This window comes from Mycobacterium heidelbergense (assembly GCF_050205645.1).
GTDB lineage: Bacteria > Actinomycetota > Actinomycetes > Mycobacteriales > Mycobacteriaceae > Mycobacterium > Mycobacterium heidelbergense_A.
The window spans coordinates 1-115,343 of sequence record NZ_JBNMQT010000003.1; the positions used below are offsets into that span (position 1 = coordinate 1).

Below are 115,343 nucleotides of genomic sequence, written 5' to 3' on the forward strand. Positions count from 1 at the left end.
GGCGATGACCGCGGCTTGTTGGACCCCGTCGAGTTGGGTTAGGGCGGCGCGGATTTCGCCGAGTTCGATGCGGTAGCCGCGGATTTTGACTTGCTCATCGGCGCGGCCCACATAGTCGAGTTGGCCATCGGCGCGCCAGCGCACCAAGTCCCCGGTGCGATACATCCGCGCCCCTGGTCCCCCCCATGGGCAGGCCACAAACCGCGACGCGGTCAACCCCGGGCGCCGCCAATACCCGCAGCCCACCCCGGCGCCAGCCACATACAACTCCCCGACCACCCCGATCGGCACCGGGCGCAGCCACCTATCGAGCACCCACAACGCGGTGCCCGAGACCGGCGCGCCGATCGGAGGTGGCTCCCCATCCGGTGTCAGGGGCGCAGTCAAGGTCACACACATCGTGGTTTCGGTCGGGCCATAGCCGTTAATCACCACCCGACCCGAGCCCGCCCAGGCCGCCACCACCTGGGCCGGGCAGAACTCGCCACCGAGCACCAACGTCAGCGACTCCAACCCTTGCGCAGATAACGCCGCTGCCGCAGAAGGGGTTTGGGTTAGCACGCTGACGTATTGGGCAGCGAGCACATCGTGAAAGTCGGTGGCGCAACGAGTCAGCGTGTCCGGTATCACAACCAGCCGCCCACCATGAAGCAACGGTCCCCAGATCTCCCACACCGAAATGTCGAAGGCAAGCGAATGACACTGCGCCCACACCCGCCCCGACCCGGCCGGCAACTCGGCATCCACCGACGCCAACAGTTGAGTGATGTTGTGGTGAGTGACCGCCACCGCCTTAGGCACCCCCGTGGTGCCCGAGGTGTAAATCAGATGAGCGATATCCTCTGGATCCGGCCCCGCCAACGCGATGCAGGGCTGGGCTTGCACCGCCGCATCGCCGACATCGATGACCGCCACGTCGAATCCGTCGAGCCGCGCAGCCAGATCGGCGGTGGTCAGCACCGCCACCGGCGCGGCATCGGTGAGCATGAACTCGATGCGCCCCCGGGGATGTTCAGGGTCGATGGGCAGATACGCCGCCCCGGTTTTGAGCACCGCGGTGATCGCGACGATGGCGCGCGCACAGCGCTCCATCAACACCCCCACCACACACCCAGCACCCACACCGCGGCCAACCAACAAATGGGCTAACCGGTTGGCCGCCTCATCGAGTTCCCGGTAAGTCCACGACTGCTCACCACAACTGAGCGCCACCGCATCCGGGGTGCGGGCCACCTGCTGGGCAAACAACTCCGGAACCGACACCGGCGCGCTTAGCGCCTCGCTCACCACCGCCCTATGACCCATCTCATCCAGGCGGGAATGCTCCGCCGCATCAAGCACATCCACCGACGACACCCGCCGCCGCGCGTCAGCGGTCAACGCCACCAACACCCGCTCCAACCGTTCAACGAGCACCTCGATGCTGGCGGTGTCGAACACATCGGTGCGAAACTCCACCGCCCCGCCAATCCCGGCGGGCTCACCAGCCTCGGTGAAACGCTCCCCCAACGAAAACGCCACATCCATACGCGCGCTATGGGTATCCAACGGCACCGAGGTGACCTCAACACCCTCCAACACCAAACCCGCAGCCGGGTCATTGGACCCAGCGAAGTTCTGCCAAGCCAACATCACCTGAATCAGCGGATGATGGCGCAACGACCGAGCCGGATTAAGCCGCTCCACCAACACCTCAAACGGCACGTGCTGGTGTTCGAACGCTTCCAGACTGCGCGCCCGAACCTGCCCCAGCAGCTCAGCAAAACTCAGATCGCCACCCAAATCGACCCGCAGCACCAAGGTGTTGACGAAAAAGCCCACCAACTCATCCAGGGCCGGATCACCCCGACCGGCCACCGCGAACCCCACCCCCACATCAGAACTGGCACAAACCTTCGACAACAACACCGCCAACGCCGCCTGCACCACCATGAAACTCGTCGCATTGTGCTCACGCGCCACCCGGGCAACCCGCCGCTGCAACCCCACCGACCACTCCACGGCCACACTGGCACCACCAGGATCAGCCACCACCGGATACGACCGATCAGCCGGCAACTCCAAACGCTGGGGCATCCCAGCCAAAACCCGCTCCCAATAAGCCAACTCAGCCGCAATAGCACTACGAGGATCAGACTCCGACCCCAACCACCCCCGCTGCCACAACGCATAATCGGCATACTGCACCGCCAACGGCGCCCACCCCGGCGCCCGACCCATCCGCCGCGCCCGATACGCCTCGCCCACATCCCTGACCATCGGCGCCGGTGACCACCCGTCAAAAGCTATGTGGTGCAATACAATCCCGACGACATACTGCTCGCGCCCCACCGAAAAGAACTGCGCGCGAATGGGGATTTCGGCCGACAAATCGAATCGATACCCCGCCAGGGCCATCAACTCGTCGCGCACGTCGCGCTCGGGCAACGACACCACCGCCGGGCCGCCGCGGCGCCACATGCCAGCCTGGGCCGGCAACACCTCTTGGAACGGCACTCCGTCGATGGCGCGAAATATGGTGCGCAGCGATTCGTGGCGGACGATGACGTCATCCAGGGCCGCACCCAACGCATCGACATCCAGCGCCCCGTCGATCCGAAACGCGGTCGGCATGTTATAGGTCGGAGCCTGGCCCTCGAACTGGTTGAGGAACCACAACCGCTGCTGGGCAAACGACAACGGAACCCGGGCCGGGCGCGGCATCACCCGCAGCGGCGGGACGCCAGGCCCGCCACGATGACGGTGCAGATAGTCGGCGAGCTGCCCGACGGTGGAAGCCTCAAACAGGTACCGCACCGGCACTTCCCTGCCCAACGCCAACTGCAGGCGCGCGGTCACCCGTGTGGCGATCAACGAATCGCCACCGAGGGCGAAGAAATCATCGTCCAGCCCGACCCGGTCCAGGCCCAAAACGTCGCTGAACACCTGGGCGACGATTTTTTCGTTCTCGGTCTGCGGCGCCCGGAAAGATGCGGCCGCAAATATCGGTGCCGGCAGGGCCCTGCGGTCGATCTTGCCCGAGGAGGTCAACGGGAACTCGTCGAGCACCATAATCTGGGCCGGCATCATGTAATCGGGCAGCCGTGCGTTCAACCGCTCACGAACCGCGCTGATCTTGATGTTGGTTTGCGGGTCATTGGCACTGGTGCCGCGCCGGCGAGCCGTCGACAGATACAGGTCGGTGGGTGCTGGGGGGTGCGGGTCGGTGGGGATGATGAAAACCGCGTCCACAGCGCCGGGTTGGGCACCCCAGGTCACCGCCACCTGGTATCCGGTGGTCTCGCCGAGCCGGTACAACGCTTCGGGCACAACGGCGTCGGCGGCGTCGGCGGTGGCATCGGCCAGCGCGTCGGCCGGGGAGCGTCCGGCAGCCAGGGCGGCTTCGACGCGGACGTCGGTGATCAGCCCGGCGCGCGGGATGTCGGTAATGCGAACAGTCGCTGGATGTTCGGATATCAATCGGTCTTGCAACCCGTTCAGGCCTTCGCATTGGGCCCATGTCCAGGTGGGTGCGCTGGCCAGTGAGCGCACCGGGATGGGGGCTTTGTGGACGATGACGTCGTAGCGGTAGCGGTTGAGCTCGTTACCGGCCAATCCACGTTTGACTTCGATGGCTAGTCCGGCCACGCGTGGATGGTCGGCGGCCCACGTGGTGAAAAACTCTGGGGCCAACAGCAATTCGGGCTCACTGACCATGGCGCGATAGACGCGTGCCCGGATCTCAGCGGCGTCGGTATCGGTGTCGGTGTCGGTGGCCGTGGCGCGGGCGAGCGCAACTCCGGTTTGCAATGCGCCTTGCAGCGTGTAGTTGCGCACATCGCCGATGAACAATCTCCCGCCGGGGGCTAGTAGATCCACGGCGTTATCGATGATCTCGGCCAGATAGTCCGCGTTGGGGAAATACTGGATTACCGAGTTGAGAATGATGGTGTCGAAATGGCCCCGCGGCAAACCCTCGGTGACGTGCGCGGGCTGGGCTAGTAGCTCGACTCGATCACGCCATGGAACCTGCAATTGCTCCAGCACGCAGGCCAGGTTGTCGATGGCGACCGGCGAAATGTCGCTGGCGACATAGTGCTCACACCGAGGGGCGATCTGCGACAAGATCAGCCCGGAGCCCGCGCCGATCTCCAACACGCGTCTGGGCTCCAGGGCCATGATCCGATCCACCGTGGCCGAACGCCACTCGATCATTTCCTCGAGCGGGATCGGGTCATCGGTGTAGCTGCTGTTCCAGCCCCGGAAATCCTTGCCGAAGTCCCCGATCTCGGCGCCATAGAGCTGGTCGTTCACGTGTTGCCACTGTTCGACGCTTTCGGCGACGTGATCCGCGGTCGCGGTGTGTTCGAGGGTGATATAGGCGATCAGGTGTGTGCCGGCGGAGTCGTGGTGCACGGTGACGGCGGCCTGGGTGACCTGCGGGCAGGCCAGCAGGCTGTTTTCGATTTCGCCAAGTTCGATGCGCTGTCCGCGCAGTTTGATCTGGGTATCGGGCCGACCCACGTAAACGAGAGTGCCGGCGGGAGTCCACCGCACCAGGTCGCCCGTGCGATACATCCGTGCGCCACGACCTCCGTGGGGATTGGCCACGAACCGTTCCGCGGTCAACTCCGCGCGGCCCACGTAGCCGTGCGCCAGCGCGGGCCCACCCAGATACAGCTCGCCCACCACCCCGATCGGCGCCGGGTTCAACCGCGCGTCGAGCACCAGCGCGCATACCCCCGGAATCGGAGCGCCGATGCTGACCGGCTGCCCCGCCGACAGCGGCGCGGTGGAGGTGGAGCAGATGGTGGACTCGGTGGGACCGTAGCCGTTGAACATCCGCCGGCCCGGGGCCCAGGCGGCCACCACTGCCGCCGGGCAGGCCTCTCCCATCGTGATTAGCGTGTCCAGCCCGTCGAGCCGGGTCCGATCCAGGGACGACAGCGCCGTCGGGGTCAACGCCGCCGCGCTGACGCGCTGGTCCCGCACCAACGCGGTCAACGCCTCCCCGGCGTATACCTGCGGCGGCGCGACCACCAACGCCGCTCCGGATCCCGCCGCCCACAACCAATCGAAGATCGACGCATCGAAGGTGGGCGCGGCCACCATCAGCACCCGCGCACCCGCGCCCAAGCCATATATTGCGCGTTGCGCCGCGGCTAGCCCCAGCAGACCGGCGTGACTGACCGCCACCCCTTTGGGTGCGCCGGTGGACCCCGAGGTGAACATGACGTAGGCGGTGTTATTCACGCCCAGCGGTGCGCAGCGATCGACGTCGGTGATGGCCCGCGCATCGCGATCCGACACGTCCATCTCGTCGATCCGCAGCACCCGACGTGCCCCGGCCCCGGCCACGGTGTCGGCACCGCAGGTCACCACACACACCGCCGCCACTGCGTCCAACACGGTGGCGATGCGATCGGCCGGGTGGACCGGATCGACCGGCACGTACACGCCGCCGGACTTGATCACGGCCCACCACGCCGCGACCAACTCCACACAGCGGCCCATCGCCACGCCCACCGCACGCTCGGGGCCCACCCCGGCCTCGATCAGCACCCGCGCCAACCGCGTCGACCACTCGTCAAGCTCGCGATACGACAGCTCCCGGGCGCCGTCGATCACGGCCGCCGCATCGGAATCGGCGGCGACCGTCGCCGCCAACAACTGCGGCGCCACCCCAATCGGCGCGCCCACCCCAGCACCGGACCACCCCGACAACACCAGCTCGCGCTCACCTGGATCCAGAACCGACACCTCTCCCACGACCAGCGACGCATCCGCCACCAAGAGGCGGTCCAGGAGCATTTCCAGACGCGTTGTGTGCCCGCCGATTTCGTCGGGGGTGTAGCGGTCGGGATTCCACATCAACTGAATTCGTGGCGTGCCGTCGCCCAGCCGCGGATAGATGTTGACGGCGATGTCCTGGATGGGATAGATGCTCAATACGTTGTACGTCGTTTCCGACGGTCCGAAACGAAGCGGGGCAACGAAGTCGAGCACGTTGATCGCCGCGCCGAACTCGACGTTCATGTCGACACGGTTTGTACCGGCGATCAGGTCCGGCCAGTGCCGAAATTGTTGGTGGCGCAGCGCACCGACCAAAGCCTTGGCGGCTCGATCGGTCAGTGCGCCAATAGTGTCGCGGTCATCGACGTCGATCAGCAGTGGCACCATGTTCGACACCATGCCGGCACACGTTTTCAGCGCCGCGGTCGTGCGCGCCGAAACCGGCAGTGACAACGAGACATTTTGGCGCCCTGAGGTTTTCGCAATAAACACCGCCATTGCGGCGACAAACCTCGCGACATCGAACTGGTCATGCGTGGACTCCGAGAATCGCTGACCGCACACCAGTTCGCGCACCCGGGGGTGGCGTGGTGCCACCGACCTCCGCGTCCCGCCCAAGTCGATAAGGTCCAGAGGTCCACGCACGACGCTCTTCCAATACTCGGCATCGGCACGACTGCGTGAGGACTGCTCATACTCCCGGTCCGCGTCGCGCAGCAATGTGAACTCAGAGAAGTCGACTTCACCGGTGTCGGGTGCTGATCCCGAGTAGACCTCCGCGATGTGCCGGGCGAAATTGTTGGCGCCGTATCCGTCACAGAGAACGTGGTGGGTGCGCAGGTAGAAGTACGACAGGTTGTCGGTGATCCGCAGCAGTACGAAATTGGTGAGTCGGTCATGCGCCAGATCAATTGGATGGCGGTAGTCGTCGTTCATCCAGCTGCGAGCGGCGGCTACCGGGTCACTCTCCGCGCGCAGATCGATGCAGCGTGTGATCCCCGTCCTCGTAAGGGAGCGGTCGACTATGAAGACCGGCTCGCCGCCATCGAGGGCTAGCCGCGCGCATGGCGTGCCGAATCGTGTTGCCGCCGATTCGCATGCGACCGTGAGCCTTTCGGCGTCGACATCGTGATCGATCGCCATGAAAGCGGCAAAGTTGTACGGGACTTCAGGATGGAGTTGTTGGGCAGCCCATATGGACCGCTGCGGGGCGGTTAGCGGCCCCAACATGTCTGGTTGCGTGCCGTAGTTGAGCATGATGACGGCGAACCCCCTATTTAGGGCCGGCGGCCCGCGGAATCGCAAGCGCCTTACTGGCTTTCGTGCAATAGGGGCCGTCGTTCGCCTGTCCGAAGTCGATCAGCGATGCGTAGTCCCCGAGCAGCCGTACTAGATAGCGGCTGCTGACCTTGAAACTCACGTAAAGTTTCCGGGCCATCTCCCCGAAGGCCTCAAATCCCCGACGCCTGATACACCATTCGACGACCCCGTGCTGGATCTATGGTGCGGCGGCCCGGCCCCCCCGCACGCCTGCGATGACACTCAATCCCCAACCACATGTAGACACGAGCGCCCGTGCCGATCGGTTCAATCGAATGTCCGCGCCGCCGACACGTGTCGCCGTGCAGCTGCTGCGCGCGCAGCCAGGCGGATGCTGCGCGCGGGGACGTCTGGCACAGATCGCTTAATCGTTGGCGCGAAAGCCTGTTGACGACTTAGCTTTTCAGCAACGCGGCGAATCCCGTAGTCGATGAACATGTGTACAGCAGCATCGCGCCGCCGATTCGCCTCCTACAGCGGTGCCGTCAGAAAAGGCTAGCCATCGACGAACGTCACGCCTCGCGCACCTCGGGGTCGGGTTGCGCCTCGCTGTCGGAGTACCCGTGGGGCTTTCTGGGCCGACGGTTGGCTGCGACGAGCCGCATCAGGAGCGCGGGCTGCAAGAGCCGGGCTGGCGGGTCGACAAAATGCATCACGCGGAGGGTCGCTTCGGCGATCACCGGATCGTTCGCGGCGGCAGCCTGCGCCTTGTCCATTTGCCAATTGATCACGCCCTTGAGCGGCCGACGCCAACCACCTGCCTGCGACACGGTGAAATCGGTGAGCCGGTTCCCCCGCCAAACAGGCGCGATCTGCTTGGCGGTTGCCTTGAAGAACCGCCGGCTCAGGTCGCCGTCGCGATCGGCCAGGCAGTCTCGAAGCGCCATGGCCTGCAGCGCGGCCATGGTCATGCCCTGCATGTACACCGGGTTGAAGCTGCAGATCGCGTCGCCGATCACCAGCAGCCCCGCCGGGAATCGGCGCAGCTTGTCATAGCGCCGCCAGATGCTGGCCGGGTATCGCTGCGTCGACAACGCACCCACCGGGTCGGCGGCCCGCAGCGCAGCGATCAAAAAAGCGGGCGCGAATTCCGCGGCGCAATCGATGACGCCGGGCAGGTTGTCGGGTAGTTCATAACCGCCCACGCCGAACAGGGTCAGAATCCAGGTGCCGTGCTCGTAGGCCACCACCACCACGCCGACCGGGCGGTCGGGCAGCGGGCCGACCGAGACACCCAACTTGTCGTCGAGCATGCCTTCGGGAATGCGCAGAAATTGACTGGCGTAGTTCAGCTGCACCGGGTAGCGCTGTTCGACCGGCCGCTCGTAGCCGAGCTTGTCTAGGAACGCCGGCATGCGCGCGGCCCGGCCCGTCGCATCGACCACCATGTCGGCATCCAGCACGGTCTCCGCACCGGTGTCGCGGTTGACCACCCGAACTCCGGTGACCCGATGGGCCGGGACGGCGATCGGCTCGACGACGTCATGGCCCTCCAGGATTCTCACCTTCGCCAGCGCGCGCACGCGTCGCCTGACGTGGGACTCCAAAAAGGGTCGGCTCGGTTGATACAAGACCAGCGCTGCCGGGTCAACGAATTTGCCCGAGAGATTAAGCTCGTGCTGGCCCAACCGGATATACGCACGCGATGGCTCGTTGTCGAGGACATTGGCGCCCCCGGCGACGAGTTCGTCGAGCAGGCCGGGGAACAGCTCGCCCAAGGTTTTCGAGCCGGTGCTCAGCAGGGCATGAAAGTGCCGTCCCTGGGGCACGCCGCGCCGCTGTTCGGCGCCGTCGGGCAGCCGGTCGCGCTCGACAAGCGTGACCGTTTCGTAAAAGTCCGACAACACCCGAGCGGCCAGCAGCCCGGCCATGCTCGCGCCGCAGACAACTGCTCGCCGCCCCCGCTTACTCATCGGCACTCCCTCGCAAGAACCCGATGATGGTGCCGGACTACACGGCCGCCACCGTAGTTATCACGATCCGGACCAGCCGCCGGTTCATTGAGTCCGAGCCGCCGGACGTTACACTTTGCGCCCATGCGGAAACTCATTGCCGCAGCCGCCGCTGCGCTCACGGTCAGCATCGTCGGTGCCACTGTCAGCCCGGCCACCGCAGGGGCCGACAGCATGCAGCCGGCCGGCTCGGTGCCGATTCCCGACGGCCCGGCCCAGACCTGGATCGTGGCCGACCTCGACAGCGGTCAGGTGCTGGCCGGCCGCGACCAGAACGCGGCCCACCCGCCCGCGAGCACCATCAAGGTCCTGTTGGCGTTGGTGGCCTTGGACGAGCTGAGCCTGGACTCCACCGTCGTCGCCGACGTCGCGGACACCCAGGTCGAGTGCAACTGTGTCGGCGTCAAACCCGGCCACATCTATACCGCGCGCCAACTGCTCGACGGGCTGCTGCTGGTGTCGGGCAACGATGCCGCCAACACGCTGGCACATCAGCTTGGCGGCGCTGACGTCGCGGTCGGCAAGATGAACGCCAAAGCTGCCTCACTCGGGGCGACCAACACCCACGCGGCGACCCCGTCGGGGCTGGACGGGCCCGGCGGCTCCGGGGCCTCCACGGCCCACGACCTGGCCGTCATCTTCCGGGCCGCGATGGCCAATCCGGTGTTCGCGCACATCACCGCCGAGCCGTCGGCGATGTTCCCCGGAGATCACGGCGATGAACCGATCACCAACCAGGACGAACTGTTACAGCGCTATCCCGGCGCCATCGGCGGCAAGACCGGGTTCACCAACGCGGCCCGCAAGACCTTCGTCGGCGCCGCGGCCCGCGGTGGTCGCCGCTTAGTGATCGCCATGATGTACGGGATGGTGAAACAGGGCGGGCCCACGTATTGGGATCAGGCGGCAAGCCTGTTCGACTGGGGTTTCGCACTCAACCCGGAGACCGGCATCGGCGCGCTGTAACCGCTTGTCACACAGTCTCGTTCGGCAACAACCCGGTTATCAGCGCGGTCAACAGCGCAATCCGGCGCTCCTCCAGATCCGGTTCTGGCAGCACCCCTCGCACGATTGCCGCTCCGTCGAAGACGTTGGTCAGCAATGCCACCAGAACCGGGAAGGTGTCTTCGGGGATGGTTTCCGTCCCGGGCAGGGTGCGCGCGGCGTCGAGAATCTTCGCCGAGTACTGGGCCATCACCTGGGCCAGATGCGCGTTGAGCTTCTCGTCGGTACGCGCGGCGACCATCAGCTCGTACAGCACCGCGTTGGTCGCGCCGCTGGTGATGTCCCGCAGGATCGTCAGCGCGGCTTCCAGTGCCGGGCGGTCGGCCGGGATCTCGGCGACCTGCTTGGTGAATGACTCCACCTGCCGGCGCAGGACCTCCGATGCGGTGGCGGCCATGAAGTCGCCCATCGTCTCGAAGTGCCGGAACAGTGCACCCACGGAGACGCCCGCGCGCTTGGTGATCACGGCCGCCGAGGCGCGGGCGTAGCCGACCTCGATGATGCTGGCGATGCACGCCTCGAGGAGCCGTCCGATGGTGTCCTCGCGGCGTTGCTGCTGCGTTCTGGCCATCTCAGTCGCTCACACCAGCGCGGCCGAGCGCTGCTCGCGCTGCCGTCGCGCACCGGCCCGCAGGTAGCGGCCCGACTTCGCGGTCTGACCGTAGCCGTCGCGGAATTGGCCCTTCTCGAAGACGACGGCGCCGTTGACACCGGTCGCGACGACGGCCTCGTCGTTGCGGTTGACCATGCGCCGCAGGCCGCCGTAGAAGGGAACCTCCTCCTCGTAGTAACCCTCGACCGAGTCGTTCAGGCCGGCCGGGTCGATCACCACGAAGTCCGCGCGGTCGCCCTCGCGCAGCGTGCCGGCGTCGAGGCCGAACCACTCGGCCAGCTCGCCTGTCAGCCGGTGCACCGCGTGTTGGGTGGACATGAACGGCGCGCCGGCCCGGTGGGCGTCGCGAGTTCGCTTGAGCAGCTTGATCGGGAAGTTGTAGAAGGCCATGTTGCGCAGGTGCGCACCGGCATCCGAGAAGCCCATGTGCACGCTTTCCTCCTTTGCGAGCGCGTCGAGCAGCTTGGGCCGGTGGTTGGCCACGATGGTCGTCCATCGCACGTTGCGTTCGCCGTTTTCGACCAGCACATCGAGGAACGCGTCCAGCGGGTGCAGCCCGCGCTCGTCGGCGATCGCGCCAAAGCTCTTGCCGATCAACGACTTATCGGGGCACTCGACGATGACCGCGTCGTGGAAGTCGCGGTGCCACAGCGACGGCCCCAGCTTGACGCGGTCGAACTCCTTGCGGAACTGTCGCCGGTACGCCTCGTCGGCCAGCAGCTCGTTGCGCTCCAACTGGTCGCGCAGATGCAGGGCGGCCGTGCCGGCGCCGAACTCCTCGAAGACCGGCAGGTCGATTCCGTCGGAGTACAACTCGAACGGCACCGGCAGGTGCTGGAACCGCACGCTCGAGCCCAGCAGCTTGTTCGCCAGGCGAGTCGCCGGCCCGAACACGTAGACGGCGAGCGGGTTCGACTTGGCGTCGGCGGACACCAACAGACTCATCCGAACTCCCTTGCGGCGTCCGAATATTCGGCTGCTGGTCAGGAAGAACATCAGCGCGGACGCGGGGTTCTCGACGTCGGGTGCGCTCTGCAGGATCCGCCCGCGCTTGCGCAGCACCTTGATCAGCCTGCGCCGTTCCCGCCACGTAGCGAAGGTGGACGGCAGCGCCCGCGACCGGAAGCGTTCGCCGTCGAGCTTGTCGATCGCCGCGTCCATGCCGGACATGCCTAGCATCCCGGCCTCGAGCGCCTCGTCGAGCAAGGTCGCCATCTTCTCCAGTTCGGCGTCGGTGGGCTTGACGGTGGCGTCGGTCGCCCGGTCGAGCCCCAGCACCGTGCTGCGCAGGTCCGAATGACCAAGCAGCGAACTGACATTCGGCCCGAGCGGCAGCGAGTCAACGGCCGCGACGTATTCGGCGGCGGTGGTCCAGGTCCGGTTGCTCTCCAGCGCGCCGTGGACGTACTCGCGGGGCACGGCCTCGACCCGGCTGAACAGGTCGGCGGCATCCTCGGTGTCGGCATAGACCGTCGACAGCGAGCACATGCCCAGCAGCACCGTGGTGACGCCATGGCGCACCGACTCACGCAGGCCGGGATCCAGCAGCACCTCGGCGTCGTAGTGGGTGTGCACGTCGATGAAGCCGGGCATCACCCACTTGCCCGCCGCGTCGATCACCTCGGGGCAACCGGTCTCGTCCAGCGGCCCGTCCGCGACCGTGGCCACCACGCCGTCGCGAATTCCGAGCGTGCGGGTTTGCGGGGCACCGCCGGTGCCGTCGAACCACAATCCATCGCGAATGATCACGTCGTAGGTCACTGTCTTCCTCCTGTTAGGTTGCGACGACCGTAACATAGATAGCAAGCACTCGCAATCTTTTCCTGGAAACTATCCGCGGCGCGGAATATGCGCAGGTCACCCGCGGAACACGGCGCCTCGCAGGATCACCAGATCGGGCCGGTTCAGCACGCCGGGCCCCTCGCGCGGGTCGTCCACGTAGCACAACAGGTCGGCCGAGGCCCCGTGATCCAGGCCGGGCCGGCCCAGCCAGCGACGGGCATCCCAGCAGGCCGCGCCCAAGGCCTGCGTCGGGCTCATCCCGATCCCCTTGAGGGCTTCGACCTCGTCGGCGATGCGGCCGTGCGCGATCATGCTGCCGGCATCGCTACCGGCATACATCGGGACACCCGCGTCCAGGGCCGCCGCGACCCGCTCACGGCAGCGGGCGTGCAGGTCGCGCATGTGGGCGGCGTAGGTCGGATAGCGCTTGGCGTTGTCGGCGATACCCGGAAAGTTCTCGGTGATGTTGATCAGCGTGGGCACCAATGCCGTCCCGTGCTCGAGCATCAGGGCGATGGTGTCGTCGGTGAGCCCGGTGCCGTGTTCGATGCAGTCGATGCCGGCCTTGATCAGGCCGGGCATGGCCTCGTCGCTGAAGACGTGTGCGGTGACCCGGGCACCGTGGGCGTGCGCGGTGTCGATCGCGGCCGCCAGCACGTCGTCGGACCACAGCGGAGCGAGGTCGCCGACGCCGCGGTCGATCCAGTCGCCGACCAGCTTGACCCAGCCGTCGCCGCGCTTCGCCTCCTCGGCCACCGCCGCCGGCAGCTGGGATTCGTCTTCGAGTTCGACGGAGAAGCCGGCCTGGTAGCGCTTGGGCCGGGCCAGGTGCTTTCCGGCGCGGATGATGCGGGGCAGGTCGTCGTGGTCGTCGAGGCTGCGGGTGTCGGTCGGCGCGCCGCAGTCACGCAGCAGCAGCGCGCCGACGTCGCGTTCGGTCTCGGCCTGGGCGATCGCCTCCTCGATCGGGATCTCGCCGTGGTGACCGAGGCCGACGTGACAATGCGCATCCACCAGCCCCGGCACGATCCAGCCTTGAAAACCAGACGAGCCGAAAACGGTGTCGGCCCCGGCGACCGGCTCGGTGCTGATGCGGCCGTCGACGATCCACAGCTCGATCTCGGTCTCGTCGGGCAGCCCCAGACCTCGCACGTGCATGCGCACGGCGCGGCTACTTCCGGTGGTGACGATCCGCTTCGCCCGGCTCCGCCGCGCTCGCGATCGTCACGATCCGATGGTGACGACCCGCTTTGCCCGGCTCCGCCGCGCTCGCGATCGTCACGATTTCTTGCCGGGGAACTTCAGCTTGGACAGGTCGAAGTCCGCCAGCGCGGGCGGCAGCTCGTCGAGGCCCTCGGGCATCTGCGACAGGTCGGGGAACCCCGGAGGCATCCCCGCCATCCCCGGCATGCCCGCGGCCAGCGGGTTGCGGACCTTGGGCGGGGTCGGTCCCCGTCCGCCCTTCTTGCCCTTCTTGCCCTTGGCGCCCTTGCTCTTTCGCGTCGCGGACTTGCGGCCGATACCGGGGATTCCCATGCCGCCGAGCATGGACGACATCATCTTGCGGGCCTCGAAGAAGCGGTCGACCAGCTGATTGACCTCCGACACCGTCACACCCGAGCCGTTGGCGATGCGCAGCCGCCGCGAGGCGTTGATGATCTTGGGGTCGGCGCGCTCCTGCGGCGTCATCCCGCGAATGATGGCCTGCAACCGGTCGAGTTGGCGGTCGTCGACCTCGGCCAGCGCCTCCTTCATCTGACCGGCGCCGGGCAGCATGCCCAGCAGGTTGCCGATCGGGCCCATCTTGCGGATGGCGAGCATCTGTTCCAGGAAGTCCTCGAGCGTCAGCTCGCCGGCGCCGATCTTGACCGCGGCGGCCTCGGCCTGTTCCGCGTCGAAGACCTGCTCGGCTTGTTCGATCAGGCTGAGCACGTCGCCCATGCCCAGGATGCGGCTGGCCATGCGATCGGGGTGGAAGACGTCGAAGTCCTCGAGCTTCTCGCCGGTGGAGGCGAAAAGGATTGGGACACCGGTGACCTCACGGACCGATAGCGCGGCCCCACCGCGGGCGTCGCCGTCGAGCTTGGTCAACACCACGCCGGTGAAGCCGACGCCCTCGCGGAACGCCTCCGCGGTGGTGACGGCGTCCTGGCCGATCATCGCGTCCAGGACGAAGATGACCTCGTCGGGGTCGGTGGCGTCGCGGATGGCCGCGGCCTGGGCCATCAGCTCCTCGTCGATGCCCAGCCGGCCGGCGGTGTCCACGATGACGACGTCGAAGTGTTTGGCGCGGGCCTCCTCGAGACCCGCGGCCGCGACGGCGACCGGGTCGCCGGGCCCGGACTCCGGGGACTCGCCGGGATGCGGCGCGAACACTGGTACGCCGGCGCGCTCGCCGACGACCTGCAGTTGGTTCACCGCGGCGGGCCGCTGCAGGTCGCAGGCCACCAGCAGAGGCGTGTGTCCCTGCCCGCGCAGCCAGGCGGCCAACTTCCCGGCCAGCGACGTCTTACCGGAACCCTGCAGGCCCGCGAGCATCACCACGGTCGGCGGCGCCTTCGCGAACGCCAGCTGGCGGGTTTCGCCGCCCAGGATGCCGATGAGTTCCTCGTTGACGATCTTGACGACCTGCTGCGCCGGGTTGAGCGCACCCGACACCTCGGCGCCCCGGGCGCGGTCCTTGATCCGGCCGACGAAGGCCCGCACCACGGGCAGCGAAACGTCCGCTTCCAGCAGCGCGAGCCGGATTTCGCGGGTGGTGGCCTCGATGTCGGCGTCGGTCAGTCGGCCCTTGCCGCGCAGCCCGGCAAGGGCGCCGGTCAATCGGTCGGACAGCGATTCAAACACCCCGTCAGCCTAGCGGCTGGGAACTTTGGCTCGAGTGTGCGGCCAGCCGCACATTCGACGCCGAGCGTGCGGCCAGCCGCACGTTCGGATGGGTTCTAGACTGCGGATTCATGCTCGAGGTGATCGACAAGGGACGCTGTACCGCCGCGCATCCGGTGCCGCTGCTTTTCGTCCACGGCGGCTGGCACGGCGCCTGGTGCTGGGACGACGGCTTCCTGGACTTCTTTGCCGACGCCGGCTATCGCGCGGTCGCGATGAGCCTGCGCGGGCACGGCACCAGCCCCACGACCAAGCCGCTGCAGCACGTCTCCATCGCCGACTACATCGACGACGTCCGTTCGGTGGCCGACGACTTGGGTGGCGCGCCAGTGCTGATCGGCCATTCCCTGGGTGGCTACACGATCCAGCGCTACCTCGAGGACCGAACCGCACCGGCCGCGGTGCTGGTGGGCTCCCTGCCGCCGCAGGGTGTGCTCGGCGCGGCGCTGCGCGTCTGGCGACGCCGGCCGTGGATGACCGTGCACTCGTTCCACGACCCCACGTTGGTCAAATTCCTGCGCACCCAGGCGCTCGCCCGCGAATACCTGTTCTGCGCCGACACGCCCGAGGCCGTCGTCGAATCCTGCTGGAAACGCGCCGGGCCCGAGAGCATCCGCGCGGCGATGACCGATCCGATGCTGCGCCGGGTCGATACCGCGCGGGTGAGGACCCCGATTCTGGTCCTCGGTGGCCTGCACGACGGCTTCGTCAGCGTGCGCGCGGTGCGCGCGACGGCGCGCGCCTACCGGACCGAACCCGAGTTCTTCGACATGGGACACAACATGATGCTCGAGCCGGGCTGGGCCGACGTCGCCGCACGAATCGACGCGTGGCTGCAAACCCGCGACCTGGCGGGCCACGCCATCTAGCTCGCGTCGCTTCAGCACCGAAAAGCGTTGGCATGCTACATTTCACACCCGCCGCCGCGTCGCGGGCCGGGCGCAAGACTTGTCAGGGCGTGACCAGCCACGGGGGGAACTTTGTCGGTGCAGCCGGTCGGCGCCCAGGCGTTGCGGGGCTGGCAGCGCCGGGCGTTGGTGAAGTATCTGGCCGCCCAGCCGCGCGACTTCCTCGCCGTGGCCACCCCCGGGTCCGGCAAGACGACGTTCGCGCTGCGGGTGGCGGCCGAACTGCTCGCCCATCGCGCCGTCGAGCAGATCACCGTGGTGGTCCCCACCGAGCACCTGAAGGTCCAGTGGGCGCAGGCCGCGGGTCGGCACGGTCTCGCCCTGGACCCGCGATTCTCCAACACCAGCCCGCGGACCTCGCCCGAGTATCACGGCGTGATGGTCACCTACGCCCAGGTCGCGGCGCATCCCACGCTGCACCGGGTGCGCACCGAACAACGCAAAACCCTGGTCATCTTCGACGAGATCCATCACGGCGGTGACGCCAAGACCTGGGGTGAGGCCATCCGCGAAGCCTTCGGCGACGCCACCCGCCGACTTGCCTTGACGGGCACACCTTTTCGCAGCGACGACAGCCCGATCCCGTTCGTCACGTACGAGCCGGGAGCCGACGGGGCGCTGCGGTCGCAGGCCGACCACACCTACGGCTACGCCGAAGGGCTGGCCGACGGTGTGGTCCGGCCGGTGGTGTTCCTCGCCTACTCCGGGCAGGCGCGCTGGCGCGACAGCGCCGGCGAGGAGCACGCGGCACGGCTCGGCGAGCCGCTGTCCGCCGAGCAGACCGCCCGGGCGTGGCGCACGGCGCTAGACCCCGCGGGCGAGTGGATGCCCGCGGTGATCGCCGCCGCCGACCAACGGCTGCGCGGGCTGCGGACCCATGTGCCCGACGCCGGGGGCATGATCATCGCCTCCGACCAGGCTGCGGCGCGCGCGTACGCCGCGCTGCTGAAGAAGCTGACATCCGAGGCGCCGACGGTGGTGTTGTCCGACGACCCGGGATCCTCGGCCCGCATCACGCAATTCGCCGAGGGCACCGGCCGGTGGCTCGTCGCGGTGCGCATGGTCTCCGAAGGCGTTGACGTGCCCCGGCTTTCGGTCGGGATCTACGCGACCAGCGCCTCGACACCGCTGTTCTTCGCGCAGGCCGTCGGCCGGTTCGTGCGGTCTCGCCGGCCCGGGGAATCCGCGAGCATCTTCGTGCCGTCGGTGCCCAACCTGCTGCAGCTGGCGAGCGAGTTGGAGGCCCAGCGCAACCACGTGCTCGGCCAACCGCACCGCGAAGCCGACGACCCCCTCGACGGGGATCCCGCGCTGCGGACGCAAACCGAAAAGACGGAAGCCGATCAGGGTTTCACGTCGTTGGGCGCGGACGCGGAACTCGATCAGGTGATCTTCGACGGCTCCTCGTTCGGCACCGCCACCCCGGCCGGAAGCGACGAGGAGGCCGACTACCTCGGCATCCCCGGCTTACTCGACGCCGAGCAGATGCGCGCCCTGCTGCACCGCCGCCAGGACGAGCAGCTGCAGAGGCGCGCGGCCGCCAATCAAGGCGCGCCGATGCCCTCGGTGACGGTGCACGGGCAGCTGCGCGAACTGCGCAGCGAACTCAACACTTTGGTGTCGATTGCGCATCACCGCACCGGGAAACCGCACGGGTGGATCCACAACGAACTGCGCCGCCGCTGCGGGGGGCCGCCGATAGCCGCCGCAACTCGCGAGCAACTCAAGGCGCGCATCGTCGCTGTGCGCCAATTGAATTCGGAGCACTCGTGACTGCGGCCTAGATGACCGCCACCTCGTCCGCGGCACCTAAGACGGCCAGCAGGTGTTTTTGCACCTCGGCTCGCGCGGTGTCGTCACCGCCCGGCTCGGGCCCGGGCGGCAGCACCACCGAGAACACGTCGGCGGCCGTCGACCCGAACGTGTTGACCTTCGCCCAAACGATATCCGCCCCAGCCCTTTCCAGCGCCCGGGTCAGTAAGGCGAGCAGGCCGGGCCGATCCATCGCGCGCACCTCGACGGCCAGCTGGCCGTCGGATGCGGTGTCGAGCCACAGGATGTGGGGTGGGGCGGTGGAACGCGTCAGGGGCGCTCCCGCCTGTACCTCGCCCGCCCGCGCCGACGCCGTGGCCTCGGCGTGCCGTTTCTCCACCATCGCCAGGACATCGATGTCGCCGGCGAGGGCGCCCACGAACTGCTGGCGCAGCAATTCGGCCGCGGGCGGGGAGCCGAAGTGCGGCGACACCACGAATTCGGTGACCGCGACGCCCTCGTGGCTGTTCACCGTCGCCGAATGGACTCCCAGCGAGTTCAGCGCCAGCACGGCGGCCGCCTTCGACACCAGTCCGCGCTGGTCCGCGGCGACCATGACGACGTGATAGGCGCGCGAGCCGTCGGCGGGCGTGATCTCCACGTGCACCCCGCGGTCGGCCGCCAGCGAAAGATAATGCGGCGCAGTCGGTTCGACCTGCGGCAGGGCCTCACCGGCCATCACCAACCGGCAGCGGCTCACCAGATCGTCGACCAGCAGGGCCTTCCATTCGCTCCACACCCCGGGCCCGGTGGCCTTGGAGTCGGCTTCCGTCAGCGCGTGCAGCACCTCGAGCAGTTGCGGATCCCCGCCGAGCGCCTCGGATACGCCCTCGATGGTGGCGGGGTCGTTCAGGTCGCTGCGGGTGGCCACGATCGGCAGCAGCAGGTGGTGGCGCGCCAATTTCGAGAGCAATTCGATGTCGGGGGATGCGATCCCGAGCCGGGCGCCGATCTCCCGTGTCATCTCGGCGCCGAGCACACTGTGATCGACGCCCCGGCCCTTTCCGATGTCGTGCAGCAGCGCGCCGAGCGCGAGCAAGTCGGGACGCGCCACGCGGGTGGACAGTGGCGCCGCGTGGACGGCGGTCTCGACCACGTGGCGATCGACCGTCCACTTGTGCGCGACATCGCGGGGCGGAAGGTCGCGAATCGCAGCCCATTCCGGCAACAATCGCTCCCATATCCCGGTGCGGTCGAGCGCTTCGATCGTCGCCACAGTCGTGGGCCCGGCGGAAAGCACGACCAGCAGGTCGTCCAGCGCTTCGCGCGGCCAGGGCGTCGGCAGCTCGGGCGCGCCGGTCGCGAGGCGGTTCAATGTGGCGGCGCCGATGGGCAATCCGGTGTCGGCCGATGCGGCCGCCACGCGGAGCACCAGGCCGGGGTCGGTTTCGGGTTGGGCATCGCGGGCGAGCACGATTTCGCCGGAGTACTCGACGACGCCTTCGTCGAGTGGTCGGCGTTTCGGGCGCCGCACCAAAGCCGAAACCCCGCGGCGCGGCAGCGCGTTTTCCGCGGTGCGCATCCCGGTTTCGGCGTGATAGCCGATGGTGCGACCGGCGCTGGAAAGCTTGCGGGACAGGTCGAAGCGGTCGCCGATGTGCAAGGCGGCGCTGATCTCGTCCGCGAACTGGGCCAGCAGCTGATCGCGTCCGCGGCCCGACACCCGGTGCAGCTCGGTGCGCACATCGAGCAGCGTCAGGTAGGCGTCGTCCAGTGAACCCCCCGGTGTCTCCGGGCGACCCATACCGTGGCGGTCGATGAGCTGGGCGACCCCCAGCGCGTCGAGCAGTTGCACGTCGCGCAGGCCGCCGCGGCCCGATTTCAGGTCCGGCTCGGCCCGTTGCGATATCCGGCCACATCGCTGCCAGCGCGCCTGTGTTATTTCGACCAGCTCGTCCATCCGGGAACGAATTGCGCTGCGCCACTGCTTTCTTGCGCCGGAGATCAATTCGTCGGACAGCTGCGGATCGCCTGCGATGTGGCGGGCGTCCAACATGCCCAGGGCCGCGATCATGTCGGCATTGGCGACGCCGAGTGCCCCGGAGACCGTTCGCACGCTGTGGTCCAGCCGGACGTTGGCGTCCCACAACGGATACCACAGCTTGTCGGCGACCCGCTGCAACACGTCGGCAGACTTGTTGTCGTGCAACAGCATTAGGTCCAGATCGGAATACGGCAGCAGCTCGTGTCGGCCGATGCCGCCGATCCCGACGATCGCGAAGCCACTGGTGTCGGTGATCCCGATCTCGGCCGCCTTGGCGGTCAGCCAGGACTCGTGCAGATCCAGCCAGGCGTGCCGCAGCTCGGCAGCATGCAGACCAACGCCATCGGAGAGCAGCTTGCGCCGCGCCTCAGCCAAATCGCCTGCCTCGCAGGCGCTTTCTGCTCCGTTCCCGGACGGATCGGGTGGGTCTGGATTCATACCCTCCCGGCCCGTCCGGGTCGGATCAGCAATGTGCGGCTGCTGTCACAGCGCATCGGTTCCGCGTTCACCCGTGCGGACCCGCACTATGGTTTCCACGGGACTCACCCAGACCTTGCCGTCACCGATCTTGCCGGTGCGCGCCGAGCGAACGATGCTGTCCACCACCTTGTCGACGATCGAGTCGTCGACAACGACCTCGATCCGCACCTTCGGCACGAAGTCAACCGAGTATTCCGCGCCCCGGTAGACCTCCGTGTGGCCCTTCTGCCGTCCGTAGCCCTGAACTTCGCTGACCGTCATCCCCAGGACGCCCGCCTCCTCGAGGGTGGTCTTGACGTCATCAAGGGTGAACGGCTTTACGATCGCGGTGATCAGCTTCATGCGTGCTCTGCCTCCACTTTCTCGTCCACCCGGTCCTCAGAACCGTTACGGTCGTCCAGCGCAGTTCGTGTCGTTAGCCCAGACCCCTGGCCGCCGATCACTCCAAAATCGTAGCCGCTCTCCGCGTGCTCGGCCTCGTCGATACCCGAGGATTCCGCCTCGGGGTTGAGGCGCAACCCGATCGTGTACTTCAGGATCAGGGCCAGGATGAGCGTAACGATGCCGGAGTAGAACATGACTGAGAATGCCCCGATCGCCTGCCGCTCCAGCTGCGCCCAGCCGCCGCCGTAGAACAGCCCCTTCGATACCCCGACCACGCCGTTGATCGCCGGGCTCTCCGGCGCGGCGAGGAGGCCGACCAGCAGCGTGCCAGCCAGACCGCCGACCAGGTGCACCCCGACCACGTCGAGCGAGTCGTCGAAGCCCAACCGGAACTTCAGCCCGACCGCCAGCGCGCAGACCACGCCGGCCACCGCGCCGACCACGATCGCGCCCAGGATGTTGACCGACGAGCACGACGGTGTGATGGCAACCAGCCCGGCGACGATGCCCGACGCCGCGCCCAGTGTCGTGGGCTTCCCGTCGCGGATGCGCTCGGTCAGCAGCCAGCCGAGCATGGCGGTGGCAGTGGCAACCGTGGTGGTGATGAACGTCGATCCGGCGGCGCCGTTCGAGCTGGTCGCCGACCCGGCGTTGAACCCGAACCAGCCGAACCACAGCAACCCGGCGCCGAGCATCACGAACGGCAGGTTGTGCGGCCGGAACAGCGTCGTCGGCCAGCCCTTGCGCTTGCCCAGGACGATCGCCAGCATCAGGCCGGCCACACCGGAGTTGATATGGACCGCGGTACCACCGGCGAAGTCGATCGCGTGCAACTTGTTGATGATCCAGCCGCCGTGCTCGGAGGCGAAGCCGTCGGCCGCGAACACCCAGTGCGCGATCGGGAAGTAGACCAGCGTCGCCCACAGCCCGGCGAACACCAACCATGCGGTGAACTTCAGCCGGTCCGCCACCGCACCCGAGATCAGCGCGACGGTGATGATCGCGAACATCAGCTGGAAGGCCACGAAGACCGTGGCCGGCATGGTGCCGGCCAGCGGGATGTCGACCTGTGCGACGCCCTTGGTCGCGTCGGCCTTCACGGCATTGCCGCCAATCAGCTTCGCCAGACCCCAGTAGTCGGACGGGTTGCCTACGACGCCACCCTTGTCGTTACCGAACGACATCGAGTAGCCGTACAGCACCCACAACACTGTCACCACGCCCATGGAGCTGATGCTCATCATGATCATGTTGAGCACGCTTCTGGTGCGGACCATGCCGCCGTAGAAGAAGGCAAGACCAGGCGTCATCAACAGCACCAGTGCGGAACTCGCCAACATCCAGGCGGTATCCCCGGTATCTGGTTGGCCCAATTGCGGGAAACTCACTCGCTTTCACCTCCGGTCGACATGAGTAGGCCGACAGGCAGGTGCCTGTGGCCTGCGAGAACCATGCGCAATTGTTGTTTCGGCAATGGGGCCGCCATGTTTCGGCGGTATTAACGTCCCGCGTGGCGTGTAAGCGGTCTCAGCCGAGCAGCGCGTCCACGAATGCGGCGGGCTCGAACGGCGCCAGGTCGTCGGGTCCTTCGCCGAGTCCGACCAGCTTCACCGGCACGCCGAGCTCTTGCTGAACACGGAAAACGATGCCGCCCTTGGCCGTTCCGTCAAGCTTGGTCAGTACCGCGCCGGTGATTTCCACGACCTCGGCGAAAACCCGCGCCTGCGCCAATCCGTTCTGCCCGATGGTGGCGTCGAGGACCAGCAGCACCTCGTCGACGGCCGCGCGCCGGGTGACGACCCGCTTGACCTTGTCGAGTTCGTCCATCAGCCCGACCTTGGTGTGCAGTCGGCCGGCGGTGTCGATGACGACGACGTCGGCGCCCGCGGCGATCCCCTTGTCGACGGCGTCGAAGGCCACCGACGCCGGGTCGGCGCCTTCGGGACCGCGCACCACGTCGGCGCCGACGCGCGCCGCCCAGGTCTGCAGCTGATCGGCGGCCGCGGCCCGGAACGTGTCGGCGGCGCCCAGGACGACGCGGCGCCCGTCGGCCACCAGTACCCGGGCCAGCTTGCCGACGGTGGTGGTCTTTCCGGTGCCGTTGACGCCGACGATCAGCAGCACCGACGGGTGGTCGGCGTGCGGGAGGGCGCGGATCGACCGGTCCATCGCGGGTTGCAGCTCGGTGATCAGGACGTCGCGCAGCACGGCCTTCGCGTCGGCCTCGGTGCGCGCGTTGCCGCTGGCCAGCCGGCTCCGCAGCTGCGAGACCACCGAATCGGCGACCACGGGGCCCAGATCGGCGACCAACAGCGTGTCCTCGACGTCCTGCCAGGAGTCCTCGTCCAGGTCGCCGCCGCCGATCAAACCCAGCACGCTACGGCCCAGGGCGTTCTGCGATCGGGCCAGCCGGCCGCGCAGTCGTTCCAGCCGGCCCTCGGGCGGCGCGATGGCCTCGATCTCGGCGGCGGCCGGCGACTCCGCGGCCTCCGGTGCGGCCGTGACGGGTTCAGGCGTCTTGGGTTCGGCCACCACCTCCGGGAGGTGGACGTCGGAGATCGTGCGCCGCGGCGCGTCGCGGGGAACGGTGGCGTCGTCACCGACCGCGGGCAACCCGCCGGTGTCAAGCGTCGGTGTGGACTGGCTGAAGGTAATGCCCGACGACGCGGCGTAGCCGCCCGAGCGGTCGATCGCACCCGGTTCGGCCGTCGTCGTCAGACTGATCCGGCGGCGGCGGTAACGCCGCAGACCCAGCACCAGCGCGACGATGATGACCAGGGCGGCGATGGCGCCCAAGACCGCGATGGCGATCCAAAGACCTTGCGACACGCTGACATTCTTCCAAGCGGCCGCGCGCCGGTAGGACCGGCCCCAATTGGAACGGCCCTAGTTGGATGGCGCCGGCCCGCTTCGCCCGGCACGCCGCGCTTGCGACCGGCGCTAGTTGGAGCTGGAGACCAGCTGCTCCACCTGCTGGCCGCGCATGCGCTGCGAGATCACCGCGGTGATGCCGTCGCCCTGCATGGTCACGCCGTACAGCGCGTCGGCGACCTCCATCGTCGGCTTCTGGTGCGTGATGATGATGATCTGCGACTGGGCGCGCAGCTGTTCGAACAGGCAGATCAATCGGCGCAGGTTCACGTCGTCGAGCGCGGCCTCGACCTCGTCCATGATGTAGAACGGCGACGGGCGGGCCCGGAAGATCGCGACGAGCATCGCCACCGCGGTCAATGCCTTTTCGCCGCCGGACAGCAACGACAGCCGGGTGATCTTCTTGCCGGGCGGACGCGCCTCCACCTCGATGCCGGTGGTGAGCATGTCGTCGGGGTCGGTCAGCCGCAGCCGGCCCTCGCCGCCGGGGAACAGCGCGGTAAACACGTCGGAGAATTCGCGTTCGACGTCGGTGAAGGCGTCGGTGAACACCTGGAGGATTCGGGCATCGACGTCGGCGACGACGTCCAGCAGATCCTTGCGGGCCGCCTTGACGTCCTCGAGCTGGGTGGACAGGAAGTTGTAGCGCTCCTCCAGCGCGGCGAACTCCTCCAGGGCGAGCGGGTTGACCCGGCCCAGCTCGGCCAGCTCGCGCTCCGCGCGTTTGGCCCGGCGCTCCTGGGTCGCCCGGTCATACGGCATCGGTGCGGGCATGGTCACCTGTTCGCCACGCTCGCGGGCCTGCTCGAATTCGGCCATCTCGAGATCCGTCGGGGGCAGCGCGACCTCCGGGCCGTACTCGGCGATCAGGTCGGCCGGCGCCATGCCGAACTGCTCCAGCACCATCTGCTCGAGCTGCTCGATGCGCAGCGCCGCCTGGGCGTCGGCCACCTCGTCGCGGTGCAGCGAATCGGTCAGGGTGGCCACCCGGGCCCCGAGCTGATGCACCTCGTCGCGGACCGCCGCCATGGCAACGGATCGCTCCTGACGTTCGGTGACCAGGGCGTCGCGGATCTGCGACGCCGCGTCGACCACGCGGTCCAGCCTCTCGGCCAGCAGCCGTCCGGCGTCGGCCACCGCCGCGGCCACCGCGGCCGCGCGCAATCGCGCCGCGTGCGCTTGCTGGGCCCGGATCCGCGCCTCGCGTTCGGCGGCGGCCGCGCGGCGCAACGAATCCGCCCGCCCGCGCACCGCGTTGGCCCGTTCCTCGGCGGTACGGACCGCGAGACGCGCCTCCACCTCGGCGCCGCGCGCGCTTTCGGCGGCGGCGGCGATCTGCTGGCGGTTGACGGGGTCGGCCACCTGCACGTGCTGCGTTTCTTGGGCGTTGCGCAGCCGGGTTTCGAGCTCGGTGACCTCTTCGACGGTCTGCGCCCGCCCCGACTCCAACTCCTCGCGCTGGTGCAGCAGCCGGTTCCACTCCTGATCGGCGGTGCGGGCGTCCTGGCCCAGCCGGCCGAGCTGCTCGTACATCGCGGAGATCGCGGTGTCGGATTCGTTGAGTGCGGCCAACGCCTGCTCGGCGGAATCTTGACGGGCGCTCTGCTCGGTCAGCGCGCCGGACAGCGCGGCGCTCAGCTGAGCCACCCGCGCCTCCGCCGCCGCGAGCTCGCTGCCGGCCTTGTCGATTTCCGAGGTGAGCTCCAGCGTGGACAGCTTGCGGTCGGAACCGCCGCTCACCCAGCCGGCGCCCACCAGGTCGCCGTCGAGAGTGACCGCGCGCAATTGCGGGCGCGCGGCCACCAGATCCAGCGCCTGGCCCAGGTCGCCGACCACGGCGACACCGGCGAGCATCGCGACCATCGCGCCGCGCAGCCGCTGCGGCGCCTCGACCAGATCGAGCGCCCACAGGGCGCCGCCGGGTAGCTCACCGGCCGGTGCGGGATTGTCGGCGGGCCAGTCGCCCAGCACCAGGGCCGCGCGGCCGCCGTCGGCCGCCTTGAGCGCGGAGACCGCCGAACGGGCGGCGCCGAAGCTTTCGACGGCCAGCGCGTCCGCCGCGGACCCGAGCACCGCGGCCAACGCCGTCTCGTAGCCGGACCGAACCTTGACCAACTTGGCAACGGAGCCGAAAAGTCCTGCGACACTGAAGTTTTGCGTAAGCCACGCCGCGCCGTCCTTGCGCTCGAGGCCCACCGAGAGCGCATCGATGCGGGCCCGCAACGACGCCACCTGACGTTCGGCCTCCCGCTCCGCGGACTGCAGCTCGGCGACGCGTCCGTCCGCCAACCGCAGCGCGGCCACCGTGCGTTCGTGGTGCTCGTCCAGGCCGACCTCGCCCTGATCCAGTTCGCCGACGCGGCCCTGCACGGTTTCGAACTCCGCCTTGGTCTGCTGCGCGCGGATGGCGGCGTGTTCGATGCGTTCGGTCAGGCGCGCGACGCTGTCGTCGATCGATTCGACGCGCGCTCGCATCGTCTCCACCTGACCGGCCAGCCGCGCCAGGCCCTCGCGCCGGTCCGCCTCGGCCCGGACCGCCGCCAGATGGGCCCGGTCGGCCTCGGCGGCGGCGCGCTCGCGCTCGGCCAATTCCGCGCGGGCGGCATCCAGCCGGGTGCCCGCCGCGGCCAGCTCCGCCAACAGCCGCTGCTCGGCGGCCGCGACCTGCTCCGCCTCGGCTTCCAGCGCGTCGGGGTCGGTGTCTCCGGTCGTCACCGGCTCGACGTCGAGATGCTGGGCGCGCTCGTTGGCGATCCGCACGGTGGCGCCCACGCGTTCGGCCAAGGCGGACAGCCCGAACCAGGTGTGCTGAACCGACTCGGCGCGGCCGGACAGGTCGGCGAGCGCGGTCTCGTGCGCGGTCAGCTCCTCGGATGCCACCGCGAGGCGGGCGGCCGCCTCGTCGTGTTCGCGGCGCATGGCCGCCTCGGCCTCCAGGATCGCGTCGCGCTCCACCTGCCGGCTGACCAGGTCGTCGGCGGCCAGCCGCAGTTTGGCGTCACGCAGATCGGCCTGGATGGTTTGGGCGCGACGGGCCACCTCGGCCTGCCGGCCCAGCGGTTTGAGCTGGCGGCGCAGTTCGGTGGTGAGGTCGGTGAGCCGGGCCAGGTTCGCCGACATCGCTTCGAGTTTGCGGAGGGCTTTTTCCTTGCGCTTGCGATGCTTGAGCACGCCGGCGGCTTCCTCGATGAACGCCCGGCGATCCTCGGGTCGCGACTGCAGGATCTCGTCGAGCTTGCCCTGCCCGACGATCACGTGCATCTCTCGCCCGATGCCCGAGTCGCTCAGCAGCTCCTGCACGTCCATCAAACGGCAACTGGCGCCGTTGATTTCGTATTCACTGGCGCCATCGCGGAACATCCGCCGAGTGATCGACACCTCGGAGTACTCGATCGGCAGCGCGTTGTCGGAGTTGTCTATGGTGACGGTGACTTCGGCGCGGCCCAGCGGTGCGCGCGACGAGGTGCCGGCGAAGATGACGTCTTCCATCTTTCCGCCACGCAGCGTCTTTGCGCCCTGCTCCCCCATCACCCACGCCAGGGCATCGACCACGTTGGATTTGCCGGAGCCGTTGGGGCCCACGACGGCGGTGATGCCCGGCTCGAAGCGCAGAGTCGTCGGCGACGCGAAGGACTTGAAGCCCTTCAGCGTCAGACTCTTGAGGTACACGGCTCGCCAGACTACCGGTCAAATTGCCCCGGCCCCGCTCACCGAGGGGTGTCGGCTCGCACGAAATTTGCCTGGTGTTCACTCCTCGACGCACTGGCCACATGGGCCACATCAGTCACTGGGTTCCGTCAGCGCTCGACGAAACCGTCGAACTGTTCCGTTGGGGCCGACCAATCGGCGACGACCTTGTCGACGCGCCCGGGCGTGCCGCGCCCGTCCAGCAGCTGCAGCAGTTTCTCGCCCGCCTCGCGCGGGCCCTGGGCGACCACTCGGACGCGGCCGTCGGGCTGGTTGGCCGCGTATCCGGTGAGGCCCAGCTCCAGCGCGCGGCAGCGGGTCCACCAGCGGAAACCGACGCCCTGGACCGTTCCGTGCACCCAGGCGGTGAGTCGGACGTCAGGACCCGACGTTGGATTGGACACTGGCGACCTCGAAGTTGACTTCTGTGCCGGATTTCAGCGTGCGCCCGACCGTGCAGACCAGGTCGATGGCTCGGTTGACCACCACCAGCAGGCGTTCCTTCTCCTCGTCGGACAATCCCGACAGGTCGAGCTCGAGGGTCTCCTCGAGCCGCGGATAGCGCTCCTGTTCACGGTCGGCCGGCCCGGACACCTTGACCACCGCTTTGTAGTCGTCTCCGAGCCGGCGGGCCAGCGGCTCGTCGCTGGCCATTCCGCTGCACGCGGCGAGTGCGATCTTGAGTAGCTCGCCGGGGGTGAATACGCCCTCGACGTCCTCGGAGCCGACGAGTACCTGCGCACCCCGTGAGCTGTGTCCGGTGTAACGGCGCGATCCGGTGCGTTCGACCCACAGTTCCGTCATAGGTCATTTCTACCGGGCGGGCATACTGCGTTGCATGGCCACTGTCATCGCGTTCCACGCCCATCCGGACGACGAGGTAGTCCTCACCGGTGGCACACTCGCGCGGGCGGCGGCAGCCGGACACCGCGTGGTTCTGGTCACGGCGACCGACGGGCGGGTGCACAACGAGGACGATGGCGTCCGGCTGAACGAACTGCGTTGCAGCGCAGGCATTCTTGGCGCTCACCGGGTCGAGTGCCTCGGCTACGCCGACAGCGGCTACGGTCCCGATTTCTACCCGGATCCGCCCGGCCGGGTCAGGTTCGGGCGAGCCGATGTCGATGAGGCGGCGCAGCGGCTGGCCGATATACTTCGCGAGGAGGACGCCGACCTGTTGCTCAGCTACGAGCGCAACGGCGGCTACGGCCATCGTGATCACGTGCAGGTGCATCACGTCGGCAAGCGGGCAGCCGAGCTCGCGGCGACCCCGCGCGTGCTCGAGACGACGATGCCGCGCGAATTACTGCGCCGGACCAGCGATCTGGCTCATCTGCTGCGGCTACCAGCACCATACGAGCGGGACATCGTCCGCACTGCATACGCTCCGCGGGCGAGCATCACCCATCGCATCAACGTCTTTCGTTTCGCGCGGCAGAAGCGGGACGCGCTTGCCGCACACCGCTCGCAGATCGGCGGCTCCGGCCGGGCCGCGCGCCTGTTCGGGGCGCTGCTTCGAGTGCCACCCCAACTCTTCGGTCTGATATTCCCGTGTGAGTGGTTCGTGGACCCGGCCCTATCGCCAGGTTCGCCGGGAGCCTTGCGCCGCGACATCTTCGATTGATCGGCATGCACACTCAACGCCGCGGCCGCGGCTGGCATTTCGGGCAGTAGAACGACGACCGGTTCATGAACCTCTCCCGGCGCATGACGGTGCCGCAGCGCCGGCAGCTTTCGCCTTCACGGCCATAGGCGTCCAGGGAGCGGTCGAAGTACCCCGACTCGCCGTTGACGTTGACATACAGCGAATCGAAGGATGTCCCGCCCTGCGTCAGGGCTTCGCGCATCACGTCCGCGGCCGAATCCAGCACCGCGCCAAGCTGTTTGCGGGTCAGTGTCGCGGCGATTCGCGAACCGTGCACCTCGGCCCGCCACAGCGCTTCGTCGGCGTAGATATTGCCGATCCCCGACACCACCTGCTGATCCAGCAGCTGGCGCTTGATCTCGGAGTGCTTGTGCCGCAACACTTTTACGACGGCTTCGGCATCGAACCGGGAATCGAGCGGGTCGCGCGCCAGGTGCGCGACGGGCTGGGGCACCACGCTGCCGTCCACTTCCACGAGGTCGGCGAGCATCCACCCGCCGAAGGTCCGCTGGTCCGCGAAGCTCAGCACGGTCCCGTCGTCGAGCAGCGCGGATATCCGCACATGATCGGCGCGCGGGACGGTTCCCAGCAGCATCTGCCCGCTCATGCCGAGGTGAACGACCAGTGCCTCACCGGTTTCCAGCGTCAGCCAGAGGTATTTACCCCGACGATCCGTTCCGGTGATCCCCACGTCGAGCAGGCGGGCGGTGAGGTCGGCGGGACCGGCCTCGTGGCGGCGCACCGCGCGGGGATGATGAACCCGAACGGCGGTGATCGTCTTGCCCACCACATGGGTCTGCAAGCCGCGGCGCACCACCTCGACTTCGGGTAACTCAGGCATCTAGTGATGATCGCAAGCGCGGCGAAGCCGGGCGCTGCGGGTCATCACCATCGAGTTGGGCATGATCGCAAGCGCGGCGAAGCCGGGCGCTGCGGGTCATCACCATCGAGTTGGGCATGATCGCAAGCGCGGCGAAGCCGGGCGCTGCGGGTCATCACCATCGATCTATGCGGACGATTTCCCCGCGGTGTCCAGCACTTCCAATGCTTTCCACGTCGCGGCGGCTGCCTTCTGCTCGGCTTCCTTCTTGGAGCGGCCCACGCCGGACCCGTATTCGGTTTCCATCACGACGACCACCGCGGTGAATTCCTTGTCGTGGTCCGGCCCCGTGGATGTGACGACGTAGGACGGCGCGCCCATGCCGCGCGCCGCGGTCAGCTCCTGCAGGCTGGTCTTCCAGTCCAGCCCGGCGCCCAGCGTGGGTGCGGCGTCCAGCAGCGGGCCGAACAGCCGCAGGATCACCGCGCGCACCGTGTCGATGCCGTGCTGCAGGTAAATCGCACCCAGCAGCGATTCCATGCCGTCGGCAAGGATGCTCGACTTGTCGGCTCCGCCGGTGTTGGCCTCGCCGCGGCCCAGCAGCAGATGAACGCCGAGCCCGCCTTCGGCCAGGTTGCGCGCAACGTCGGCCAGCGCCTGGGTGTTGACCACGCTGGCGCGCAGTTTGGCCAGGTCGCCCTCCGAACGGTCGGGATGACGGTGATAGAGCTCGTCGGTGACGGTCAGGCCCAGGACGGCGTCGCCGAGAAACTCCAGACGCTCGTTGGTCGGCAGCCCGCCGTGCTCGTAGGCGTAGCTGCGGTGCGTCAACGCCAACGAGAGCAGCTCGTCGGGCAGCTCGACTCCGAGCGCGTCGAGCAGGACCTGCCGCGAGCTCACTGCTCACCCCGCGAATCCGGCTGGGACGCTTCGGGTTCCAATAATTGAGTCAGCTTGGCCCATCGCGGGTCGATGCGGTCATGGTGATGGCCCGGCTCCGCGGCCAGCAAAACACCGCATTCGGGGCACAATCCCGGGCAATCCGGCCTGCACAACGGGGCGAACGGAAGCTCCAGTCCGACGGCGTCGACGATGGGTTGCTCGAGGTCGATGGTGTCCTCGACGATGTGGCCCACCTCGTCTTCCTCGGTGGTCGCCTCGGTCGTGCTGTCCGGATACGCGAAGAGTTCCGTCAGCGCGACCTGCACGCGGCCGGTGACCTCGGTCAGGCAGCGGACACACTCGCCGACGGTCGGCCCGGCCACCGTCCCGGTGACCAGGACGCCTTCCGACACCGACTCGACCCGCAGATCCAGTTCCACCGGCGCGCCTGGTTCGATCGCGATCATGTCCCGCCCGATGCGTGACGGGCTGGGCACGGTGTCGCGCAGGGTGACCATCGCGCCCGGGCGTCGCCCGAGCCGGGTGATATCGATCGCCATCGGCGAGGTCGGGTGTCGCCGCGCCGTGGTGCTGTGCTGCCGCGCCATAGGGGAAATCCTACGGCGCGCGGCGCGCGGCGCGAGGGCGCAACGAAGCGGTCAACGGCCGCCGCGGGGGCTAGCGCGTCGCGTAGTCGTGCGTGCCGGCCGCCGTGCGTAGCTGGTGGCGGCCGCGGCCCACGGAGCGCAGCGTGCCGTTGAGGAACTCCTCGAACTCGGCGAGCTTGTTGTCGACGTAGATGTCGCACTCGCCGCGCAAACGATCGGCCTCGGCGTGCGCCGTGTCGATGAGCCGCGTGGATTCCGCGTTGGCCGCCTGCACCACCTCGTTCTGCGACACCAGGCGCTGCTGTTCCTTGATGCCCTCTTGCACGGCCTTCTCGTAGGAGATGTTGCCGTTTTCGATCAGCCGGTCGGCTTCGGCCTGGGCGCGTCCGACGCTGGCTTCGTATTCGCGTTTGGCCGCCGTGGCGATGCGAATCGACTCCTCGCGGGCCTCCCCGAGCATCCGCTCGCTGTGCTGCCGCGCCTCGCTCACCATGCGGTCCGCCTGGGCTTTTGCGTCCGAAAGGATGCGGTCGGCCTCGGCGCGGGCGTGGTTGAGCATCGACTCCGACTCGGTGGTCGCCGAGGACACCATGGATTCGGCGTGCGTCTTGGCGTCGTGCAGCATCGAATCGCGCGCGTCCAGCACGTCCTGGGCATCGTCCAGCTCGCCGGGGATTGCGTCTTTGATGTCGTCGATCAGCTCGAGGACGTCACCGCGGGGCACCACACAGCCGGCCGTCATCGGCACGCCGCGGGCTTCTTCGACGATGGCGCCCAATTCGTCCAGCGCTTCAAACACTCGATACACGGCCATGCCCTCCTGGCGTCTTGCAAAAGCTCCTGTTGTTACCAGTGTGCCTGGTGTTACGTCTGTGACGGCGGTGGCGAGGCCGGTGTGTCGGGCATTTGCTCGGGGAACAAACGGGAAAACCCCAGTACACCGGCGTTGACCAGATCGTTACCGTCCATATTTGCGGCAGTGCCGGAGTTGGCAAAGTCCGGTTATTTTGCCGTCAGTATATGAGCCTTTGCCAACCCCAACCGTTTTGCTGTCGCGCTGCGGCGGTCGGCGACCTAGCGTTTGCCCCAGTCCCATCGCGGGGTTGTCAGCAGGCTCTGGCCGGTGATGCGGGTCTCGCCGAAGTCCTTGTACAGCTCGATGCCGACCGCCGCATCCTCCAGGAATCCCAGCAGCGAACGCGAATGGGTGACGACGACCACCTGGGTCTGCGACGCCGCGGCGCGGATCAGCGACGCCAGCGGGCCCACCAGGCTCGGGTGCAGTGAGGTTTCGGGCTCGTTGAGCACCATCAGCGACGGCGCCTGCGGGCTCAGCAGGGCGGCGGCCCACAGGAGGAACCGCAGCGTGCCGTCGGACAATTCGGCCGCCCGCAGCGGGCGCAGCATGCCGCGCTGGCCCAGCTGGAGGTCGAACAGCCCGTCGTTGACGACGACCGAGACCGACGCACCGTCGAAGGTGTCGGCGACGACGCGGCTCAAATCGTCGATTTCGGCCTCGATGATCGTCTGAATGGCGGCGGCCAGATCGTGGCCGTCATCGGAGAGCACCGGGGTGCGGGTGCCCACCTGCGGGCGCCGCGCGGGCGCCCCGGCGTCAACCCGGAAGCCGTCGTAGAAGCGCCAGCCGCGCAGCCGCTCACGCACGGCGGCGAGTTCGGGAAGCGCTTGCGGGTTGGCATATTCCGCCAGCACGCTGCGATACGACGGCAATGTTCGGCACAGCTCGTCGAACCCACTGCCCGATTGCGCGCTGACTTCGGCGAAAGTGCGTGTCCTGCGCACCAGGGTGGTCGCCGCCCGCAGTACCGGGCCGACGAACAACGCCTCTCGCTTGATCTCCGGATCGCGTGCGAACGCCGACCGGGCCCGGCCGGTCGACTGCGGCAGTCCGAGATCCACCAGATAACCGAAATCGTCTGCGGCGAAACCGAGTTCGAGAGACACCGGCCGGTTGTTGCGCGCGGTTCCTTGCGCCTTTCCCGTCCGGCGCGCGGCGCCGAGTTGCTCGGGCCCGGCCCATAGGACGGATTCCAGACCGCCCTCGCGGGCCAGCGACCCGATCACCTCGCCGCGACCACAATCGGCCAGCAATCGCAGCGCGCGATACAGCGACGACTTTCCGACGCCGTTTTCGCCCGTGATGATCGACAGCCGGCCCAGTGGCAGGATTACTTCCCGCAGCGAGCGGTACCCGCGGATCGCGACCGTTTGCAACACGTGCCCGACTCTAACTTCGCCGGCCGACACCACGCGGGATATACCCCTGTAGGGTATTATCGCCGCAGAATCGCCGCGGGACGAACCGGAGCGGAGGACCAGTGACGGACAAGGTGCTACCGGCAATCGGGCATGCGTTGGCGCTGGCGGGGTCGATGACGTGGGAGATCACCTGGGCGCTGATCCTGGGCTTCGCGTTGTCGGCGGTGGTCCAGGCCGTGGTGCGCCGCTCGACGATCGTGAGCCTGATGGGCGATGACCGGCCCCGGACGCTGGCGGTGGCCGCGGGGCTGGGAGCCGCGTCGTCGTCGTGCTCCTACGCCGCGGTGGCCCTGGCCCGATCGCTGTTCCGCAAAGGCGCCAACTTCACCGCCGCCATGGCGTTCGAAATCGGTTCCACCAATCTCGTGGTCGAGTTGGGCATCATCCTCGCCCTGCTGGTGGGCTGGCAGTTCACCGCCGCGGAATTCGTCGGCGGCCCGCTGATGATCGTCGTATTGGCCGTGCTGTTCCGGCTTTTCGTGCGCTCTCGCCTGATCGACGCGGCCCGCGAGCAGGCCGAGCGGGGAATCGCCGGATCGATGGAAGGCCACGCCGCCATGGACATGTCCATCCAAGGCGACGGCTCGTTCTGGCGGCGGCTGTTCTCCACGGCGGGCTTCACCTCGGTTTCGCATGTGTTCGTCATGGAGTGGCTTGCGATCCTGCGCGATCTCGTGCTGGGCCTGTTGATCGCAGGTGCCATCGCGGCGTGGGTTCCCGAAAGCTTTTGGCAGAGCTTCTTTTTGGCCAGCCATCCGGGCTGGGCGGCGCTATGGGGACCGATCGTTGGGCCCATCGTGGCGATCGTGTCCTTCGTCTGTTCAATCGGCAATGTGCCGCTGGCCGCGGTGCTTTGGAACGGCGGCATCAGCTTCGGCGGTGTCATCGCGTTCATCTTCGCCGACCTGATCATCCTGCCGATCTTGAATATCTACCGGAAGTATTACGGCGTCAAAATGGCGCTGGCGCTGCTCGGCACCTTCTACGTCGCGATGGTCGCCGCCGGGTACCTCGTCGAATTGATCTTTGGCACAGCCGATCTCATCCCACATTCCCGCAACGCCACGGTCATGGAAGCGTCGATCTCGTGGAACTACACCACTTGGCTCAACATCGCCTTCCTCGGCTTCGCGGCCATCCTGGTCGCGCGGTTCATCACCTCGGGGGGACTTCCAATGCTGCGCATGATGGGCGGCTCGCCCGAGGCGCAGCCAGATGAGAGTGGCCACAGCCACCACTAGTGGTCGCTGGCTCAGCCGGTGGCACCGGAAATGCGGTCGCGCAACCGGCGATTCACCGGTTCGGGCAGCAGCTCCGACACGTCACCGCCCAGCGTCGCGACCTCTTTGGCCAGCGACGAGGACACGAACGAATACCGCGGGGCGGTGGCCACGAAGAACGTGTCGACGCCGGCGATGTGTTTGTTCATCTGCGCCATCTGCAGCTCGTACTCGAAGTCGGTGCCGGTGCGCAGGCCCTTCACGATGGCTGTCATCCCCCGCGACCTGACGAAGTCGACGACGAGACCCTGTCCGACCTCCACCCGCAGGTTCGGCAGGTGGGTGGTGGATTCTTCGATCATCGCGATCCGCTCGTCGATGTCGAACATGCCCTTCTTGGCGGGGTTGGTCAGGATCGCCACGACGACTTCGTCGAACTGGGCGGAGGCGCGTTCGAAAACGTCGATGTGGCCCAACGTCACCGGGTCAAACGATCCCGGGCATACCGCGCCGCTCATGGTCGATGACGCTACACGCCTGCGTCAGCACCATTCGGCCAACTCCAACCGGGTGTCGCCGTAAACGCGCGGGGTCCACGGCGACCAGCCCGCCGGCCAGTTCAGCGGTGGGCCGGCGGCGGCACGCTCGACCACCGCGACGGTTCCCTCGCGCACCCAGCCGTGCGCGGTCAGCGCGACCAGGACAGCCTCGATTTCGGCGGCCTCGATGTCGTAGGGCGGGTCCGCCAGCACCAGGTCCACCGGAGACGGACTCCCGGCCGCCAACACCGAGGCCACCGGCCCGCGGCGCAGCGTCGCCCCGGGCAGGCCCAGCGCCTCGATGTTGCGGGCGATGACGGCGGCGCTGCCGTGGTCGGACTCCACGAAGAGCGCGGACGCCGCACCGCGGGACAGGGCCTCGAGCCCCAGTGCCCCCGAACCGGCGTAGAGGTCCAGGACCGTCAGCCCGCTCAGATCGCGCCGGGCGGTGACGATGTTGAACAGCGACTCCCGGACCCGATCGGTGGTCGGCCGGGTTCCCTTCGGCGGGACCGCAATACGCCGCCCACCGACGATGCCGCCGATGATCCGTGTCACTCGCCGAGGCTCACAAAAGCGTCGACCAATAGTCCCAAAACCGCACCAAGATCAGCAGAAACACGGCGGTGAACCACAGCGCGGCGATCGACCAGCGCCAGTCGAACAGCACCCGCACCAATGCGCGGTTCGTGCTCGCCAGCACCGGGCGCAGCACGACGGAGAGTTCCACCACCAGCAGCGAGATGGTGACCACCCAGACCACCATGCAGTAAGGACACAACGCCCCGATTCGGTACAAGCTCTGGAAGATCAGCCAGTGCACGAACGCCGCACCGACTAGGGTGCCCATCGCCAGCCCAACCCAATACCATTGGGGCAGAGGAATTTTCGCCACAGCGAGCACACCAGTGACCACCACCACGGTAAAGCCCACGATGCCGAGCAGCGGATTGGGGAAGCCCAGCAGGGATGCCTGCGGTGTGACCATCACCGAGCCGCACGAGACGATCGGGTTGAAGTTGCACGACGGCACGTATGACGGGTTGAGCAGGATTTTGACCTTCTCCACCGTCAGCGTCAGCGACGCGAACAAGCCGATCGCCCCGGCGATCAGCACCCACCATGCGCTCAGCGCGGGTACCGGCGCTACGGGCGACGATTCCGGCGTCAGGTCGTCCGGAGGCGCGGCGGCTTCTGCTGACACCGCGACCGTCGCTACGCGGCGGGAGCGACGGCGTTGTCGAGCCCCGGCACGTCGCCCACGATGGACTTGATCTTGGCGACCAGCGCATCAGGCGTCGACGGTTCGTAGTTCTCGCCGTTGATCTTGATCGTCGGGGTTGCGGTGATGTTTGCGGCCGCCGCTTCCCCGGTGACCTTGGAGAGGTACTTACCGCTGTTGATGCAGTCCGGGACCTTGCCCACCACGCCGGCTTCGCGGGCGAGTTCGATCAGTTTCGCGTTGTCGGGAAAGCTGCTGCCGCGTTCGTCGGGTTGGACTCGGGTGGTGTACAGCGCGGTATGGAAACGGCGAAACGCGTCCATGGACTCGTCGGCGACGCACAACGCCGCCGCGCCGGCCCGCGACGAATAGTTCTGGTTCCTCGAGTTGTCGAGGATGGCGACCATGGAGTAGTCGGCCGCGATCGCGCCGGTGTCGATGAGCTTGGACACCGTCGGCCCGTAGGTGCGCTCGAAGTTGCCGCACGCGGGGCACAGGAAGTCCTCGTAGAAGGTGACCACGGCCTTGGGGTTGGACGTCCCGGGCTGGGTCACCAGCTTGCTCGACGTCACCCGCACCGTGTCTCCCTCGCCGCTGGCCGCGGCCTTCTTGTCGTGGTGGGTCATCACGATGTAGGAGACGATCGCGACCAGCAGGATCACGACGAAGGCGGTGCCGCCGATCTGGAAGAGTCGGCCGGATTTGCCGGTGCCTGACTTCAAGTCGAATCGAGGGGGACGGTTGGGTTTGTCGGCCACTGGTTCGCTGATCCTTCGGTGCGGGCTTGTGCGTGGGTCGGGCGGCGCGCCTCTACATTACCGGCGAGTGTCGATCAGGCCCGGCTCAGATGAGCACGCAGGGCCGAGATCAGTTCGCTGGTCGCGGCGGCACTGCCGCCGCCAAGCGGGAACAGGCTGGCGAAGCCGTGGGTCAGCGAACCCATGGGCCGCAGGTCCACCGCAGTGCCGGCGGCCCGCAGCGCCGTCGCGTAGCTCTCGCCCTCGTCGCGCAGCGGGTCGAAACCCGCGACCGCGATGAGCGCCGGCGCCAGCCCCGACAGAGACTCGGCCAGTAGCGGCGAAAGCCGCGGATCGGTCCGGTCGAGCGTGGAACGTCGCAGGTATTGCGAGTCGAACCAGTCCATGTCGCGTTTGGTCAGCAGGAAGCCGCGGGCGAACAGGCTCATCGACCTGGTCTGCGCGGTGAAATCGGTCCGTGGGTAGAGCAGCCACTGCAGCACCGGCGCGGGACCACCCGCGTCGCGCGCCAGCTGGCAGACGACGGCGGCGAGGTTGCCTCCGGCGCTGTCGCCGCCCACCGCGACGCGCCCGGGAATCGCACCGAGTTGGCCGGCGTGCTCGTGGGCCCAGGTGAAGGCCGCGTAGGCGTCCTCCACTGCGGCCGGGGCCGCGTGCTCGGGGGCCAGCCTGTAGTCGATCGACAGCACATGGATGCCGGCATCGCGGCTGGTCAACCGGCACAGCGCGTCATGGGTGTCCAGGTCACCGATCGTCCAGCCACCGCCGTGATAGAAGACCAGCAACGGCGCCGCCGCACCGTTGGGCGGGCGGTAGTGCCGCGCCGCGATCTCACCGCCCGGCCCGGGCAGCGTGATGTCGTCCACCTCGACATGAATCTGCGGACCGGAAAAGCTCAGCAGGCCCTCGCGCATCTGGGCGCGGGAGGCCGCCGCGTCGTCGTCGACGACCAGGCCGTCGATGCCGACAACCCGCTGGCCCGTCAGCATCAGCTGCAGCGTGGGATCCAAAGTGTTGCCGTCGATCATGATCGCGCGGCTTCGAACCAGCATCCGCTGGGCTGCCGTCGGGATCCACGGAATGACCTTGAGACCGGCGGCGGTGGCCAGGCCCTGCAGGCGGCTGGTCCACCCGATTGGTGCCTGTCTCGCTCCGAGGTCCAGGTCCCACGCGCCTGGCAGACTCTGTGTCATGGCAGCTCCCTTGGTGACGCTGAATGACGGAAATTCGATCCCCGCCGTCGGGCTCGGAGTCTTCCAGATCCCGCCGGCAGACACCGAGCAGGCGGTGGCTGCCGCCCTGCGCGCCGGTTACCGACATATCGACACCGCCGCGGCCTACCGCAACGAGCGGGAGACCGGGCGCGCGGTTGCCGCCTCCGACGTGCCGCGCGACCAACTGTACGTGGTAACCAAATTGGCGAACCCGGACCAGGGCTACGACAGCACGCTGCGGGCATTCGACGCCAGCATGGACCGGCTCGGCCTGGATTATCTCGACCTCTATCTCATCCATTGGCCGCAGCCGGCGCTGAACAAGTTCGTCGACACCTTCAAGGCATTCGCCCACCTGCGCGACCAGGGCCGCATCCGGTCCATCGGAGTCAGCAATTTCGAGCCCGAGCACCTCTCGGTTCTCATCGATGCCATTGGCATCGTTCCGGCGGTCAATCAGATCGAACTGCACCCACGATTCACCCAAAAAGAATTGCGCGAGGTGCACGCCCAACGCGGCATCGCGACCGAGGCGTGGGCGCCCCTGGGCCAGGGATCGCTGCTGACGCATCCGATGATCACCGCCGTCGCGGCGGAGTGTGGGCGGACAGCTGCCCAGGTGTTGATTCGCTGGCATATCCAGCTGGGTAATATCGTGATCCCCAAGTCGGTCAACCCCGCACGGATTGCGAGCAACCTCGACGTGTTCGATTTCGAACTGAGCGAAAACGAAATGGCGACGATCTCCTCGCTCGACGACGGAACCCGGCTTGGTCCGAATCCACGAACTTTCAATTTCGCAGGTAGGTGAATGACGTTGACTGGCGAGTCGGGCTCGGCCGGATCCTCAGCGATACCCTCGATAGCTCTCAATGACGAAAACACGATGCCGTTGCTCGGCCTGGGCGTCGCCGATCTATCCGACGATGAGGCCGAACGCGCGGTGTCGGCGGCGCTGGAACTCGGCTGCCGGCTCATCGACACGGCCTCGGCCTACGGGAACGAAGCCGGCGTCGGGCGCGCGATCGCTGCCTCCGGCATTCCCCGCGCTGAGCTGTTCGTCACCACGAAGCTGGCCTGTGCCGACCAGGGCTTCATGAAGGCCCAGGAGGCCTGCAACGCCAGCCTGGAGCGCCTCGGCCTGGACTACGTCGATCTCTACCTGATTCACTGGCCGGTCCCGTCGGCGGGCAACTATGTGAACTCTTTCGGCGGCATGATCCAGTCGCGCGGGGAAGGCCACGCCCGCTCGATCGGTGTCTCCAACTTCACCGAGGAGTACCTGACGACGGTCATCGACCTCGCCTTCGTCACCCCGGCGGTCAACCAGATCGAGCTGCACCCGCTGTTCAACCAGGACGAGCTGCGCAAGGCGAACACGCAACACAACGTCGTCACGCAGTCCTACACGCCGCTGGCGCTGGGCAAGCTGAACGACAACCCGACGGTGGCCTCGGTCGCCGGCGAGTACGGCAAGACGGCCGCGCAGGTGCTGTTGCGGTGGAACCTGCAACTGGGCAATGCGGTGGTCTTCCGGTCGGCCGACGCCGAGCACATCGCCGGCAACCTCGACGTGTTCGACTTCGAGTTGGCCGCCGAGCACATCGATGCGATCACCGGCCTCAACGACGGCACCCGGCTGCGCCCGGATCCGGACACCTACGAGGGCCCTTAGCGCTACCGGTGCTGGTCGTGAGCGACCAGCACTGCGGCTCTGGTCTGAAGTTCCGCTCGGGTGAGGAGTCCGCGACGGCACAGGACGTGTTCCAGCGCGGCCAGCCATCGCTGGTAGTAATCCAATCCTCCGGCTGGTTGTGCCTGACGCTCCCACTCCTGGATTTCGCCGATCAGCAGTTGGTGAAACTCATGCAAGCCAAACCTACCCGCATCGGAGAGGGCGACCGCGAGCGCGAAAACCGTTGCCTCCCAAGGCGCGGAAAACGTCAACTCGCCGTTGATTCGAGGAAGCTTGCCGGGACCGTGGGCATCGAGGCGCTCCACGATTGCGTGTCGAGTCATGGGCGCGTCGGCTGTTCGGGCGGGTCGGCGATGAGGGCGACGCCGGTCATCGCCTCGCGGGTGACGATGGCAACGAGGTCGTCGATGCTCCAGCCCGTGGTGTGGGCGGGCCGGCGGGGCAAGACTAGATAGCGGGTCTCCGCGGTGGAGTCCCAGACGCGGATTTCGGTCGACTGGTCCAGGTGCACTCCGAACTCGGCGAGCACCGCGCGAGGCTCGATCACCACGCGGGCCCGGTACTCGGGAGATTTGTACCAGGTTGGCGGAAGACCTAGAAGCGTCCACGGGTAACACGAGCACAGCGTGCAGACGATCACGTTGTGGACGCCCTCCGTGTTTTCCACGACGACGAGCTCGGTTGGGGCGTTGAGGCCCAGTTCTTTCAGGGCGGCGTTGGCGTCCGCGAGGAGGCGCTCTTTGTACCCCGGGTCGCTCCAGGCGCGGGCTACGACTCGTGCACCGTTGAGCGGACCGATGTCGTGTTCGAGCATCGCGGCAATCGCGTCGATGGCCGCGGGTGTGATCAGTCCCTTTTCCAGGAGCAGTGATTCGATGGCGCGGGTGCGCAGGGCGGGGTCCGATCGCTCCGAATGTTGTTGGCTGTCTTGATGACTCATGCCGCCTCCAGGTAGCTCTCCCACATCCCGAGCTGCACCTTCATGTTGGCCTCGGCGGTGTCTCCCCACAGATCGTGACCGTCGAAGCTCACCGTGTAGACGTGTTGCGGGTTCTCCCCCATGCCGTGTGCATCGGTGTCGGGAAACACCGCGGCGGGATGGATGCGGGTGATGACGCCGCGATGGCCGCGCACATAACGGGGCAGCCTGGTGTGGCCGCGGGGATGAATATTGCGTGCAATGACCTCGTCGCCCACCGCGAACCGTCCCGGATGATCGGTCTCGCGGCGGTTAGTCGGTTCACCGCCTCGCGTCGGCGGTCCCGATGTGCCGGGCGGGTGAACATCGCCGTCGCGGCGTTGCGGGTCCGCACCACCGGCGAGCCGCTCGACGCGATCGCGGATCTCGCCCGGGTCCACGAGACGGCGGTGCACCAGCGCCCCTTCCAGCCCGGCAAGGTGGCGCCCGAAGTACCCATCCTGCAAGTAGCGCAGCGGCGGCAGACTCTCGATGGCGTAGCGCAAAACACCACCGCCGCCGAGGTGGCCCGCGACGAGCAACGCCATCGTCATGGCCTCCACGCGGCCCTCCCACGCGGCATGAAAAACCGGCTCGTCCTGTGGGCGCGGAATGGGCCCGAAGGATTGCATTCCGCCCTGGTCGTGTTCTCCGTTCACGGACCGATCCCTTTCCCGTCGGCTCGTGATCGCCTGCCGTTCAGTGCTTTTAGCGTCAACAGCCGATATGTCTACATCTGTAGACATATCGACGTTAACATCGCGGCGTCACGTTGTCTACAGTCGTAGACACACTCGGAGGAATTTGTGGGGAACGTGTAGGTTCAGGCCGCCGGGCAGGTGCCCGCGGCCCGGCGTAGCACGTCCGTCGAGGGCTGATCGACGGGCAACTGGTAACCGCGCAGCACGGCGATGAACTGCATGGCGTACTGGCACGCGAAGGCGGCGTTCGGCGGCATCCACTGCGCCGGCGGCGAATCGCCCTTGTCCTGATTCGCCTGCCCCTCGACGGCCAGCAAGTTGGCCGGATCGTTGGCGAAACGCAAACGTTCGGTCTCAGGCCACGCGTAGGCCCCCATGTCCCAGGCGTAGGCGAGCGGGACGATGTGGTCGATCTGCACCGATTCGCCGACCTTGGCGCCGCGCTGGAACGCGACGGTGGTGTTGGTGTACGGGTCGTGCAGGGTCCCGGTGGCCACCGCGCTCGGGCAGCGCTTGACCGACACGTACGTCTTGTCGACGAGATCGCGGTCGAGGATGTCGTCGCGAGTGTCACACCCGTTGTGGCCCAATGGGGCATCGTTGTCGTCGTCCCAGGCGTCGCCGTACGCCGCCCTGCGGTAGTCGTAGCGGTGGATCCGCTGTGGCAGCACGGTGATGCCCGCCAGCACGTCGGCACCGGGCTGCACCGTCGGGACGTCCGCGCGGGCGGCGACCTCGGCGCGCTTGGCCGCCGAGGAGCCCAGCGTCTGGTAGGCGACCAGCACCGCGAGCACCGCGGCGAGCGACAACCACAGCAGCACTTTGCGATTCATGACTTGTCCAGATATTCGATGCGGTCGGTGTCGGTGAACCGCGCCGCCAGCACCTCCAGCCCGGGATGTGGGTGCGCGTCCTCGTAGGCCTGCGCGCAGAAGTCCCGGGCGGCCTCGATGTATGCCAGATGATCGGCGAGCGACAGCAATCGAAGCCCGATCGCCTTGCCGGACTGGTTGCGGCCCAACACATCTCCCTCGCGGCGTTCCTTGAGATCGAGGTCGGCAAGGGCGAACCCGTCCATGGTCGCGGCGACGGCGGACAACCGGTGACCGGCCGGCGATCTCGGCGAGGCCCAACTGGCGAACAGGCACAGGCTCGGATGCTCGCCGCGGCCGATGCGACCCCGCAGCTGATGTAACTGGCTGATTCCGAACCGGTCGGCGTCCATCACCAACATGACCGTGGCGTTGGGGACGTCCACGCCCACCTCGATGACGGTGGTGCACACCAACACATCGATCTCGCCGGCGCGAAAGGCGGCCATCGCGGCGTCCTTCTCCTCGGCGGACAGCCGCCCGTGCATGAGCCCGAGCCGCAGGTTCGCCAGCTCGCCAGAACGCAGTCGGGCGTATAGGCCTTCGGCGGTTTCCGGCGGTCGGGCATTCTGCTCCCCTTTCTGCCCCCCGTTCTGCGAGTCGCCTTTCTGTGGCTCGTCCGTTTCGTCGATCCGGGGCGCCACCACATAAGCCTGGCGGCCGGCGCCGACCTCTTCGATGATGCGCTGCCAGGCGCGGCCGAGCCAGGCGGGCTTGTCGTTGATGAAGATGACGTTGCTGGTGATCGGCTGGCGCCCGCGCGGAAGTTCGCGCAGCGTCGAGGTTTCCAGGTCCCCGTAGACGGTGAGCGCGACGGTGCGCGGGATCGGCGTGGCCGTCATCACCAACAGGTGCGGCGTGATGCCGGCACGAGCCTTGGCGCGCAATTGATCTCGCTGCTCCACCCCGAACCTGTGTTGCTCGTCGACCACCACCATGCCCAGGTTGTGGAAGTCCACCGCATCCTGCAGCAGCGCATGGGTGCCGACGACGATGCCGACCTGACCGCCGGCGATCTCGTCGCGGACCTGCTGCTTGTGCGCCGCGGTCATCGAGCCGGTGAGCAGCGCCACCCTGGTCGCGTTCTCGGCCCCACCCAGCTGGCCGCCCATCGCCAACGGCCCCAAGACATCGCTGATCGACCGGAGGTGTTGTGCGGCAAGCACTTCCGTCGGCGCCAGCAGCGCACACTGATAACCGGCGTCGACCATCTGCAGCATCGCCAGCACCGCGACGATCGTCTTACCCGAGCCCACCTCGCCCTGCAACAGGCGGTTGAGCGGGCGGGTCGCGGCCAGCCCGTCGGACAGCACCGCGAGCACCTCTCGCTGTCCCGCCGTCAGCTCGAAGGGCAACCGCCGCAGCAACTCCGCCGCCAGACCGTCCGGGCGCGGCGCGGCCGGGGGACCCGATTCGGAGAGCTCACCGTGGCGGCGGGCGACCAGCGCCCACTGCAGGCCGACGGCCTCGTCGAACGTCAGCCGCTGCCGCGCGCGCTCGCGTTCTTCGTCGCTTTCGGAGAGATGGATGGCGCGCAGCGCCTGATCCTCGGAGATCAGGCCGAGCCGGTCAAGCAGTTCGGCGGGCAGCGGATCGGGCACGGGATCCAGGACGTCGAGCACCTGGCGGACGCAGGCGAAGATGTCCCAGCTCTGCAGCTTCGCGCTGGCCGGATAGATCGCAAAGAAGCGGCGCTCGTACACCTCCACCACTTCTTCGCCGCTGGCGGCGTGAGAGGCGTTGGCGATGGTTTTCAGCGACTTGGTGCCGCGGTTGCGACCGTCCGGCGAGTCGAGGATCAGGAACGCGGGATGCGTGAGCTGCATGACGTTCCGGAAAAACCCGACTTCCCCGGAGAGCATCACCTTCGTGTCTTTGGTGAGGTCCTTTTTGATGTAGTTCGCGTTGAAGAATGTGGCGGTCACCCTGCCGCGTCCGGAGCCGACGGTGATGCGGTGACACAGCTTCTTCCGGTTCTTCTTCATCGGGAACGTCTCGGTGGCGGTGATCGTGTCGACGATCGTGATGTGCTCGCCGGTTTCCGGCCGCTCGTCCTCGGCGCCGCGCACCGAAGCACCCTGCGTGTAGGCGCGCGGGTAGTGCCGCAGCAGGTCGTCGACGGTCCGGATGCCGAAGACGTCGTCGAGGTCGCCGGCGGCCTTGGCGCCCACGATGTAGTCCAGCCGGTCACCCAGTGACACCACGGCTATTCGACCCCGATCAGCAGGGCGTCGCCGCGATGGCCGGTGCGGTAGATCACCAGCTCGGTCCCCGGATGGTGGTCATGCACATGCTGTTGCAGGATGTCGCCGACGGCGGCTTCGGTTTCGACGCCGGCCCCGACCAGCACCGTCACCAGGTCGCCGCCCGACGCCAGCAGCAGATCGAGCAGGCCGATCGCCGCCGCGGCCGGATCGGCCGCCACGATCAGCACCTCGTCGCCCGCGATGCCTAGGCCGTCACCGGGCTGACAGCGCCCCGCCCAGGTCAGCGCGCTTTCGGTCGCGATGCGCACCGATCCGTGCCGGGCGGCTCCGGCGGCGCGGGCCATCGTGTAGCCGTCGTCGACGGCCTGGCGGTCGGTTTCGTGCACGGCCAGCGCGGCCAGGCCCTGCACCATCGAGCCGGTCGGTATCGGCACCACGTCGATGCCCCACCCGATGGCGGTGGTGCAGCCGGCGACCAGCTCCTCGGCGGCCACATAGCCGTTGGGCAGCACCATCACCTGTGCGGCGCCGGTGTCGACGAGCGCGCGCACCAGCTGGTGGGCGCTGATATCCGTGGCCGGGTCGCCCGCCTCGCGATCCGGTTGCAGCACGCAGGCGCCCTCACCGGCGAACAGCTCGGCGGCGCCGTCGCCGTCGACCACGGCCAATACCGCCCGCTCCCGCGTCCAGCTGCCCGCCGGCAGCCCCGTGACGCCGGAGCTCAGGGCCGAGACCACGATCCGGCTCGGCCGCCCGCCCGCCAGCCCCGCTTCCACCGCGGCTCCGGCGTCGTCGGTGTGCACGTGCACCGAGTAGGTGCCCTGCGCGGTCGCGGGCGCGATGGCCACGGAATCACCCAATTCCGACAGCCGGTTCCGCAGCGCGTCCGCCGCCGCGGGATCGCACCCGTCCAGGCGGTACATCACCTCGAACTGCGGCGCGGGGCGTTCGGCGGGCGCCTCCGGCTGCGGCGCGCGGGGCGACAACTCGTACACCGTGCGGGCCGGCGCCTGCCCGATGACGGTGCTGCGCAGCGCGTCCAACAGGACCAGCAGGCCCCGTCCCCCGGCGTCGACCGCACCGGCGTCGGCGAGGACGTCGAGCTGTTCGGTGGTTTTCTCCAGCGCGACGACCGCCGCGTCGCCCGCGGCGGTGATCGCCGAGGCCAGCCCGTAGTCCGCGCATTCCTCGACGGCCTCGGCCGCGGCCCGCAGGACCGAGACGATGGTTCCCGGGACCTCCTGCCCGCCCATCGAGGCGATGACCAGATCGACGCCGCGTTGCAGCGCGCCGGCCAGGGTCGCGGCGTCCATTTCGGGCAATTCACCGCCGCGGTCGGCGGCCGCGCCGGCGGTGACATCGGCGATACCGCGCAGGATCTGGGACAGGATCACGCCGGAATTGCCGCGGGCCCCGTTCAGCGCCCCGGCAGATAGGGCGCCCGCGACGCGGGCGACGCATCCGGAGCCGCCGTCGGCGCGCGCGTTGGCCTCGGCCAGGGCGGAACGCATGGTGAACAGCATGTTGGCGCCGGTATCGGAATCGGCGACCGGGAACACGTTGAGCCGGTTGATCTCGTCGATATGAGTGATCAGGTCGCTGACGGCGGTGTGCGCCCAGTCGCGCAGGGCCACCGCGTCCAGCAAACGATCCTGCGACGACGTGCTCAGGGTGACCCACCTCCTCGGAGCCTCATTCGAGTGAACCGGCATATTGAGCCTAGCCAGGGATGGCGACGGCGCCGGTCGTTGCCGCCGGTGGACTGTTGACCGTTTTGGTGGTTGCCCGCAGCAGTCGGTATTCTGGGCTGGCCCGGGTCAGCCTGGGCCGTCCCGGCTCGTCGAGATCCATCCTGAGTGCCGGAACCCCGAATTTTGAGGAGCAAAGAATGGCCGCTGTGTGCGATATCTGCGGGAAAGGCCCCGGCTTCGGTAAGTCGGTGTCGCACTCCCACCGCCGCACCAGTCGCCGGTGGGACCCCAACGTCCAGACCGTGCACGTCGTGACCCGCCCCGGCGGCAACAAGCAGCGGATCAACGCCTGCACGTCCTGCATCAAGGCCGGCAAGGTCGTCCGCGGCTAGCCCCGAACAACGATGACGGTCTTGCCCGCGCTCCGAACCGCGCGCTGACCGCTTTCGAACGCTTCCCGACCCCTGTCGAGGGGGAACGTCGCCGCGATTTCCACGCGCAGCCGGCCGCTGTCCACGAGGGCCGCGAGCTCACCGAGCTGGTCTCGATTGGGCTCGACGATGAAGAACGTCGCCGCGATCCCGTATTCGTCGGCTTTGCCCGCGGGCGGCGGCGCCGACAGGGTGATCAGCCGCCCGCCCCGGCGCACCACCGAGAAGGATCGGTCCAGCGTCTCGCCGCCGACGGTGTCGATGACGACGTCGTAGGCGTCACCGGTTTCCTCGAACCGTTCGCTCCGAACGTCGATGACCCGCTGCGCGCCGAAGCCGCGCAGCAGTTCGCCCGCATCGCTGCGCACGGTCGCGGTGACCTCCGCGCCGAGGATCGCAGCCAGTTGCACCGTCAAGGCGCCGACCCCGCCGGCGCCGCCGTGCACCAACACGGCCTCCCCGGGTTGCACCGCCGCCTGGTCGACCAACGCCTGCAGGGCGGTGAGCCCGGCGAGGGGCAAGGCGGCGGCGACGACATGTGAGACCGCCGACGGCTTGGCGGCCAGCTCGGCCGCGGGGACGGCGGCGAAATCCGCTGCCGCGCCGTCGCGGTCGAATCCGATCAACCCGTACACCTCGTCGCCGGGCGCGAAACCTCCTACGCCCGTGCCGATGTCGGAGACGACGCCGGATACCTCGTGCGACGGGATCACCGGAGTGCGGCTGACGCCGTCGCGGGTCCACGTTTCGTCCCATGTCAATTCGTCGAACGTGATGGCCGCGGCGTGCACCGCCACGACGACCTCGCCGGCGCCCGCTACCGGCGCCGGAGCGCGCTCGACGACGAGGACCTCCGGGCCGCCCCGACGGTGCGCGCGCAGCGCCATCATCTCGGTCACGGCAGCCGCCAATCGACCGGCGCGGCGCCCATGCCGACGAGCAGCTCGTTGGCGCGGCTGAACGGGCGCGAGCCGAAGAACCCGCGCGACGCCGACAGCGGCGACGGGTGCGGCGACTCGATCGCCACGCAATCCCCTTCGGCCAGTATGGGTTTGAGCGTTGACGCGTCGCGGCCCCACAGGATGGCCACCAGCGGCCGGGACCGCTCGACCAGGGCGCGAATCGCGCACTCGGTCACGGCCTCCCAGCCCTTGCCCCGATGCGACGCGGGATTATTGGGGCGCACCGTCAGCACCCTGTTGAGAAGCAGCACGCCGCGCTGCGCCCACGGCGTGAGGTCGCCGCACGAGGGCTGGGGATGGCCCAGGTCGGCGCTGTACTCATCGAAGATGTTGGCCAGGCTTCGTGGCAGCGGACGCACCTCGGGAGCCACCGAAAAGCTCAGACCCACAGCATGTCCCGGTGTCGGGTAGGGGTCTTGGCCGACGATCAACACCCGGACGTCATCGAACGGAAACGTGAAGGCGCGCAACACGTTCGGTCCGGCGGGCAGATACCTGCGCCCCGCGGCGATCTCGGCCCGCAGGAATTGGCCCATCTGGGCGACCTGCTCGGCCACCGGCTCCAGCGCGGCCGCCCAGCCCTGCTCGACGAGTTCCTTCAACGGGCGCGCGGTCACCGCAGTCCCTGCACCAGGAGCACCACCGTGTCGGCGCCCGCGCGCCGGTCCTTCGCGATGTCCTCGTATTCGGGCGATCGCACAAAAGCGTGGAACGCCGCCTCGTCGGGAAAGGACATCAACACCACCTTCTCGCGGTCCCACTGTCCCTCCGCGACCTTCGGCGACTCGTCGGCGGCCAGCAGGGTTCCGGTGTGACGGGCGAAGACCTCCATGAACCTCGCCTGGTAGCGGTCGTAGACCGCCCGGTCGGTGAATTTCAGCTGGGCGATCGCATAGACGGTCACCCTAATATTTAAAGCCACACTAATACGACTGCCACCCCGCGTAGCCGCTCCACTCCGCTCCGTCGACGAGCACGCGGGCCGGCCCGTCGAGGACCCGGCCGACGACGCGCCAGCCGGCCGGCGCCGCACCGGCGAAACAGGCCGCCAGGGCGTGGTCTTCGCCACCGGCCAGCACCCACGACCACGGGTCGGCGCCCACGGCGGCGGCGGCCGCGGCCAGCGCATCGCGGTCCGCCGCCAGGGCGGCGGTGGACAGGTCGATCCCCACCCCGGACGCCTCGGCGACGTGGCGCAGGTCGGCCACCAGACCGTCGGACACGTCGATCATCGCCTCCGCACCCGCACCCGCGGCCGCGGCTCCGGCGCCGTACGGCGGCTCGGGCACCAGGTGACGACGCCGCAGCTCGTCGAACCCACCAATGCCGTTGTGCCACAGGGCATATCCCGCGGCGGAGCGGCCCAGCTCGCCGGCGACGGCGAGCACCGAACCGGCGCGGGCCCCCGACCGCAGCACCGGCGCGCGTCCGTCCAGGTCGCCCAGCACGGTCACCGACAACACCCACTGGGGGCAGCTGACCAGATCACCGCCGGCGATGCCCGCGCCGATCCGCGCCGCCTCGTCCCACAGCCCGTCGACGAGCGCGTCCACGTCGGCCGCACGGGTATCACCGGGGGCGCCGAAGCCGACGACGAACGCCGCGGCCCGCGCGCCCATCGCCTCGATGTCGGCGGCGTTCTGCGCGATCGCCTTGCGGCCGACGTCGTGGGGCGTCGACCAGTCCAGCCGGAAATGCCGATCCTGCACCAGCACGTCGGTCGATACCACGGTGCGACCGTCCGCCGCCGATACCAGCGCCGCGTCATCGCCGGGCCCGAGCAGCACCTGGTCGGGTTGCCGGCGTCCCCGCACCAACCGATCGATGACCGCGAATTCACCAAGCTGAGCCAGCGTGGGGAACTCCCCCGCTGCGTCGTCGCGCACGCCACCTCCTCCGGCCACTCTGGGGTCGCCCCGACCTGCGGTAAGTTGGGTCTTTGCCCGACCGCGCCAGTGTAGGAGACAGGAGGTGCGCGGGCGGTGACGACCGACCCCAATAGCGCGACCGATCTCGGCGGACCTCCGCGCGCCGCGATGATCGCCGCGGTCGCGCTGGCAATCGCGGCGATCGGCGCGATCCTGGTCATCGCGGCGAACCGCGAGGCGCCACCACAACCCGTGGCCATTCCGGCCGTTCCCGCGCCGCAAGCGGCCAGCGCCGCATGCAAGGCGCTGACGGACGCGCTGCCGCAGCGGCTGGGAAACTATCAGCGCGCGTCCGTCGCGCAGCCGGCGCCGCAGGGCGCGGCCGCCTGGCGGTCCGGACCCGACAGCCAGCCACTGGTGCTGCGCTGCGGACTCGACCGCCCGGCCGAATTCGTGGTGGGATCCCCGATCCAGGCCGTCGACCGGGTGCAGTGGTTTGAGGTTGGCGCCCAACAGCAATCCGCCGGCCCCCCATCGACTAATGCGGGCAGATCCACCTGGTACACCGTGGACCGGCCGGTGTACGTCGCGTTGACGCTGCCGTCGGGATCGGGGCCGACGCCCATCCAGCAGCTCTCCGAGATCATCGACCACACCATCGCCGCGGTGCCGATCGATCCCGCCCGACCCGGCGAGCGTTAGCGCAGACCCACGCCCCGCGCCAGCGCGGTCTCCACCATCGTCGCCAGCAGAGTTGGATAGTCGACGCCGCTGGCCGCCCACATCCTCGGGTACATCGAGATCGTGGTGAAGCCCGGCATCGTGTTGATCTCGTTGATCACCGGCCCGTCGTCGGTGAGGAAGAAATCGACCCGGGCCAGGCCCTGGCAGTCGATGGCCTTGAACGCCCGGATCGCCAATTCGCGTATCGCATCGGCGATCTCGTCGTCGACCTTCGCCGGAACGTCCAATTCGGCTGCGTCGTCGAGGTATTTGGTCGCGAAGTCGTAGAACGAGTCCTCGCGGCCGCGCACCCCGGCCACCCGGATCTCCCCCAAAGTGCTGGCTTCCACTGTGCCGTCGGGCATTTCGAGCACACCGCACTCCAGCTCACGACCGCTGATCGCCGCCTCCACGATCACCTTCGGATCATGCCGGCGCGCATTCGCCACCGCGGCCGGCAGCTCGTCCCAACTCGACACCCGGCTCACGCCGATCGACGAGCCGCCCCGCGCGGGCTTGACGAACACCGGCAAACCCAGCCGCTCGCACTCGTCGAGGGGCAGCGCTGCCTGCGCTGGGCGCAACACCGCATGCGGGCCGACCGGAAGTCCTTCGGCGGTAAGCAGTTTCTTGGTGAATTCCTTGTCCATACCGACCGAACTGGACAGCACGCCGGCGCCGACGTAGGGCACACCGGCCAATTCGAGCAGTCCCTGGATCGTGCCGTCTTCGCCGTACGGGCCGTGCAGCACCGGAAAGACCACGTCGACCGACGCCAGGACTTCTCCGGCCTTGGGACCTGCGCCGGCCTGAAGCGACACCAGCTGGCCGCCGCGCCGCGGATCGGCCGGCAGCGCAAGCTCTGTGCCCGAGGCGGTGGTCACCCCGGGCAGCTGCCGGTCGGTGATCGCCAGCGCGTCCGGGTCGCCGTCGGTGAGCACCCACGAACCCTCCGGAGTGATGCCGATCGCGACCACCTCGAAACGCTGCGGGTCGAGGTTGCGCAGAATGCTCCCGGCGGACACGCACGAGATGGCGTGCTCGTTGCTGCGCCCGCCGAAGACGACGGCGACGCGCACGCGGTCGCTGGCACTCACAACCTGGAGAGGCTACCGGGTGGAGCGCCCTCGGGTCGGGCGCCGGGCCGCTAGCTGGGGTTTCATTCGGGCTTGGTGCTGCGGCCCAGCAGCAGGGCCATCGCCTCGTCCACCGAGAGCCCCTTGTGACAGACCCTGTGCACGGCTTCGGTCAACGGCATCTCGACGTCGTAGCTGGAGGCCAGCGCCAGCACGGCCTCGCACGACGTCACCCCCTCGACGACGTGGCCGTCCCTCGCATGCATCGCCGACTCCATGGTTCCACCGCGCCCCAGGCACTCGCCGAAGGATCGGTTACGCGAATGCGGCGACGTGCACGTGGCCACCAAGTCACCCACCCCCGCCAGGCCGGCCAGCGTTGCGCCCTTGGCGCCCAGCGCCATCCCCAGGCGCATGATCTCCGCCAGGCCGCGGGTGATGATCGCCGCCACGGTGTTTTCGCCGAGGCCGACGCCGACCGCCATCCCGCACGCGAGCGCGATGACGTTTTTGCACGCCCCACCTATCTCGGTGCCGACCACATCGCTGTTGGTGTACGGGCGGAAGTACCCGCTGTTCAGCATCCGCTGCACGGCGACGGCGCGGCCGGAGTCGCTGCATGCGACAACGGTGGCGGCGGGCTGACATTCGGCGATCTCGCTGGCCAGGTTCGGTCCCGAAATCACCGCGACCTGCGCGGGGTCGACACCCGTCACCGAAACGATGACCTGACTCATCCGCATCAGGGTGACCAGCTCGATGCCCTTCGCCAGACTGACCAGCGTCGCGCCGTCGGCCAACCAGGGTGCCCACTGCTCGAGGTTGGCCCGCATCGTCTGCGCGGGCACCGCCAGCAGCACCGTCGACGAGCCGGCCAGCGCCTCTTTGGCATCGGCGGTGGCGCGGATGCCACCCGGCAGCAACGTGCCGGGCAGATAGGCGGGGTTGTATCGGGTGGCGTTGATCTGCTCGGCGACGTCGGGTCGCCGGGCCCACAGCGTTACCCGTGCTTCCGGTCCCCCGGCGTCCACCAGCACCTTGGCCAGCGCGGTGCCCCACGCACCGGCGCCCATCACCGCAACGGCGCCCTCTGAACCGGGCATCGTGCTGGCCATTTACCACCCCGTCTGTCGTCGCGACCGTGTACCGCGCCGCCTTCTTATCGCGTTGCCGGCGCTTCAGATTAGCCCGAGGCGGCAACGCGGGAATCGGCGCTGGCAGGATGGCCTCATGAGCGGCACACGCGCCGACGGTGCGGGCGACGGGGCAGCTGACGTTGCGTTGATCATCGCCGTCAAGCGGTTGGCCGCCGCCAAGACCAGGCTGGCCCCGGTGTTCTCGGCGCAAACCCGGGAGAGCGTGGTGCTCGCCATGCTGGTCGACACCCTGACCGCCGCGGCGGGCGTCGCATCGGTGGGCTCGATCACCGTCATCACACCCGACGACGCCGCGGCGGCCGCGGCGGCCGACCTCGGGGCGAACGTGCTGGCCGACCCGACGCCGGAGGGCCACGGCGACCCGCTGAACAACGCGATCGGCGCCGCCGAACGCGCGGTGGCCCGGTCGTTCTCGAATGTCGTTGTCCTGCAAGGCGATTTGCCGGCGCTGCAGACACAGGAACTGGCCGAGGCGATCGCCGCCGCCCGGCAACATCGGCGCAGCTTCGTCGCCGACCGGCTGGCGACCGGAACCGCGGCGCTGTGCGCATTCGGTTCCTTTCTCGAGCCGCAGTTCGGGCCGGATTCCTGCGCGCGGCACCGCCGTTCGGGTGCGATCGAGCTGACCGGCGCGTGGCCCGGCCTGCGCTGCGACGTCGACACACCCGCCGACCTGGCGGCCGCGCGCCACCTCGGCGTCGGCGCGGCGACGGCCCGTGCCGTCGCGCGGCACTGAGAGACGAAGGCGGATCCGGCCCGGCGGCAGCAAACCTGTCCGGCGGATGAACGACGCGCCAACGACGGATGGATGTCTGTCGGGCGCTAGCAGCACCAGCGGGTGATGCGGGATGATCGCATGGTGACCGAAACCGAAGCCGAGGCGCGCCTCGCAGAAACGGCATGGCAACCCGATGGTTCGGCGCTGGCCGCACCGCCGGCCGCGACCCCCGCCGCGATCAGCGATGCGCTGCCGGAGGACCGTTACCTCAACCGGGAACTGAGCTGGCTGGACTTCAACGCGCGCGTCCTCGCGCTGGCCGACGACAACTCGCTGCCGCTGCTGGAGCGGGCAAAGTTTCTGGCGATCTTCGCTTCCAATCTCGACGAGTTCTACATGGTTCGGGTCGCCGGACTGAAGCGCCGCGACGAGATGGGGTTGTCGGTCCGCTCGGCCGACGGTCTGACACCGCGTGAGCAATTGGCCCGCATCGGCGAGCAGACGCAGCGGATCGCGACGCGGCACGCCCGCGTGTTTCTCGATTCGGTGCGGCCGGCCCTGGCCGAGGAAGGCATTCACATCGTCACGTGGGCCGATCTGGATCAGGCCGAGCGCGACGAACTGTCGACCTATTTCAACGAGCAGGTCTTCCCCGTCCTGACACCGTTGGCCGTCGATCCCGCGCACCCGTTCCCGTTTGTGAGCGGACTGAGCCTGAACCTGGCGGTCACGGTGAAGCAACCCGAAGACGGCGGTCAGCACTTCGCGCGAGTCAAGGTGCCCGACAACGTCGATCGCTTCGTCGAGCTCGGCAGCCGCGAGCCTGCGCGAGAAGGCTCCAGCGGCGGCGACGCGCGGGCCATGATCCGGTACCTGCCATTGGAAGAGCTGATCGCGGCGTTCCTTCCGGTGCTGTTCCCCGGTATGGACGTCGTCGAACATCACGCCTTCCGCATTACCCGCAACGCGGACTTCGAAGTCGAGGAGGACCGCGACGAAGACCTGCTGCAAGCGCTGGAGCGGGAATTGGCGCGCCGGCGGTTCGGTTCTCCGGTGCGACTCGAGATCGCCGACGACATGACCGAGGGCATGCTGGAACTGCTGCTGCGGGAACTCGACGTGAATCCCAGCGACGTCATCGAAGTGCCCGGGCTACTCGACCTGTCGTCGCTGTGGCAGATCTATGGACTGGACCGTCCGGGTCTCAAAGACCCGGCGTTCGTTCCGGACACCCACCCCGCGTTCGCCGATCGGGAAACCCCCAAGAGCATCTTCGCGACGCTGCGCGAAGGCGATGTGCTGGTGCATCATCCGTACGATTCGTTCTCCACCAGCGTGCAGCGATTCATCGAGCAGGCCGCCGCGGACCCCAACGTGCTGGCGATCAAACAGACGCTGTACCGCACATCGGGTGATTCGCCGATCGTTCGGGCGCTGATCGAAGCCGCCGAGGCCGGAAAGCAGGCGGTGGCGCTCGTCGAGATCAAGGCACGCTTCGACGAACAGGCCAACATCCGCTGGGCGCGTGCGCTGGAACAAGCGGGCGTGCACGTAGTCTACGGACTCGTCGGCCTCAAGACACATTGCAAGACGTGCCTGGTGGTGCGCCGCGAGGGTTCGACGATCCGGCGGTACTGCCACATCGGGACCGGCAACTACAACAGCAAGACGGCGCGGCTGTATGAGGATGTCGGGCTGCTCACGGCGGCACCCGATATCGGGGCCGACCTGACCGACCTGTTCAATTCGCTGACCGGCTACTCCCGAAAAGTGTCCTACCGCAACCTCTTGGTGGCGCCGGACGGCATTCGCACCGGCATCATCGAACGCGTCGAGCGTGAGATCGTCGCGCACGGCGAAAGCGGCGGTGGCCGGATCCGGCTCAAGATGAACGCTCTCGTCGACGAGCAGGTGATCGACGCGTTGTATCGCGCATCGCGCGCGGGCGTGCGGGTCGAGGTGGTGGTGCGCGGCATCTGCGCGCTGCGCCCGGAAACGGAGGGCTTCTCGGAAAACATTTCGGTCCGCTCGATTCTCGGCCGGTTCCTGGAGCACTCGCGGATCATCCATTTCGACCGCATCAACGAGTTCTGGATCGGCAGCGCCGACATGATGCACCGCAATCTCGACCGTCGAGTCGAGGTGCTGGTTCAGGTCAAAGACCCAAGGCTCACCGCATATCTGGATGACCTGTTCGAGTCCGCGCTGGACCCATCCACTCGGTGCTGGGAGCTCGGGTCCGACGGGCAGTGGACCGCATCGCCACAGGATGGTCAGAGCGTGCGTGACCATCAGGTATCGCTGATGGAGCTGCACCGTAGCGCCTGATGCCGTGTGCTACGTTTCGAGGTCACGCCCAAGGCCGGAGCGACCCAGGCCGAATTAACCTGCAGGAGTGAGGTGTCGGACCAGAACTCGTCCGCCGGCCGGCATTCGGGGAGCCGGCTCGTGTACGCCGCCGGCGCGGTGTTGTGGCGGCCCGGGACTTTTGATTCGGCCAACCCGGAAATCGCCGTCATCCACCGGCCGCGATATGACGACTGGTCGCTGCCCAAGGGCAAAGTCGACCCGGGCGAGACCGCGCCCGTTGCCGCGGCGCGCGAAGTGATGGAGGAGACCGGGCACCACTGTGTCCTCGGCAGGCGACTTCCCGCCGTGAGTTACCCCATCGACCAGGGCGTCAAAAAGGTGTACTACTGGGCGGCCCGCGCGTCGGGCGGGGAATTCAGCGCGGGTAGCGAGGTCGACGAGCTGATCTGGCTGCCGGTCCGTGACGCGATGAAGAAACTGGACTACGTGCACGATCGAAAAGTATTGCGCCGCTTTGCAAAACAGCCAGCAGATACGAAGACCGTATTGGTGGTCCGGCACGGCACCGCCGGCCGCAAATCCCGGTTCTCTGGGGACGACACCAAACGACCGCTGGACAAGAGGGGACGCGCGCAGGCGGAGGCACTCGTCCCACAGCTGATGGTCTTCGGCGCCACCGACGTCTACGCGGCCGACCGGCTCCGCTGCCACCAGACGGTGGAACCGCTCGCGGAGGAACTGGGTGTCACGGTCCGCAACGAGCCGACCCTCACCGAAGAGTCGTACGCCAAGAACCCGAAACGCGGGCGGCACCGGGTGTTGGATATCGCCGCGCAGGACGGCACGCCGGTGATCTGCACGCAGGGCAAGGTGATTCCGGACCTGATCGCATGGTGGTGCGAACGCGACGGCGTGCGCCCCGACAAGTCGCGCAACCACAAGGGCAGTACGTGGGTGCTGTCGCTGGCGGCGGGCCGGGTAGTGGCGGCCAACCACATCGGCGGCTCGCTGGCCGCCAACGTCCGGGCCTAAACACGCGAATACCCTTTGGGGGCACCGCTGCCCCCAAAGGGTATCTGCGTCTGGATTTCGGGTTGTGCTTAGCGACGGCCGCGGCGCGCGGTCGCCTTCTTGGCCGGAGCTCTCTTCGCAGCCTTCTTGGCGGGAGCCCTCTTGGTCGCCTTCTTAGCCGGCGTCCTCTTGGTCGCGGCCTTCTTGGCCGGTGCCCTCTTGGTCGCCTTCTTAGCCGGCGTCCTCTTGGTCGCGGCCTTCTTGGCCGGAGCCCTCTTGGTCGCCTTCTTAGCCGGCGCGCGCTTGGTCGCGGCCTTCTTGGCCGGAGCCTTCTTGGCGGCCTTCTTGGCCGGAGACTTCTTGGCGGCGGCCTTCTTGGCCGGAGCTTTCTTGGCAGCCTTCTTGGCTGCACCGCCCACAACACCACGCTTCACTGCAGGTCCTTCCGACGGGAGGCGCTGTGCGCCAGAGACAACCGCTTTGAATTGGGCACCCGGACGAAACGCCGGGACAGACGTCGGCTTCACTTTCACCGTCTCGCCGGTGCGCGGATTGCGGGCCACGCGCGCTGCGCGGCGGCGCTGTTCGAACACACCGAAGCCGGTAATAGTTACGCTGTCGCCCTTGTGCACCGCGCGCACAATGGTGTCGACAACATTCTCGACAGCAGCGGTCGCTTGCCGACGGTCCGAGCCCAATTTCTGCGTGAGCACGTCAATGAGCTCTGCTTTGTTCATCCAAAATCCTCCGAAGCCAGTGGTCCTCGTTTCGAACCAACTAGCGAACACGGTAAACCCTCACCTGGCAAATTGCCAAGCGCCACGCGCAATTTCAAGACGCGATGATCGGAATTTTCGCAATCCGGTTGCCGCCCTTGACCGGTGGCGCACCCCGAATTCGACCCGCTTACTTAGCCGAGCGAGACGAAATTCCGCCCGGTTCGACCCGCATCAGGAGCTGGGTAGAGTGCGCGGTTTCCACTCCGGACGCGCCGCCTCAAACGATTCGATGTCACGGAGTTTTCGCAGCGTAAGGGCTATATCGTCAAGACCCTCGAGCAATCGCCACGCAGTGTGATCGTCAATCTTGAACGGCAGCACCGCCGTTCCCGCGGTGATATTTCGATCTTGAAGATTGGCAGTGATTTCCAAGCCCGGACTCTGCTCGATGAGCTTCCAAAGAAGCTCGACGCCATCCTGGCCGACTTCCGCCGCGAGCAGCCCCGCCTTGCCCGCGTTGCCCCGGAAAATGTCACCGAATCGAGACGAGATGACCACCCGGAACCCGTAGTCCATGAGCGCCCACACCGCATGCTCACGCGACGATCCGGTGCCGAAATCGGGGCCGGCCACCAGAACCGAGCCGCGGTCAAAGGGGCTGAGGTTTAGGACGAATGAGGGATCCGAGCGCCACGTCGCGAACAAGCCGTCCTCGAAACCGGTTCGGGTGACGCGCTTCAAATACACCGCGGGAATGATCTGGTCGGTGTCCACATTGGAGCGCCGCAGTGGCACGCCGATACCGGTGTGGGTGTGAAAGGCTTCCATGTTCATCCTCTATCGAAGTGGAATCAGTTCAAGTCGGCCGGCGCGGACAGCGTGCCGCGCACCGCGGTAGCCGCAGCAACGACCGGCGACACCAAATGCGTACGGCCGCCTTTGCCCTGCCGCCCTTCGAAGTTGCGGTTCGACGTCGCCGCGCAGCGCTCCCCTGGTGCAAGTTGATCGGGGTTCATGCCCAGGCACATCGAGCAACCCGCCTGCCGCCACTCCGCACCCGCGGCGGTGAATATCTCACCGAGTCCCTCGGCCTCGGCCTCGGCGCGCACCCGCATCGAGCCCGGAACAACCAGCATCCGCACGCCCGGGGCCACCTTGCGCCCACGCAACACCTCGGCCACCGCCCGCAGATCTTCGATGCGGCCGTTGGTGCACGAGCCGACGAATACGGCGTCGACGGCGATTTCGCGCATCGGCACCCCGGGTCGAAGATCCATGTACGCCAAGGCTTTCTCCGCGGCCTGCCGCTCGCCCTCGTCGCTCATCAGGTCGGGGTCCGGGACATTCGCGGCCAACGGGACGCCCTGTCCGGGGTTTGTTCCCCACGTGACAAATGGGCTCAACGACGTCGCGTCGAGATAGACCTCGGTGTCGAAGGCCGCGCCGGGATCGGTGCGCAGCTGCTGCCAATAGGAGACGGCGGCGTCCCATTGCGCGCCGCGCGGCGCGTGCGGACGATCGCGCAGAAACTCGTATGTGGTTTCGTCGGGCGCCACCATGCCCGCCCGGGCACCCGCTTCGATGCTCATATTGCAGATCGTCATCCGGCCTTCCATGGACAGCGACTCGATGGCGCTGCCGCGATATTCGATGACGTGACCCTGTCCACCGCCGGTGCCGATCTTTGCGATCAACGCCAGAATGATGTCCTTGGCCGTCACACCGGCCGGCAATTGCCCGTCGACATTGACCGCCATTGTCTTGAATGGCCGAAGCGGCAACGTCTGCGTAGCCAGTACATGTTCGACCTCCGATGTTCCGATGCCCATCGCCAGCGCGCCGAAAGCGCCATGAGTAGAGGTGTGGCTGTCGCCGCAGACGATCGTCATTCCCGGCTGAGTCAGCCCCAACTGCGGCCCGACGACGTGGACGATGCCCTGCTCGATATCCCCCATCGGATGGAGCCGCACACCGAATTCGGCACAGTTTCGCCGCAACGTCTCGACCTGGGTGCGCGAGATCGGGTCGGCGATCGGCTTGTCGATGTCGATGGTGGGCACGTTGTGATCTTCGGTAGCAAGCGTCAGGTCGGGCCGGCGCACCGGGCGGCCGGCAAGGCGCAGCCCGTCGAACGCCTGGGGGCTGGTGACCTCGTGCACCAGATGAAGGTCGATGTAGATCACGTCGGGCCCGGAGCCCTCACCCGACGCCACAACGTGGTCGTCCCAGACCTTTTCGGCCAGTGTGCGCGGCGTGCCTGCCATCTTCGATGCCTCGATTCGTTCAAAACTGGCTATCTCACAATGCGAGACGCTAGTATCTCCTTGTGAGACAGGATAGCGGAATCGGCGTCCTCGACAAAAGCGTGGGGCTGCTGCACACGATCGCGGAATCTCCCTGCGGGTTGGCCGAACTGTGTGAGCGGAGCGGGTTGCCCCGCGCGACGGCCTACCGGTTGGCGGCCGCCCTCGAAGTCCATCGCCTGCTGGCACGCGACGACGAAGGGCGCTGGCGGCTGGGTCCCGCGCTGACCGAACTCGCGGCCCGCGTCAACGATCCGCTGCTGGCCGCCGGCGCGGCGGTGCTCCCGCAATTGCGCGAAACCACCGGGGAGAGCGTGCAGCTGTACCGTCGCGAGGGCACCTCGCGGGTCTGTGTCGCGGCGCTGGAACCGGCTGCGGGCCTTCGCGATACGGTTCCGGTCGGCGCCCGCCTGCCGATGACCGCGGGCTCGGGGGCCAAAGTGTTGCTGGCCCACAGCGACGCCGCCACCCAGCAGGCGGTGCTGCCCGCGGCGAAATTCACCGAACGGGCGCTGGCCGAAGTGCGCCGTCGCGGTTGGGCACAAAGCGTGGCCGAGCGCGAGCCCGGGGTCGCCAGCGTCTCGGCGCCGGTGCGCGACGGTCGCGGCGTCGTCGTCGCCGCCATCTCGGTGTCCGGGCCCATCGACCGAATCGGGCGCCGGCCGGGTGCGCGCTGGGCCGCCGATCTGGTGTCCGCGGCCGAAGCGCTGACCCGTCGCCTGTAATTCGAACCGAGTGTGCGTTCACGGTGGCGAGTGTGCGTTCAGGGCGCCCTCAGCGCACGCCCGAAAACGACCTGACAGACTGACGCCATGGGAACCAATCAGCGCGCGAGCATCGTCATGTCGGAGGACGAGATCGCCGATTTCGTCGTCAAGAGCCGCACCGGAACATTGGCCACCGTCGGCCCCGACGGCCAGCCGCACTTGACCGCCATGTGGTACGCCGTGGTCGACGGCGAAATCTGGCTGGAGACCAAGGCCAAGTCGCAGAAGGCGGTCAACCTCAAACGGGATCCGCGGGTGAGCTTTTTGATCGAGGGCGGCGACACCTACGACACGCTGCGCGGGGTGTCCTTCGAAGGCGTCGCCGAGATCGTCGACGATCCCGACGTCTCACACCGAGTCGGCGTCAGCGTGTTCGAGCGCTACACCGGCCCCTACAGCGACGACATGAAGCCCTTCGTCGAGCAGATGATGAACAAGCGGGTCTGCGTGCGCATCGTGGCCGCACGGTCGCGTTCGTGGGATCACCGCAAGCTCGGCTTGCCGGCAATGCCGGTGGGCGGATCGACCGCGCCCGCGGTGGTGGGGACCGGCCAGTAATAATTTGTAGCCCCGATGGGATTCGAACCCACGCTACCGCCGTGAGAGGGCGGCGTCCTAGGCCGCTAGACGACGGGGCCTGAACCGATCCGAGCTGTCAGCATAGCTCACCCGCATATGCCCACCTAATCGCTTGCGGTGGCCGGATTTTGCTGGGGTACCAGGACTCGAACCTAGAATGGCTGAACCAGAATCAGCTGTGTTGCCAATTACACCATACCCCATTGGCCGCCTAAAGCCGCAGGTCAGAGCGCATTCTACGGACTCAATCGCCCATGGCTGCGCGGCTGCCGGCGGCCTTTGTAAACCGCAGTGCAGAGTACCAAAAACTTAGAGCGCGCCAGCGCGGGCGGCCCGCAGCCGGCGCAGGCTGCGCTCGCGGCCGAGCAGCTCCAGTGATTCAAATAACGGCGGGCTGATCGTCGTCCCGGTGGCGGCGACGCGGATCGGGCCGAACGCTTTGCGCGGTTTGAGCGCCAGTCCCTCGATCAGCGCGGCCTTGAGGGCGTCCTCGATCCGCGCGGTCGTCCACTCCGCGACGCCGTCCAGCGCGGCCAGCGCCGCGTCGAGCACCGCGGCCCCTTCCGCGCCGAGTTCTTTGGCGGCGGCCTTGGGATCGATCGCGTATTCCTCGTCGTTGAGGAACTTCAGCAGGTCCCATGCGTCCGCGAGCACCACGATGCGGGTCTGCACGAGCTCGGCGGCGGTGGCGAACGAGGCGTCATCCAAGTCGAGGCGATGGCCGTGTGCGTCGAAGTACTCGCGCAGCCTGCCGGCGAAGTCGTCGGCGGTGAGCATCCGGATGTGCTCGGCGTTGAGCGCGTCGGCCTTCTTCTGGTCGAATCGGGCCGGATTCGAGTTGACGTCCACCACGTCGAAGGCGGCCACCATTTCGTCGAGGCTGAACAGATCGTGATCGTCGGCGATCGCCCAGCCCAGCAACGCAAGATAATTCAGCAACCCTTCGGGAATGAAACCCCGGTCGCGGTGGGCGAACAGATTCGACTGCGGATCACGCTTGGAGAGCTTCTTCGTTCCCTCACCCAATACCGTTGGCAGGTGGGCGAATTGCGGGACCCGCTCGGCGACCCCGATCCGGATCAGCGCCTGATACAGCGCTAGCTGACGCGGAGTCGACGGCAGCAGGTCCTCGCCACGCAGCACGTGCGTGATCTTCATCAGCGCGTCGTCACACGGGTTGACCAAGGTGTACAACGGATCTCCGCTTGCCCGGGTCAAAGCGAAGTCGGGCACGGTGCCGGCAGCGAAGGTGGTGGGCCCGCGCACCAGGTCGTCCCAGTTCAGATCTTCGTCGGGCATTCGCAGCCGTACCACCGGCTTGCGTCCCTCGGCGAGAAACGCGGCCCGTTGGGGGTCGGTCAGCTGTCGGTCGAAGTTGTCGTAGCCCAGCTTCGGGTTGCGACCGGCGGCGATGTGACGGGCCTCCACCTCCTCCGGCGTGGAAAAGGCATGGTAGGCCTCCCCTGCCGCGAGCAGCTCGGCCACCACCTCTTGGTAGATGTCGCCGCGCTGCGACTGCCGGTACGGGCCGTAGGGTCCGCCGACCTCGGGACCCTCGTCCCAGTCGAGGCCGAGCCAGCGCAGCGCGTCGAGCAGCGCCAGATAGCTTTCCTCGGTGTCGCGTGCGGCGTCGGTGTCCTCGATGCGAAAGACGAAGGTGCCGCCGGTGTGCCGCGCATAGGCCCAGTTGAACAGCGCGGTGCGCACCATCCCCACGTGCGGCGTACCGGTGGGCGACGGGCAGAACCGCACCCGGACTTTGGCTGCTTCGGGAGCTGGGGAAGTCACGACTTTCCTTTGCGGACTACGGGATTGGTGAGGCTGCCGATTCCCTCGATGCTGATGGAGACGATGTCACCGTTCTCGATGGGACCGACCCCCGCCGGCGTTCCGGTGAGGATGAGATCGCCGGGCAGCAGGGTCATCACGGCCGAGATCCATTCCACGATGTCGCCGACGTCGTGGATCATCGACGAGGTTCGGCTGTGTTGCTTGACGTCGCCGTTGACTTCGGTGCGCAGTTCGAGATCGGCCGGATCGACGTCGGTGACGATCCAGGGGCCGACCGGGCAGAACGTGTCGTGGCCCTTGGCCCGAGTCCACTGCCCGTCGGCCTGTTGCTGGTCGCGCGCCGACACATCGTTGGCGATGGTGTAGCCGAGGATGTTGGCGGCGGCCTGCGCGGCCGGGACATCCTTGCACGGGCGGCCGATCACCGCCGCCAGCTCCCCCTCGAAATGCACCGGTGATGCGTTGGCGGGCAACCGAATCGGCACGTTGGGTCCGACGATGGCGGTGTTGGGCTTGAGGAATATCACCGGATCCGCCGGTACCGGGCCCGTTCGGCCGCCCATCTCCGCGATGTGATCGGCGTAGTTCTTCCCGACGCAGACCACCTTGCCGGCCAGCATCGGCGCCAGCAGCCGGATATCGGCCAACGGCCAGGATCGGCCGGTGAACGTCGGCGTGCCGAACGGGTGCTCGGCGATCTCGCGGGCGGTCATCCCGCTGGGATCGTCCAGCGGACCCTCGATGCTGACGAAGGCGACGCCGTCCGGGCTGGCGATTCGTCCTAGGCGCATTCGCACGAGCCTAGTAATGGCCGATCACGCCTGCCTCGGCCGGGCATCGTGCGAGCATGGGCGGATGCCGTCGGACCCGAAAAAGGCGGGCCAACTCAGCACCGGGGCGCGCTGGTCGATCATGATCGTCTCGCTGGGGGTAACGGCGAGTTCTTTCCTCTTCATCAACGGCGTCGCATTCCTGATCCCCTCGCTGCAGGCCTTGCGCGGCGTTTCACTGCCCGAAGCCGGTCTGCTGTCGTCGATGCCCAGCTGGGGCATGGTCACCACGCTGATCCTGTGGGGCTACGTGCTGGATCGCGTCGGCGAGCGCCTCGTGATGACCGCGGGCTCGGCGCTCACCGCGGCGGCGGCATACGCTGCGGCATCGGTGCATTCGATGGTGTGGGTCGGTGTTTACCTGTTCCTCGGCGGCATGGCCGCGGCGAGTTGCAACACCGCCGGCGGCCGGCTGGTGTCAGGCTGGTTTCCGCCGCAGCAACGCGGCCTGGCGATGGGGATCCGCCAGACCGCGCAACCGCTGGGAATCGCCTTCGGCGCGCTGGTGATACCCGAACTGGGCGAACACAGCATCCGCGCCGGGCTGATGTTGCCCGCGCTGGTGTGCGCGGTGGCCGCGGTGGCCAGCGTGATCGGAGTCGCGAATCCACCGGGGAAGTCCCGCAAGACGGCCACCGTGCAGGAACTGGCCAGCCCGTACCGGGGGTCGGTGGTGCTCTGGCGAATTCACGCGGTGGCGGGCCTGTTGATGATGCCGCAGACCGTGACCGTGACGTTCATGCTGGTGTGGCTGATGAACCACCATGGTTGGTCGGTTGGGGCCGCCGGGGGTTTGGTGACCCTCGCGCAGCTACTCGGCGCGCTGGGCCGCGTCGGGGTCGGCCGTTGGTCGGACCGGGTCGGCTCGCGGATGTGGCCGGTCCGCATCATCGCCGCCGCGGCGGCCCTGACCCTTTTCCTGCTGGCGTTGAGCGACCACATGGATTCGCGATTCGACGTGCCGCTCATGATCGCCATCTCGGTGCTCGCGGTGCTCGACAACGGTTTGGAAGCAACCGCGATCACCGAATTCGCCGGTCCGTTCTGGAGCGGACGGGCGCTGGGTGTGCAGAACACCACGCAACGGCTGATGGCCGCCGCGGGGCCGCCGCTATTCGGCGCGTTGATCGCGGCGGAGAAATACCCGTCCGCGTGGGCGTGGTGCGGGGTGTTTCCCTTGCTGGCGATCCCGTTGGTGCCGACGAGGCTGCTCCCACCGGGTTTGGAAACTACAGCGCGGCTGCGATCCGTTCGCCGACTTCGCTGGTGGCGAGCTGTTCGTTCGGGCGGTTCGCCAGATAAGTCGCGACGGCCCGGTCCACCAGGGCGGCGGCGTCGTCCTCACCCAGGTGGGCAAGCAGCAGCGCCACCGACATGATCGCCGCCGTCGGATCCGCGATGCCCTGACCGGCGATGTCGGGCGCGCTGCCGTGCACGGGTTCGAACATCGACGGATTGGTCCGGGTGGCATCGATATTTCCACTGGCGGCCAAGCCAATTCCGCCGCACACCGCCGCGGCCAAGTCGGTGATGATGTCGCCGAACAGGTTGTCGGTGACGATCACGTCGAAGCGCCCCGGGTCGGTGACCAGGAAGATGGTGGCGGCGTCGACGTGCTGATAGGCCACCTCGACGTCGGGATAGTCTTCGCCGACCTCCGCCACGACCCGCGACCACAGCTTCCCGGCGAAGGTGAGCACGTTGTTCTTGTGCACCAGCGTCAGGTGCTTGCGACGCCGCTGCGCGCGCTCGAACGCGTCGGCCACCACGCGGCGCACGCCGAACGCGGTGTTGACGCTGACCTCGGTGGCCACCTCCTGGGGCGTGCCCACCCGGATCGCGCCGCCGGTGCCGGTGTAGGGCCCTTCGGTCCCCTCGCGCACCACCACGAAGTCGATGTCGGGGTTTCCGGCCAGCGGACCGCTCACCCCCGGATACAGGCGGGCCGGTCGCAGGTTGACGTGATGATCCAGCTCAAAACGCAAGCGCAACAACAGGCCTCGCTCCAGCACGCCGCTGGGCACCGACGGATCACCGACCGCGCCGAGCAGGATGGCGTCGTGCGCGCGCAGCTCGGCGAGCACCGAGTCCGGCAGTAGCTCACCGGTGGCGTGGAACCGTCGGGCGCCCAGGTCGTAGTCCGTCCGCTGCACGCCCGGCACGACCGCGTCAAGGACTTTGAGGGCCTCGGCCACCACCTCGGGGCCGATTCCGTCGCCGCCGATCACCGCCAGTTTCACGACAGGTCAACCACTTCGAGCTTATTCGCCCCCACCGCCGTCGAGATCTCCGAGCGGACGGCGTCCGGCACGTCTTGGTCGAGCCGCAACAGGATCGTCGCGCTCGGACCCTCGGCGTCCTCGGACAGTTGCGCGGCTTGGATATTCACCCCGGCCGCACCCAGCAGGGTGCCGATCTTGCCCAGCGCGCCGGGCTGGTCGATGTAGTTGATCACCAGGTTCGTACCCTGGGCGCGCAGATCGAAGTTGCGCCCGTTGATCTGGACGATCTTCTCGACCAGCTGCGGACCGGACAGCGTGCCCGCCACGTTGACGCACGAGCCGTCGTGGGCGAGCGCCCGCACGTCGACCACGCTGCGGTGGTTGGGACTTTCCGAGGCGGTGCTGAGCTCGGCGGTAACGCCGCGTTCGGCGGCCAGCGCCGGCGCGTTGACGAACGTGACCGGATCCTCGATGACCGCCGAGAACAGGCCGCGCAGCGCCGAAAGCCGCAGCACCTCAACGTCTTCGGAAGCCAGCTCGCCGCGCACCTCCACGACCAACGATGCCGGCAGGCCGTCGGACAGCGCGGCGGCCAGCACTCCGAGCTTGCGCGCCAGGTCCAGCCAGGGCGCCACCTCCTCGTTCACCACTCCGCCGCCGACGTTGACCGCGTCGGGAACGAACTCCCCCGCCAGCGCCAGCCGCACGCTTTCGGCCACGTCGGTGCCGGCCCGGTCCTGGGCCTCGGCGGTGGAGGCGCCCAGGTGCGGTGTGACCACCACCTGCGGCAGCTCGAACAGCGGGCTGTCGGTGCAGGGTTCGCTGGAGAACACGTCGAGCCCCGCGGCGCGCACGTGGCCATTGCTCACCGCGTCGGCCAGCGCCGCCTCGTCGACCAGCCCACCGCGGGCGGCGTTGACGATGATGACGCCCGGCTTGGTCTTGGCCAGCGCCTCCTTGTCGATCAGGCCGGCCGTCTCCGGGGTCTTCGGCAGGTGCACCGAGATGAAGTCGGCCCGCGTCAGCAGCTCGTCGAGGGACAGCAGCTCGATGCCGAGCTGCGCGGCGCGCGCGGGCGCCACATACGGGTCGTAGGCGACGACGTGGGTGCCGAAGGCCGCGACGCGCTGGGCGACCAACTGGCCGATCCGGCCCAGCCCCACCACGCCGACGGTCTTGCCGAAAATCTCGGTACCCGAGAATGACGAGCGTTTCCAGGTGTGTTCGCGCAGTGAGGCATCGGCCGCCGCGATCTGGCGGGACGCGGCCAGCAGCAGCGCCAGCGCGTGCTCGGCGGCGCTGTGGATGTTCGACGTCGGCGCGTTGACGACCAGCACACCGCGCTCCGTCGCGGCGTCGACATCGACGTTGTCGAGCCCGACGCCGGCGCGCGCGACGATCTTGAGCTTGGGGGCCGCGGCGAGCACCTCGGCGTCGACGGTGGTGGCCGAGCGCACCAGCAGCGCGTCGGCCTCGGGCACCGCGGCCAGCAGCTTCTCCCGGTCGGGACCGTCGACCCAGCGCACCTCGACCTGGTCTCCCAGGGCGGCGACGGTCGATTGGGCGAGTTTGTCGGCAATTAACACAACAGGCAAGTTCACCCGACCAGGCTATAGGCCGGCGTCTCCGCTCTAATTGACCGGTGGACGTCACCGTCGTCGGCAGCGGGCCCAACGGGCTGACAGCGGCCGTAATCTGCGCCCGCGCCGGACTCAAAGTGCAGGTCGTCGAGGCCCAGCCGACCTTCGGCGGCGGCGCGCGCACGGCGGCCGACCCAGAATTTCCCGGAGTCCAACACGACATCTGCTCGGCGGTTCACCCGCTGGCGCTGGCGTCGCCGTTCTTCGCGGAGTTCGATCTGCCCGCCCGAGGGGTGCGGCTGGAGGTGCCCGAGATCGCGTACGCCAATCCGCTGCCGGGCCGCCCCGCCGTGATCGCCTACCGCGATCTGGACCGCACCTGCGCCGAGTTGACCGACGGGGCATCCTGGCGGCGGCTGCTGGGCCCCTTGGTGACGGACTCGCCCGAGGTGGTCGGATTGCTGCTCGGCGACAAGCGCTCGGTGCCCCCCTCGTTGCCGTCCGCGCTGCGCCTTGGGCTGCGGATGCTGGCCCAGGGCACTGTCGCGTGGGGATCGCTGGCCGGCGAAGACGCCCGCGCGCTGTTCACCGGCGTTGCCGCTCATGTCATTTCGCGAATGCCGTCGCTGACTGCCGCCGGCGCCGGGTTGATGTTGGCGACACTGGCCCATTCGGTCGGCTGGCCGATTCCGGTAGGCGGCAGCCAGGCGATCACCGACGCGCTAATCGCCGACCTGCGCGCGCACGGCGGCGAGCTGACTGCCGGCTACGAAATCACCGGGCCGCCAAGCGGTGTCGTCGCATTCGACACGGCACCGACCGCGCTGCTGCGCATTTACGGCGACGCGCTACCCTCCCGTTACGCTAAGGCATTGCGCCGCTACCGTTTCGGACCTGGGGTCGCCAAGGTCGACTTCGTGCTCGGCGGCGAGATTCCGTGGTCGGACGAGCGGTTGCGCCACGCGCCGACCCTTCATCTCGGCGGCACCCGCGAGCAGATGGCGCACGCCGAAGCCGAAATCGCGGCCGGCCGCCACGCGCAGTGGCCGATGGTGCTGGCGGCCGCGCCCCACCTCGCCGATCCCGCCCGCATCGACGGCCGGGGCCGCCGCCCGTTCTGGACCTACGCCCACGTGCCCTCGGGCTCCACCGTCGACGCGACGAAGGCAGTGACCGCGGTGATGGAGCGATTCGCACCCGGCTTCCGCGACCTCGTGCTGGCGGCCCGTGCGGTGCCCGCCGCGCGGATGTGCGACCACAACGCCAACTACGTGGGCGGCGATATCGGGATGGGCGGAAATTCGGCGTGGCGCGCGATCGCCGGCCCCACGCCGCGCCTGAACCCTTGGCGCACACCGATTCCCAAGGCGTATCTGTGTTCCGCGGCCACCCCGCCCGGCGGCGGCGTGCACGGCATGGCCGGCTACTACGCCGCGCGCACCCTGCTGCGCCGCGAATTCGGGCTGGGCATGCCTAGGCTTGGGCCATGACCAAGCTCGCGATCATCTACTACTCGGCCACCGGTCACGGCACCGCGATGGCGCAGCGCGTCGCCGCGGCGGCCGAGGCCGCGCGCGCCGAAGTCCGCCTGCGACACGTCGGCGAAACGCGCGACCCGGAGTCGTTCGCCCAGAACCCGGCCTGGACGGCGAACTACGAAGCGACCAAGGATCTTCCCGCGGCAACCGGCGACGACATCGTGTGGGCCGACGCGGTGATCTTCGGCTCGCCGACCCGGTTCGGTTCGCCCGCAGCGCAATTGCGCGCCTTCCTCGACTCGCTGGGTGGGCTCTGGGCCGAGGGCAAGTTGGCCGACAAGGTGTACGCGGGCTTCACGTCCTCCAACACCCTGCACGGCGGCCAGGAAACCACGCTGGTCGCGCTGTATTTCACGCTGATGCACTTCGGCGGCATCATCGTGCCGCCGGGCTACACCGATCCGGTCAAGTTCGTCGACGGCAACCCGTATGGGGTGAGCCTGGTCTCCACCCACGACAACATCCACGAGTTCGACGACGCGACCAACGACGCGCTCGACCATCTGGCGCGCCGCGTTGTACGCACGGCCGACCGCCTGACCTCGTAGCCCCTGCCGCAGTTCACGTTTCGGCGCCCGTCAGGCGTCGTCGGCCAGCGCCGCGCGCACGACGGCGTGCGCTTGCGGGGTTATCGGATCCACGATGTCGTCGAAATCGTCGTGCTTGTCGACGTAGGCCGCGACGAACGGGCACAGTGCCACGATGCGTCTACCCGACGCGCGGGTGTCCGCGAGCGCGGCCGCGACGAGCATGCTGCCCAGGCCTTGTCCGGCGAAGTCGTCGCCGGTTTCGGTGTGGTAGAAGATGCGCTGCGTGGCGGTATCGACGTAGGCGGCCAGCCCCGCCTGCACGCCGCCGACGCTGATCTCATACCGCTTGGGTTTGCGATCGGCGGCATTGGTGACGGACGGCTCCGCCATGGCGCCCCTATCTGTTGGTTGAGGCCGGCCGCGCCAGAGGCTACGCCGTCTCGGTGATCGGGCGGTCAACCCAGCTCATCAGGTCGCGCAGCTTCTTGCCGGTCACTTCGATGGGATGCTCGGCGTTTTGCTTGCGCAGCTGCTCGAGTTGCTTGTTGCCGCCCTCGACGTTGGCCACCAGCTTCTTGACGAAGCTGCCGTCCTGGATGTCACGCAGGATGGCGCGCATCCGCTCCTTGGTGTCGGCGTCGATGACGCGCGGGCCCGACAGGTATCCACCGAATTCCGCTGTGTCGGAGACCGAGTAGTTCATCCGGGCGATGCCACCCTCGTACATCAGGTCGACGATGAGCTTCAGCTCGTGCAGCACCTCGAAGTACGCCATCTCCGGCGGATAGCCCGCCTCGACCATCACGTCGAAGCCCGTCTTCACCAGTTCCTCTGTGCCACCGCACAATACGGCCTGCTCACCGAAGAGGTCGGTTTCGGTCTCGTCTTTGAAGGTCGTTTTGATGACCCCGGCCCGGGTGCCGCCGATGGCCTTGGCGTAGGACAGCGCCAGCGCCTGGCCGTTGCCGGTGGGGTCTTGGTCGACGGCGATCAGGCACGGCACGCCCTTGCCGTCGACGAACTGGCGGCGCACCAGGTGGCCGGGACCTTTGGGGGCGACCATCGCGATCGTGACGTCGGCGGGCGGCTTGATCAAACCGAAGTGAACGTTGAGCCCGTGGCCGAAAAACAATGCGTCGCCGGCGTTCAGGTTGGGCTCGATCTCGTTTTTGAAGATGTCGGCCTGCGCGGTGTCGGGAGCCAGCAAGATGATCACGTCGGCCCACTTGGCGACCTCGGCGGGCGTGTCGACGTCCAGGCCCTGCTCGGAAACCTTGGCCCGGGACTTCGAACCCTCCTGCAGCCCGACGCGGACCTGCACGCCCGAGTCGCGCAGGCTCAGCGAGTGCGCGTGCCCTTGGCTGCCGTATCCGATGACGCCGACCTTGCGGCCCTGGATGATCGACAGGTCTGCGTCGTCGTCGTAGAACATCTCTAATGCCACTGTGAATTTTCCTTCTATTCGATGAGTTACTTGGCGGTACCGATGCCGCGTGAACCGCGGGCCATCGAGACCATGCCGGATTGCACGATTTCGCGAATGCCGAACGGCTCCAGGACCCCCAGCAGCGCCTCGAGCTTGCCGCGGTCGCCGGTGGCCTCGATGGTCAGTGCCTCCGGCGATACGTCAACCACCTTGGCGCGGAAGAGATTTACGGCCTCGATCACCTGGCTGCGAGAACCGGCGTCGGCGCGCACCTTGATCAGGGCCAGCTCCCGGGACACCGAGTTCTCCTCGTCCTGCTCGATGATCTTGATGACGTTGATCAGTTTGTTGAGCTGCTTGGTGACCTGCTCGAGCGGAGTGTCCTCGCACGAGACCACGATGGTCATCCGCGACATGTCCTTCTGCTCGGTGGCGCCGACAGCCAACGACTCGATGTTGAAACCACGCCGCGAGAACAGCGCCGCAACCCGTGCGAGCGCACCGGGCTTGTCCTCGACCAGCACCGACAACGTGTGCGTCTTAGGCGATCCCATCATGTGCGCCGCTCCTCCTCATCGCTACGTCCCCCTCGCCGCTCCGCGGCTGGGGGCGCCCCCACTGCATCGTCGCCGGCGCGCATCACGCGTGCCCTTCGCTCTCGTCATCGAATAGCGGGCGAATGCCACGGGCCGCCTGAATCTCGTCATTGCTGGTCCCGGCGGCCACCATCGGCCACACCTGCGCGTCGGCGCCCACGATGAAGTCGATCACCACCGGGCGGTCGGTGATCGCGCGCGCCGCGTTGATCACGTCGGCGACGTCTTCTTCACGCTCGCAACGCAATCCGACGCAACCCAGCGCCTCGGCCAGCTTCACGAAGTCCGGGATGCGGTGCGAGTGCGTGGCCAGGTCGGTCTGCGAGTAGCGCTCCCCGTAGAACAGGCTCTGCCACTGCCGCACCATGCCGAGGTTGCCGTTGTTGATCAGCGCCACCTTGATCGGTATGCCCTCGATCGCGCAGGTAGCCAGTTCCTGGTTGGTCATCTGGAAGCACCCGTCACCGTCGATCGCCCAGACCTCCGCGTCGGGACGGGCGATCTTGGCGCCCATGGCCGCCGGGATCGCGAAGCCCATGGTGCCCAGCCCGCCGGAATTCAGCCAGGTGCGCGGCTTTTCGTAGCGAATGAACTGCGCGGCCCACATCTGGTGCTGACCGACACCGGCGACGTAGACGGCGTCCGGGCCTGCGATCTGGCCCAGCTTCTCGATCACGTACTCCGGGCCGAGGCTGCCGTCGCTCTGCGGTCCATAACTCAGCGGATAGGTGGACTGGACCTCCTGCAGGTATCGCCACCAATCGGCCATGTCGATCTTTCCCGGAATCTCGTAGTGCCGCAGCATCGAGATGAGTTCGGTGATAACGGCTTTGACGTCGCCGACGATGGGCACATCGGCGTGCCGGTTCTTGCCGATCTCCGCCGGGTCGATGTCGGCGTGGATGACCTTGGCCTCGGGCGCGAACGAGGCGAGCTGTCCGGTGACCCGGTCGTCGAAGCGGGTGCCCAGCGCGATCAGCAGGTCGCTGCGTTGCAGCGCGGCGACCGCGGCGACGGTGCCGTGCATGCCGGGCATGCCCAGGTTCTGCTCATGGCTGTCCGGGAAGGCGCCGCGCGCCATCAACGTGGTGACCACCGGAATACCGGTCAGCTCGGCCAAATCTCGCAGCTGCTCGGTCGCCTCACCGCGGATCACACCGCCGCCGACGTAGAGCACCGGTTTGGTCGCGGCGCCGATCAGCTTGGCCGCCTCGCGGATCTGCCGGCCGTGCGGTTTGGTGTTCGGCTTGTAACCGGGCAGATCCATGCGCGGCGGCCAGCTGAACGTGCACTGCCCCTGCAGCACGTCCTTGGGGATGTCGACGAGGACGGCGCCCGGGCGTCCCGAGGACGCGATGTGGAACGCCTCCGCCAGCACCCGGGGAATGTCGTCGCCGGAGCGAACCAGGAAGTTGTGCTTGGTGATCGGCATCGTGATGCCCGAGATGTCGGCCTCTTGGAAGGCGTCGGTGCCGATCAGCCCGCGACCGACCTGCCCGGTGACCGCGACCACGGGGATGGAGTCCATCTGCGCATCGGCCAGCGCGGTCACCAGGTTGGTGGCGCCGGGACCCGAGGTGGCCATGCAGACCCCGACCCGGCCGGTGGCGTGTGCGTAGCCACTGGCGGCGTGACCGGCGCCCTGCTCGTGGCGGACCAGCACGTGGCGCAGTTTCTTCGAGTCGAACAGCGGGTCATAGACGGGCAGTACGGCGCCGCCGGGGATGCCGAAGATGACGTCGACGTCGAGCTCCTCCAGCGACCGGATTACCGACTGGGCGCCGGTCAGTTGCTCCGGCGCAATGCGCTTCGACTGGGCGGCCTTCGCGGCGGGTTTCGGCGCGCCGTTGGCCGCTTCCTGCGACCCGGCGTGTGGCCTCGTGGGTGCGCTCACTCTCGTCCTCTTCGTCTTCGTTGTCTGTGGGCAAGAAAAAACCCCCGTCAGCTCAGCTGCTGCACGAGGGCGTTGGTGGGAGGATCGCTTCAAATGCTGAAGTGTTAGTCAGCCACCAACGCGCCGACTAATTACTACGAGCATTCCGGGCTTTCCGGCGGGTTCCATAGCCCCCGACGGTAGCCTTCGCACAGCTCAGCCGTCAAATCCGCGACCGCTCCGGCGGAGTGGAATGATGCTCGGGTGCCTACCGGTTCGTCCGCCCCCACACCCGCTGGCCCGCCCGTGGTGATCAAAATTTCGCCGATGGCGCACATCGCCGTCGGATTCTTGACCCTCGGGTTGCTGATACCGGTGCTGGCCTGGCCGCCGTCGGCGCCGCTGCTCGTCATCCCGGTGGTGTTGTCGGCGATTGTCATCCGGCTGCGCACGGTCGCCGACGACCGGGGCGTGACGGTGCGGAGCCTGCTCGGCAGCCGCACGGTGCCCTGGGAGGACATCGACGGGCTGCGCTTTCACCGGGGTTCCTGGGCGCGGGCCCGCCTCAAAAGCGGTGACGAATTGCGGTTGCCCGCGGTCACGTTCGCGACGCTGCCGCAGCTGACGGAAGCCAGCTCGGGACGCGTTCCCAACCCGTATCAGTAACCCGTCTCAGGCGAGCGGGTTGACTCCGTTGAGCAGCGCCCACACGCCGATGCCGGCGGCGATGCCGGCGAGCAGGGCGGCGAAGGATCCGATGAACGGCCGATGCGCCCAGCCCCGGCGCGCGTCCAGGCCGTAGCGGCCCGGTCCGGCCAGGATCACCGCGACCGCGAGGACGATCAGGGTGACTTGGTATTCGTGCCCGTCCGGCAGGAAGAACGGGAAACTGTGCGAATGCGGCTTCGCCGACATGGTGACCAGCAGGCCGTTGATCAGGAATGCCAGCGCGCCGGCCGCGGCGAGGGGGGTGAACAGCCCCAACACCAGCAGCGCGGCCGCGACGAGCTCGCCCCCGGCGCTGACGTAGGCCAGGATGTCGGCGTGCTGATAGCCGGCGTCGGACAGTGAGTTCTTGAACCCGGCCACTCCCTGGCCGCCCCACCACCCGAACAGCTTCTGCATCGCGTGGGCGCCGAGCACCACGCCGAGCCCGACCCGCAGAACCAGCAAACCGAGATGCTGGGTGCCACGCCTGCCGACCTCGAGATGGCGCTCGTCGTCCTCGGCTGCATCGATCTCCGCGGGCTCTGCCGCCGAGACGCCGGACTCCGACTGCGGCTGGACGTACGGCAAGGGCTCCTGCTGGTCGAGCAGGTGGTAGCCGGAGCCGGCCGGACCGGGATCCTGGTACGGGATGACGGTGGTGGTTCCGAAATCGCCCGGGTACCCGACCGGTGTCAGGTCGTCTTCCGGGTCGACCACCCGCGCGGTGGCGGGCCGTGCCGGGATTGGCTCTTCGGCCTCGCCGGGCCGCTGCCAAAGTCCGTCATTAGGTTGACTGGTCACGGGTGTCAGGGTAAGGGCATTTGGCCGGAAATCAGGGATTTGAGCGGCCCTTTCGCCAGGCAATCGGCGCTTACCCCGCCAAATTGGCCCGGATTGTCCCCAAATGGTCTCGGCATCATTTCGAAACGGTGAACTCCCGCCGAAACCGGCCGGCCGGCGGGGCCGAACCGGCGGTGCTGCCGATGACGCAACGGCAGGTCTGTGGCGGCAGTGCCCGCGATGTCCGTAGCCTGTCGATCATGCGACTCGGGCGATCAGGGTGGTCGATTCGGTGCGCGCTCGCTGCACTGTCCGCGGTGATGCTCGTGTCGAGCGGCTGCGCGCGGTTCGACGACGCACAGTCCCAGCCGTTCACCACCAACCCGGAACTCAAGCCGCAGCCCAGCTCGACGCCTCCCCCGCCGCCGCCGCTGCCGCCCACACCGTTCCCCAAGGCGTGCCCCGCGCCCGGGGTTATGCAGGGCTGCTTGGAGAGCACGAGCGGCCTCATCATGGGGCCCGACAGCAAAACCGCGTTGGTGGCCGAGCGCACCACCGGGGCGGTCAAGGACATCTCGGTCAGCGCCGAGCCGAAGGTCAAGATGGTCATTCCCGTCGACCCGTCCGGTGACGGCGGCCTGATGGACATCGTGCTGTCGCCCACCTATCAGCAGGACCGCTTGATGTACGCCTACATCAGCACGCCCGGTGACAACCGGGTGATCCGGATCGCCGACGGGGACATCCCGAAGGACATTCTGACCGGGATTCCCAAGGGCGCCACCGGGAACACCGGAGCGCTGATCTTCACCAGTCCCACCACGCTGGTGGTGCTGACCGGCGATGCGGGCAACCCGGCCGCGGCCGCCGATCCCAAATCGCTGGCCGGCAAGGTCCTGCGCATCGAGCAGCCCACCACGATCGGTCAGGCGCCGCCGACGACGGCGCTGTCGGGCGTCGGTTCGGGTGGCGGCCTGTGCATCGATCCCGTCGACGGCTCGCTGTATGTCGCCGACCGCACCCCCACCGCGGACCGGTTGCAGCGCATCACCAAAACCTCCGAGGTCTCCACGGTGTGGACCTGGCCGGACAAGCCCGGCGTCGCCGGGTGCGCGGCCATGGACGGGACGGTGCTGGTCAACCTGATCAATACCAAGCTGACGGTGGCGGTGCGACTCGCGCCGAACACCGGCGCCGTGACCGGTGAACCCGACGTGGTTCGCAAGGACACCCACGCCCACGCGTTCGCGCTGCGGATGTCGCCCGATGGAAACGTCTGGGGCGCCACCGTCAACAAGACCGCCGGCGACGCCGAGAAGCTCGACGACGTGGTGTTCCCGTTGTTCCCGCAGGGTGGCGGCTTCCCGCGCAACAACGACGACAAGACCTGACGCGTCTATCCCTTGGCTAGCCCTGGCCGCAGGCCGCCAGGACCAGCTCGCGCACCCGCGCCGCGTCGGCCTGGCCGCGGGTCGCCTTCATCACCGCGCCGACGATCGCCCCCGCCGCGGCGACCTTGCCCCCGCGAATCTTCTCCGCCACATCGGGATTGGCGGCCAGGGCCTCGTCGACGGCGGCTTGTGTCACCGAGTCGTCGCGCACCAGCTCCAGACCGCGGGCGGCCATTACCTGATCGGGCTCGCCCTCCCCGGCCAGCACGCCCTCCACGACCTCGCGGGCCAGCTTGTTGGACAGCTTTCCCTTGTCGACCAGCGCGATCACCGCAGCGACCTGGGCCGGCGTGATGGCCAGTTCCTCCAACGCGACACCGGCCTCATTGGCCTTCTGCACCAAGAAGTTTCCCCACCAGGAGCGGGCTTCCTTGCTGGACGCGCCGTGCTTGACCGTCGCGGCGACCAGTTCGACCGCGCCGGCGTTGATCAGATCGCGCATGATCTCGTCGGAAACACCCCACTCCTGCTGAATCCGCTTGCGGCCCAGCCACGGTAGCTCCGGAATGGTCTGGCGCAGCCGCTCGACCACTTCGCGGCTGGGCGCGACGGGCTCCAGGTCGGGCTCGGGGAAATAGCGATAGTCCTGGGCCGTCTCTTTGGCACGGCCCGGGCTGGTGTACCCCGCTTCGTGAAAGTGCCTGGTTTCCTGGATGATTCGGCCACCGGACGCCAGGACGGCGCCCTGACGCTGCATCTCGTAGCGGACGGCGACCTCGACGCTTTTCAGCGAGTTCACGTTCTTGGTCTCGGTCCGGGTGCCGAACTCGTCCGCCCCCGCCGGCTTCAGCGATACGTTGGCATCACAGCGCATCGAACCCTGGTCCATCCGGACATCGGAAACCTCCAACGCGCGCAACAGGTCTCGCAACGCCGTCACATAGGACCGAGCGATCTGCGGCGCCCGTGCCCCGGCGCCGACGATGGGCTTGGTGACGATCTCGATCAGCGGCACCCCGGCGCGGTTGTAGTCGATCAGCGAGGTCGTCGCGCCGTGGATGCGGCCCGTCTCACTGCCGATGTGGGTGAGCTTGCCGGTGTCCTCCTCCATGTGCGCGCGCTCGATGTCCACCCGCCACGTGCTGCCGTCTTCCAGCGGTACATCGAGGTGGCCGTTGATGGCGATCGGCTCGTCGTACTGCGAAATCTGGTAGTTCTTCGGCATGTCCGGATAGAAGTAGTTCTTCCGCGCGAAGCGGCACCAGGGCACGATCTCGCAATTGAGCGCGAGGCCGATGCGGATCGCCGACTCCACCGCGGTCCGGTTGAGCACCGGTAGCGAGCCGGGCAGCCCCAGGCACACCGGGCACACCTGGGTGTTGGGCTCGGCGCCGAAGGTGGTCGCGCAGCCGCAGAACATTTTGGTAGCGGTGGACAGCTCGACGTGCACCTCGAGGCCGAGCACCGGATCGAAGCGCGCGACGACGTCGTCGTAATCCAGCAGCTCAGCGCCCGAAGCGTGGGGTGCGCCCGCGGCAACAGTCATGCGGTCGATACTAGGGCGTCCTACTCGATGCGCCGCCCGGGGACCATGTCGGCCAGCGCGGCCGCCAGCTCCAGGTAGCTGCGCCGGCTTTGCCTGCTCAGCCGGTCCAGCCCGATCTCTTTGCCCTCATGCACATGCCGATCGAACGGCAACTGCACGGTGGTGGCGACGCGAGCGGAGAGGTCCTCGAGTTCCTTGAGCGCCACGGCGTCCGGCTTGGCCCTCTCGACGTGGTTGATCGCGAGCGCGGTCGACTTCATCAGTCGCTGATATCCGTTGTTGCACAACCATTCCAGCGTCGTTCTGCTCTTCCGTACCGCGTCGATGGAGGTGCTGGTAACCACCACGAGCGCCCGCGACTCCGGCAGCACGGCGTCCATCACGGCCGAGTTGACCGCCTTGACGCAATCGATCAGCAGCACCGAATAGTGGTTACGCAGAATCGAGAACGCTTTGACGACGTCGCGGCGCTCCAGTCGCCAGTCGGCGCGCCCATAGTCAGGCAGCCCGAGGACTTCGAGCCCGAAGCTGTTCATGTAGGTATGCGCCCGGATGTCCCGGTATTGGGTCGCCGTGTCGTCCAAAAGCAGGTCGGCCATGCTCAGCGGGTTGCTGCGACCATGCCGCCCCGCCAGGTCGCCGTCGTCGAGGTCGACGGCGAGCACCCGGTCGCCGCGCACGCTGGCGAACGTCGAGCCGAGCGCCTCGACCACCGCGGTCTTGCCGACGCCGCCTTTGAAGTTGAGGACCGCGATGGGAAAGACACCGCCCAGGACCGTGCGGATGCGGTCCCGCAGCTGCTGTTCGTGCGTTGCGTCCTTGCCCGGACCCAGATCGATCCCGGTGACGCGACGGATCGCATCCCGCCAGTTGAAGCCGGCCGACTCCCCGGGATCCGGCTCGCTGAGGATGTCGAGTGCCGTCCCGCCCCGCAGCCACTCGGGGTGAAACCACGGCGGCGTCACCGGCCGCGCCGGGGCCCGCCTGGGCGGCCTCGCCGGCTCGGCAGCTCTGGCCGGACGGCGGCGTGGGGACGGGGCCGGGCGGTAGGGCTCCGGCTCGGTGTCCGCTGCGGGATCGGGAGCGGGGCGCCGCGAAGGCGCAGGTGGCGGTCGGCGCCGGGGGCCTGCCGGCCCGCCCGGTGCGGCGGGTGGCTGAACGACTCCGCGAACCGAACCGCGGTTGCTCATACCCCGGTATAGCCGCTGAGGACATCCGGCTAAACCACCAAAATGTGCCCCTCTACCGGGAGCGAAGGGTTTCGGCGGCGGAGTCGGCCGAGCGCGTCGCCACTTAGCCGAAGAAGGCGGCAGCGTCGTCGTAGCGGCTCTCCGGCACCAGCTTGAGTTGGCGCACGGCGTCCGCCAGCGGCACCCGGCCGATGTCCTGGCCGCGAAGCGACACCATCTGGCCGTACTCGCCCGCATGCGCGGCGTCGGCGGCGTTGACCCCGAACCTGGTCGCCAGCACGCGGTCGTAGGCCGTCGGGGTGCCGCCCCGCTGGACGTGGCCCAGCACGGTCACCCGCACCTCCTTGTTGATCCGCTTTTCGACCTCGGCGCCCAGCTGGGCGGCCACGCCGGTGAAGCGCTCGTGGCCGAACTCGTCAATTCCGCCTTCGCGCAACGCAATCGAGCCGGGGATGGGCTTGGCTCCCTCGGCAACCACGCAGATGAAGTGCGAATCCCCGCGCTGGAAGCGCCTTTTGACGAGTCGGCACACTTCCTCGACATCGAAGGGCTGTTCGGGGATGAGCGTCATGTGCGCGCCGGAGGCCAGCCCGGCGTTCAGCGCGATCCATCCGGCGTGCCTGCCCATCACCTCCACCAGCATCACGCGCTGGTGTGATTCGGCGGTGCTGTGTAACCGGTCGATGGCGTCGGTGGCCACCGTCAGCGCGGTGTCGTGGCCGAAAGTCACGTCGGTGCAATCGATGTCGTTGTCGATGGTTTTCGGCACGCCGACGACGGGCACGTTCTCCTCCGACAGCCAGTGCGCGGCCGTCAGGGTGCCCTCACCACCGATCGGGATGAGCACGTCGATGCCGTTGTCGTCCAGCGTCTGTTTGATCTGGTTCAGTCCGGCCCGCAGTTTGTCGGGGTGAACGCGGGCGGTGCCCAGCATCGTTCCGCCCTTGGCCAGCAGCCGGTCGTTGCGGTCGTCGTTGGCCAGCTGCATGCGCCGGTTCTCCAGCAACCCGCGCCAACCGTCTTGGAATCCGACCACCGACGATCCGTATCGGGAGTCGCAGGTGCGCACCACCGCCCGGATAACGGCGTTGAGCCCCGGGCAGTCGCCGCCCCCGGTGAGAATTCCGATCCGCATGCCCTTATCTTGCCCTGCCGGGCGTGACCGCGGGTTCTCAGATGGCCGACGGTAGGGGTCCGCGGGCGGCCTCGTAGGCGGCGCCCACTCGGTATAGCCGATCGTCCGCCAACGCCGGCGCCATGATCTGCAGCCCCACCGGCAGGCCGTCGTCCGGAGACAGCCCCGACGGCACCGACATGCCGCAGTGGCCGGCCAGGTTCAGCGGCAATGTACACAGGTCGAACAGGTACATCGCCAGCGGATCGTCGACCTTCTCCCCCAGGCCGAACGCGGTGGTCGGGGTCGCCGGCGACACCAGAACGTCCACGGTGCGATAGGCCTCGTCAAGGTCGCGCGCGATCAACGTGCGCACCTTCTGCGCCTGGTTGTAGTAGGCGTCGTAATAGCCCGCCGAGAGGGCATAGGTGCCGATCATGATGCGCCGCTTGACCTCCGGACCGAAACCGGCGGCGCGGGTCAGCGCCATCACCTCCTCGGCGCTGTGCGTGCCGTCGTCACCGACGCGCAGGCCGTACCGCATCGCGTCGAAGCGTGCCAGGTTGCTCGACACCTCCGACGGCAGGATCAAGTAGTAGGCGGGCAGCGCGTAATCGAAGTGCGGGCAGTCGACTTCGCTCACCTCGGCGCCCAGGGTCCGCAGCTGCTCTACGGCGGCCTCGAACGACGACAGCACCCCCGGCTGGTAGCCCTCGCCGCTGTGCAGCTGGCGCACCACCCCGATCCGCACGCCTTTCAGGTCACCGCCGGCACCGGCTCTCGCGGCGCCCACCACGTCGGGCACCTCGGCGTCGACGGACGTCGAATCGCGGGCATCGTGCCCGGCGATCACGTGATGCAGCAGCGCAGTGTCGAGCACCGTGCGCGCACACGGGCCGCCCTGATCGAGCGAGGAGGCGCAGGCCACCAGCCCGTAGCGGGACACCGTGCCGTAGGTGGGTTTGACACCGACCGTCGCGGTCAGCGCGGCGGGTTGACGGATCGAGCCGCCGGTGTCGGATCCGATCGCCAGCGGCGCCTGGAACGCCGCCAGCGCCGCCGCGCTGCCCCCGCCGGAGCCGCCGGGCACCCGCTCGACGTTCCACGGGTTACGCGTCGGGCCGTAGGCGGAGTTCTCGGTCGAGGAGCCCATCGCGAACTCGTCCATGTTGGTCTTGCCCAGGATCGGGATGCCGGCGGCGCGCAGCCGCTCGGTGACGGTGGCGTCGTACGGCGAGCGCCAGCCCTCGAGGATCTTGGAGCCGCAGGTCGTCGGCATGTCGGTGGTCGTGAACACGTCCTTGAGCGCCAGCGGCACCCCGGCCAGCGCCGACGGCGGTTCTTCGCCCGCGGCCAGCGCCTTGTCGACGGCCGCCGCCGCCGCCAGGGCCGCGTCCGCGGCCACGTGCAAAAACGCGCCGTACTGCTCGTCGGTTGCCTCGATCTGGTCCAGGCAGGCCTTGGTGAGCTCGACCGACGAGACCTCCTTGGCGGCGATCCTCGCGGCCAAGGTCGCGGCGTCGGACCGGATGAGGTCGGTCACTGGGCCTCTCCCAGGATCTGCGGGACGGCGAAGCGGCCGTCGACGGCTTCGGGCGCCTCGGCCAGCGCCTGCTCCTGGGTGAGGCACGGCGCCGTCTCGTCCGGGCGCGTGACGTTGACGTCCTTGAGCGGGTTGTCGGTCGCTTCGACGCCGGCGACATCGACCGCCTGGATCTGGCTGACGTGGGTCAGGATGGCGTCGAGCTGGCCGGCGAAGCTGTCCAGCTCGGCGTCGCTCAACGCCAGCCGGGCCAGCCTGGCAAGGTGCGCAACCTCGTCGCGGGAGATCTGGGACACGAGCGAAAAGCCTACCTAGGCGCGGACGTCCCGCTTTCGGGCCGGTCGCGCCCGCCGACGCTGAGGCGAGCCGAGCGTGCGGCCAGCCGCACGCTGGGTGCCGAGCGTGCGGCCAGCCGCACGCTCGGCGGCAGTAAAGCAGGACACCGGCCGAAATGCCACCGGCGCCCCGCTGTGCCAAAGTGGGCGCGTGCCGTCGTATCTGTTGCGCATCGAGCTGCTGGACCGCCCGGGCAGCCTGGGCTCGCTCGCGGTCGCGCTGGGTTCGGTGGGCGCCGACATTCTGTCGCTCGACGTGGTGGAGCGCAGCTCGGGCTATGCGACCGACGACCTGGTCATCGAACTTCCGCTCGGGGCGATGCCCGACACCTTGATCACCGCCGCCGAATCGCTGCCCGGGGTCCGGGTGGACAGCGTGCGTCCGCACACCGGCCTGCTCGAAGCGCACCGTGAGCTGGAGTTGCTCGACCATGTCGCCGCGGCGGCAGACAACGCGTCCCGGCTGCAGGTTCTGGTCGACGGGGCGCCCAAGGTGCTGCGGGTGAGCTGGTGCGCGGTGGTGCGGGGTTCGGACGGCGAGCTGCAGCGCCTCGCGGCCAGCCCGGGCGCCCCGGAAACCAAAGCGGATTCGGCGCCGTGGCTGCCGATCGAGCAGGCCGTGACCCTCGACGGCAACGCCGAGTGGGTGCCGCAGGCATGGCGCGAGATGGACACCACGATGGTCGCCGCACCGCTGGGCGATCCACACACCGCGGTGGTGCTCGGCCGTCCGGGCCCCGAATTCCGGCCGTCGGAGGTGGCCCGATTGGGTTATCTGGCCGGAATCGTGGCCACCATGTTGCGCTGAATTATCTAGCGACCGATGGGGATTTGGGCGCCGCCGGGTCACCGTCCTCCCACAGCAGCAGTTGACGCACCGCGGAACGTGGCCCGTAGGGCCGCAGCATCGTGCTGGCCGGGCGGGGGCGCACTCGTAGGGGCCACCAGAACCACCGGCCCAAAAGCGTTGCGACGGAAGGTGTCATGAAGGAGCGCACGATCAGTGTGTCGAACAACAGGCCGAGGCCGATCGTGGTACCGATCTGGCCGAGGACCTGAAAACCGCTGAACACGAACGCGCACATGGTGACGGCGAAGACGATGCCGGCGGATGTGACCACCGACCCGGAGCCGGCCATCGCCCGGATGATCCCGGTCTTCAACCCGGCAGGGATCTCTTCCTTGAACCGCGAAATCAAGAGCAGGTTGTAGTCGGATCCCACGGCCAGCAGCAGGATCACCGCCAGCGCGAGCACCACCCAGTACAGCTGGACCCCAAAGATGTACTGCCAAACCAGCACCGAAAGGCCGAAGGACGCGCCCAGCGAAAGCGCAACCGTGCCAACGATGACCAGCGCGGCGACCAAACTCCGCGTGATGATCATCATGATCAGCAATATCAGGCTCAGTGCGGCGAGCGCCACGATCATCAGGTCGTACTTGGCGCCGTCCTGGATGTCCTTGTACGTGGCCGCGGTGCCGCCGACGTAGACCTTGGCGCCGGCCATGGGCGTGCCCTTCAGGGCCTCGTGCGCGGCCTTGGTGATTGGGTCGATGTGTGAGATGCCTTCGGGCGTCGCGGGATCGCCGTCATGGGTGACGATCATGCGGGCCGCCTTGCCGTCGGGCGAGACGAACAGTTTCAGCCCGCGCTTGAAATCGGGATTATCGAAAACCTCCGGGGGCAGGTAGAAGCTGTCATCGTTCTTTGCGGCATCGAACGCACGCCCCAGCGCCGTCGCGTTATCGATCGCGGACTGCGTCTGCGCGTTGATACCGGACTGCGTCGCGTGGCTCGCCAACGTCAATGCGCGATTGGTCTCCTGGCTGTCGATCTGCGGCGGTATGAGTGCCACCAGTTTCGGCTGCAACTCGTCGAGCTTATCCAAAGTGGCCGTGAGGTTTTCGAATTTTTCGGTGAGCTGATCGATGCCGTCCAGGGCGTCCAGAACGGACCTGATCGCCCAGCAGGCGGGGATGTCGAAGCAGTGCTTCTCCCAATAGAAGTAGCTGCGGATCGGCCTGAAGAAGTCGTCGAAATTCGCGATCTTGTCGCGCAGGTCCCTGATCGTGTCGACGGTGTCGTGAAAGCTTTGGGTTTCGCTGTGGGTGGCGGCGGCCAGCTGCTGCTGCAGCACGTACTGCTGTCGCAAAATGTTGATCGTCTTCGACAATTCGCCGGCCTGCTTGAGCAGGTCGTCGGCCCGTTCTCGCTGATACGTCAGGTTTTGCTGCTGGGCCGCGCTCTGATTGCTGACCACAAAGGCGAGCGAGCTGTGGTCGATCGGCGTTCCCAGCGGGCGGGTGATGGTCTGGACCTGCGCGACGCCGGGCACGTGGAACACCGCCTTGGCCACCCGGTCCAGAATGAGCATGTCGGCCGGGTTACGGATGTCGTGATCCGTTTCGACCATCAACAATTCGGGCTCCAGCCGGGCGCGGGAAAAATGCCGCTCGGCCGCGGTGTAACCGACATTGGCCGGCGCGCTTTGGGGCATGTAGGGACGAGTGTCGTAACTCGTCTTGTATCCGGGCAGCGCAAGAAGACCCACCAGGGCCAACGCGCACGCCGCGGTGAGGACGGGAGCGGGCCAGCGGACGATGGCCGTGCCGATCCGCCGCCATCCCCGGGTTCGCATCGCGCGCTTCGGCTCGAAGATGCCCACCAACGCGCCCAGAGTAAGCACGGCCGGGCCGAGGGTAAGCGAGGCGGCCAGTGCGACGAGAATGCCTAGCGCGGCAGGGATTCCCAGACTTTGGAAATAGGGCAGCCGGGTAAAGCTGAGGCAAGCCACAGCGCCGGCGACGGTCAGGCCCGAACCCAAGACGATGTGGGCCGTTCCGTGATACATCGTGTGGTACGCGGTTTCCTTGTCCTCGCCGGACCCGCGCGCTTCTTGATATCGGCCGACGAAGAATATCGCGTAATCCGTTCCGGCGGCGATGACCAGCAACGTGAGCAGATTCGTCGCGTACGTCGACAGCCCGATTATTCCTTCGTTGCCGAGAAACGCGACGAGCCCACGGGCCGCGGACATCTCGATGAGCACCGTGAAGAGCACGAGCAGCGTCGTGAGGATGGAGCGATACACGAAGAACAACATCAACGCGATCACCCCGATGGTTATCGCAGTGACCTTTGCGGTGCCCTTGCTGCCGACGTCGAACTGATCGGAGATCAATGGCGCCGCGCCGGTGACATATGCCTTGACGCCCGGCGGTGGTTGCATGTGCTCGACGATGTCGCGGACGGCGCCCACTCCCTCATTGGCCAATGCCGAGCCTTGATTGCCCGCGAGGAACAGCTGGACGTAGGCGGCCTTGCCGTCCGTGCTCTGGGATCCGGCCGCGGTCAGGGTGTCTCCCCAGAAGTCCTGAACGTGCTCGACGTGCTTCTTGTCCTGCTCGAGCTTGCGGATCATCGCGTCGTAGAACTGGTGGGCGTCCGCGCCGAGCGGCTTGTCGCCTTCGAGCACGATCATCGCCGAGCTGTCGGTGTCGAATTCGTGGAAGGCTTGGCCGATGCGTTTGATCGCCTTCAGCGATGGCGCGTCGGGCGAGTTCAGCGCCACATTGTGTGTTTTACCAACGTCTTCCAGCTGCGGCACCGCAACGTTGGTGATGGCGGCCAGCGCCACCCAGAACAACAGGATCGGCAGCGCAAGCCGGCGGATGGTGTGCGGCACCCGAGGCCGCGACTGTTGATGGTTGCTCATCCAGACTTATCCAGACTTATCCAGGCAGAAGGTGTAGGCGTCGACTTTGTTGACGGTGCGTTCGGCTTTGACTTCACCGTTGACGGTGATGCGGCACCCGAGGGTGTCGCCATTTCCCTGCGCCACAACGTTGCCCACGACCGCGGGCTCGGTCGTGGTGATCGTGTACGACCATGGCAGGGGCGCGTTTTTGACTTCCTGCGGCTGGGCGTTGACGTCAAGGTAGTTGATGGTGGCCACCGCGCCCGGCGAGCCGAATACCTCGAGGACCACCTGCTTGGGGTTGAACGGGACGATCTCATTGGCGAGGCCGCTATTGGCCGTCGTGTTGTAGTGCGAGCCGAAGATTCCGTGCAGGCGATAGATCGCAAATCCCACGAGGGCGACCACCAGCGCGGCGACCAGGACCATCCAGCCGCGTCTGACGAGGGTGGCAATCGAAATCCCCTTCACCCGTTAGCCTTTCGATCATCGGGCGATACGGTCAACCTCGATGCTAGGGCGGTTGCCGGCGCTTCGCGGTCGATGGATAGCTCTGACAGTACGGTACTGAACCGTACTGCACAAGAGACGCGAGCGTACACATTCATCGTCCGGATCGGGTGAGCCCGGGCATGAGGACGTCGTCGACGAGAACCTGCACGGTGCGACGGGTGGGCGGCCGGCCCGGCATGATGGACCGGAAGATGAGATAGCCGGGCAGTAGGTCCCAGAGTTCGTCGTTGATGGCCTCCTGGGCGATCTCGCCACGATCAACGGCCTGTTGCAGCACGTGCCGTATCAAGGCCTTGCGCTGATCGATGAATTGACGTTGCATCACCTCGTTGAGTGCCGGGTTGCGCGACACCTCGACCATCACCGCGCGGATCGTGCTGGCGAGCTGGCGTGTCTCCTGACAGCAGACCTCACCCAGCCGTAGCAAGTCGCCCCGCAGCGTGCCGGTCTCCGGCGCGACCGCGACCTGACGGACGCCCTCGATGAAGGCGGCCAACACCAGTTCGGCCTTCGACGGCCAGCGTCGATACACGGTGGCCTTGCTGGCGCGGGCGGCGCTGGCCACCTCGTCCACCGTCAACCGGTCATAGCCGTGCTCCTGAAGCAGCCGCAAAGTCACCGCAAGCAACTCGGCTTCGCGGGGCGACCACGGTGATGCCTCACCCCACCGATCGGCAGCCTGGGTCATAGCGCACACAATAGGCCCGCCGGGGCTGTACGGTCCAGTACCGTACTCGTCACTCCGCCGACTCGGCGGCTTCCTCCCCCACGGGCGGTCCGTCCTCGAGCAGCCGGCGAAACCCATCCTCGTCGAGAACCGGCACGCCGAGTTCGACGGCCTTGTCGTATTTGGATCCCGGCGAGTCGCCGGCAACGACATAGTCGGTCTTCTTCGACACCGAACCCGCGGCCTTGCCGCCGCGCGACACGATCGCCTCCTTGGCGTCGTCGCGCGAAAAGCCCGTCAGGGAGCCGGTAACCACGATCGTCAGGCCTTCCAGCGTGCGCGGCACGCTGGAGTCGCGCTCGTCGGCCATCCGCACCCCGGCGGCCCGCCACTTGTCGACGATCGCGCGGTGCCAGTCGACGGTGAACCACTCGGTGACGGCGGCGGCGATCGTCGGTCCCACGCCCTCGACCGCGGCCAACTGTTCGGTCGACGCCTCTTCGATGGATTGCAGATCGCCGAATTCGGTTGCCAGCGCGCGCGCTGCCGTCGGACCGACATGCCGGATGGACAACGCGACCAGCACTCGCCACAGCGGTTGCGACTTGGCCTTCGCGAGGTTGGCCAGCAGCCGCTTGCCGTTGGCCGACACCGCGCCGCTCTTGGTGGTGAACAACTCGGTGCGCAGCAGGTCGTCCTCGGTGAGCGAGAACAGGTCTCCCTCGTCGGAGATCACTCCGGCCTGCAGCAGCGCGATGGCGGCCTCGTATCCCAGCGCCTCGATGTCGAAGGCGCCGCGACCAGCGACGTGAAACACCCGCTCCCGCAGTTGCGCCGGGCAGGAGCGCGAGTTGGGACAACGGATGTCGGCGTCGCCCTCCTTGGCGGGAGCCAGCTTGGTGCCGCACTCGGGACACGTTGTGGGCATGACGAATTCGCGTTCCGAGCCGTCGCGCAGGTCGACGACGGGTCCCAGCACTTCGGGAATCACGTCGCCGGCCTTGCGGATCACCACGGTGTCGCCGATCAGCACCCCCTTGCGCTTGACCTCGGCGGCGTTGTGCAGCGTGGCAAGACCCACGGTGGAGCCGGAGACGGTAACCGGCGTCATGAACGCGAACGGCGTGACGCGCCCGGTGCGGCCGACGTTGACCCGGATATCGAGCAGCTCGGTCTGCACCTCCTGGGGCGGATACTTGTAGGCGATCGCCCACCGCGGCGCCCGTGACGTGGACCCGAGCCGCCGCTGCAGCGCCACATCGTCGACTTTGACTACGACACCGTCGATTTCGTGATCCACGTCGTGACGGTGCTCGCCCCAGTAGGCGATGCGCTCAAGCGCGCCGGCCACGTCCTTGACCCGGGTGGTGTGGTCGGAGACGGGCAGGCCCCAGGCCCCCAGCGCGAGGTACGCGTCGTGCAGGCTGGCCGGCCGGAACCCTTCGGTGTGCCCGACCCCGTGGCAGATCATCCGGAGCTTGCGCCGGGCCGTGACCGCGGGGTCCTTTTGGCGAAGGGAGCCCGCGGCGCTGTTGCGCGGGTTGGCGAACGGCGTCTTGCCGTCCTCGACCAGTGCGGCGTTGAGGGCTTCGAAATCGTCGAGCCGGAAGAACACCTCGCCGCGCACCTCGAGCACGTCGGGTATCGGATAGTCGTCGCCGGCCGTCAACCGCTCGGGCACGTCGTCGATGGTGCGCGCATTCAGCGTGACGTCCTCGCCGGTGCGCCCGTCGCCCCGGGTGGCCGCCCGCACCAGCCGGCCGTCGCGGTAGACCAAAGCCAATGCGACACCGTCGATTTTGAGCTCGCACAGGTACGGCACGTCGTTGCCGACCTCAGCGCGGACCCGGGCGGCCCACAGGTCGAACTCTTCGGTGCTGAACACGTTGTCCAGGGACAGCATTCGTTCCAGATGTTCGGCGGATGTGAAATCCGTGGCGAAGCCCGCGCCGCCGACGAGCTGGGTGGGCGAATCGGGCGTGCGCAGTTCGGGATGCTCGTCCTCCAGCGCACCCAACCGCCGCAGCAGGTCGTCGAATTCCGCGTCGGAGATGATCGGCGCGTCGCGCACGTAGTAGCGGAACTGGTGTTCGCGCACCTCGTCGGCCAGCTCACGCCACTGGCGCCGTACCTCGGATGGGACGGGGTCATCCTCTGGCGAGCTCACCTTCGCAGGCTATCGAAGGGCTCTGACGTCACATGCGCCGAGATTGCCGTGGTGGTCGCGATCTGCGCCCGGACCGCAGCCCTGGCGGCAATCTGGGCGAGCACCCGGCCCTTTCAGTCCTCCACGTATGCCCGCAACCGGTCCGCCGCGGCGTCCCACCGCCGCGACAGCTGGTTCAGGTAGTCACTGGCCCAGGCCAGGGGTTCGGTCTGCACGGTCCAGATGCGTTCGCGACCCCGCCGGTTGCTGGTGACCAAACCGACCGATTCGAGCAGCTGCAGATGCTTGCTGGCGGCCTGACGCGTGACCGGAATGACGCTGATGACTTGCGATGTCGAACTCGGACCGAGATCGCAGAGCCGAACGATGATGCGCAGCCGGTTGGGGTCCCCGAGCGCGTCGAACAGCGGCGCGCCCACCGAAAGCTGTGCGGTCACACCCGCAGGCCTTCGGCGTATCTGCGAACCAGGTCGGCCTGGATCCCCCAGCCCTCGGAGTTGGCGTCGTACGACGCGTAGCGGCGCGTCTCGGGGATGGCGTCGAAACCGGATTCGGTGATGGTGAGCAGCACACCGTCGGGCGTCTCCGACAGGGCGAACTCGACCAGCGTGGTCGGTTCCCGGTCGTAGTCAACGTTCGGGTCGACGGCAAAAGGATGCCAGCGGTAGGCGAACCGCCGCTGCGGTTCGATGGCAACGATCTGCCACGTGGAGCGGGTCCCGGCGTGGGGCTGCTGACGTTTGGCGACTTCCTCGTCGACTGTGGTCGGGGTGATCGTCGCGCCGACGGGCTCGCCCTCGACGAAGGGCCCGTCGAAGCGGACGCCGAACCAGCGCCCGAACTCGTCGGCGTCGGTGATGGCCCGCCACACCCGGTCCAGCGGTGCTCGCAACAATGTTTGCTTCTGGATTCGATCCGTACTCATATGCAACCTCCTAGTTGCCTTTCAGCCAAGCACACCGTCGCGCGATATGCAACCAATTGGTTGCCTATGTGATCGCGTCGGGGTCTTGGGCGAACGCGTCGGCGGCCTTACGGGCCAGCTCGATCGCGGTACGGGCCCACTGCGGCGTGGCCGTCGCCAGGCCGCAGGCGGGGGTGAGACCGATGCGGTCGCGCAGCGCCGGGCGGTCGAATCCGAGTCGATCAGTCACCGCGACGACCGCGGCGGCGATTTCCTCCACCGACGGCTTCTTGTCCGGTTGCCGTATGGGGACCACGCCGAGCATGACGGTGCGCCCGGATTCGACGAATGCCGCGACGCCGTCCAGATCCGCCGCCCGCAACGTAGCTGCTTCCACCGATACGGCGCCAATGGTGCTGCGCTGCAACAGGTTCCACGGCAATCCGGGCGCGCAGCTGTGCACCAGCACCTCGGCGCCCGCCGTCGCGACGCACGTGTCGAGCAGCGCGCCGGCGACCGCCTCGTCGAGCGCGGCGACCGGGCTGAGCGCGGTGACGCCCCTCAGCTCCCCGCCCAACGCCGCCGGCAGCGACGGTTCGTCGAACTGGACCACGACCGGTGTGTCGAGCCGCCGCGCCAGCGCCGCGCGATGCGCGGCTACGCCTTCGGCCAGCGAGGCCGCCAGATCGCGCACCGCTCCGGAATCGGTGATCGCCCGGTGGCCGTTGGCCAGCTCGAGTTCGGCCGCCAGCGTGATCGGCCCGGGCGCCTGCACCTTGACCACGCGCCCGGCGCCGCGCAGGCCAGCGGTCTCCCATGCCTCCTCCAGAGCGTCCATGTCCTCGTCGAAGAGGCTGACGGCCCTGCGTGTCACCGCGCCGGGCCGGGCGGCGATGCGATAGCCGCGCGGCGCCGTGTCGATGGCCACGTCGATCAGAAGTGCGCCCGCGCGGCCAAGCATGTCGGCGCCGACTCCCCTGGCCGGCAGCTCAACGATGTGGGCGAGTGCGTCCGCCAGCTCACCGACGACGACCTCGGCGGCCTGCCGCGGCTGCGTGCCCGGCCACGACCCCACGCCGCTGGCCCTGGCGAACGCAGTGCCGAAAACACTCACCCGGCAACCGTATTCGACCTCCAGTCGCGGGACGCTGGCCAGGGGGTGTTTGCGGCTGGATCGGGCGAGTAGGTTCGAGCCAGGAAGGGTGCGTGCAAAAGGTGTCGCAGATCCGGGGATTGGCGCGGCCGCTGCTGTTGTGCGGCGCGGCGCTGCTGATGGCGGCGTGCACCCGGGTGGTGGGCGGCACCGCGGTACCCGCATTCGGCGAGGCCCATCGGGGCGTGCAGGGCGTCAATGTCGACACCATCCTGCTGGACCAGCCACGCATGCAAGCGATTACCGGCGCCGGCCAGCACCTGACGATCATCCCCACGATGGACGACACGTCTCCGGTGGACATCGACGCGCTGGCCGACAACACCCCGCGCGAATGCCGGTTCCTGTTCGCCGAGACGGCAACATTCGGGCCCGACATCCAGGAATTCCACAAGACCACCTTCCAGGACCCGCCCGACGGCGCGCTGATCTCCGAGGGCGCCGCGGCCTATCGAGACCCCGACGGCGCGCGGGGTGCGTTCGGCGCGCTGGTGAAGACCGTCGGAAACTGCGCGGACGGCGTGGCCGGCCAAATGTTCGTCGGCGAGTGGAAGGCCGACGCGAACTCGCTGCACATGCGGCCCGGCGGCTGCGGTCGCGACTACCGGGTGCTGTCGGTGGCCTTGCTGGAGGTCACGTTCTGCGGCTTCCCGCAGACGGTGTCTGACATCGTGATGACGAACATCATCGCCAACGTGCCGGGCTAGCATTGTCAGCCGTTGGGCTGCCTGGCGTCACCCGCCTGACGAGCACGAAGTAGCCGGTCGCCGGATTCAACTAACCTTCCGCGCACGTCGTCGAGATCTACTTCGATCAAAGAGTGCCCACGTTTGCGCCACACACCTGCGATCATCACCGCCTCGATGTTGGCCAGACTGGCGTGCAGGGCTGCCGCGATCGGGTCGTGGGCCGGCCAAAGGTTCAGCGCCCGGGCATCGATGACGACCAAATCGGCCTGCATGCCCGGCTCGAGTCGCCCGACGCTGTCGGTCAGGCCAAGAGCTCTGGCGCCCTCGACGGTGGCCCATGACAGGGCCTGCTTGCTAGTGACGGACGCGGTAGCCGACATCATTCCTGTCTTCTGCCGATGGCGTTCATGGTCGCGGCCACGCTGATGGGCCACCGCAATCCTTGCGGCGGTGAGGATTTCGCCGGACACCGCAGTTACCGTGTCGGTGCCAAGCGACGGTGCCGAACCGAGGCGCAACAGTCGTCCGGTGACGGGAGCGCAATGGCCGTGACAGAGTTCGTTTTCCGGCGTCGTGGTAAAAGTGACACCCACGTCGACCAACGTTCGAAGCCAGTCGTCGCTCAGACCCGCGCCATGCACGACGTTGGTGCGGGGCCCCAATAGGCCCGCCGCGTGCGCGGCTGCCCACGCGGCCGAGGGCTGTCCACCGCTTTGATGCATGGAGGCGATGAGCTGCCGTTCTTCCGCGGCACGCATATCAGCTACCGCCACATCAGGAGTCGAGATTTGCGGTCCATTGATCGCCATACCGACGGTGAGCAACTCATGGTTGCCGACGGGGCCGTCGAGCATTCGGTCCACCTCTTGGAGCGGATGCGCGACTTCAGGGTCGCGATTGGGCGACCCGTGCAAAAAGACGGCTCGGATCCCGGATTCGACAAGCGCCTCGGCCGCGGCGTCGCTGTGCTCTGGTGTCGGGTTGTTGTGACACCAGTCACCGAGTGTGGTTGTACCACAGTTAATTTGATTCAACGCACCCGCGAGAGTGCCGATGTAGATGTCGTCCGGAGTGCAATACGGAGCGATGTCGGCGTGCACGCGCTGCAGGTATTCCAGCAGTGTCCAGTCGGCGCCCGCGAAACTCAGCGCGCCCTGCCAGGTGTGCAGGTGCGCGTTGATCAGACCGGGAATGACGATACGGCCCGACAGATCAAGGGTTTCAACGGTTGACCGGTCGTGGTGTTCACCGATGTCACTGATCCGGCCGTCCTCGATCAGGATATCGACGCGCTCTGCGTCGGGTCGGCGCGGCGACATGGTGATCACCGTGGCTCCCTGCAGCAGGATGCTGGTCATCGTGTTCAGGCCGGGTCCGGCGCATCCCAGGGCACGGTGGCCGACACCCAGTGCGTGATCTGCTCTTCCTGATCGTTGCGATGCAGGTGCCGCGGCGGCTGGGCAAAAGTTTCGTAGGGCCGGCAGCGCACGACAACACGTTGCTCTGCAACACGCATAGCGTCGACATACGCGCGCGCTTCCTCGGGAAGCGCCTGGCCCGACATCCGTCCCGCGACCGCCATCATGACATCGCACACCAGTTCCGGGTCATCGTCGATCACCGCGTTTGCATACACCTGTAGATACGCGAAGGGCCAATTCTCATCGAGCACACAGAGGCTCACTTTGCCGTCGCGTGCGATGACCCGAGACTTGCCGCGTTCTGCCATCGTCGACACCAGCAGCTCATCGTCATCAGTGGGGATGTAGTAGACCACCGACATGCCCGGGCCGTCCTTTTTCCGACGGTAGCCGAACACGCAGGTGCGGTGGGTACGCACGAAAGCGCGCCGCTCGGAGGGCAACATATCGCGGTCGCTGGGAGCCACGAACGGCTCGGTCGCAAGTGGAAGCAGCATGGGGGGTGGTCCTCTGTCGGGTTCGATTAATGGATACAGTGTTGCCGTTATTGCTCTTGGCTGTCAAGAGGCGCCATACTTGGCCTCGTGACAACCGGGCATCGCCACGCTGCGGGCGCGCCGCAGCACAATCGCCGTTCCCCCGGCCGCCCGCCCATTCCGTTGGATCGGGTGGTCACGACGGCGCTTCAGATCGTCGACGAGGAGGGGACCGACGCACTGTCGATGCGAACCCTGGCGCAGCGGCTAGATTCGGGGACCGCCACCTTATATCGGCACTTCACCGGCCGGGCGGACGTGATTGCCCATGTCGTCGACCGCGTGTTCGGCGAGATCGGCCAGTCCGATCTCAGCACGATGACTTGGCAGGAAGCGGCTAAAGCCGCTGCCAACAGCATGTTTGACGCGTTGCGCCGCCACCATAACGTGGCGCGTTTACTGGCTGAGAATGTGCCGGTCGGCCCCAACGCGCTCGCCGCGCGGGAACGTCTGATCGCCGTCTTGCTCGATAACGGATTTCCGCCTCAGCTCGCGGCGCGTTCTTATGCAACGGTGGCTCGCTACATCTTGGGTTTCGCCATCCAGCTCACCACCGCTCGCGACGAAGTCGACGGCGCCCGGCTGACACGGGTATTCCACGACCTGGATCAGTCCCAGTTTCCCGCCACCACCGCCGTCGCCGACAACCTCCCAGTGCCCTTGGAGGATGAGTTCGCGTTCGGACTCGAACTCATCATTGATGGGCTGACTCAGGAGCTTTCGCGCCACCGAGGCCGGGAAAAAACCAAACGGCGCAACGGCTAAGTGGCGATGGCGGGCTACTGGCCGAAAATCTAGCCGCGGGTGCCGGTGATGGTGGCGCTGCCCAGCACCTCGTCGCCGCCGGGGTCCGGGCGATACATCACCAGCGTCTGGCCGGGCGCTACGCCGCGCAGCGGGGTACGCAACCGCACGTCGAGCTCGTCGCCGACCAATTCGGCTACCGCACTGGCGGTTTCGCCGTGGGCGCGCACCTGAACCGCGCACTCGACGGGACCCGGGAACGCAACCCCCGCGGTGAAGACCGGCGCCCGTCCCCGCAGCGCAATCACGTCGAGATCGTCCGCTGCACCCACGTGCACGGTCGCGGTGTCGGCGTCGATCGCCGTCACGTAGCGCGGGCGGCCATCGGGTCCCGGCCCGGCGATGCCCAGGCCTTTGCGCTGGCCGATGGTGAAACCGTGCACGCCGTCGTGCGTGGCCAGCACCGCACCGTCGGCGCTGACCACCGCGCCGCGCCGCAGCCCGATGCGCTCCCCCAGAAACGCGCGGGTGTCGCCGGACGGGATGAAGCAGATGTCGTGGCTGTCCGGCTTGTCGGCGACCGCCAGGCCGCGGCGGGCGGCCTCGGCGCGGATCTGCGGCTTGGGCGTGTCACCGATCGGGAACGCGGCGTGGCGCAACTGCTCGGCCGTCAGCACGGCCAGCACGTAGGACTGGTCCTTGTCCGCATCGACGGCGCGACGCAGCCGGCCCTGCGACAACCGGGCGTAGTGGCCGGTGGCCACCGTGTCGAAGCCCAACGCGAGGGCCCTCGCGGACAGAGCCGAGAACTTGATGCGCTGATTGCACCGCACGCAGGGGTTGGGGGTCTCCCCGCGCGCATACGACGACACGAAATCGTCGATCACGTCGGCCTTGAATCGTTCCGCGAAATCCCATACGTAGAAGGGGATTCCGAGCACGTCGGCCACCCGGCGCGCGTCGGAGGCGTCTTCTTTCGAGCAACACCCCCGCGAGCCGGTGCGCAGCGTGCCGGGCGCACTCGACAGTGCCAGGTGCACGCCGACCACGTCGTGCCCGGCGTCGACCATGCGGGCGGCGGCGACCGACGAGTCGACGCCACCGCTCATCGCGGCGAGTACCTTCATCGACCCGCTCCCGCCGCCGCCAGGGCGGCGCGCCGGGCCCGATCCACCGCGCCGGGCAGGACCCCCAACACGGCGTCGATGTCGGCGTCAACACTGGTGTGCCCTAAAGAAAGACGCAGCGAGCCGCGGGCGCTGGCGGGATCGGCGCCCATCGCGATCAGCACGTGTGACGGCTGCGCGACACCGGCGGTGCAAGCCGAGCCGGTCGAGCACTCGATTCCGTTGGCGTCCAACAGCATCAGCAGCGCGTCGCCCTCGCAGCCGCGGAAGGTGAAGTGCGCGTTGCCGGGAAGCCGCTGGGGGTACCTCCCGCTTGCGGGGAACGGGTCGGCGGCGCCGTTGACGATGACATCGTCGATGCCGGCGAGTACGCCTTCGACCAGGCGATCGCGCAACGTTCGCAGCCGCGCGGCGTTGGCGGCCAAGCCGTCCACCGCGACGCGGGTCGCCGCCGCCATTCCGACGGCACCGGCCACATCGGGTGTGCCGGAACGGATGTCGCGCTCCTGCCCGCCGCCATGCGACAGCGGGACACAGGCGACGTCCCGCCGCAGCAGCAACGCGCCCACCGCCGGCGGACCGCCGAACTTGTGGGCGGCCACGCTCATCGCCGACAGTCCGCTGGCGGTGAAATCGACGGGCAGCTGACCGATCGCCTGAATGGCGTCGCTGTGCATCGGGACGCCGAATTCGGCTGCGACGGCCGCGAGTTCGGCGGCTGGCATGACGGTCCCGACTTCGTTGTTGGCCCACATCACCGACACCAGCGCGACGTCGTCGTGGCGGGTAAGCACCTCGCGCAGCGCGGCCGCCGACACCGAGCCGTCGGGCGCGGTGGGCAGCCAGGTCACCTCGGCGTCCTCGTGTTCGACGAGCCAGTTCACCGAGTCGAGCACCGCGTGGTGTTCGACCTCGCTCGTGACGATGCGGCGGCGGCGCGGCTCGGCTCCCCGCCGGGCCCAATAGATCCCCTTGACGGCCAGGTTGTCGCTCTCGGTGCCGCCCGCGGTGAAGATCACCTCCGACGGGCGCGCGCCCAGCTTCTCGGCGATCAGCTCGCGCGATTCCTCGATCCGGCGCCGCGCCGCGCGGCCGCTGGTGTGCAGCGAGGAGGCGTTGCCCACCGTGCCCAGCGCAGCCGTCATCGCCTCGATGGCGGCGGGGTGCATCGGGGTCGTCGCGGCGTGATCGAGATAGACCATGACCCGCCCCACGATACCTGCAGGCCAGGGCAGCCCTGAACCTAGGAAGCCACCAGCACGTGGCGTCGGCCCGGGCGCCGCGACACCCCGACGCCCACGGCCGACTGGCAGCGGCGGGCCAGCAGCCGCCGATCGGCGCCCGGTAGCTGCAGGGATTCGACGTGAACATGGGCCCACGTGCGGCGCACGGTGACCAACCGGCAGATCGACCGCCACAGGGTGTCGTCGCCGACGAAGGCGGGAGCGGTGGAAATGGCGCCGTCGGCGTGGTGGTAGGTCAACCGCAGCGGCTGCACCGGGCGGCCGGCGTCGATCGCGGCCTGGAACATCGCCGGATAAAAGGAACCGCAGGCGACGCCGCACCAGGTGGTGCCTTCGGGGAAGGCCACCACGGTCTGACCGGCGCGCAGCCGATCAGCGACGGTGTCGACCACCCCGGGCAGCCGCCGCAGACTGGCCCGCTCGATGGGGATGATCTTGAGCATGCGCGCCAGGGGTCCGGTGAACATATCCGCGCGGGCGACGAACGCGCCGGGCAGCACCGAACCGATGGCGAAGACGTCCAGCCAGGACATGTGCGGGCTGACAACCAGGACTCCGCGCAGGTTGCGAATCGGGCTGCCCGACACCCGGATCCGCACGCCGAAGCAGCGCAGCACCGCGCGGCAATAGAAGCGCTGCACCCGCAGCTGGCCCGGGAGCGGCACCAGCGCCAGCGGCACCCCGGGCGCCAGCAGCACCGCCAACATGACGCGAAGGGTCACCCGCAGCACCACCCGCCACCGCGGCGGCGCGGTGCCCACACCCACGCAGCTGCTGTCGCACGTCGCGCGGGGCAGCCAAGCGTGGGTGGCGGTCATCGTGCGCCGGCCATCTCGGTAGCCGCCGACACCGACCGGAGCCGCTTCAGATATCGGGTATCGGCCTGTCGTTTGTCGAGCAGCACGCAGAAGTCACCCACGCCGAAATCCGGGTCGCGCGCCGGCTCGCCGCAGACCTGTGCGCCCAGCCGCAGGTAGCCACGCAGCAGCGCCGGAACCGACGGCCGCGGCGGCGCGGGAATGTCATCGAGGGCCCGCCCGTCGACGCGCACCGGCAGGTGCGGCTCGACGCTGTACGCCGCCGGCGCGGCGTGCCGGCTCAGGATGAAGTCGCGGACGCCGCGCAGCTGGCTGCCCGGCACGTCACCGTCCGATTCGGCGCCGATGGGCACCGACACGCAGCCGGTCACGTAGTCGTAGCCGTAGCGGTCCAGGTAGGCCAGGATGCCCGCCCACATCAGCAGCACCACGCCGCCGTTGCGGTGACCGTCGCGCACCACAGCGCGCCCCATCTCCACCAGCGACGGCCGCAGCGGGTCGAAGGCCCGCACGTCGAATTCCGTTGCGGTGTAAAGCCCCCCGGCCGCGATCGCCCCGGCCGGCGCCAACATCCGGTAACAACCCACCAGCTCGCCGGTGTCGTCGTCGCGGACCAGCAGGTGATCGCAGTATTCGTCGAAGCGGTCCGCGTCGACGTGGTCGGCTGTCGGCAGCGCGAAGCCCGGCGTGCTGGTGAACACCTCGTAGCGGAGCCGTTGCGCCGCCTCGATCGAATCGGTGTCGGTGGCCAACAGCAGCGAGTAGCGCGGCCCGGACGAACCGATCGCCTCCGGCTGGTCGCTGGCTATCAGGACAGAAGCAATGCTCATGCCAACAACGTCGCGCAGTCGATGTACCGATCGGCGTCGCCGCTGTGACGTGTCGGTGCACGTCAGATGACGAAATGTCGCAGAAAAAGTGGCGAAAACAACAGCCCCGCGGGTAATCCGCGGGGCCGTTGGTTAACTCGGGGGTGCCGTCAGCCCTTGCGGGCCTTGATCGCGTCGGTGAGTTGCGGGGCGACCTTGAACAGGTCACCCACGATGCCGTAGTCGGCGATCTCGAAGATCGGCGCCTCTTCGTCCTTGTTGACCGCGACGATGGTCTTCGACGTCTGCATGCCGGCGCGGTGCTGGATCGCACCGGAGATGCCCAGCGCGATGTAGAGCTGCGGCGATACCGTCTTGCCGGTCTGGCCGACCTGGAACTGGCCCGGGTAGTAGCCGGAGTCGACGGCGGCGCGCGAGGCCCCGACCGCGGCACCCAGCGAGTCGGCCAGCGCCTCGACGACGTTGAAGTTCTCCGCGCTGCCCACGCCACGGCCACCGGAGACCACGATGGTGGCCTCGGTCAGCTCCGGGCGGTCACCGGCGACGGCGGGCTCGCGCGACGTGATCTTGGTGGCGTTCTCGGCGGGAGCCGGCACCTCCACGGTGACCTGCTCGCCGGCACCCGCGGCCGGCTCGGCGTCGACGGCGCCGGCCCGCACCGTGATCACCGGGGTGTCGCCGTTGGCCTGCGCCTCGACGGTGAACGCGCCACCGAAGATGGAATGGGTGGCCTTGGCGCCCTCCTTGACGTCGACCACGTCGACGAGCAGCCCGGAGCCGATCCGGGCGGCGAGCCGTCCGGCGATCTCCTTGCCGTCGGCGTTGGCGGCCAGCAGCACGGCGGCGGGCGCGTTGGACTCGGCCAGCGCGGCCAGCACGTCGACCGTCGGGGTGATCAGGTAGTTGTCGACGGCGTCGGACTCGGCGACGTAGATCTTGGCGGCGCCGGCCTCCTTCAGCCCGTCGGCCAGCGGCGCGGCCGTGCCGGGCGCGCCGACCACGACGGCGGCCGGCTCACCCAGCGCACGGGCGGCGGTGATCAGTTCGGAGGTGACCTTCTTCAGGGCGCCTTCGGCGTGCTCGACGAGCACCAATACTTCAGCCATGGGTTATATCGCTCTTCTCGTTGGATGACGGGCGTGGGTTCAGATGATCTTCTGGCCGACCAGGTACTGGGCGATCTGGTTGCCGCCTTCACCTTCGTCGGCGACCTTCTCGCCCGCGGTCTTCGGCGGCTTCGGCGTCGACGACAGCACCGTGGTGCCGGCATTGGCCAGCCCGACCTCGTCGCCCTCGACCCCGATCTCGGCCAGCGTCAGGACCGTGACTTCCTTCTTCTTGGCGGCCATGATGCCTTTGAAGGACGGGAAGCGCGGCTCGTTGATCTTCTCGTTGACGCTCACGACCGCGGGCAGCGTGGCCTCGAGGCTGAACACGCCGTCGTCGGTCTCGCGCTCGCCGATCACCTTGCCGCCCTCGAGCGACAGCTTGCGCAGGTGGGTGAGCTGCGGCAGCCCGAGGTACTCGGCGATGATCGCCGGCACCGCACCGCCGACTCCGTCGGTGGCCTCGTTACCGGCGATGACCAGCTCGGTGCCCTCGATGGTGCCCAGCGCGCGGGCCAGCGCCCATCCGGTCTGGATCACGTCCGAGCCGTGCATGCCGTCGTCCTTGAGGTGGACGGCCTTGTCGGCGCCCATCGACAAGGCCTTGCGGATCGCCTCGGTGGCGCGCTCGGGGCCCGCGGTCAGCACGGTCACCGACCCCTCGACGCCGTCGGCGGCCTCTTTCTCGCGAATCTGCAGCGCCTCTTCCACGGCGCGCTCGTTGATCTCGTCCAGCACCGCGTCGGCGGCCTCGCGGTCCAGCGTGAAATCGCCGTCAGTGAGCTTGCGCTCCGACCACGTGTCTGGGACCTGCTTGATCAGGACCACGATGTTCGTCATGAGTGTGGTTCGTCCTCCTCGAAGGAGCTCCGCAGTGCGCGACTGCGGGAACTCGGTACACGTTTCGCAACGCACAGCGGTATTACCACGCGGCAAGTTTGTGCGTTCTGCCCTCACACCATAGCGGGTCGTAGTGCACGTTCCTTCGGCCCGGTTCGCGAATCGGACACTTCGCGTTAGCCTCCCTATGCAATGAGCGCATTCGTCCCCGACGTCCCGCAACGCGTCTCCGGCAACCCCTCGCCGGCGGCTGACGCGGTGTTGACGCTGACAGGCGAGCGCACGATCCCCGATCTGGACATCGAGAACTATTGGTTTCGGCGGCACGAGGTGGTCTACGAACGGCTTGCGCCGCGCTGCGCGGGCCGCGACGTGCTCGAGGCCGGATGTGGCGAAGGTTACGGTGCCGACCTGATCGCGGGCGTCGCCCGCCGGGTTGTCGCGGTCGACTACGACGAGGCCGCGGTGGCCCACGTCCGCGCCCGCTACGCGCGGGTGGAAGTCATGCAGGCAAACCTGGCCGACCTGCCGCTGCCCGAGGCGTCGGTGGACGTCGTGGTGAACTTCCAGGTGATCGAGCACCTGTGGGACCAGGCCCAGTTCGTGGCCGAGTGCGCCCGGGTGCTGCGCCCGTCCGGGTTGTTGATGATGTCGACGCCCAACCGCATCACCTTCTCCCCGGGTCGTGACACCCCGGTCAATCCGTTCCACACCCGCGAACTCAACGCCCGCGAGCTGACCGAGCTGCTGGTCGACGGCGGTTTCGCTGAGGTGTCGATCAGCGGGGTGTTCCACGGTCCGCGGCTGCGCGAGATGGATGCCCGGCACGGCGGCTCGATCATCGACGCGCAGATCGCGCGCGCAGTGGCGGATGCGCCATGGCCGCCCGAGCTGGCCGCGGACGTCGCCGCGGTTACCACCGACGACTTCGACATCGTCGACGCGAGCGTGCGTGACATAGATGACAGCCTCGATCTCGTCGCGATCGCGGTGCGCCCGTGAGCATCGACCGCGTGCCCGGGATGTTCACCCTGGTGCTGCACACCCACCTGCCATGGCTGGCCCACCACGGGCGCTGGCCGGTCGGCGAGGAATGGCTTTACCAGTCCTGGGCCGCGGCATACCTGCCGCTGTTTCGGGTGCTGCGCACCCTGGCCGACGAGGATCGGCGCCCCCACATCACTCTGGGCGTCACGCCGGTGGTCAACGCCCAGCTCGACGACCCGTACTGCCTCGACGGCATGCATCACTGGCTGGCCAACTGGCGGCTGCGGGCGTCCGAAGCGGCCAGCGTGCGCTCCGCGAATGGATCCAAGTCGGCCGACTACCAATCGTGCACACCGGAAGCGTTGCGGGCCTTCGGGATTCGCGAATGTGCCGAGGCCGATGCCGCGCTGGATGATTTCGCCACGCTGTGGCGGCACGGAGGCAGCCCGCTGCTGCGCGGCCTGATCGACGCCGGAACGGTTGAGCTGCTGGGCGGACCGTTGGCCCACCCGTTCCAGCCGCTGCTCGCGCCCCGGCTGCGCGAGTTCGCACTCCGCGAAGGCCTGGCCGACCCCCAGCTGCGGCTGGCCCACACCCCGGGTGGCATCTGGGCGCCCGAGTGCGCGTATGCCCCGGGCATGGAACACGACTACGCCGCGGCGGGCGTCACCCACTTCATGGTCGACGGGCCGTCGCTGCACGGCGATACGGCGCTGGGCCGGCCCGTCGGCGACACCGACGTGGTCGCGTTCGGGCGCGACCTGCAGGTCAGCTACCGGGTGTGGTCGCCGAAGTCCGGCTATCCGGGTCACGCCGCCTATCGCGACTTCCACACCTACGACCACCTCACCGGCCTCAAGCCGGCCCGGGTCACCGGCCGCAACGTGCCCTCGGAGGCCAAGGCGCCCTACGACCCCGAGCGGGCCGACCGCGCCGTCGACGTCCACGTCGCCGACTTCGTCGACGTGGTGCGCACGCGGCTGTTGTCCGAGTCGGAGCGCATCGGGCGGCCCGCCCACGTGGTCGCGGCGTTCGACACCGAGCTGTTCGGCCACTGGTGGTACGAGGGGCCGACGTGGCTGGCGCGGGTGCTGCGCGCCCTGCCCGCCGCCGGCGTTCGGGTCGGCACGCTGAGCGACGCGCTGGCCGGCGGATTCGTCGGCGATGCCGTCGCCTTGCCGCCGAGTTCGTGGGGCTCGGGCAAGGACTGGCAGGTATGGGCCGGCGAGCAGGTGGCCGATCTGGTCCAGCTCAACACCGAAGTGGTCGACACCGCGCTGAGCACCGTGGACAAGGCCTTGGCACAAACCAGGTCGCAGACCGCCTCGCTGGACGGGCCGCTCCCCCGCGACCGCGTCGCCGATCAGATCCTGCGCGAGACCCTGCTGACCGTCTCCAGCGACTGGCCGTTCATGGTCAGTAAGGACTCGGCCGCCGACTACGCCCGCTACCGAGCGCACCTGCACGCGCACGCCACCCGCGAGATCGCCGGGGCGCTGGCGTCGGGCCGGCGCGAGACCGCGGAGCGTCTGGCCGACGGCTGGAACCGCGCCGACGGCCTGTTCGGCGCCCTGGACGCTCGAAGGCTCCCCCGATGAAGATCCTCATGGTGTCGTGGGAATACCCGCCGGTGGTGATAGGCGGGCTGGGCCGGCACGTGCATCACCTGTCCACCGCGCTGGCCGCGGCCGGTCACGACGTCGTCGTGCTGTCGCGGCGTCCGTCGGGCACCGATCCCAGCACGCACCCGTCGTCCGACGAACTCAGCGAGGGCGTCCGGGTGATCGCGGCCGCGCAGGACCCGCACGAATTCAGCTTCGGCAGCGACATGATGGCCTGGACCCTGGCGATGGGCCACGCGATGATCCGCGCCGGTCTGCGGCTGAAGAAATTCGGCAGCGACCGGCCGTGGCGTCCCGACGTGGTGCACGCCCACGACTGGCTGGTCGCCCATCCGGCGATCGCGCTCGCCGAATACTACGACGTGCCAATCGTTTCCACGATCCACGCGACGGAGGCCGGGCGACATTCGGGCTGGGTTTCCGGGGCGATCAGCCGTCAAGTGCACGCGGTCGAGTCGTGGCTGGTGCGTGAATCCGATTCGCTGATCACGTGTTCGGCGTCGATGACCGACGAGATCACCGAACTGTTCGGTCCCGGTCTGGCCGAGACCACGGTGATCCCCAACGGCATCGACGCCGCGCGCTGGCCGTTCGCCCCCCGTCGTCCCCGCACCGGACCGGCCGAGCTGCTCTACGTCGGGCGACTGGAGTACGAGAAGGGCGTGCACGACGTGATCGCCGCGCTGCCGCGGATCAGGCGCACGCATCCGGGCACCACGCTGACCGTCGCCGGCGAGGGCACCCAGCAGGACTGGCTCGTCGAGCAGGCCCGTAAACACCGGGTGCTCAAGGCAACTCGGTTCGTCGGGCATTGCGATCACAACGAGCTGCTGGCGTTGCTGCATCGGGCGGACGCCGCCGTGCTGCCCAGCCATTACGAGCCGTTCGGGCTCGCCGCTCTGGAGGCTGCGGCGGCCGGCACCCCGCTGGTGACGTCGAACATCGGCGGCCTGGGCGAAGCGGTGATCAACGGCAAGACCGGCGTGTCGTGTCCGCCTCGCGACGTGGCCGGGCTGGCCGCCGCGGTGCGCATTGTGCTCGACGACCCGCACGCCGCACTGCGACGCGCCGACGCCGCGCGCGAGCGGCTCACCTCCGACTTCGACTGGCGGACCGTGGCCACCCAGACCGCCCAGGTGTATCTGGCCGCCAAACGCCGTGAGCGGCAACCACAACCGCGGCTGCCCATCGTCGAGCACGCCCTGCCGGACCGTTAGGCATATCTGCGTCGTTATTGGGTAGCTCTGTAAGCCAACGCCAAACCTGTTGAGCAGCAAGCGGACTTGGCCCGGCACGAACGGAGCACCGTATGAACAGCTCAACACTGGCCGCGACAACGCTGGCGGTCGGCGCGGCAGCCGGCACCGGAAGCATCGCCAGCCCACGACGTGTCCCTACCTGGTATGCACGGCTTGGCAAACCGCGATACCAGCCACCCGGGGTCGTCTTTCCAGTCGTCTGGACCGCCCTCTACGCCGACATCGCCGCCACGTCGGCGGTGGCTATCGACGGGTTCCGCCGGGCAGGACAGCACGACGAGGCGCGTCGCTATGCCGCCGCGTCGGGAGTCAACCTGCTCCTCAACGCCGGATGGAGTTGGCTTTTCTTCCGGTATCACAATCTCGGCGCGTCCGCGCTCGGCGCGGCGGCCCTGACCGCCAGCAGCGCGGACCTCATCCGCCGCACGACACAGGCCAAACCGCAGGCCGGACTGGCACTTTCGCCTTACGGATTGTGGTGTGCCTTCGCCACCGTTCTGTCCACCCATATCTGGCGGCTCAACCGCCCTGCTGAAACCGGCCTCAGCCGGGCAGCTTGTTCTTGACCGCGCCGTCCTGTTGCTGGGCGACCGTAAGGGCGTAGTCGGTGGGCACGACGTCGCCGGGCGCGCCGTCGAATTCCAGCGTGACGAACGCCTTGCCCTCGGTGAACAGCAGCACGGTCACCGCTTTGGACCTATCCGGCGACGTGCCGGCGACGAGCGTGCCGCCGTCGCCCACCGAAATCGGTTGCGGGTTACCGCCGGTCACCGTGTTGCCCAGCGACGCGACCGACCCGTTCATCGCGTTGGCCGCGGCCCCGGCGTCGGTCAGGATCAGGACCGTGTCGCCGATTCGGGTGGTGTCATCCTCGTTCTTGAACACCACCGCCGCGCCGGGCATCGCGTTGGGGTTTTGGACGGGTGGCTCCGCCGGGGTGAAGACGTCGGGTGGTGTCGTGCTCACGTCGCTGCCCTGAATCAGCAGCGCGGTGTAGTCGGTGCCGGCGGCCGGCGCCAACATTGAAGACATCAAGGACGTCGACGTCGAGGGCGTCGACGCCATAGTGGACGTGCCGCTGCAGGCGGCTACCACCATGCCGGCCAACACCGTGGCCCCCGCGACGCTCGCAACCCCGATCACCCGGCTCGTCATCCGCGGCACCCCCTCCGCTGTGTTACCTCGGTACCGTAACCAACCCCCACGCCGTTCACCAGCAAAGGCGCTTGTCCCAGATCGCAGTTCGGCGGATGTTTACGCAATCCGCCCACCCGACGATGTTTGGCGTGCAATTATCAGCCGATTCACAGTCGCTCACAGTTGTAAGCAGGCCACGGGAGGCGTTATGGCTCAGTCGATCGTTCGGACGTTGCTGGTTTCCGGAGCAGCAGCGGGCCTGATGGCCGGCGTCGCCGCCTGTTCGTGTTCGGTGTCGTCATCGCACACCGTCAGCAAAAGCGATGTCGCCGGCCAGATCACCTCGAAGATGACGGACCCCGCGGGCAACAAGCCGGAGTCGGTGAACTGCCCCAGCGACCTGGACGCGAAGGTCGGTGCGCAGCTGAACTGCGAGATGAAGGCGGGCGGGCAGACCTACAACGTCAACGTCACCGTAACCAGCGTCAACGGCAGCGACGTCAAGTTCGACATGGTGGAGACGGTCGACAAAAACCAGGTCGCCAAGACGATCAGCGAAAAACTCACCCCGCAGCTGGGAAGCAAACCCGATTCGGTGACGTGCCCCGACAACCTCAAAGGCGTCGAAGGCGCCACGCTGCGCTGCCAACTGACCACTAGCGGGAAGAACTACGGGGTGAACGTGACCGTCACCGGTGTCGACGGCGGGACCGTCAACTATCGCTTCGAGGTCGACGACCAGCCCTCGTAGCCCCGTACCCGAAATCGGTTAGCGGGCAGCCTTTTTGCGTTCGATATCCGCCAGCGCGGCCGCCAGCTCCGCGCGCTGCGCGGCCGAGCTCTCCCAGGACAGCTGCCGGTTCTTGACCACCTTCGCCGGCGCGCCGACCGCGATCGAGTAGTCGGGCACCACGCCGCGAACCACCGCGTGCGATCCCAGCACGCAGCCGCGTCCGATGGTGGTGCCGCGCAGCACGGTCACCTTCACCCCGACCCAGGTATCCGGCCCGATCCGGACCGGGGATTTGACGATGCCCTGATCCTTGATCGGCAGGTTGATGTCGTCCATGCGATGGTCGAAATCACAGATGTAGCACCAGTCGGCCATCAGCGCCGAATCCCCGAGCTCGATGTCGAGATAGCAGTTGATGACGTTGTCCCGGCCCAGCACCACCTTGTCGCCGAAGCGCAGCGAGCCCTCGTGCGCGCGGATCGTGTTCTTGTCGCCGATGTGCACCCAGCGACCGATCTCCAGCTGCGCCAGCTCGGGTGTGCAGTGGATCTCGACGTCCTTGCCGAGAAACACCATGCCGCGGGTGATGATGTGCGGGTTGGCCAGCTTGAACTTCAGCAGCCGCCAGTAGCGCACCAGGTACCACGGGGTGTACGCGCGGTTGGCCAGCACCCATTTCAACGAGGCCAACGTGAGGAACTTGGCCTGGCGTGGGTCGCGCAACATCGATCCACGCCAACGGCGATGGAGCGGAGCACCCCACATGGTCGTCATGGCCGGAGAGCTTATCCGAGCCGCCACGGGTTACCCTCACCTGTACTCGATCGCTGCTCTGGAAACGAACCAACGCCGCGGAAGGATTTGGGAAATCGAGGTGCGTGCCCGACAACTCGGTCTTCGGCGTTGGTCATTCGTGGCGGCGACCGCTGCGCTGACCGTGGGACTGGGCGGGTGCGGCAACACCGACTCGTGGGTGCAAGCCTCGGCATCGCAAGGCTGGCCCGCGCAATACGCCGACGCGGCCAACAGCAGCTACACCCCGACCAGCGGCGCCACCAAACTCTCGCTGCAGTGGACGCGGTCGGTAAAGGGTAGCCTGGCTGCCGGGCCCGCGCTGAGCGCACGCGGTTATCTCGCCCTCAACGCGCAGACCCCGGGCGGATGTTCGCTCATGGAGTGGGAGAACGACGACAACGGCCGGCAACGCTGGTGCGTCCGCGTGGTCCAGGGTGGCGGCTTCGCCGGCCCGCTGTTCGACGGCTTCGACAATCTCTACGTCGGGCAGCCCGGGGCCTTCCTCTCCTTTCCCGTGACGCAGTGGACTCGGTGGCGCCAGCCGGTGATCGGAATGCCCACCACACCAAGGTTTTTGGGCGATGGTCAATTGTTGGTCATCACACATCTGGGTCAGGTCCTGACGTTCGACGCCCACCGCGGCATGGTGGTGGGCAGTGCGCTGGATCTGGTCGACGGCGTCGACCCGACCGATGCGACGCGCGGGCTGGCCGATTGTGCGCCGGCGCGCCAAGGTTGTCCGGTGGCGGCGGCCCCGGCCTTCTCGCCGGCCGGCCAGATGGTGGTGATCGGCGTCTGGCAGCCGGGTGCCCCCGCCGCGGGACTGGTTGGGCTGAAATACCATCCGGGCCAGACGCCGCTACTCACCCGCGAGTGGAGCAGCGACGCGGTCGGCGCGGGTGTGATCGCCAGTCCGGCGCTCTCGGCCGACGGGTCCACCGTCTACGTCAACGGCCGCGACCAACGGCTGTGGGCGCTGCACGCCGCCGACGGGAAGGTGAAATGGTCAGTGCCGCTTGGTTTCCTGGCGCAGACGCCGCCGTCGGTGACCCCGCAGGGGCTGATCGTGGCCGGCGGCGGACCCGACACCCGGCTCGCGGCGTTCAAGGATGCCGGCGATCATGCCGATCAGGCTTGGCGGCGCGACGACGTCGGCCCGCTGTCGTCGTCGAGCCTGGCCGGCGGCGGCGTTGGCTACACGGTGGTCGGCACCCCGCCCGGGCAGGGCGCGCCCGGCATGTCGCTGCTGGCCTTCGATCCGGGCAACGGCCACACCCTCAACAGCTATCCGCTGCCGGCGGCCACGGGATATCCCGTCGGGGTGTCGGTCGGCGTTGATCGCCGGGTGGTGGCGTGCACCAGCGACGGCCAGGTCTACGGATTCGGGCCGGCATGAGCGCCGATCGACGCGGCCGGCCCGCGGACGTCGCCGCGACCGTTGTCCTGCTGATCCTTCACGCGGCTCTGTTCGGGGTGACCATCGTGCTGCTCGGCCTGTTCGTCATGGTCACCGACCCGTGCGGCTCCGTGAAATGCGGCGACCCGGCGTGGATCGATCGCGCCACGACGTTGGGAATCTGGGGCGGCGCCGCCGTCTTGGCCGCCGACTTCGTGATCGCCGTATATCTCCTGGTGCGCCGGCGGCGGGCGTTCTTCGTCCCGCTCATCGGCTGCGTGGCCCAGGTGGCGCTGGGCATCGGTGCCGCGGCCATGGAATGGCTGGCCGGCCCGCTGCACTGACCAGGCGGCTCTAGACGGCCAGGGGCGGGATCGCGTTGCGCGGCACCTGGGCCTGGGCGGGACCGGCGACCGCCGGCAGCATCTCGCCGGGGGCGAAGTAAAAGATCAGCTGGTCGTCGGTGATGGCGAAGTTCTGGTAGTGCGACGGGTCGTGACCCGTCGAGGGCAGGATGGCGGCACCGAACGCGCTCTGATTCTCCAGATCGCGCTGCACCAGCGGGAAGATGCTGTCCAGCGGCGTCGTGCCGGGCGCGAACAGGTTGTCGAAAGTGATGGGCTGCTTGGTCCCCAGGTTGTAGTTGAACGCCTTGTACCAAATGGACGGATGCGATCCGCCGAGGTCCTGGAAGAACTTGAGCACCACGCTGCGGGTGCGGGGCGGCTGACCCGAGCTGCGTTGGTCGGCGCTGGTCTCCATCTGGTAGGGCTGGTCGCGCCCGCCGGACGTCTGGGCGACGTTGAGGAAGCCGTCGCGGTTTTGGGTGATGTAGTCGGTCAGCGCCTGTTCGTCGGGGTAGTCGGCAGGGAACGTCAGGGTGATGGCGTAGGTGGACCCGGTGGTGCGCACGTGGCACATCTGGGTGTCGTCGACGGTGCCGCCCATCCCGGCACACGTCGCCGGCGCGGCGGCCGCCGGCCAGCCCAGCAGGGCCGCGGCAGCCAGCACAGTGCTCACTATCACGTAACGCATCGTTCGAATTCGTCCCTCGCAAAATTACGCAGGCGGGGCGCCTGGAAGATCGATGGCAGCCAGCCTACCTGGGCACTATCGAGAGGGGCGGCAGACGAAGGCCGTCGCGTGACTCGCGGATCCGGAGCCGACCCGGGTGACGATCATCGACAGGGATTCCCCGCCGCGCAGCCGCAGCCGCCGCCGCAGTCCGTCGGGGTCGACGCGCACGCCCCGGACCAGGATCTCCAGCGCCCCGCAGTCCCGGGCGGACAGCGCCTGCCGGAGCCGACGCTCGTCGAACGCCAGCTGCTCGAGCACCTCGAACCCGCGGACCGCCGGCGGCAACTCGGAACCGGACAGGTAGGCGATATCGGGATCGAGTTGCCACAGCCCGTGCCGCGCGCCGTAGTGGCGCACCAGGCCGGCCCGCACGACCGCGCCGTCGGGGTCGACGATCCATCGGCCGGCGGGCCGCGTCGGGCAATCGGCGGGCTCGGCGTCGGTGATCTGCTCGCCGGCATCCAGGACGCTCGCTCGACGACGCACACCCGGTTCGGTAAGCCCGGTCGACCACAGGCACGCCTCCCGGACCGAACCGCCATACGACGTCACCTCGATTTCGCCGTCGAAACCGGCGCGCCGCAGGTACTCGAAATCTATTCCGGGACTGCACTTTACGATGAGGTCGCGGCCGCGATACGTGTCGAGCAACTGCCCCAGGCCCGGTTGATAGTCGGCCGGGCGCCAACGCCGCCGCCCGCCCACCCGGCGCGCCGGATCGACGAGCACCACGGCGTCGCGGGTGATCGGACGCAGCGCATCGGCGCGGCACAGGGCGGCGCCGGGACCCAGGTTGTGGCGAGCCATCGCCAGGCGCACCGGGTCGATGTCGCTGCCTACCGCCTCGCTCCCCGACGCGCGCAGCGCGGCCACCTCGGTGCCGATCGAACAGGTCGCGTCGTGAACCAATGCGGCTCCGGCCTTCGCGAGCCGTCCGGCCCGGTGCAGGGCCACCGGCGCCGCGGTCGCCTGCTGCAGGGCCTCGTCGGTGAAGAGCCAGTCGGACACCTCACCGAGCCGGCCGAGCTTGTCCGCGGCGCGGCGGCGCAGCAGCGTCGTCTCCACCAGCACCGGCGCCCGGTCACCGAAGCGGGCACGCACGGAGGCGACGTCGGCGATGCGGGTGCGGTCCGTCAGCGGGAGGTCGGCGACGGCGGCAAGCGCCGCGGTGCCCGCTTCCGACCGCAGATATTCGACGTCGTCGGTGCCGAAGCGCAGCCCGCCGACATTCAGGACGGTTTGACCCCGGTGATCATCACGTTGTAGAACCAGCCCTTCGGCACCACATGCCGCATCACGTTGGCGTCCACCCAGCTGAGCGTCTTCCAGCTGGTGAACGCGAATTTCGCCCAGCCCCAGCCCAGCCGTCCCGGCGGCACCGCGCACTCGAAGGTCCGCAGCGGCCAGCCCAGCATCGCGGCGGTGAACTCGACAGTGGCGGTCGCGACGTCGACGGCGCCGGCGCTGGTGGCCATCCGCTCCAGGTCTTCCGGCGCGAAGGTGTGCAGGTCGACGAGCGCCTCGAGCGCCGCGGCGCGCGAGGACTCGTCCAGCTCGGCCTGCGGGCGCCGCCACCCGGTCAGCCCTGGCAACTTGGTGGCGTTGGTGACGATCCGCCAGGTCAGCGTCGAGAGCGCGCGCGCATAGACCTCGCCGGCATTGCTCGGCTCGCCGGCGAACACGAACCGGCCGCCGGGGCGCAGCACCCGGACCACCTCACGCAGCGACAGCTCGACGTCCGGAATGTGGTGCAGGACGGCGTGCCCGACGACCAGATCGAAGGTGTCGTCGTCGTACGGGATGCCCTCGGCGTCGGCCACCCGGCCGTCGATGTCCAGGCCCAGCGATTGGCCGTTGCGGGTGGCGACCTTGACCATGCCGGGCGAGAGATCGGTGACAGAACCGCGGCGGGCAACGCCGGCCTGGATCAGGTTGAGCAGGAAAAACCCTGTCCCGCAACCTAATTCGAGGGCCCGGTCGTAAGGCAGTTCGCGCAGGACCTGCTCGGGGGCGATGGCGTCGAAGCAGTCCCGGGCGTAATCGATGCAGCGCTGGTCGTAGGAGATCGACCATTTCTCGTCGTACGTCTCGGCTTCCCAGTCGTGGTAAAGCACCTGGGCGAGCTTGCTGTCGTGGCGGGCGGCTTCGACCTGCTCGGCGGTGGCACGCGGGTTGGGGACGGCGTCAGTCGAACTCCTCGTCATGCAGGGCAGCCTAACCGGCGCCCGGATGCGGGTCGAAGACGGCGTTGATGCCGGCCTTGGCGGCGGCGAGCGCGCGCGACGGCCCGTCGAGGAAGCGGCGCGCCCACCCCGCGGCGGCATCGTAGACGTCGTCGGGGGCCACCATCTCGTCGATCAGTCCCAGCGCCAGGGCCTCCTCGGCGTCGAAGAAGCGCCCGCTGAACACCAGGTCCTTGGCCCGGCTCGCCCCTGCCACGCGGGCCAGGCGGGCCATTGCGCCGCCGCCGGGGACCCGGCCCGCCAGGATCTCCGTCGCCCCGAACTTGACGTTGTCGCCGCTGACCCGCCAGTCGGCGGCCAGGGCCAGGGTGAGGCCGGCGCCCAGCGCGTATCCGGTGATCGCGGCCACGGTCGGCTTGGGAATCGCCGCAACGGCGTCGACGGCCTCGCGGCGCACCCGGGCCGCGGTGTCGGCCTCGCCCGGGCTCAGCGTCCGTAGCTCGGGCATGTCGTCGCCGGCGGAGAAGATTTCGTGGCCACCGAACAGGATGACGGCGGCGATGTCGTCGCGGCGCCCCAGCTCGTCAGCCGCGGCCGCGATCTCGCGGTAGACCTGCCGGGTCATCGCGTTCGTGGGCGGCCGCGACAGCAGCAACATGGCCAGGCCGGCATCCCGCGAGCCGTCACTGACCACGACGCTGACGAACTCGCTCAATGCCGCCACCCCATTCCCCCGGCCTCGCGCGCCTGGTGGTAGCGGTCGGAATCGAAGAACTCGAAAATCCAGTTGTCGCCCTGGATTTCGAGATGCGGCTGCACCGGCACGATCTGCCGTTCGACCGCCAACACGTCGGCCACCGTGCGGCCGGCGAGCGAGTCCAGCTGCGTCCACGTCGGCGGCAGCAAGAAGCAACGGCCTGCGGCGAAATCGTCGATGGCGGCCTGCGGTGTCGTCCAGCCGGCGCGGTCGGATTCGGTGTTCTCACCGTCGGCACGCTGACCCCGGGGCAGCGCGGCCACAAAGAAATAGGTGTCGTATCGGCGAGTCCGTTCGGCTTCCGGCGTGACCCAGTTGGCCCATGGCCGCAGCAGGTCGGCGCGCAGTTCCAGGTTTTCCCGGCGCAGGAAATCGGCGAAGGACAGCGTGCCGGCGGCCAGCGCGCGGCGGGCGTCGCCGTACACCGAGGCGTCGCCGACGAGACTGTCCGGTGCCGAACCGGCCTGGCCCGCCGGCCCGGCGAAAAGCACCCCCGATTCCTCGAAGGTCTCGCGGGCCGCGGCGCAGACCAGCGCCTCGGCCAGCTCGGGTTCGATGCCGAAGCGCTGCGCCCACCACTGCGGCGGCGGCCCCGCCCACGCGATCTCGGCGTTGCGGTCGCGGTCGTCGACGCCGCCGCCTGGGAACACCATCGTTCCCGCCGCGAATTCCATCCTCGAGTGCCGCCGCATCAGGAACACGCTCAGGCCGGGCCCGTCGTCGCGGATCAGCATCACGGTCGCGGCCGGCCGCGGAACCAGTGGGGGTTCGTCGTGCGATGCGCTCATAGCAGCCTCCGGTGGGCCGCGCGGCTGCGGACGCGCCGCGCGAAATAGCGCCCGTCGACCATCTCGAGGGCGATCGACTGGCCGAACGCCGCCGAGAGGTTGTCGGCGGTCAGTACGTCGGACAGCAGACCCGCCGCGACCACCCGCCCCTCCGACAGCAGCATGCAGTGGCTGAAGCCGGGGGGAACTTCCTCGACGTGGTGGGTGACCAGCACCAGCGCGGGCGCGTCGGGGTCGGCGGCCAGATCGGCCAGCCTGGCCACCAACTCCTCGCGGCCGCCCAGGTCCAGGCCGGCGGCGGGCTCGTCGAGCAGCAGCAGCTCCGGGTCGGTCATGAGGGCGCGGGCGATCTGCACCCGTTTGCGTTCGCCTTCCGACAGCGTGCCGTAGCTGCGCTCCGCGAGGTGCTCGGCGCCCAGGCTCTCCAGCATGTCGATCGCGCGCCGGTAGTCGATGTCTTCGTAGCGCTCCCGCCATCGGCCCAGCACCGCGTAGCCGGCCGAGACGACGAGATCGCGCACGACTTCGTCGTCGGGCACTCGCTGCGCCAGCACCGAGGACGACAGGCCGATGCGGGCGCGCAACTCCGTGACGTCGACGCGGCCCAGCCGCTCGCCGAGCACGTGGGCGGTGCCCGACGACGGGTGCTCGGCCGCCGCCGCGATCCGCAGCAGCGACGTCTTGCCGGCGCCGTTGGGGCCGACGATCACCCAGCGTTCGTCGAGTTCGACCGCCCAGTCCACCGGCCCGACCAAGGTGCGCCCGCCGCGGCGCAACGACACACCCCGCAAGTCGATCAGCAGATCGGGATCGGATGCGGTGTCGCCGGTTTCGGGCACCCGATCATCGTGCCGTACCGGGGCGCCGCCAGGGCCGCCGGGTCGTTGCCCGCGGCCGACGCTAATCCGAAGGGATCTCCACACGTCGCACTCCAAGATCGCCGGCGTCGGCGGCCTCGATCTCGCCGCGGGTCACGCCGAGCAGGAACAGCACGGTGTCCAGGTACGGGTGGCTCAACGACGCGTCGGCGACCTCACGCAACGCCGGCTTGGCGTTGAACGCCACGCCCAGGCCCGCCGCGGCCAGCATGTCGATGTCGTTGGCACCGTCGCCGACGGCGACGGTCTGCGCCATCGGCACCCCGGCCTGCTGCGCGAAGTCGCGAAGCGCCTTGGCCTTTCCGGGCCGGTCGATGATCGGGCCGACGACCCGGCCGGTCAGTGTGCCGTCGACGATCTCGAGCTCGTTGGCGGCGACGAAGTCCAGCATCAGCTCATGCGCCAGCGGTTCGATGATCCGCCGGAATCCCCCGGAGACCACGCCGCAGTGAAAACCCAAGCGCCGCAACGTCCGCAGCGTGGTACGGGCCCCGGGCATCAGTTCCAGCTGGGCGGCGACCTCGTCGATCACGGTCGCGGGCAGGCCCGCCAGGGTGGCCACCCGCTGCTGCAGCGACTGCGCGAAGTCCAGCTCGCCGCGCATCGCGGCCTCGGTGATCGCGGCGACGGTTCCCTCGGCGCCGGCGCGGGCGGCCAGCATCTCGATGACCTCGCCCTGCACCAGCGTCGAGTCGACGTCGAACACGATGAGCCGTTTGGTGCGCAGGGCCAGGCCGTAGTCCTCGACCGCGATGTCGACGTGCTCCTCGGAGGACACCCGGTTCAGGGCGGTCCGCAGCAGGCCGTCGGCCCCCGGCGGCACCGAGACCCGCAGCTCCAGCCCGGTCACCGGATAGTCGGAAATCCCGCGAATGACGTCGAAGTTGA

The 115,343-nt window shown here is 68.1% G+C and carries 103 protein-coding genes, 2 tRNA genes and 3 pseudogenes (1 of these 108 running past the window's edge); 29 read left to right on the plus strand and 79 right to left on the minus strand.

Features of this window, described 5'->3' with window-relative positions:
* Together ACQI5H_RS03355 and ACQI5H_RS03360 are read right to left on the minus strand one after the other, a co-directional pair.
* Positions 1-7,029, minus strand: a 7,029-nt coding sequence (locus ACQI5H_RS03355) for an amino acid adenylation domain-containing protein (protein ID WP_427078008.1), incomplete at its 3' end; no start/stop codon positions are given.
* Positions 7,030-7,604: 575 nt separating this feature from the next.
* Positions 7,605-9,005, minus strand: a complete 1,401-nt coding sequence (locus ACQI5H_RS03360; protein WP_427078009.1) for an NAD(P)/FAD-dependent oxidoreductase — start codon at positions 9,003-9,005, stop codon at positions 7,605-7,607.
* 123 nt (positions 9,006-9,128) lie between these two features.
* Here ACQI5H_RS03360 and ACQI5H_RS03365 point away from each other — a divergent pair, with 123 nt between their 5' ends.
* Entirely contained in the window at positions 9,129-10,010 is an 882-nt protein-coding gene (locus tag ACQI5H_RS03365) for a D-alanyl-D-alanine carboxypeptidase family protein (protein WP_427078010.1), read from the plus strand.
* A gap of 7 nt (positions 10,011-10,017) precedes the next feature.
* On the opposite strand, the gene ACQI5H_RS03370 is transcribed toward ACQI5H_RS03365, so the two are convergent.
* The 4 genes from ACQI5H_RS03370 to ffh form a co-directional block, all read right to left on the minus strand.
* Positions 10,018-10,620, minus strand: a complete 603-nt coding sequence (locus ACQI5H_RS03370; RefSeq protein WP_427078011.1) for a TetR/AcrR family transcriptional regulator — start codon at positions 10,618-10,620, stop codon at positions 10,018-10,020.
* Positions 10,621-10,629: 9 nt separating this feature from the next.
* On the minus strand, positions 10,630-12,459 hold the full coding sequence (locus tag ACQI5H_RS03375; RefSeq protein WP_427078012.1) for an N-acyl-D-amino-acid deacylase family protein: 1,830 nt from the start codon (positions 12,457-12,459) through the stop codon (positions 10,630-10,632).
* A 60-nt stretch (positions 12,460-12,519) separates the two neighbouring features.
* Positions 12,520-13,602 carry a metal-dependent hydrolase family protein gene (locus ACQI5H_RS03380; protein WP_427078308.1) on the minus strand — a complete coding sequence of 361 codons (1,083 nt, stop codon included), beginning with the start codon at positions 13,600-13,602 and terminating at the stop codon, positions 12,520-12,522.
* 120 nt (positions 13,603-13,722) lie between these two features.
* A complete protein-coding gene (gene ffh, locus ACQI5H_RS03385; protein ID WP_427078013.1) occupies positions 13,723-15,291 on the minus strand; it encodes a signal recognition particle protein in 1,569 nt (522 codons plus the stop codon).
* Positions 15,292-15,401: 110 nt separating this feature from the next.
* Between ffh and ACQI5H_RS03390 the strand changes: the two genes are divergently transcribed.
* Together ACQI5H_RS03390 and ACQI5H_RS03395 are read left to right on the plus strand one after the other, a co-directional pair.
* Positions 15,402-16,199, plus strand: coding sequence for an alpha/beta hydrolase (locus ACQI5H_RS03390; RefSeq protein ID WP_427078014.1), 798 nt, complete (start codon positions 15,402-15,404; stop codon positions 16,197-16,199).
* Between the two features lie 111 nt (positions 16,200-16,310).
* The gene (locus ACQI5H_RS03395; RefSeq protein WP_427078015.1) at positions 16,311-18,011 is read left to right on the plus strand and encodes a DEAD/DEAH box helicase; all 1,701 of its coding nucleotides are present in this window, start codon (positions 16,311-16,313) and stop codon (positions 18,009-18,011) included.
* A 7-nt stretch (positions 18,012-18,018) separates the two neighbouring features.
* Here the strand turns inward: ACQI5H_RS03395 and ACQI5H_RS03400 are convergent, their stop codons facing one another.
* The 7 genes from ACQI5H_RS03400 to ACQI5H_RS03430 form a co-directional block, all read right to left on the minus strand.
* Entirely contained in the window at positions 18,019-20,472 is a 2,454-nt protein-coding gene (locus tag ACQI5H_RS03400) for a [protein-PII] uridylyltransferase (protein WP_427078016.1), read from the minus strand.
* A gap of 45 nt (positions 20,473-20,517) precedes the next feature.
* Positions 20,518-20,856: a nitrogen regulatory protein P-II gene (gene glnB, locus ACQI5H_RS03405; protein ID WP_076063176.1), complete on the minus strand. Its 339-nt coding sequence runs from the start codon at positions 20,854-20,856 to the stop codon at positions 20,518-20,520.
* On the minus strand, positions 20,853-22,238 hold the full coding sequence (locus tag ACQI5H_RS03410) for an ammonium transporter (RefSeq protein ID WP_427078309.1): 1,386 nt from the start codon (positions 22,236-22,238) through the stop codon (positions 20,853-20,855). Before ACQI5H_RS03410 ends, glnB begins: the two co-directional genes overlap by 4 nt.
* A 187-nt stretch (positions 22,239-22,425) precedes the next feature.
* Positions 22,426-23,727, minus strand: a complete 1,302-nt coding sequence (gene ftsY, locus ACQI5H_RS03415; protein ID WP_427078017.1) for a signal recognition particle-docking protein FtsY — start codon at positions 23,725-23,727, stop codon at positions 22,426-22,428.
* A gap of 111 nt (positions 23,728-23,838) precedes the next feature.
* On the minus strand, positions 23,839-27,438 hold the full coding sequence (gene smc, locus ACQI5H_RS03420) for a chromosome segregation protein SMC (protein WP_427078018.1): 3,600 nt from the start codon (positions 27,436-27,438) through the stop codon (positions 23,839-23,841).
* Positions 27,439-27,566: 128 nt separating this feature from the next.
* Complete coding sequence (locus ACQI5H_RS03425; RefSeq protein WP_427078019.1) at positions 27,567-27,860, minus strand: acylphosphatase; 294 nt, start codon at positions 27,858-27,860, stop codon at positions 27,567-27,569.
* On the minus strand, positions 27,835-28,260 hold the full coding sequence (locus tag ACQI5H_RS03430) for an OsmC family protein (RefSeq protein ID WP_427078020.1): 426 nt from the start codon (positions 28,258-28,260) through the stop codon (positions 27,835-27,837). The genes ACQI5H_RS03425 and ACQI5H_RS03430 overlap by 26 nt, the downstream gene beginning before the upstream one ends.
* A 34-nt stretch (positions 28,261-28,294) precedes the next feature.
* Between ACQI5H_RS03430 and ACQI5H_RS03435 the strand changes: the two genes are divergently transcribed.
* Positions 28,295-29,080, plus strand: coding sequence for a PIG-L deacetylase family protein (locus tag ACQI5H_RS03435; protein WP_427078021.1), 786 nt, complete (start codon positions 28,295-28,297; stop codon positions 29,078-29,080).
* A 13-nt stretch (positions 29,081-29,093) separates the two neighbouring features.
* Here ACQI5H_RS03435 and mutM read toward each other — a convergent pair whose 3' ends face one another.
* The 5 genes from mutM to ACQI5H_RS03460 all read right to left on the minus strand — a co-directional run bounded on the left by mutM (position 29,094) and on the right by ACQI5H_RS03460 (position 33,649).
* Complete coding sequence (gene mutM, locus ACQI5H_RS03440) at positions 29,094-29,942, minus strand: DNA-formamidopyrimidine glycosylase (protein ID WP_427078022.1); 849 nt, start codon at positions 29,940-29,942, stop codon at positions 29,094-29,096.
* Positions 29,943-30,107: 165 nt separating this feature from the next.
* Positions 30,108-30,821 carry a ribonuclease III gene (rnc, locus tag ACQI5H_RS03445; RefSeq protein ID WP_076063189.1) on the minus strand — a complete coding sequence of 238 codons (714 nt, stop codon included), beginning with the start codon at positions 30,819-30,821 and terminating at the stop codon, positions 30,108-30,110.
* Positions 30,818-31,411: a YceD family protein gene (locus tag ACQI5H_RS03450; protein WP_427078023.1), complete on the minus strand. Its 594-nt coding sequence runs from the start codon at positions 31,409-31,411 to the stop codon at positions 30,818-30,820. Before ACQI5H_RS03450 ends, rnc begins: the two co-directional genes overlap by 4 nt.
* Before the next feature lie 70 nt (positions 31,412-31,481).
* Positions 31,482-32,219 carry a cell division protein SepIVA gene (gene sepIVA / locus ACQI5H_RS03455; RefSeq protein WP_076063359.1) on the minus strand — a complete coding sequence of 246 codons (738 nt, stop codon included), beginning with the start codon at positions 32,217-32,219 and terminating at the stop codon, positions 31,482-31,484.
* Positions 32,220-32,485: 266 nt separating this feature from the next.
* Positions 32,486-33,649 (minus strand): AAA family ATPase, encoded by a 1,164-nt coding sequence (locus ACQI5H_RS03460; RefSeq protein WP_427078024.1) that lies wholly within the window; start codon positions 33,647-33,649, stop codon positions 32,486-32,488.
* A gap of 101 nt (positions 33,650-33,750) precedes the next feature.
* Between ACQI5H_RS03460 and ACQI5H_RS03465 the strand changes: the two genes are divergently transcribed.
* Positions 33,751-34,932 (plus strand): permease, encoded by a 1,182-nt coding sequence (locus ACQI5H_RS03465; RefSeq protein ID WP_427078025.1) that lies wholly within the window; start codon positions 33,751-33,753, stop codon positions 34,930-34,932.
* Between the two features lie 11 nt (positions 34,933-34,943).
* Here ACQI5H_RS03465 and coaD read toward each other — a convergent pair whose 3' ends face one another.
* From coaD to ACQI5H_RS03490, 5 genes are all read right to left on the minus strand, one after another.
* Entirely contained in the window at positions 34,944-35,429 is a 486-nt protein-coding gene (gene coaD / locus ACQI5H_RS03470) for a pantetheine-phosphate adenylyltransferase (RefSeq protein ID WP_427078026.1), read from the minus strand.
* A 24-nt stretch (positions 35,430-35,453) separates the two neighbouring features.
* Positions 35,454-36,008: a 16S rRNA (guanine(966)-N(2))-methyltransferase RsmD gene (gene rsmD / locus ACQI5H_RS03475; protein ID WP_427078027.1), complete on the minus strand. Its 555-nt coding sequence runs from the start codon at positions 36,006-36,008 to the stop codon at positions 35,454-35,456.
* Between the two features lie 10 nt (positions 36,009-36,018).
* The gene (locus ACQI5H_RS03480; RefSeq protein WP_427078028.1) at positions 36,019-36,654 is read right to left on the minus strand and encodes a vitamin K epoxide reductase family protein; all 636 of its coding nucleotides are present in this window, start codon (positions 36,652-36,654) and stop codon (positions 36,019-36,021) included.
* Positions 36,655-36,665: 11 nt separating this feature from the next.
* A complete protein-coding gene (locus ACQI5H_RS03485) occupies positions 36,666-37,430 on the minus strand; it encodes a DsbA family protein (protein ID WP_427078029.1) in 765 nt (254 codons plus the stop codon).
* Between the two features lie 74 nt (positions 37,431-37,504).
* The gene (locus ACQI5H_RS03490; protein WP_427078030.1) at positions 37,505-38,623 is read right to left on the minus strand and encodes an alpha/beta hydrolase; all 1,119 of its coding nucleotides are present in this window, start codon (positions 38,621-38,623) and stop codon (positions 37,505-37,507) included.
* On the opposite strand from ACQI5H_RS03490, the gene ACQI5H_RS03495 reads away from it, so the two are divergent.
* Together ACQI5H_RS03495 and ACQI5H_RS03500 are read left to right on the plus strand one after the other, a co-directional pair.
* On the plus strand, positions 38,622-39,455 hold the full coding sequence (locus tag ACQI5H_RS03495) for an aldo/keto reductase (protein ID WP_427078031.1): 834 nt from the start codon (positions 38,622-38,624) through the stop codon (positions 39,453-39,455). The two genes, ACQI5H_RS03490 and ACQI5H_RS03495, sit on opposite strands and share 2 nt — an antisense overlap.
* 6 nt (positions 39,456-39,461) lie before the next feature.
* Positions 39,462-40,319, plus strand: a complete 858-nt coding sequence (locus tag ACQI5H_RS03500) for an aldo/keto reductase (RefSeq protein WP_427078310.1) — start codon at positions 39,462-39,464, stop codon at positions 40,317-40,319.
* A 2-nt stretch (positions 40,320-40,321) separates the two neighbouring features.
* Here the strand turns inward: ACQI5H_RS03500 and ACQI5H_RS03505 are convergent, their stop codons facing one another.
* From ACQI5H_RS03505 to ACQI5H_RS03530, 6 genes are all read right to left on the minus strand, one after another.
* The gene (locus ACQI5H_RS03505) at positions 40,322-40,663 is read right to left on the minus strand and encodes a nitrile hydratase accessory protein (RefSeq protein ID WP_427078032.1); all 342 of its coding nucleotides are present in this window, start codon (positions 40,661-40,663) and stop codon (positions 40,322-40,324) included.
* A complete protein-coding gene (nthA, locus tag ACQI5H_RS03510) occupies positions 40,660-41,280 on the minus strand; it encodes a nitrile hydratase subunit alpha (RefSeq protein ID WP_427078033.1) in 621 nt (206 codons plus the stop codon). Before nthA ends, ACQI5H_RS03505 begins: the two co-directional genes overlap by 4 nt.
* Positions 41,277-41,957 (minus strand): nitrile hydratase subunit beta, encoded by a 681-nt coding sequence (gene nthB / locus ACQI5H_RS03515; RefSeq protein WP_427078034.1) that lies wholly within the window; start codon positions 41,955-41,957, stop codon positions 41,277-41,279. Before nthB ends, nthA begins: the two co-directional genes overlap by 4 nt.
* Positions 41,958-42,121: 164 nt before the next feature.
* Complete coding sequence (locus ACQI5H_RS03520; protein ID WP_427078035.1) at positions 42,122-42,832, minus strand: HNH endonuclease family protein; 711 nt, start codon at positions 42,830-42,832, stop codon at positions 42,122-42,124.
* Positions 42,829-45,075, minus strand: coding sequence for an ATP-dependent DNA helicase RecG (gene recG, locus ACQI5H_RS03525; RefSeq protein WP_427078036.1), 2,247 nt, complete (start codon positions 45,073-45,075; stop codon positions 42,829-42,831). Before recG ends, ACQI5H_RS03520 begins: the two co-directional genes overlap by 4 nt.
* A 2-nt stretch (positions 45,076-45,077) precedes the next feature.
* Complete coding sequence (locus ACQI5H_RS03530; RefSeq protein ID WP_427078037.1) at positions 45,078-46,790, minus strand: DAK2 domain-containing protein; 1,713 nt, start codon at positions 46,788-46,790, stop codon at positions 45,078-45,080.
* Between the two features lie 176 nt (positions 46,791-46,966).
* Here ACQI5H_RS03530 and rpmB point away from each other — a divergent pair, with 176 nt between their 5' ends.
* Positions 46,967-47,161, plus strand: coding sequence for a 50S ribosomal protein L28 (rpmB, locus tag ACQI5H_RS03535; protein ID WP_076125869.1), 195 nt, complete (start codon positions 46,967-46,969; stop codon positions 47,159-47,161).
* Here rpmB and ACQI5H_RS03540 read toward each other — a convergent pair.
* The 4 genes from ACQI5H_RS03540 to ACQI5H_RS03555 are packed head-to-tail and all read right to left on the minus strand — an operon-like array spanning position 47,158 to position 50,048.
* The gene (locus tag ACQI5H_RS03540; RefSeq protein ID WP_427078311.1) at positions 47,158-48,090 is read right to left on the minus strand and encodes an NADP-dependent oxidoreductase; all 933 of its coding nucleotides are present in this window, start codon (positions 48,088-48,090) and stop codon (positions 47,158-47,160) included. The two genes, rpmB and ACQI5H_RS03540, sit on opposite strands and share 4 nt — an antisense overlap.
* 5 nt (positions 48,091-48,095) lie before the next feature.
* Positions 48,096-48,779, minus strand: coding sequence for a uracil-DNA glycosylase (locus ACQI5H_RS03545; protein ID WP_427078038.1), 684 nt, complete (start codon positions 48,777-48,779; stop codon positions 48,096-48,098).
* A complete protein-coding gene (locus ACQI5H_RS03550; RefSeq protein ID WP_427078039.1) occupies positions 48,776-49,066 on the minus strand; it encodes a DUF1330 domain-containing protein in 291 nt (96 codons plus the stop codon). The genes ACQI5H_RS03545 and ACQI5H_RS03550 overlap by 4 nt, the downstream gene beginning before the upstream one ends.
* 19 nt (positions 49,067-49,085) lie before the next feature.
* Positions 49,086-50,048 carry a thiamine-phosphate kinase gene (locus ACQI5H_RS03555; RefSeq protein ID WP_427078040.1) on the minus strand — a complete coding sequence of 321 codons (963 nt, stop codon included), beginning with the start codon at positions 50,046-50,048 and terminating at the stop codon, positions 49,086-49,088.
* 150 nt (positions 50,049-50,198) lie between these two features.
* On the opposite strand from ACQI5H_RS03555, the gene ACQI5H_RS03560 reads away from it, so the two are divergent.
* On the plus strand, positions 50,199-50,732 hold the full coding sequence (locus ACQI5H_RS03560) for a DUF3515 domain-containing protein (RefSeq protein WP_427078312.1): 534 nt from the start codon (positions 50,199-50,201) through the stop codon (positions 50,730-50,732).
* On the opposite strand, the gene ACQI5H_RS03565 is transcribed toward ACQI5H_RS03560, so the two are convergent.
* Complete coding sequence (locus tag ACQI5H_RS03565) at positions 50,729-51,850, minus strand: D-alanine--D-alanine ligase family protein (RefSeq protein WP_427078041.1); 1,122 nt, start codon at positions 51,848-51,850, stop codon at positions 50,729-50,731. The two genes, ACQI5H_RS03560 and ACQI5H_RS03565, sit on opposite strands and share 4 nt — an antisense overlap.
* Before the next feature lie 62 nt (positions 51,851-51,912).
* Positions 51,913-52,932 carry an NAD(P)H-dependent glycerol-3-phosphate dehydrogenase gene (locus ACQI5H_RS03570; RefSeq protein WP_427078313.1) on the minus strand — a complete coding sequence of 340 codons (1,020 nt, stop codon included), beginning with the start codon at positions 52,930-52,932 and terminating at the stop codon, positions 51,913-51,915.
* A 127-nt stretch (positions 52,933-53,059) separates the two neighbouring features.
* Here ACQI5H_RS03570 and cofC point away from each other — a divergent pair, with 127 nt between their 5' ends.
* The 3 genes from cofC (at position 53,060) to ACQI5H_RS03585 (ending at position 57,046) form a co-directional block, all read left to right on the plus strand.
* Positions 53,060-53,722, plus strand: coding sequence for a 2-phospho-L-lactate guanylyltransferase (cofC, locus tag ACQI5H_RS03575; RefSeq protein WP_427078042.1), 663 nt, complete (start codon positions 53,060-53,062; stop codon positions 53,720-53,722).
* Between the two features lie 102 nt (positions 53,723-53,824).
* Positions 53,825-56,032, plus strand: a complete 2,208-nt coding sequence (locus tag ACQI5H_RS03580) for an RNA degradosome polyphosphate kinase (protein WP_427078043.1) — start codon at positions 53,825-53,827, stop codon at positions 56,030-56,032.
* Positions 56,033-56,104: 72 nt separating this feature from the next.
* Positions 56,105-57,046 carry an NUDIX hydrolase gene (locus ACQI5H_RS03585; protein ID WP_427078044.1) on the plus strand — a complete coding sequence of 314 codons (942 nt, stop codon included), beginning with the start codon at positions 56,105-56,107 and terminating at the stop codon, positions 57,044-57,046.
* Positions 57,047-57,114: 68 nt separating this feature from the next.
* Here ACQI5H_RS03585 and ACQI5H_RS03590 read toward each other — a convergent pair whose 3' ends face one another.
* The 3 genes from ACQI5H_RS03590 to leuC form a co-directional block, all read right to left on the minus strand.
* Complete coding sequence (locus ACQI5H_RS03590) at positions 57,115-57,762, minus strand: HU family DNA-binding protein (protein WP_076063229.1); 648 nt, start codon at positions 57,760-57,762, stop codon at positions 57,115-57,117.
* A gap of 213 nt (positions 57,763-57,975) precedes the next feature.
* A complete protein-coding gene (leuD, locus tag ACQI5H_RS03595) occupies positions 57,976-58,572 on the minus strand; it encodes a 3-isopropylmalate dehydratase small subunit (RefSeq protein WP_427078045.1) in 597 nt (198 codons plus the stop codon).
* 23 nt (positions 58,573-58,595) lie between these two features.
* Positions 58,596-60,008, minus strand: a complete 1,413-nt coding sequence (gene leuC / locus ACQI5H_RS03600) for a 3-isopropylmalate dehydratase large subunit (RefSeq protein ID WP_427078046.1) — start codon at positions 60,006-60,008, stop codon at positions 58,596-58,598.
* Between the two features lie 62 nt (positions 60,009-60,070).
* On the opposite strand from leuC, the gene ACQI5H_RS03605 reads away from it, so the two are divergent.
* Together ACQI5H_RS03605 and ACQI5H_RS03610 are read left to right on the plus strand one after the other, a co-directional pair.
* Positions 60,071-60,772, plus strand: coding sequence for an IclR family transcriptional regulator (locus tag ACQI5H_RS03605; protein ID WP_427078047.1), 702 nt, complete (start codon positions 60,071-60,073; stop codon positions 60,770-60,772).
* Positions 60,773-60,859: 87 nt separating this feature from the next.
* A complete protein-coding gene (locus ACQI5H_RS03610; RefSeq protein WP_427078048.1) occupies positions 60,860-61,372 on the plus strand; it encodes a pyridoxamine 5'-phosphate oxidase family protein in 513 nt (170 codons plus the stop codon).
* A gap of 7 nt (positions 61,373-61,379) precedes the next feature.
* On the opposite strand, the gene ACQI5H_RS03615 is transcribed toward ACQI5H_RS03610, so the two are convergent.
* The 4 genes from ACQI5H_RS03615 to ACQI5H_RS03630 form a co-directional block, all read right to left on the minus strand.
* Positions 61,380-61,452: transfer RNA gene (locus tag ACQI5H_RS03615), tRNA-Glu, on the minus strand.
* Positions 61,453-61,524: 72 nt separating this feature from the next.
* Positions 61,525-61,596, minus strand: a tRNA-Gln gene (locus ACQI5H_RS03620).
* A 106-nt stretch (positions 61,597-61,702) separates the two neighbouring features.
* Positions 61,703-63,181, minus strand: a complete 1,479-nt coding sequence (gltX, locus tag ACQI5H_RS03625) for a glutamate--tRNA ligase (protein ID WP_427078049.1) — start codon at positions 63,179-63,181, stop codon at positions 61,703-61,705.
* A complete protein-coding gene (locus tag ACQI5H_RS03630) occupies positions 63,178-63,975 on the minus strand; it encodes a fumarylacetoacetate hydrolase family protein (protein ID WP_427078050.1) in 798 nt (265 codons plus the stop codon). The genes gltX and ACQI5H_RS03630 overlap by 4 nt, the downstream gene beginning before the upstream one ends.
* A 121-nt stretch (positions 63,976-64,096) precedes the next feature.
* On the opposite strand from ACQI5H_RS03630, the pseudogene ACQI5H_RS03635 reads away from it, so the two are divergent.
* Positions 64,097-65,110: pseudogene (locus ACQI5H_RS03635) on the plus strand (MFS transporter); the annotation flags it as partial.
* Positions 65,111-65,243: 133 nt separating this feature from the next.
* On the opposite strand, the gene ACQI5H_RS03640 reads toward ACQI5H_RS03635, so the two are convergent.
* On the minus strand, positions 65,244-66,254 hold the full coding sequence (locus tag ACQI5H_RS03640) for a 3-isopropylmalate dehydrogenase (protein ID WP_427078051.1): 1,011 nt from the start codon (positions 66,252-66,254) through the stop codon (positions 65,244-65,246).
* Positions 66,251-67,837 carry a phosphoglycerate dehydrogenase gene (gene serA, locus ACQI5H_RS03645; RefSeq protein WP_427078052.1) on the minus strand — a complete coding sequence of 529 codons (1,587 nt, stop codon included), beginning with the start codon at positions 67,835-67,837 and terminating at the stop codon, positions 66,251-66,253. Before serA ends, ACQI5H_RS03640 begins: the two co-directional genes overlap by 4 nt.
* Positions 67,838-67,878: 41 nt before the next feature.
* Here serA and ACQI5H_RS03650 point away from each other — a divergent pair, with 41 nt between their 5' ends.
* Both ACQI5H_RS03650 and wrbA read left to right on the plus strand, forming a co-directional pair.
* Positions 67,879-69,306, plus strand: coding sequence for a phytoene desaturase family protein (locus tag ACQI5H_RS03650; RefSeq protein ID WP_427078053.1), 1,428 nt, complete (start codon positions 67,879-67,881; stop codon positions 69,304-69,306).
* The gene (wrbA, locus tag ACQI5H_RS03655) at positions 69,303-69,902 is read left to right on the plus strand and encodes an NAD(P)H:quinone oxidoreductase (RefSeq protein ID WP_427078054.1); all 600 of its coding nucleotides are present in this window, start codon (positions 69,303-69,305) and stop codon (positions 69,900-69,902) included. Before ACQI5H_RS03650 ends, wrbA begins: the two co-directional genes overlap by 4 nt.
* Positions 69,903-69,932: 30 nt before the next feature.
* Here the strand turns inward: wrbA and ACQI5H_RS03660 are convergent, their stop codons facing one another.
* The 5 genes and pseudogenes from ACQI5H_RS03660 to ACQI5H_RS03680 all read right to left on the minus strand — a co-directional run bounded on the left by ACQI5H_RS03660 (position 69,933) and on the right by ACQI5H_RS03680 (position 73,800).
* Positions 69,933-70,274 (minus strand): GNAT family N-acetyltransferase, encoded by a 342-nt coding sequence (locus ACQI5H_RS03660; protein WP_427078055.1) that lies wholly within the window; start codon positions 70,272-70,274, stop codon positions 69,933-69,935.
* Between the two features lie 40 nt (positions 70,275-70,314).
* Entirely contained in the window at positions 70,315-71,316 is a 1,002-nt protein-coding gene (gene ilvC, locus ACQI5H_RS03665) for a ketol-acid reductoisomerase (RefSeq protein WP_427078314.1), read from the minus strand.
* A gap of 38 nt (positions 71,317-71,354) precedes the next feature.
* On the minus strand, positions 71,355-71,864 hold the full coding sequence (gene ilvN, locus ACQI5H_RS03670; protein WP_076125926.1) for an acetolactate synthase small subunit: 510 nt from the start codon (positions 71,862-71,864) through the stop codon (positions 71,355-71,357).
* Positions 71,864-71,947, minus strand: a pseudogene (locus ACQI5H_RS03675) (hypothetical protein); the annotation flags it as partial. The pseudogene ACQI5H_RS03675 and the gene ilvN, both read right to left, overlap by 1 nt.
* 2 nt (positions 71,948-71,949) lie before the next feature.
* The gene (locus ACQI5H_RS03680; protein WP_427078056.1) at positions 71,950-73,800 is read right to left on the minus strand and encodes an acetolactate synthase large subunit; all 1,851 of its coding nucleotides are present in this window, start codon (positions 73,798-73,800) and stop codon (positions 71,950-71,952) included.
* 306 nt (positions 73,801-74,106) lie between these two features.
* Between ACQI5H_RS03680 and ACQI5H_RS03685 the strand changes: the two genes are divergently transcribed.
* On the plus strand, positions 74,107-74,445 hold the full coding sequence (locus ACQI5H_RS03685) for a PH domain-containing protein (RefSeq protein WP_427078057.1): 339 nt from the start codon (positions 74,107-74,109) through the stop codon (positions 74,443-74,445).
* A gap of 6 nt (positions 74,446-74,451) precedes the next feature.
* Here the strand turns inward: ACQI5H_RS03685 and ACQI5H_RS03690 are convergent, their stop codons facing one another.
* Positions 74,452-75,288, minus strand: coding sequence for a DoxX family protein (locus tag ACQI5H_RS03690; protein WP_427078058.1), 837 nt, complete (start codon positions 75,286-75,288; stop codon positions 74,452-74,454).
* Positions 75,289-75,527: 239 nt separating this feature from the next.
* Between ACQI5H_RS03690 and ACQI5H_RS03695 the strand changes: the two genes are divergently transcribed.
* Positions 75,528-76,658, plus strand: a complete 1,131-nt coding sequence (locus tag ACQI5H_RS03695) for a PQQ-dependent sugar dehydrogenase (RefSeq protein ID WP_427078315.1) — start codon at positions 75,528-75,530, stop codon at positions 76,656-76,658.
* A 16-nt stretch (positions 76,659-76,674) separates the two neighbouring features.
* Here the strand turns inward: ACQI5H_RS03695 and gatB are convergent, their stop codons facing one another.
* The 5 genes from gatB to gatC form a co-directional block, all read right to left on the minus strand.
* Entirely contained in the window at positions 76,675-78,204 is a 1,530-nt protein-coding gene (gene gatB / locus ACQI5H_RS03700) for an Asp-tRNA(Asn)/Glu-tRNA(Gln) amidotransferase subunit GatB (protein ID WP_427078059.1), read from the minus strand.
* A 20-nt stretch (positions 78,205-78,224) separates the two neighbouring features.
* Positions 78,225-79,169 (minus strand): MinD/ParA family ATP-binding protein, encoded by a 945-nt coding sequence (locus ACQI5H_RS03705; protein WP_427078060.1) that lies wholly within the window; start codon positions 79,167-79,169, stop codon positions 78,225-78,227.
* 328 nt (positions 79,170-79,497) lie between these two features.
* Entirely contained in the window at positions 79,498-80,529 is a 1,032-nt protein-coding gene (locus ACQI5H_RS03710; protein WP_076063260.1) for an ATP-dependent 6-phosphofructokinase, read from the minus strand.
* 37 nt (positions 80,530-80,566) lie between these two features.
* Entirely contained in the window at positions 80,567-82,051 is a 1,485-nt protein-coding gene (gene gatA, locus ACQI5H_RS03715; RefSeq protein ID WP_427078061.1) for an Asp-tRNA(Asn)/Glu-tRNA(Gln) amidotransferase subunit GatA, read from the minus strand.
* On the minus strand, positions 82,048-82,347 hold the full coding sequence (gatC, locus tag ACQI5H_RS03720) for an Asp-tRNA(Asn)/Glu-tRNA(Gln) amidotransferase subunit GatC (RefSeq protein WP_076063264.1): 300 nt from the start codon (positions 82,345-82,347) through the stop codon (positions 82,048-82,050). Before gatC ends, gatA begins: the two co-directional genes overlap by 4 nt.
* Before the next feature lie 190 nt (positions 82,348-82,537).
* On the opposite strand from gatC, the gene ACQI5H_RS03725 reads away from it, so the two are divergent.
* Positions 82,538-83,194, plus strand: coding sequence for an amino acid-binding protein (locus ACQI5H_RS03725; RefSeq protein ID WP_427078062.1), 657 nt, complete (start codon positions 82,538-82,540; stop codon positions 83,192-83,194).
* A 1-nt stretch (position 83,195) separates the two neighbouring features.
* Here ACQI5H_RS03725 and ACQI5H_RS03730 read toward each other — a convergent pair whose 3' ends face one another.
* From ACQI5H_RS03730 to ACQI5H_RS03760, 7 genes are all read right to left on the minus strand, one after another.
* The gene (locus tag ACQI5H_RS03730; RefSeq protein WP_427078063.1) at positions 83,196-86,102 is read right to left on the minus strand and encodes an RND family transporter; all 2,907 of its coding nucleotides are present in this window, start codon (positions 86,100-86,102) and stop codon (positions 83,196-83,198) included.
* 6 nt (positions 86,103-86,108) lie between these two features.
* The gene (locus ACQI5H_RS03735) at positions 86,109-86,555 is read right to left on the minus strand and encodes an MmpS family transport accessory protein (protein WP_427078064.1); all 447 of its coding nucleotides are present in this window, start codon (positions 86,553-86,555) and stop codon (positions 86,109-86,111) included.
* Between the two features lie 133 nt (positions 86,556-86,688).
* Positions 86,689-87,297: a TetR/AcrR family transcriptional regulator gene (locus tag ACQI5H_RS03740; protein ID WP_427078316.1), complete on the minus strand. Its 609-nt coding sequence runs from the start codon at positions 87,295-87,297 to the stop codon at positions 86,689-86,691.
* Positions 87,298-87,334: 37 nt separating this feature from the next.
* A complete protein-coding gene (gene ligA / locus ACQI5H_RS03745) occupies positions 87,335-89,431 on the minus strand; it encodes an NAD-dependent DNA ligase LigA (RefSeq protein ID WP_427078065.1) in 2,097 nt (698 codons plus the stop codon).
* Between the two features lie 113 nt (positions 89,432-89,544).
* On the minus strand, positions 89,545-89,868 hold the full coding sequence (locus ACQI5H_RS03750) for an ArsR/SmtB family transcription factor (protein ID WP_427078066.1): 324 nt from the start codon (positions 89,866-89,868) through the stop codon (positions 89,545-89,547).
* On the minus strand, positions 89,865-90,356 hold the full coding sequence (locus tag ACQI5H_RS03755; protein ID WP_427078067.1) for an SRPBCC family protein: 492 nt from the start codon (positions 90,354-90,356) through the stop codon (positions 89,865-89,867). The genes ACQI5H_RS03750 and ACQI5H_RS03755 overlap by 4 nt, the downstream gene beginning before the upstream one ends.
* A 64-nt stretch (positions 90,357-90,420) precedes the next feature.
* The gene (locus ACQI5H_RS03760; RefSeq protein ID WP_427078068.1) at positions 90,421-91,449 is read right to left on the minus strand and encodes a methionine synthase; all 1,029 of its coding nucleotides are present in this window, start codon (positions 91,447-91,449) and stop codon (positions 90,421-90,423) included.
* Between the two features lie 110 nt (positions 91,450-91,559).
* Between ACQI5H_RS03760 and ACQI5H_RS03765 the strand changes: the two genes are divergently transcribed.
* On the plus strand, positions 91,560-92,195 hold the full coding sequence (locus ACQI5H_RS03765) for a sensor domain-containing protein (protein ID WP_427078317.1): 636 nt from the start codon (positions 91,560-91,562) through the stop codon (positions 92,193-92,195).
* A 5-nt stretch (positions 92,196-92,200) separates the two neighbouring features.
* Here ACQI5H_RS03765 and ACQI5H_RS03770 read toward each other — a convergent pair whose 3' ends face one another.
* Positions 92,201-93,535 (minus strand): amidohydrolase family protein, encoded by a 1,335-nt coding sequence (locus ACQI5H_RS03770; RefSeq protein WP_427078069.1) that lies wholly within the window; start codon positions 93,533-93,535, stop codon positions 92,201-92,203.
* A 5-nt stretch (positions 93,536-93,540) separates the two neighbouring features.
* Positions 93,541-94,095: a pyridoxamine 5'-phosphate oxidase family protein gene (locus ACQI5H_RS03775; protein ID WP_427078070.1), complete on the minus strand. Its 555-nt coding sequence runs from the start codon at positions 94,093-94,095 to the stop codon at positions 93,541-93,543.
* A 162-nt stretch (positions 94,096-94,257) separates the two neighbouring features.
* Between ACQI5H_RS03775 and ACQI5H_RS03780 the strand changes: the two genes are divergently transcribed.
* A complete protein-coding gene (locus ACQI5H_RS03780; protein WP_427078318.1) occupies positions 94,258-94,899 on the plus strand; it encodes a TetR/AcrR family transcriptional regulator in 642 nt (213 codons plus the stop codon).
* 29 nt (positions 94,900-94,928) lie between these two features.
* On the opposite strand, the gene mnmA is transcribed toward ACQI5H_RS03780, so the two are convergent.
* From mnmA to ACQI5H_RS03810, 6 genes are all read right to left on the minus strand, one after another.
* Positions 94,929-96,005, minus strand: a complete 1,077-nt coding sequence (mnmA, locus tag ACQI5H_RS03785) for a tRNA 2-thiouridine(34) synthase MnmA (protein ID WP_427078071.1) — start codon at positions 96,003-96,005, stop codon at positions 94,929-94,931.
* On the minus strand, positions 96,002-97,207 hold the full coding sequence (locus tag ACQI5H_RS03790) for a cysteine desulfurase family protein (protein ID WP_427078072.1): 1,206 nt from the start codon (positions 97,205-97,207) through the stop codon (positions 96,002-96,004). Before ACQI5H_RS03790 ends, mnmA begins: the two co-directional genes overlap by 4 nt.
* A 41-nt stretch (positions 97,208-97,248) precedes the next feature.
* Positions 97,249-98,067 (minus strand): lysophospholipid acyltransferase family protein, encoded by an 819-nt coding sequence (locus tag ACQI5H_RS03795; protein ID WP_427078073.1) that lies wholly within the window; start codon positions 98,065-98,067, stop codon positions 97,249-97,251.
* Complete coding sequence (locus tag ACQI5H_RS03800) at positions 98,064-98,897, minus strand: GNAT family N-acetyltransferase (RefSeq protein ID WP_427078074.1); 834 nt, start codon at positions 98,895-98,897, stop codon at positions 98,064-98,066. The genes ACQI5H_RS03795 and ACQI5H_RS03800 overlap by 4 nt, the downstream gene beginning before the upstream one ends.
* 149 nt (positions 98,898-99,046) lie before the next feature.
* Positions 99,047-100,003: an electron transfer flavoprotein subunit alpha/FixB family protein gene (locus ACQI5H_RS03805; protein ID WP_427078075.1), complete on the minus strand. Its 957-nt coding sequence runs from the start codon at positions 100,001-100,003 to the stop codon at positions 99,047-99,049.
* A gap of 39 nt (positions 100,004-100,042) precedes the next feature.
* On the minus strand, positions 100,043-100,843 hold the full coding sequence (locus ACQI5H_RS03810) for an electron transfer flavoprotein subunit beta/FixA family protein (protein WP_427078076.1): 801 nt from the start codon (positions 100,841-100,843) through the stop codon (positions 100,043-100,045).
* Positions 100,844-101,035: 192 nt separating this feature from the next.
* On the opposite strand from ACQI5H_RS03810, the gene ACQI5H_RS03815 reads away from it, so the two are divergent.
* The 4 genes from ACQI5H_RS03815 to ACQI5H_RS03830 all read left to right on the plus strand — a co-directional run bounded on the left by ACQI5H_RS03815 (position 101,036) and on the right by ACQI5H_RS03830 (position 105,277).
* Entirely contained in the window at positions 101,036-101,845 is an 810-nt protein-coding gene (locus ACQI5H_RS03815; RefSeq protein ID WP_427078077.1) for a class I SAM-dependent methyltransferase, read from the plus strand.
* A gap of 20 nt (positions 101,846-101,865) precedes the next feature.
* Entirely contained in the window at positions 101,866-103,428 is a 1,563-nt protein-coding gene (locus tag ACQI5H_RS03820) for a 1,4-alpha-glucan branching protein domain-containing protein (RefSeq protein ID WP_427078319.1), read from the plus strand.
* Positions 103,425-104,669 (plus strand): glycosyltransferase family 4 protein, encoded by a 1,245-nt coding sequence (locus tag ACQI5H_RS03825; protein ID WP_427078078.1) that lies wholly within the window; start codon positions 103,425-103,427, stop codon positions 104,667-104,669. Before ACQI5H_RS03820 ends, ACQI5H_RS03825 begins: the two co-directional genes overlap by 4 nt.
* 92 nt (positions 104,670-104,761) lie before the next feature.
* A complete protein-coding gene (locus tag ACQI5H_RS03830) occupies positions 104,762-105,277 on the plus strand; it encodes a TspO/MBR family protein (protein ID WP_427078079.1) in 516 nt (171 codons plus the stop codon).
* Here the strand turns inward: ACQI5H_RS03830 and ACQI5H_RS03835 are convergent.
* Positions 105,255-105,866: a hypothetical protein gene (locus tag ACQI5H_RS03835; RefSeq protein ID WP_427078080.1), complete on the minus strand. Its 612-nt coding sequence runs from the start codon at positions 105,864-105,866 to the stop codon at positions 105,255-105,257. The genes ACQI5H_RS03830 and ACQI5H_RS03835 overlap by 23 nt on opposite strands.
* 190 nt (positions 105,867-106,056) lie before the next feature.
* Between ACQI5H_RS03835 and ACQI5H_RS03840 the strand changes: the two genes are divergently transcribed.
* Positions 106,057-106,599: a DUF4333 domain-containing protein gene (locus ACQI5H_RS03840; protein ID WP_427078081.1), complete on the plus strand. Its 543-nt coding sequence runs from the start codon at positions 106,057-106,059 to the stop codon at positions 106,597-106,599.
* An 18-nt stretch (positions 106,600-106,617) separates the two neighbouring features.
* Here ACQI5H_RS03840 and ACQI5H_RS03845 read toward each other — a convergent pair whose 3' ends face one another.
* Positions 106,618-107,355, minus strand: a complete 738-nt coding sequence (locus ACQI5H_RS03845) for an acyltransferase (RefSeq protein ID WP_076118815.1) — start codon at positions 107,353-107,355, stop codon at positions 106,618-106,620.
* Between the two features lie 139 nt (positions 107,356-107,494).
* Between ACQI5H_RS03845 and ACQI5H_RS03850 the strand changes: the two genes are divergently transcribed.
* Both ACQI5H_RS03850 and ACQI5H_RS03855 read left to right on the plus strand, forming a co-directional pair.
* Positions 107,495-108,772 carry a PQQ-binding-like beta-propeller repeat protein gene (locus tag ACQI5H_RS03850; protein WP_427078082.1) on the plus strand — a complete coding sequence of 426 codons (1,278 nt, stop codon included), beginning with the start codon at positions 107,495-107,497 and terminating at the stop codon, positions 108,770-108,772.
* The gene (locus tag ACQI5H_RS03855; RefSeq protein ID WP_427078083.1) at positions 108,769-109,116 is read left to right on the plus strand and encodes a hypothetical protein; all 348 of its coding nucleotides are present in this window, start codon (positions 108,769-108,771) and stop codon (positions 109,114-109,116) included. Before ACQI5H_RS03850 ends, ACQI5H_RS03855 begins: the two co-directional genes overlap by 4 nt.
* A 10-nt stretch (positions 109,117-109,126) precedes the next feature.
* On the opposite strand, the gene ACQI5H_RS03860 is transcribed toward ACQI5H_RS03855, so the two are convergent.
* The 7 genes and pseudogenes from ACQI5H_RS03860 to serB form a co-directional block, all read right to left on the minus strand.
* Positions 109,127-109,807, minus strand: coding sequence for an esterase (locus ACQI5H_RS03860; protein ID WP_427078084.1), 681 nt, complete (start codon positions 109,805-109,807; stop codon positions 109,127-109,129).
* 75 nt (positions 109,808-109,882) lie between these two features.
* On the minus strand, positions 109,883-111,082 hold the full coding sequence (locus tag ACQI5H_RS03865) for a THUMP-like domain-containing protein (RefSeq protein WP_427078320.1): 1,200 nt from the start codon (positions 111,080-111,082) through the stop codon (positions 109,883-109,885).
* Positions 111,079-112,053 carry a class I SAM-dependent methyltransferase gene (locus ACQI5H_RS03870; protein ID WP_427078085.1) on the minus strand — a complete coding sequence of 325 codons (975 nt, stop codon included), beginning with the start codon at positions 112,051-112,053 and terminating at the stop codon, positions 111,079-111,081. The genes ACQI5H_RS03865 and ACQI5H_RS03870 overlap by 4 nt, the downstream gene beginning before the upstream one ends.
* 22 nt (positions 112,054-112,075) lie before the next feature.
* Positions 112,076-112,747: pseudogene (locus ACQI5H_RS03875) on the minus strand (enoyl-CoA hydratase); the annotation flags it as partial.
* Positions 112,744-113,577 carry an NUDIX hydrolase gene (locus ACQI5H_RS03880; RefSeq protein ID WP_427078086.1) on the minus strand — a complete coding sequence of 278 codons (834 nt, stop codon included), beginning with the start codon at positions 113,575-113,577 and terminating at the stop codon, positions 112,744-112,746. The pseudogene ACQI5H_RS03875 and the gene ACQI5H_RS03880, both read right to left, overlap by 4 nt.
* Positions 113,574-114,416, minus strand: a complete 843-nt coding sequence (locus ACQI5H_RS03885; protein WP_427078087.1) for an ABC transporter ATP-binding protein — start codon at positions 114,414-114,416, stop codon at positions 113,574-113,576. Before ACQI5H_RS03885 ends, ACQI5H_RS03880 begins: the two co-directional genes overlap by 4 nt.
* Positions 114,417-114,477: 61 nt before the next feature.
* A protein-coding gene (serB, locus tag ACQI5H_RS03890) for a phosphoserine phosphatase SerB (protein ID WP_427078088.1) crosses the window boundary here: on the minus strand, positions 114,478-115,343 show its 3' portion. It continues 370 nt past the right edge of the window; 866 of the gene's 1,236 nt are visible here — the last part of the coding sequence; the start codon falls outside the window, past its right edge; it ends in the stop codon at positions 114,478-114,480.

Excerpts from the sequence above, each read along its gene's own strand:
- ACQI5H_RS03360 (WP_427078009.1), bottom strand. The coding sequence starts at position 9,005 with ATGAGTAAGCGGGGGCGGCGAGCAGTTGTCTGCGGCGCGAGCATGGCC.
- ACQI5H_RS03365 (WP_427078010.1), top strand. The coding sequence starts at position 9,129 with ATGCGGAAACTCATTGCCGCAGCCGCCGCTGCGCTCACGGTCAGCATC.
- ACQI5H_RS03370 (WP_427078011.1), bottom strand. The coding sequence starts at position 10,620 with ATGGCCAGAACGCAGCAGCAACGCCGCGAGGACACCATCGGACGGCTC.
- ACQI5H_RS03375 (WP_427078012.1), bottom strand. The coding sequence starts at position 12,459 with ATGTTACGGTCGTCGCAACCTAACAGGAGGAAGACAGTGACCTACGAC.
- ACQI5H_RS03380 (WP_427078308.1), bottom strand. The coding sequence starts at position 13,602 with ATGCACGTGCGAGGTCTGGGGCTGCCCGACGAGACCGAGATCGAGCTG.
- ACQI5H_RS03390 (WP_427078014.1), top strand. The coding sequence starts at position 15,402 with ATGCTCGAGGTGATCGACAAGGGACGCTGTACCGCCGCGCATCCGGTG.
- ACQI5H_RS03400 (WP_427078016.1), bottom strand. The coding sequence starts at position 20,472 with ATGAATCCAGACCCACCCGATCCGTCCGGGAACGGAGCAGAAAGCGCC.
- glnB (WP_076063176.1), bottom strand. The coding sequence starts at position 20,856 with ATGAAGCTGATCACCGCGATCGTAAAGCCGTTCACCCTTGATGACGTC.
- ACQI5H_RS03410 (WP_427078309.1), bottom strand. The coding sequence starts at position 22,238 with ATGTTGGCGAGTTCCGCACTGGTGCTGTTGATGACGCCTGGTCTTGCC.
- ACQI5H_RS03430 (WP_427078020.1), bottom strand. The coding sequence starts at position 28,260 with ATGACGGAACTGTGGGTCGAACGCACCGGATCGCGCCGTTACACCGGA.
- ACQI5H_RS03435 (WP_427078021.1), top strand. The coding sequence starts at position 28,295 with ATGGCCACTGTCATCGCGTTCCACGCCCATCCGGACGACGAGGTAGTC.
- mutM (WP_427078022.1), bottom strand. The coding sequence starts at position 29,942 with ATGCCTGAGTTACCCGAAGTCGAGGTGGTGCGCCGCGGCTTGCAGACC.
- ACQI5H_RS03450 (WP_427078023.1), bottom strand. The coding sequence starts at position 31,411 with ATGGCGCGGCAGCACAGCACCACGGCGCGGCGACACCCGACCTCGCCG.
- coaD (WP_427078026.1), bottom strand. The coding sequence starts at position 35,429 with ATGAGCGGCGCGGTATGCCCGGGATCGTTTGACCCGGTGACGTTGGGC.
- ACQI5H_RS03495 (WP_427078031.1), top strand. The coding sequence starts at position 38,622 with ATGGCAGCTCCCTTGGTGACGCTGAATGACGGAAATTCGATCCCCGCC.
- ACQI5H_RS03490 (WP_427078030.1), bottom strand. The coding sequence starts at position 38,623 with ATGACACAGAGTCTGCCAGGCGCGTGGGACCTGGACCTCGGAGCGAGA.
- ACQI5H_RS03505 (WP_427078032.1), bottom strand. The coding sequence starts at position 40,663 with ATGACTCGACACGCAATCGTGGAGCGCCTCGATGCCCACGGTCCCGGC.
- nthA (WP_427078033.1), bottom strand. The coding sequence starts at position 41,280 with ATGAGTCATCAAGACAGCCAACAACATTCGGAGCGATCGGACCCCGCC.
- ACQI5H_RS03520 (WP_427078035.1), bottom strand. The coding sequence starts at position 42,832 with ATGAATCGCAAAGTGCTGCTGTGGTTGTCGCTCGCCGCGGTGCTCGCG.
- ACQI5H_RS03530 (WP_427078037.1), bottom strand. The coding sequence starts at position 46,790 with ATGCCGGTTCACTCGAATGAGGCTCCGAGGAGGTGGGTCACCCTGAGC.
- rpmB (WP_076125869.1), top strand. The coding sequence starts at position 46,967 with ATGGCCGCTGTGTGCGATATCTGCGGGAAAGGCCCCGGCTTCGGTAAG.
- ACQI5H_RS03540 (WP_427078311.1), bottom strand. The coding sequence starts at position 48,090 with ATGATGGCGCTGCGCGCGCACCGTCGGGGCGGCCCGGAGGTCCTCGTC.
- ACQI5H_RS03560 (WP_427078312.1), top strand. The coding sequence starts at position 50,199 with ATGATCGCCGCGGTCGCGCTGGCAATCGCGGCGATCGGCGCGATCCTG.
- ACQI5H_RS03570 (WP_427078313.1), bottom strand. The coding sequence starts at position 52,932 with ATGCCCGGTTCAGAGGGCGCCGTTGCGGTGATGGGCGCCGGTGCGTGG.
- cofC (WP_427078042.1), top strand. The coding sequence starts at position 53,060 with ATGAGCGGCACACGCGCCGACGGTGCGGGCGACGGGGCAGCTGACGTT.
- ACQI5H_RS03590 (WP_076063229.1), bottom strand. The coding sequence starts at position 57,762 with ATGAACAAAGCAGAGCTCATTGACGTGCTCACGCAGAAATTGGGCTCG.
- leuD (WP_427078045.1), bottom strand. The coding sequence starts at position 58,572 with ATGGAAGCCTTTCACACCCACACCGGTATCGGCGTGCCACTGCGGCGC.
- leuC (WP_427078046.1), bottom strand. The coding sequence starts at position 60,008 with ATGGCAGGCACGCCGCGCACACTGGCCGAAAAGGTCTGGGACGACCAC.
- ACQI5H_RS03610 (WP_427078048.1), top strand. The coding sequence starts at position 60,860 with ATGGGAACCAATCAGCGCGCGAGCATCGTCATGTCGGAGGACGAGATC.
- ACQI5H_RS03630 (WP_427078050.1), bottom strand. The coding sequence starts at position 63,975 with ATGCGCCTAGGACGAATCGCCAGCCCGGACGGCGTCGCCTTCGTCAGC.
- wrbA (WP_427078054.1), top strand. The coding sequence starts at position 69,303 with ATGACCAAGCTCGCGATCATCTACTACTCGGCCACCGGTCACGGCACC.
- ACQI5H_RS03660 (WP_427078055.1), bottom strand. The coding sequence starts at position 70,274 with ATGGCGGAGCCGTCCGTCACCAATGCCGCCGATCGCAAACCCAAGCGG.
- ilvC (WP_427078314.1), bottom strand. The coding sequence starts at position 71,316 with ATGTTCTACGACGACGACGCAGACCTGTCGATCATCCAGGGCCGCAAG.
- ilvN (WP_076125926.1), bottom strand. The coding sequence starts at position 71,864 with ATGGGATCGCCTAAGACGCACACGTTGTCGGTGCTGGTCGAGGACAAG.
- ACQI5H_RS03685 (WP_427078057.1), top strand. The coding sequence starts at position 74,107 with ATGGCGCACATCGCCGTCGGATTCTTGACCCTCGGGTTGCTGATACCG.
- ACQI5H_RS03695 (WP_427078315.1), top strand. The coding sequence starts at position 75,528 with ATGCGACTCGGGCGATCAGGGTGGTCGATTCGGTGCGCGCTCGCTGCA.
- gatB (WP_427078059.1), bottom strand. The coding sequence starts at position 78,204 with ATGACTGTTGCCGCGGGCGCACCCCACGCTTCGGGCGCTGAGCTGCTG.
- ACQI5H_RS03710 (WP_076063260.1), bottom strand. The coding sequence starts at position 80,529 with ATGCGGATCGGAATTCTCACCGGGGGCGGCGACTGCCCGGGGCTCAAC.
- ACQI5H_RS03730 (WP_427078063.1), bottom strand. The coding sequence starts at position 86,102 with ATGAGCAACCATCAACAGTCGCGGCCTCGGGTGCCGCACACCATCCGC.
- ACQI5H_RS03755 (WP_427078067.1), bottom strand. The coding sequence starts at position 90,356 with ATGAGTACGGATCGAATCCAGAAGCAAACATTGTTGCGAGCACCGCTG.
- ACQI5H_RS03770 (WP_427078069.1), bottom strand. The coding sequence starts at position 93,535 with ATGACCAGCATCCTGCTGCAGGGAGCCACGGTGATCACCATGTCGCCG.
- ACQI5H_RS03775 (WP_427078070.1), bottom strand. The coding sequence starts at position 94,095 with ATGCTGCTTCCACTTGCGACCGAGCCGTTCGTGGCTCCCAGCGACCGC.
- mnmA (WP_427078071.1), bottom strand. The coding sequence starts at position 96,005 with ATGAAGGTACTCGCCGCGATGAGCGGTGGCGTCGACTCGTCGGTCGCC.
- ACQI5H_RS03790 (WP_427078072.1), bottom strand. The coding sequence starts at position 97,207 with ATGGTCTATCTCGATCACGCCGCGACGACCCCGATGCACCCCGCCGCC.
- ACQI5H_RS03795 (WP_427078073.1), bottom strand. The coding sequence starts at position 98,067 with ATGACCGCCACCCACGCTTGGCTGCCCCGCGCGACGTGCGACAGCAGC.
- ACQI5H_RS03800 (WP_427078074.1), bottom strand. The coding sequence starts at position 98,897 with ATGAGCATTGCTTCTGTCCTGATAGCCAGCGACCAGCCGGAGGCGATC.
- ACQI5H_RS03805 (WP_427078075.1), bottom strand. The coding sequence starts at position 100,003 with ATGGCTGAAGTATTGGTGCTCGTCGAGCACGCCGAAGGCGCCCTGAAG.
- ACQI5H_RS03810 (WP_427078076.1), bottom strand. The coding sequence starts at position 100,843 with ATGACGAACATCGTGGTCCTGATCAAGCAGGTCCCAGACACGTGGTCG.
- ACQI5H_RS03815 (WP_427078077.1), top strand. The coding sequence starts at position 101,036 with ATGAGCGCATTCGTCCCCGACGTCCCGCAACGCGTCTCCGGCAACCCC.
- ACQI5H_RS03820 (WP_427078319.1), top strand. The coding sequence starts at position 101,866 with ATGTTCACCCTGGTGCTGCACACCCACCTGCCATGGCTGGCCCACCAC.
- ACQI5H_RS03825 (WP_427078078.1), top strand. The coding sequence starts at position 103,425 with ATGAAGATCCTCATGGTGTCGTGGGAATACCCGCCGGTGGTGATAGGC.
- ACQI5H_RS03830 (WP_427078079.1), top strand. The coding sequence starts at position 104,762 with ATGAACAGCTCAACACTGGCCGCGACAACGCTGGCGGTCGGCGCGGCA.
- ACQI5H_RS03835 (WP_427078080.1), bottom strand. The coding sequence starts at position 105,866 with ATGACGAGCCGGGTGATCGGGGTTGCGAGCGTCGCGGGGGCCACGGTG.
- ACQI5H_RS03840 (WP_427078081.1), top strand. The coding sequence starts at position 106,057 with ATGGCTCAGTCGATCGTTCGGACGTTGCTGGTTTCCGGAGCAGCAGCG.
- ACQI5H_RS03845 (WP_076118815.1), bottom strand. The coding sequence starts at position 107,355 with ATGACGACCATGTGGGGTGCTCCGCTCCATCGCCGTTGGCGTGGATCG.
- ACQI5H_RS03855 (WP_427078083.1), top strand. The coding sequence starts at position 108,769 with ATGAGCGCCGATCGACGCGGCCGGCCCGCGGACGTCGCCGCGACCGTT.
- ACQI5H_RS03860 (WP_427078084.1), bottom strand. The coding sequence starts at position 109,807 with ATGCGTTACGTGATAGTGAGCACTGTGCTGGCTGCCGCGGCCCTGCTG.
- ACQI5H_RS03870 (WP_427078085.1), bottom strand. The coding sequence starts at position 112,053 with ATGACGAGGAGTTCGACTGACGCCGTCCCCAACCCGCGTGCCACCGCC.
- ACQI5H_RS03880 (WP_427078086.1), bottom strand. The coding sequence starts at position 113,577 with ATGAGCGCATCGCACGACGAACCCCCACTGGTTCCGCGGCCGGCCGCG.